Source organism: Alkalinema sp. FACHB-956 (assembly GCF_014697025.1).
GTDB lineage: Bacteria > Cyanobacteriota > Cyanobacteriia > Leptolyngbyales > Leptolyngbyaceae > Alkalinema.
In genome coordinates this window covers 172,709-288,051 of sequence record NZ_JACJRC010000001.1, presented here as the reverse complement: position 1 = coordinate 288,051, position 115,343 = coordinate 172,709, and the positions used below count along the sequence as shown (strand labels likewise).

The following is a 115,343-nucleotide window of genomic DNA, read 5'->3' as shown; positions in this document are numbered from 1 at the left end:
ATTTCTTTATGAGTCGCTGGCTCAAATTGCCAGATTCTACTCCCAATCCTCAAGCACTTCAGCAATTTCTGAAGACCTTTCAACCCGAAAAGCGTCAATATGCGCTAGAGTACTTGCAAAAACTTGCAATTGTGCTAACCAATGTCAATGATTCAGCTTGGGCGAATCAATTAGACAATACTCTATTTGTTGATCGTTTATTGGAGTGGGGAAGTGCCTATATTGTTGCTCAAGATAATAATGATTTATTCGTCTATGATCCCGATGATTTCTTCTTGAAGGTCAGTACACTTAACAGTCGTCAGAATATTTGTACGGCTTCTTCCCAAGTCACCAATCTAACTTCTCAGCTAGCGAACAGTCTAGCCTGGTCTCCTCTGTTGGAGCCCCCTCTAGAAGCAACACCTCTGCCTGGTATTGTCTATTCTTTGAGTGTGGAATTATTGGCAGAGGTTACACGGACAGCATGGGATAGTAGCGCCACTACTGAAACTGTCAAAAATCGTCTGGAGTTAGTTCTTGATGAGTTTATTGAACAAGGTATTTTTAAACTGACTAGCAATGAAGCAGAATTGAATATAATGTATGAAAAGATGGCAGCCATTTTAGCGATCGGTGCCCATGAAGGAGATCGTTTTAGAACCACATTGGAATATCCCGGCAAAGAAGACGGTTATAAATGGCGGGTTGATTTAATGAACCAAGTTGAGGGAGATCATATCCGCTACAAGGGGCGGGGATTTGTTCAAGTGACCGGGCGCATCCGCTATCAAGACTTAACCGATCGGGCACGAGAAGGTACATTAGGAATTAAAGGAGTACCAGGGCTACGCAATCTTGACTTTATTGCTAATCCAGAGATTTTGGAGCAAGATCAATGGGCGGCCTTTACACTGGTTGACTATTTTGTCGCTGGACGAGCTACTACAAAATCAGCAATGGATTGGGTATTTGGAGATGGTTCAGAAAAACCAAATCCTGATTGGCAAGGTAGCTTTCAATATAAGGATCGAGGAACTAGTCCAGATCCTCGGGGATACAAAATTATTATTTGGCAACCAGGAGAGACTGTTCATCATTCGCGATATCAGTGGGATGGGTCTCCAGAATCCTACACAGCATTAGGAGAGTTGGTAAATGACTATGATCCATCTGCAAAACAGGAAATTCAGCAGTTTGGGGTTGCCTATGCTAAAGCATTACGTAAGAGTGTATTTGTTTTTAAATATTAACTATTAGGAGGAATCGATGATGAATACTCAATTATCTGCAATCCGAGTCATAAATTTTTGGCTAACTGTATTATTTTTAGGTATGAGCAGTACAGCTTGTCAAGCCTTTTCCCAGAATACAGCTACACTCAAAACAGCTTCGCCAGAGCCTGCTAAATTTTCTGAATACCCCCCCCCAGCTTTAACAGAAGAAGAACAATCATGGGCAGCAATGAACTGGGAAGAACGAGTTATATATAACCTGAAAAGAATGATTCCTCAACGACCTGGGTTGGAAATTTTACTCAGTCAAACACATCAATTCAAGGAAATGGGTAAGGCTTGTGACTTTAGTAGATCGATTGAAGCTCAAGGTTTATTTGATTTCTGGGGTCCTTATCAAGTAACTCAGCATGATTCTTTAGTTGTTGTAAAATGTAGTTTTAATACTACTTGGTTGACACCCAATACTGTTGTTTTCCATTACAACGATCGAGATGGAATTAATCCAATTCCGTTACAACTCGATCAACCTGAGCCAGAAAATTTATCCAATTCGACTCATTATTTCCGTAATTGGCCTCAATTTGATCCACAAACTCGTGAGCTGAGTTTCGAGATTCCTTGTAATTATCGACTATTTGTCAAAGCAAGATTAAAACCACGAAAATACACATATAGTTTTGCAAATGGCAAACTGATATTACAAAAAGCTCTATGGGATCAGCGCCCCAAATGTGAAACTCCCCCCCAATGGACGCAAATCTATCCGTAAAAAACATGAGCGTTCGTTGTGGAGATGTTCGATCGACCTTTATCTTTAGGAATCAGCGCAATTAATCTGTGCCTGCATGGCTTGCAGTTGTTCTAGCGAATATTCTGTAATCAGCACGATCGTTCTTTGTGGAGATGTTCGATCGACCTTTACCTTCAGCGATCGGCTGAATTACTCTGCTCTTGTATTACTTCCAGGTGTTCGATCGAATAGTTTGTAATCCGCGCGATCGTTTGTTGTAGAGAGGTTCGATCGACCGTTGACTTCAGCGATCGGCTGAATTAATCTGAGCCTGTATGGATTCCAATTGTTCGATCGAATATTCCGTAATCCGCGCGATCGTTCTTTGTGGAGATGTTCGATCGACCTTTACCTTCAGCGATCGGCTGAATCTTGGCTAAATCTTCGGAAGCATTGAATATCCGGTGGTTCGATCGACCATTTTCTTCAGCGATCGGCTGAATTAATCTGAGCCTGTATGGATTCCAATTGTTCGATCGAATATTCGGTAATCCGCGCGATCGTCTCCAGGGATAAGCCTTCCTGCAACATCTTCATCGCCAGGATCTGCCGCTCCTCTTCCTGTCCTTCCATCCGACCTTCCGCTCGGCCTTCCGCCTTGAGTTCCGTTTCCCACTCTTGATAAATCACCGATTCCCGCATCACTTCCCTCCTGAGAATTCGTTGAATCACCGTCTTCTCCAATGATAACCCAGCCATCACCGCACTGCTCACCGTCAAATTACTCCGTTCCCTCCGATCGGGAATCTCATCCAAGCGCCGCGCCACTTCCCGTAGGACTGCTTCACGATCGTTCGTTTGCGTCAACACCGCATAGGGCAACAATCCAGGCCGTTGCAAAAACACTTCCGGCGACTGCTCCCACAGCCGCACCACTTGGAACTCATGGCGGAACTGATTGCCTTCAAATTGTGTTACATAAACCCACTCTGAAGTGGTTTCCCGTAAATAAACCACCACTTGCACTAACTTTCGATCGGGATATTTGCGATAAATCCGTAACGCATAATCCGCCATGCGAAAGGGTAAATCCCGATCAGGGTTGGTTTGAAATTCACAGTGGACAATCACCTGTTGCGATTTCAATAAAATTACAGAATCCGCTCGAATCGGCTCGATCGACAGTTCGGTGGGTTGCAGTTCGGTTAGGGCGATCGGCTCCCCTAGCAACCAAGCCGCAAAGTCCTGGGAATATTGCTGAATCAGGAATTTAGAAAGGTTGTCAAACATAGTTCAATTTTACTACAATGACACCCGATCGATTTCCTAGGCTGGATCGTGAGGTGAACGATCTTGCTTAATCACCTGAGCTGGCTGATTTTGCAGCCAGAGTTGCCGTCCGCTTTGCCAAATTAAGGGAATGGCTGAGAGACTAATCAACCCCGCGATCACAAAACTGATGGCACAGTCGGCCCAGAGCCAATGCAGCACCGCCACCGCGATCGCCGCGACGATGACCCCGATCGACCCCAGCATATCCGCCAGTACATGCAGAAAAGCCCCTTTCAAATTGAGGTCATGCTGACTGTCTTTGTGCAACAGTGCAACGTTAATGCTATTCACCACAACCCCCGCGATCGCCGTCATCAGCATCGGCAAACTTTCGATCTCCGCCGAGGGCTGCTGGAGGTGGTGGGCAGCTTCCCAGGTAATCCATAGCGCAATCAGTACCAAACCAAATCCATTGGCAAAGGCTGCCCAGGTTTCTGCGCTTTGGGGCTTGCGCACGGTTAACTGATGGCTACCGATCCAGCCTACCTTCCGAGAGGAGCGCCCGATGACAGTTGCTAGGAGTGCTAACCCCAAAGCCGCGCAATCGGCAACCAAATGCCCCGCTTCGGCCACCAGCGCCAAACTGTGGCTACTCCAGCCAATCAGCGCTTCCACCAAGGCGAATCCGCCAATCAGACCGATCGCGATCGTGAGTTGGCGTTGTTTTTTCTGGGCTTGCAGGCCAAAGAGGTCAAGCGATTGGGGTTGGCAGTCGGGACAGAGAGGGTGCATAGCAATTCAGCCACGATCGAGTCAAAATCAAACCAAAATCAGGACAGATCTAGTGGGCATTGAAACCCTCGATCGGGTTGGAATAGCCCAACGTTACCTAGCCCTACCCTTTATTAAACCTAGATTTCCTAAAAAGGGTTCCCAAGTTAGAACTTCTTAGCCTGAAATTTCTTAGCCTGAATTTCTTAGCCTGAATTTCTTAGCCTGGAAGTTTTTGAACCTGCCCCAGCAGTGGTGTCGATCGCGGGTGGGGCAGGTCAGGGAGGGAAGATTCGAAGGGGGGAACGATCGTTTGACTGGATGAGTTACCCAGTTTTGCTTGCACGGTTTGGGGGGACCTAGGTTAATATAATTAGGAGCCGCTTGGAGAGGTGGCAGAGTGGTCGAATGCGTCCGACTTGAAATCGGATGTACCGAAAGGTACCGTGGGTTCGAATCCCACCCTCTCCGTTTAGATAAGTTTTAGATTAGATAAGTTTTAGATAAGTGATCGATTATTCTTCGCTATAGACCCCGGACTCTTCTAGCAGATACTTAACCGCGTTGATCATGTCCTTGGGCTGATAGGGCTTGGTGATATAGGCATCGGCTCCTTGCTTCATGCCCCAATAGCGATCGAAATCTTCGCTTTTAGTACTGCACATGATCACAGGGACTTTTTCTGTGCCGGGATTATTTTTGATCCAACGACAGAGTTCATAGCCATTGACATTTGGCATGATCAAGTCAGTAATGACCAGCATCGGGGGATTGGCTTGGATCTTGTCCTTAGCATCCGCGCCATCCACGGCCATGCCCACTTGAAAGCCGCATCTGCGGAGTTCAGCCACCAGCATTTCCCGAGCTGTAGCGCTATCGTCAACGACTAATACCGTCCCCATAGGTTTTTCCTGGATCGCTGATGTGTGACTTTACAATCCGCAATGGATTTTTTCGATGAACCAATTTATACCACTCTTGTAGCCCTGATCAGACAGTGCTTTTTAGTCAAATTCACACTGCATTGTCTCCAATCCGGGATCTATCGCCACGATCGGGTCATCAGATCGATCTGCGTAATTTCCTCCGGTGTGAGTGCCCAGCCTAAGGCTCCAGCATTTTGCTGGGCTTGATTGGCGGTTTTGGCTCCAGGGATTGGCACCACAGACCCTTGTGCCATCAACCAGTTGAGAGCGACTTGAGCGGGGGTGCAATCGTAGTTTTCACCAATTTTCTGTAAAAGTTTCACTAGGGGCTGAATTTTTTGCAGTCCTTGGGGATTAAATCGCGGATCCAGCCGACGGGCACCCATGACGGGGTTCTGGGCGGTTTCGGGGCTGTACTTGCCCGTGAGCAAGCCCTGAGCGAGGGGACTGTAGGCCAGGATGGTCACCCCCAGTTCCTTGGCGGTTTCCATGACGCCACTGGTTTCGATTTTGCGATCGAGGAGGGAGTAGGGCACTTGGTTGACGGCTAGGGGGATGCCGCGATCGGCGAGAATTTTGTGGGCTTGGCGCATTTGCGTTGCGGAGTAGTTGCTGACCCCGAGGGCGGTGATGCGACCGGCTTGGACTTCTGCTGCTAGGGTGTCCAGCAGGGTCTGTTGGCTGATTAGAAAGCTGACGGGTTGGTGGATTTGGTAGAGGTCAATGCGATCGCGCTGTAGGCGATCCAAGCTGGCTTTGACGGCGTCCCGCACTTGGTTGGGGCTGAAGCGCCAGGGCAGGGGCATGTATTTGGTGGCCAGCAGGATGGGTTGGCGGGTTTGCTGGAGGAATTTGCCTAGCAGGCGTTCCGATTCACCCAGGCCGTAGACTTCTGCGGTGTCGAAGAGGGTGATCCCAGCTTCGATCGCGGCGAAAAAGGCGGTTTCTACCTGTTCGGCTCCGTAGTCTTTGCCGTAGCTCCAGAAGAGGGAGTCGCCCCAGGCCCAAGTGCCAATGCCGAGGGGGGCGATGGGGGGCAGGGTGGGAGTGAGGGTTAGGGTTGTCATGGGTTGAGTGGTCATGGGGGTTAGGAGATGGGTTATATGAAGAACCCTAATAGTGTAACGATTTATAAAGTCGATCGTGACTAGTCGATCGTGACTACGGGCTTTCCTTCTAGGCAGGGGAGACGCTGGGCCTTTGCCGCAATCTTGTATCGTGGATATATCGCTCAATACGTTCTATTCTGTTGCCTGAAATCCTTATGGAGAGCAATTTTTCAGAATCTTCTATGGCTTCACCTGCGGCTCCGCTGCCACGCATCACGCTTTTGACAATGATTCGTTTGGGGTTGTTCCAAATGGGTTTGGGCATGATGTCTGTACTGTTGTTCGGTTTGCTGAATCGCATTCTGATCAAGGAACTGGGCGTGCCCGGTACGATCGCGAGTATTGTCTTAGCTGTGACGTTGTTTGTTGCGCCGAGTCGAATTTGGTTTGGGCAACTGTCGGATACGCGCCCGCTGTTTGGGTTACATCGCACGGGTTATGTGATTCTGGGGGCTGTCAGTTTTGCGGTGATTGCGTTTTTAGCCGTGCAACCGCTGTGGCAGATGGGCCTGAGTTTGAAATCCCCCGGCGGTTGGGAAGCGGCTACGGTTTGGATTGCGCTTTCTACGTTTTTGTTTGGCTTGTATGGCATTGCCATTAGTGCGAGTTCGACGCCCTTTGCGACGTTGTTGGTGGATATTACCGATGAGGATCAACGATCGAAGGTGGTGGCGATCGACTGGGCCATGCTGTTGATGGGGACGATCGCGGGGGGTATTACGATTGGGGTTTTGTTGAAAAAGTTGGGGAATGATCCAACGATCGAAGTGTTGCAGGCCAGTATTAATCGCTTGTTTTTGATTGTGCCTTGGGTGGTGGTGTCGCTGGCGGTGATTTCCACTTGGGGCGTTGAAAAGAAATATTCCCGCTTTTTGCACAGTCCTGCACGGCAGATCGCGGAGGAGAAAATGGGCCTCGATCGGGCTTGGCATATCCTGACTGCGAGTCGGCAAACTCGGTTTTTCTTTACGTTTTTGATTGCGATGACGTTGGGATTGTTTTTGCAGGATGCGGTGCTGGAACCGTTTGGGGGTGATATTTTTAAACTGCAAGCGGGAGAAACGGCTTTATTAAATGTGCCCTATGGCGTTGGAACGGTGATTGGAATTCTGATTTCGGGGTTTATCATTTCACCTCGGATAGGTAAGAAGAAGACGGCGCAATTGGGTTGCCAAGCCGTGGCGCTGACGTTGTTAGGGATTATTTTTGCGGGAACGACAGCGAATCCTGGGACGTTGAAAATTTGTCTGTTCCTGTTTGGTTTGGCGTCTGGGACAACGACGACGGGAGCGATTACGTTAATGTTGGATTTAACGGCTGCGGAAACGGCGGGTACCTTCATTGGGGCTTGGGGTTTGGCGCAGGCGTTGGCGCGGGGTCTTTCGACGATCGTGGGGGGTTCGCTGTTGGATATTGGGGGTCGGATTTTTGTGGCGGATGGAGCGCGATCGTTGTTGGCTTATGGGTTGGTGTTTGTGGCGCAGGCGGGTTGCATGATGGCCGCAGTCGTGTTGTTGTCGCGGGTAAATGTGCAGGAGTTTCGCAGTAATGCGAAGGAGAATATTACGGCTGTGATTGCTAGTGGTGATTAGTTGAGAAGAGATCCCCCTAAATCCCCCTTAAAAAGGGGGACTTTGAGAGATCCCCCTAAATCCCCCTTAAAAAGGGGGACTTTGAGACCCCCTAAATCCCCCTTAAAAAGGGGGACTTTGAGACCCCCTAAATCCCCCTTATTAAGGGGGACTTTGAGAGAATGGTTGAATTTTTCAGTAATATCATCAATTTTCTCCACTTTTCCGGTTCCCCCTTTTTTAAGGGGGGTTAGGGGGGATCGAATCTACAGCGTAGACGAATCCATTTAATATTGCTGTTTTGGTTCTATGGTCGATCGCGTGATGTTGGCTTGCTGTCAGTTTGATTGTTGGGGTTTGTGTTCGATCGAGGGTTGTTTGTTTTTCTCTGGGTTGTTGGAGGGGTGTGAGAGAGTGGGGAATATGTTGCTGAATATGACGGGATTGCAATTTTTTGAAATATAGTTGACTTTTCCCCTGGTTTGTCCGTAGGCTTATGTTCCAAGGCCAATTACAACCGTGTCAGTACTCGATTGATTTGGCTGGACCCCAGAAATTAAGGCGCTACCCAACGTTGTTGCAACCAACAGAGGGTAGCTAAACCCCCAAGCTGAATGTGGCAGCTGGGCGGTCTGACACGGATTGTAACATTCGATCGGGCCACCCTATTTGTCCTGCGCAAGAGGGTGGCTTTAATTTTTGGGATTTCTTCCCGCTACAAGTTTAGGAGAAGTCCCATGGTGATTAATTTTGCGGAACTCGATCGGGTGATCGAGGACGATCGCAAGCCTTTGCATGTGTACCTGTTGGGGACGCAGCAGGATGTGCAGTCTACGATTAATCAGTTGTATGTGCTGCGGTTTAGCGATCGGGTGCGTTGGAGTCCGCCGGTTCCGGTGCCGGGTTCGAGTTGGCGTTATGTGAGTGTGATGGAACGCGATCGGGCTTAGTGGGGAGATCGTACTAAATTCGGCAGATTCCCCCTTAAATTTGTTTAGGTTCCCCTAAATCGTTCGATCCCCCTAAATCCCCCTTCAAAAGGGGGACTTTGAGAGAATGGTTAAATTTTAAACGAATATCACCGTTTTTCTCCCCTTTTCTAGTTCCCTTTTTTAAGGGGGGTCAGGGGGGATCGCCTTTTCCGGTTCCCCTAAATCGTTCGATCCCCCTAAATCCCCCTTAAAAAGGGGGACTTTGGAGAATCTTGTAGATTTCACCACAATTCCATCAATTTCCTCTCCTTTTCCGGTTCCCCCCTTTTGAAGGGGGGGTAGGGGGGATCTGGAGCCAGGGGGGATCGGATCGCTTTGGGTGGGCTACGTTATACTGATTGATCGAGAAAAAAGCCTGCGCCTAAGCAATGGCCCACCGCGACCTCCTTGAATGGAATGCCTGAGTCCATGTCTGACCTCGACCTGATTCGCCAACTGGGAGACCTGCTGGGTCGTCCCCTGGAAGAAATCCCAGAAGACCGATTTGAAAGGCATATCCAAGCGAAAAATACGAGGGATTGGGCGAGTCAGGACTTAATTAAGCGAGACACCTATGCTGTTGCTAAGGACGGTACGGTTAGTGGGCTGTTTCTGGCACCTGTGACCAGTCAACTATTATTTGACTTTCCTTTTCAGTGGTTCAGCCACGTCAGGCATTTACATTTGCGTCAGGTCAATCTATCCAGCTTCTTATTTTTAGGTGAGCTAACAGGACTGACATCGCTTGATTTAAGTAATAATTACATCGATGATTTTTCATTTTTAGAAGCGCTAGCACAACTGACGTCGCTCAATTTAGGTGGTAGTGACATTGATGATTTTTCATTTTTAGAAGCGCTAACAGAACTGACGTCGCTTGATTTAAGCAACAACTATATCGATGATTTTTCATTTTTAGGTAAGTTGACGCGACTAATATCGCTTGATTTAAGTAATAATTACATTGTCGATGATTTTTTATTTTTAGGTGAGTTAACAGGACTATTATCACTTGATTTAAGTAATAATAGTGTCACCGATTGTTCCTTTTTAGGTGAGCTAACAGGACTGATATCGCTTAATCTGGGTGGCAATGACATCGACGATTTTTCATTTTTAGGTAAGCTAACAGGACTGACATCGCTTGATTTAAGTAATAATTACATCGATGATTTTTCATTTTTAGAAGCGCTAACACAACTAACGTCTCTCAATTTAGGTAGTAGTGACATTGATGATTTTTCATTTTTAGAAACGCTAACACAACTGACATCGCTTGATTTAAGCAACAACTATATCGATGATTTTTCATTTTTAGGTAAGTTGACGGGACTGACATCACTTGATTTAAGTGGCAATAACATCACTGATTTTTCATTTTTAGGTAAGTTGACGGGACTGACATCACTTGATTTAAGTGGCAATAACATCACTGATTTTTCATTTTTAGAAGCTTTAACAGAATTAAGGTCACTTGATTTAAGTTACACTATCATAAGTGGCTGTTCATTTCTAGAAGTACTAACAGGACTGACGTCGCTTAATTTAAGAGGTAATGGCATCGTTGATTTTTCATTTTTAGAAGTTCTAACAAGGCTGACGTCTCTTGATTTAAGTGATAACAACATCACTAATTGTTTATTCTTAGGTAAACTAACAGGACTAACATCGCTTAATTTAAGTGGCAATAACATCACTGATTTTTCATTTTTAGAAGCTTTAACAGAACTAATTTCGCTTGATTTAAGTAACAATGGTGTTACTGATTGTTTATTTTTAGATAAGGTAACAGGACTAATATCGCTTGATTTAAGTAATAATAGCATCAAAGAAATTCCGCAATGGCTCGCAAGTGGTAGGCTGGAGATCGAAATGGCTCACCAGTTTGTCTTCGATTGCATTAATCTCTACAATAACCCGATCGAAAAGCCGCCTCTGGAGATCGCTCGACAGGGCAATGCTGCCATTCTGAACTACTATGCCCAGCTTGCAGCCCAAGGGAAAGATTATCTCTATGAAGCCAAACTGCTGATCGTCGGTGAAGGCGAAGCAGGCAAAACCACCCTGGCCCATAAACTCCTTGACCCCAACTGCCCCCTGCCCCACATTGACGATCGCACGCGCGGCATCCAAGTTCAAACCCATTCCTTCCCCTGCCGTAAGCACGATCGATCGGACAACCCAGAAGCCCCCAACTTCCATCTCAACATCTGGGACTTTGGCGGCCAAGAAATCTACCACGCCACCCATCGCTTCTTTCTGTCCAAACGTTCCCTCTACATCCTCGTCGCCGACAACCGCAAAGACGACACCGACTTCAACTACTGGCTCAACATCCTCGAACGCTTTGCAGGCGACAGCCCCCTGATCATCGTCCTCAACGAAAAAGGCGACATTCAACGCAGCCTCAATCGCGCTGACCTGCTCAGCCGCTACCCCGACAGCATCAAAGCCATCATCCCCATTAACTTCAAAACCCACGAAGAATCCGATCGCGCCAAAGCCGAGCAGCGCCTCAAAACCATCCACAACCTAATTGGCCAGATCGAACACTGCGCCCAAACCCTCCCCCACATCGGAGAAGCCGTCCCCGCCCGCTGGGTCGATGTCCGCCAAGCGATCGAAGACGACCCCCGCGACTACATCTACCGCACCCAGTTCGACGAACTCTGTCAGACCCACGACATCACCACTAGTCAAAACATCGACACCCTCCTCAGCTACTTCCACGACCTCGGCATTCTGCTCCACTACGCCGACAACCCCCACCTGCGCGATCGGGTCATCCTCAAACCCACCTGGGCCACCAACGCCGTCTATCGCATCTTCGACAACGACACCATCAAAGCCAAAGCCGGACGCTTCAGCCGCCAAGACTGCACCCACATCTGGAACAACTCCCACGATCGGCACACCCACGATGTCCTGATCGAACTGATGAAAAACTTTCGTCTAGTCTACGAAATTGATAGCTCTGGCCAACTCGTCGCCCCCCAACTCCTCCCCGAAAACACCCCCCCCTACGACTGGGACGAAACCCACAACAGCCACATGCAATTTCGCTACGACGCCTTCATGCCAAAGGGCATTTTCTGGCAATTCGCAGTCACCCTCTATCGCTACATCCCCAACCACGATTGGGTCTGGCGCAACGGCATGATCATCCGCCGAGGCAACACCTGGGCAGAAATCAAAGAAGACCTGAACCTCCGCCAAATTTCCCTCCGCTTACGTGGCCCCAGCATCGCCGAATTTCGAGCCGTCATCGTCGATGAACTAGACAGCATCAGCCAGTCCTACCATCGCTTGCAGTACAACAAAATGATTCCCTGCCAATGCCACCAATGCAAAGACAGCAACCACCCCCACTTTTTCAAATATTCCCGTCTAAAAGAACGCCAAGAATCCGGCAAAAAACCAACGATCGAATGCGAAATTAGTGAAGCCGACGTTTCCCTAAACCTACTCCTAGAAGGCTTTGAAGTCCAGCAAATTCTAGCCACCCTCCCCGACAAAAAAGGCCCAGAACCCACCCCACCTGAAACCCATCCACCCACTATGCGAACCATTAAAATTTTTCTAGCATCCTCATCCGAACTAAAGACCGATCGAGAACAGTTCGAGATCTTCATTAGTCGTCAGAATGATTACTACTTAGATCGGGGCATTCGCTTAAAGCTCGTGATTTGGGAAAACTTTCTTGATGCCATGTCTAAGACGCGATCGCAAGACGAATATAACAAAGCGATCGCAGACTGTGACGTATTTGTTAGCCTGTTCTATACAAAAGTTGGGCAATACACCGAAGAAGAATTTATTACAGCACTGGAAACATTTAAGAATAGCGATCGGCCCTTAATTTATACCTATTTTAAAGATGCACCCATCAACATGAGTCGCATCACACCAGAAATTATGACTCTACTTAACTTCAAGCAGAAACTCTCTGACATGGGGCATTTTTATCAAAACTATGTAGATATCAATGACCTCAAACACCAATTTGGCGAACAGCTTGTCAAATTCCTACCCCAAATTTGATCCCCCTCTTTTTTCTAGCGCAGCAGCGCGTCAGCAGCCCTAAGGTGAAAAACAAGGTGGAAAAACAAGCTACGATCGCACAACCATTTGATAAAACGCAAGTAATTCCTTAGCCAACGCCTGATTGGTATATTTCACCAGTAGATAATCAGGCAGCCTTGAAAGACATTGAACCGCTATTTGATACAGCTCCCGGTACCCCTGCATTCGATCGTTTAGCCATTCTCATTACGGTAGTCGAAACCTAAGAAAAAATAGCGCATCCGATCGACCTACCTGAACCGATTGAAACCATTCAATATTAGATGCAAACACGCGAATGGTCACGGCGAGATTTAGAATCTTGACAGTTCATCAAGTCACCCTCCCTAGTCCCCCATGTCCCATAACCCCGATTGGAAATCCTGGATTATTGGCCATTGGTCATGGTGGCGCATTTTACGCATTCCCCCACTGATCTACGGCACGATCGCCGCCTATGCCTACTTCCTCAGCGATCGACAAATGTTTCCTGCCCCCGCCCCCAGCTACACCGACACCCCCGAAATTCTCAAACTCTCTACCCCCAACCAACAGCAAATCTCCGCCCTCTACCTGAACCATCCCACCGCACAATACACCCTGCTCTACAGCCACGGCAACGGCGAAGACCTCGGCACCATTCAGCCCCACCTCGCCCGCCTCAATCAACTCGGCTTACGCATCTTTGCCTACGACTACCGAGGTTACGGCACCAGCCAAGGCACCCCCTCCGAAACCGCTGCCTACGAAGACATTCAAACCGCCTACAACTACCTCACCACCCACCTCAAAACCCCACCCCAAAACATTATCCTAATGGGTCGATCGATCGGTAGCGGCCCCTCCGTTCACCTCGCCACCCAAAAACCCGTCGCTGGCCTCATCCTGGAAAGTGCCTTCACCAGTATCTTCCGAGTCATTGTGCCCTTCCCGTTACTCCCCTTTGACAAATTTCCCAACCGCGATCGCCTGCCCCAAGTCCGCTGCCCGGTTCTAGTTATTCACGGCACCCAGGACAGCGTCATTCCCTTCCACCACGGCCAAACCCTCTACACCGCCGCCAACCAACCTAAAACCTTCCTCCCGATCGCTGGAGCCGACCACAACGATGTGAGTGGCATCGGCGGTCCTCAGTACTGGCAAGGGATCCAAACCTTCCAACAGCAACTGCCCGCCATCTCAACCCGTCACCGCTTGTCCCCAATGAAAAAGCCCAACCCCAAACAGGGTTAGGCTCTAGAGCTACTCTCTCTTACAAACTTTTGGATAGATTCAGTAATGCCTACCAATCGATGGACGGGCTACCGAAGTGATGGCCTGACTTACAGATCGCCACCACGTAGAAACAGCAGAAACACGATAACCGGCCCTGCTACAACAATGAGAAACAGAGTTAACAACTGGAAAATAACCGTAAAGTTAATTGCACTCAAGAAGTCCATTGATCCGTGATCCTCCCAAACTAGCCCAAGAAACCTCGAAGTCTTAGCTGCAATAACGCATATTTTATAGGTCGAAGGCATCAACCTTAAAGAAGTTTACAAAACTCCAAAAAACTCAATTCTCAGGCTGTCCTGAAATCGGGTTGTACTGGATCGCGTAAACTTTCGTGCCCTTAGTTTCTCATATTCTGTGGCCCCCTGTTGCGATCGAATCAGGGTTTCTTTACAAGGACGGGCGAGTTGTGGTCTGCAATGGGCTGATTCTTCGATCGCTTTCCAGGAATACCCATAGACTTTCGCCCCATAACCCTGGACAATAAAGCCTTGTCTTTTTACGATTTTCTCCCTCCTGCCCATGGCTACCTGGCAATGCATCAAAAACTGTGGGGCGTGCTGCCAACTGGATCCTAACGATCGACCCGATCTAGAGGATTACCTCACACCAGAAGAATTGATGCTCTACCTCAGCATGGTGGGCGAAGATGGCTGGTGCATTCACTTCGACCACACCACCCGCGAATGTTCCATCTACGAGAAACGTCCTTCCTTCTGCCGCGTCACCCCAGATACCTTTGAACAGATGTTTGGCGTCCCTGCCGATGAGCTCAACGACTTCGCGATCGACTGTTGCCGAGAGCAAATTGAAGCGGTCTACGGCGATCGTAGTCTAGAGATGCTGAGCTTCGATCGGGCGGTTGGCATCTAAGCCCCCGTAAGTTACAAGTCATCCCAGGCACGAGTCACCCTAGGAAAAGCGCGATCTATATAGCCGATCGATTACAGGCCGATCGATATACGGATCGATCGGCAATAGGCTCGTGATACAAGGCCGCTGTGAATCTGTGCTATAAATATGAAAAGAAAATGAAAGCATATTCCAGCGGCATGACACCCTTAAACCTTGCACCGCCCAAACCCACCCTTGACGATCAGTCGCGTAACACCACAGCAGTTCCCACTTCAACCGCTGCACCGGGCGTTTTCAATTGCTTTCTGTCCACGTTTGTCACAATTTTTCTAGCAGAACTGGGCGACAAAACCCAAGTGGCCACCCTGCTGATGAGTGCTCAATCGCACCAGCCTTGGGTCGTTTTTGCAGGCGCAGCGTCCGCCCTCATTGCCACTAGTCTTGTCGGTGTTCTCATCGGTCGTTGGCTGACGAAACGGTTAACCCCACGCACCTTGGAATTGGCCACAGGGGGCATTCTTGCCGTCGTTGCAACATTGCTCTTTATTGATATCGCAGGGATGTAAACCATGCATTGGCACTTACTCAGCCTCAGCTTTATTACCGTTTTTCTAGCAGAACTGGGCGATAAAAGCCAGCTCGCTGCGATCGCCCTGAGTGGCAATGCAAAATCCGCTAAAGCAGTCTTTTTCGGGGCTGTAGCGGCCTTGGTTCTCGCCAGTTTGATTGGCGTTTTAGTGGGGGAAGGCACCGCTCAAGTGTTGCCGACCCGTTGGACAAAGCTAATTGCTGCGATCGGGTTTGCAGTCATGGCGGTGCGACTTCTTTTCTTTAGCAATAACGAGGCCGAGGTCTCCAACGAACCCGAACTAGTGGGTCAGTCGGAAACTCCGTTGCAGTAATAGACCCAAGCAGCCTAATTTGACAATTTCCAACCCCCAGTACAGTAAATGGAACTGGTTCATTGCTGCGGGTACCAGGGCTTCACTGCCATCCTGAAGGTTGAGGCCCATGGCACTCATTTGCGGCGATAGAACATAGGTAAACATCAGGGCAATGATCACCGTCGTCAGTGCCAGGGGAATGTTGCGTAGAACGGCTTCCCGTTCCACTGGGGGCAGCTTCTGTTTCCAAAGAAATCCACTCAAGACGATCGCGCCACAGAGGACTTCTAAGCGATTAAAGATCCCAAACAAGGCGTATCCCGCCGTTGCAAATTCACTCTGGCTCATCATGCCAGACCAGTACAGACTGGGGATTACCAGAAAGTCCAGGAGCAAACTGCCACTGAGCCACAGTGCCAGCGTCCCAATGATGAATAAATGCCAGGACGAAACCGACCAAGATAGGGGGCGTAACACGGAAGATGTTGAGTTTCCTCTCGGTTGACTGAGCATCATCTCACCTACTTTTAGAATTCAAAAGGTAACTCGGTTATCAGTAACTCGGTCAAATGTGAAACGTAAAACGTGAAAACTCGGGGTGAGAATCGTCAAAGATTGAGCGAGCATCCATTCCATCAAGCATCCGTTCAATCAATAGTGCAAGCAACAAGTATAAAAACAGTACAAGAAACGAATACAAGAAACGATTTCTCCCCAGGGTTTCTGATTTTTGAGCTAATTTAACAATTTCTCGATCGCTCCTAATCAATCAAAATTGTTATCGAATTACCTTACTTTTAGACTAACAAAAATAGTCTAAAATGCTCAGAAAACTAAGCTAAAAATCATACTTGGCTATGCTGGGCCATGCTTTGCCCTGACTGGATACAACGCCTTCACCCATGGAAAACGGGTCTCATGATGAAACCCGCTTTCACGACAGTCAACGCTCGACAGTTAAACAAGACAACTCTTTCTACCACTCCTTCAACCATTGTGTACTGCACTAGTGTGTACTGCACTAGATGTACTTCATGAGATGTACTTCACTAGTGTATAAAGGTTGGTGTGAAGACTGGAAATGGACTAATTTTGAACTTCACAGGATAGCGATCGAAAGAAAACAAAAGTGAACATCCAAAAAAGATCTTGCAGACCTAGCTGAATTCAAAAATTAGCTCGATTCTGAAGTCATTTCTTGAAAAAGTTCATCTTTGCTAAGAGAGCCTTGAAGAGTCCAATACCTCTCTTAAATGCCTTACTAGTTAAGCTATCATCTTCTTAGATGAGCGAACGCCTTTTTTAACAAAGTCAAACCGACTTTAACAGAAGTATAACTTTCCCATGAGTCCTCACTATTTCACCCGCCTCACAACGATCGCACTCCTTGGAGGACTGCTGGGCTTGGTTGGGGTTGGCAGCAGTACAAGGCCGATCTCAGCGGTGCAACTGCAAGATGGTATGGTGTACTTTAAGCAACCGCCCAGTTTGGTTGATGCTATTACCACCAGTACGATCGCTAACGATTGGACGGCAACCTATTACTTCACGATCTCGCTTCCGGCCACCGCAGGGGAACCTCTACAAAAAGTTACTATTACCCAGGCAGAGGGGATCGATCGCGTCCACTTTTCAACCCAACATATCTCGGCCTTTGCAGGGCAACCCCGTCAGCTAGGGCAACGGTTTACGATCGCGAACGCCGACGTTGATCGCGCTGCCAGAACCGTGACGATCGAGTTTGATCCAGCCCTGGCTCCCGGACAGATGGTCACGATCGTCCTCGATCCCGATCGGAATCCTTTTTCTGAAGGGGTTTATTTATTCGGTGTCACAGCCTATCCTCAAGGCGAAAAGGCCCACGGCCAGTTTTTGGGCTATGGGCGTTTTCACTTTTATCGCGGGGTCGGGTTATTTTTTCGCTAGAACTCAACCAAACGTTCCGCCATTCCAGCCCCACATAGTGCCCTTGGCATCATTGAATTCAATGTAAATCCGATTGGCGGGAACCCCCAGTGCTTGCTCAATCTGGGCACAAAAATCTTGGCTCATGGCTTTGGTTTGTTGTGGTGTCATGGAACCAATACTTTTCACTTCCACGTAACAGGTGGGATCGGTTGTTCCGCCAAAGGTCATAGGTTGTCCCCCTTCCAGCGCCGTCATCACATAGGACTCTGGCTTACCAGTGTGTTTGGCAAGGCTAGCAGAGAGGTGTTTCAGTAATCCCGTGACCTGGGGATTGTCAGGTGTGGCAGAGGTTTTTACTTGGATGAGGGGCATGTTTACTTCCTCGCGATCGATCTTGCCCAGCATATCAAACTTGCCCAGCACGCCCAACTTGCCCAACTTGCCCAACTTGCCCAACTTGCCCAACTTGCCCAGCATACTAAATTGGCCTGTTTAACTTGTGAAAACACAAACGGGGAGCGATCTGCACGATCGCTCCCCGCAAGCACATGACTTAAACGGTACAAAACTTAAACGGTATAAAACTTAAACGGTGTAGTAGTCTTCCAAGAAATTATTCAGCTTGCTCGGATTGACGACGACGACCCTTCAGCGCGCCAGCAGCCGTCAGCCCCAGCAGAGACAACACAACAGAAGGTTCTGGAACATCCTTACCCAGGAACGCATCGACGTTTTTCTTGCCCACATCAACGACGAAGATAGTGTCATTAAAGTCACGGTCAGAGACTTCAGCAAATTTGCCCTGTCTAGACCGACCCGTTCCGTACAGATCTTCGAAGCCCATCAGCAGGTAGCCTGTATCCTTAATTGCGTAGGCAACGACGTGCTGCAACTTATCTGGGTTGGCCGCATCCTTGGTACCGAAGATGTAGGCATCATTGCCCCGATTCAAGCCATCGGCCCGTAGAGAGAAGTCCAGTTGACTGCCACCTTTGATCGTACCCAGTCTGACCCCATCCCCAAATTTCAGTGCGTTACCGCCCCAAGATCCAGCACAACCTGCCCCCGAGCAGGAAATGTCTTTGAAGATCACGCCTTGGGTGGCGGTGGTACCTGTGGAACTGAAAGCCAACTGGTTCCGGTAGCCTGCACCCTCGTTGATGAAATAGGTGGAAACGTTGTAGTCGTATTTCAGGGAGAGTTTAGTAGGATCAAGCTTAAATTGACCGCTGTTTTGAATGGCTAATCCTTCTTGTTGCACATACTTTTGGAACGGAGCATCGTTGAAGCCTGTTTGAGACTTACTCAGAATTTGGGGCTGAGGCATATCCCACACAGAATTGGCGGATGCAGAGGACGCCTGAACCGTCATTCCTGCTAAAGAAGCCGTTACAACGAATAAACCGGTGAAGAATTTCTTGTTCATGTCAAATCAACTGAGTGTAGCTAGCGGTAGGCTTTGAGCGATGCCTGCTTGTCTTAGCGGTATCTTTTTACACTTGTAACTCAGAAGATTGGGCGTTGCCTAGAGTCCCCTCAAGTTCTTTATCGGATGCTTAATTCAAGGGATATCAAGCGATAATTTTACGGATATCCAGGATCGATTACCCATTATTGAGTTGGTATCAAACTGCTTCACGAAGCCCCTTTTTCTGTAGGAGTACGGTCTTTTTCAGCAAACTATGCTGGATACCAGGCAATCATGATTGTCGGGTGAACATTGGTCAGTTAAGTTACCTAGCAGAGATCTCGTAGAAGCAGGTAACGTTGATATGGCTCTAGTCCAGGAAAAACAGATCGCGATCGCGGCAGTGCGGGCAACAGCTCAGGTTTGTCAGGCCATTCGTGTCCAAAAAGCAATGCAGGTTCTTGGCAAAGGGGATGCTAGCCCGGTGACGGTGGCGGACTTTGCGGCCCAAGCCCTTCTCTGCCAGAGCATCGCTTCAGCGTTTCCCCAGGATGCGATCGTGGCGGAAGAATCGGCTAGCCTGCTTCGTCAACCCGACTATGCCCACCTACTTCAGCAAGTGACGATGTGGGTTCAGGGGCAAGTTCCCTCAGCAACGCCTAAAAAAGTTTGTGACTGGATCGACCTTGGCCAAGGCAACGTGGACAGCGATTCTAAGAGTCGTTTTTGGACGATCGACCCGATCGATGGAACCAAAGGGTTTGTACGCGGTGACCAATACGCGATCGCCGTAGCGTTGATTGAGTCAGGGACTGTCCAGCTTGGGATTTTGGGCTGTCCAGCGCTCACCCTCCCTGGATTGCCCCACGGCCTGATTATGAGTGCCATCCGAGGTCATGGGGTTGAAACCACCTGCCTACAGACGGGGAGAACTCAGCCCTGGACACCGCCCTCCCAGGGGCTTGTGCGTCTTGCGGAAAGTGTTGAAGCTGGCCATGGCAATCCTGATTTGCAACGACAGGTGGCCCGCCAAGCAGGCTGTCTAGAATCGCCTCTTGCCATGGATAGTCAGGCGAAATATGTGGCGATTGTGGGGGGACAAGCGGCGCTCTACATGCGATTACCCTGGGTTGCTCGCCCGGACTATCGGGAAAATATTTGGGATCATGCGGCGGGTAGTCTGCTGATTGAAGCCGCAGGGGGAACGGTGACGGACATGCACGGTAAACCCTTGAACTTTGGGCACAGTCCCCAACTGATGGATAACGCTGGGATTATTGCCAGTTTGGGAGTGGATCACGATCGGGTCATCTCAGCCCTCTCCAGAAGCTCAGGCAATACTCAAGGCCACTAGGAAGGAGGAGCAGGAGCCAAGATTATCAGATTCTTAAGCTTGGTTGCACGGATGGGACAATTGCACGCATGGGACAATTGCACGCATGGGACGATTGCACGAATGGAACTACAGCGTTTCGGGTTGGCCATAGTCGGAATCATTAAACTTACGTTTGACGATATAGCGCTGCACCAGTTTGGGCAAATCGCCTCGGTGCCCCATCACGATGAGAATATCTTCCCGTTCCAAAATGAGCGATCGGCGAGGGTGAATGATCATTTGGCCATTGGCTTTGCGTAGAGCCACGATGATGAATGTGCCTTTACCCCGTGCTTCCAAGGTCCCCACCGTGCTCCCCAGCAGGGGAGAATTGGGCGAGATGGCTACCTCATCCACCTGTACATCCACCTTGGAGAGTAACTCATTCAGCGTATTACGCCCATCTCCTTCATCCAAAAAGTCCAGGGTGGCTGGATGGGTAATCATATGGGCAATCCGTGCTGCACTAATGGATGCGGGGAGGATGACCTGATCGGCTCCGGCTAGGCGCAGTTTCTTTTCGGTGGAAGGAATTTCTCCTCGAGCCAAAATGCGCAGTTCCGGATTCAGTTCGCGGGCGGTGAGGGTAATGAAGACATTGGTGGCATCATCCGGCAATACCGACGCAAGAACGTGTGCCCGCTCGATGCCCACTGCCCGCAAAATCTCTTCATTGGCTGCATTGCCCGTTTTAACTAGATAGCCTAGGGATTCGGCAATTTCTGTCCGTTCGGGATCGTTATCAATCACAACAAAGGCAATGCGAGCTTCCTCCAACCGCCGTGCCAAGATTTGTCCAATTCGCCCGAATCCACAAATAATGGCATGGTGTTCCAACATTTCAATTCCGCGTACCATGCGCCGTTGCCCTAAAACGTCCTGTAGTTCGCCTTCAGTAATCATCTGAATAAATCCCCCCACGATATACACCGCCGAAGAGGTGCCAGAAATAATGACAAAAATTGTAAAAATTTTGAGCGCTGGAGTGTTGATGGGGCAAACTTCGCCGTAACCCACCCCAAATACAGTGATGACAACCATGTAGGTGGAATTCAGCCAAGTGCAACCACCAATGCGATAGCCCGCGATCGCGGTAATCAGCGTTGCACAGAATACTAAAAAACCTGTGACGATGCGTTTAACCGGGGGTTCCATTCTGGGAAAGGCCAAAGCGGCTCGAAGAACGATGAAGTAGAATAGTAAGCAGGACAAACGTAAAGAACTGTATCAAAGAAAATCCTATGGTGCTGTTTGGATTTGGCAAAAAAGCGACGATGCCCTCAAAAGAGAGTGCATTGCCTGGACGGGCTGAACAAATGCCAGTTCCGGCACAGCACTTTGTTAACGGCAATCCCCTGAAGCCGCCCTTTCCCGCTGGAATGGAGATGGCAATTTTTGGTCTCGGCTGTTTCTGGGGTGCGGAACGCAAGTTTTGGCAACAGGAAGGGGTTTACACCACAGCGGTGGGTTATGCGGCTGGGTATACTCCCAATCCAACCTATCAGGAAGTTTGCAGTGGGATGACGGGGCATAACGAAGTTGTCTTCGTGGTTTATGATCCCAAGGTGATTAACTATGGAGACTTGGTGCGGGTCTTTTGGGAAAGCCATGACCCGACCCAGGGAATGCGCCAAGGGAATGATGTAGGTACCCAGTATCGATCGGGGATTTACGTCTATTCCGATGAACAGCGCAAAGTGGCGGAAGAAAGCCGCGATCGCTATCAAGCGGAATTAGCAAAAGCAGGCTATGGCAAGATCACCACAGAAATTCTGGAGGCACCGGAGTTTTACTATGCTGAGAATTATCATCAGCAGTATTTAGCGAAAAATCCTGGTGGTTATTGTGGGTTAGGGGGAACTGGGGTTTCTTGCCCTGTTGGGGTTTTGTAGACTGGCAGATTGCTTGAACGGAGTGAAGGGCATGGTTAACCGTGCCCTTTTGTGTGGACAAGGGGTATGGGTAAGAACGATCGATGACTCAAGCGCGATCGATGACTAGTGTAAATCGTTTGTGTCAATCGCTTGAGCCATTGCTGACGATCGATTGCTAGGAGCGCGAATACTATTAGATCTAGATCGCGAATACTATTAGATCCTGTGGCGTGGGGAAAGCAGTATGGAGTTTATTTGGATCGGAATCAGTCTAATATCACTGGTCATTTGGATCTATCTCCTCTGTTTTCGGGGCCAGTTTTGGCGTACGAACCAGCAATTGCCCGATCGCTCCTCCCATCGCTTCGATCGTGCACCATCCATTGCAGTCGTGATTCCAGCACGTAACGAAGCCGACGTTTTACCCATTTCCCTACGATCGCTCCTGACCCAGAATTACGATGCGACTCAATTGACGATCGTATTGGTCGATGATCATAGCGAAGACGGTACCGCAGATGTGGCGCGGCAAATTGCAGAAACGGTGGATAAAACCGAGCAATTACAAGTCATTGCCGCAGCCCCTTTGCCCAAAGGTTGGACGGGTAAATTATGGGCCTTGGAACAGGGCGTTAATCACGCGATCGCGCACCATAACCCTGATTATTTGCTTCTTACCGATGCGGATATTGAACATGCACCGGATAATCTCAAGCAATTGGTAGCCCATGCCATAACCGACGATCGGGAATTGGTTTCCCTCATGGTAAAGCTACGCTGTAAAAGTTTTTGGGAAAAACTGCTCATTCCTGCCTTTGTCTTTTTCTTTGCGAAGCTCTATCCCTTTGCCTGGGTAAATCACCCTAACCATAGGCTGGGGGCCGCAGCAGGCGGTTGTATTTTGGTAAAACGTCAAGCGATCGAACGAATTGGTGGCATTGCCGCGATTCATAATGCACTCATTGATGACTGCACGCTGGGTCAAACCATTAAAAAAACAGGAACCCATCGTATCTGGTTGGGGCTGACCAACACGACATATAGTCTCCGTCCGTATGATACGTTGAAGACAATTTGGACAATGGTTGCTCGGACTGCCTATACACAATTAAACTATTCCCCGTTACTCTTGCTGGGAACGTTGATAGGGATGTTTTTTGTGTATCTTGTACCCATTACAGGAATGATCATTGGGCTGCTGTCGGGGAGTGCAATAGTTGCGATCGTGAGTCTATTGCCCTACCTATTAATGACGATCGCGTATTTTCCAACGGTTCGATTTTATCAATGCAACCCAACGTGGAGTTTGAGTCTTCCCGCGATCGCGTTTTTGTATACCTTAATGACGATCGATTCTGCGATGCAACATTGGCAAGGCAAAGGAGGACAATGGAAAGGTAGAACGTACTAATTCTATTGATTAACCTGTTGATTAATACGTTACCTTTTCTAATTGTTTAAGCTGTTAACAGGTGCGCTACTAACATGTATAAGCTATCAACATGTATAAGCTATCAACATGTAAGTTGCCAATATCTAAGTTAACAACATGCAAGCCCTGCACGTATCAGTTACTTCGTTTTACGGATGTCGTGTTTAATCGTTTCTAAGTCAATGTAGCGATCGGCGACGTTGATCAAACTATCACTCGTCATGGTTCGCAGGCTGACCAACTCGATTTGCGTCCCCCGATAGCTCACCGAATTCACCGCATAGGCTAGGTCACCATCGCCGCTCAGAAGCACCACCGTACTGCAATGTTCCGCCAGCGTAATCATATCCACCGCAATTTCGACATCCAAGTTAGCCTTCTTAGATCCATCGGGCAACTGCACTAGCTCCTTCGTTACGACCCGATACCCATTGCGCCGCATCCACAGCAAAAATCCCTGTTGTTTTTCGTTGCTCAGATCCACGCCCGTATAAAAATACGCCCGCAGTAGACGACGCCCCTTCAACAAGCAGCACAATAATTTGGCATAGTCAATCTCAATGTCTAACTGCAAAGCCGCATAGAACAAGTTAGAGCCATCAATGAAAATTGCCACACGATCGTCCTGATCCCAACCCCAGGGCTGATCTTGTACTTTGGGCATCCAAGACATGGAAGATGAATACATATTACCTACATCATTGCCCCGCTTCGATACAATTTGCATAGCATGGTGCCTCTAAATGGATCCAGCTTTTACCGATTCAATTAATGAATAGCTGTTTCAGTCATTCTCAAATCTTAAGATTTTCTTTAGATTCTCTTGGTCAGCCTAGAGGTTTTGCTTGAAAGAAGTCAAGCGAATTTCATATATTGAAACTATTACAGAAACTACGATAGAGGGTGTTCCAGGCCGATTGTCGGGCAATGCTGAGAGACGCTCGAACCCTACGCCGGTGAGCGATCGAGCCCCACTATCACTGCTCACCATTACTGCTCGCCATCACTTCAGATAGAACGATCGGCATAAAAAAACGAGAGTCGCCAAAGCAGACTCCCGTGATTCAATCCTAGTTTTGTGGTCAGAAATTAGTCACTCATTAACCAATTTTCAGAAGTTCCACCTCAAAGACCAGCGTAGCATTCGGAGGGATAGGGCCAATGCCACGGGATCCATAACCCAATTCGGGCGGGATGATGAGTTTACGCTTGCCACCGACCTTCATCGTGGACAATCCTTCGTCCCAACCCTTAATCACCTGACCCGCTCCTAGGCTAAAGGCAAAAGGTTGATTGCGATCGCGGGAGCTATCGAACTTAGTGCCATCGGTCAGAGTCCCGGTGTAGTGCACATAGACCTTTTGGCCTGCTTGGGGTTGTGCCCCGGTGCCTTCTACAATCTCGACATACTGGAGGCCAGAATCAGTCGTAATAATTTTTTCATCCATTGGTTTCGTCTCAGTGGTAGTTTCTGAAATGGAGGGATTTAATTTAGAGGCTTCGGCAATCACCACATCTGCAACCATATCCGCCATGGATTGCCTAGGTGCAAGATTAGCCGCGATCGCCTCATCTTTACTTCCGGTTAACTGTGCCACTAACAAAACGACTGCGCAGGCAACAACTAAACCCAAGCTAATCAGAATCTCTTTCATGGGGGAAAGCTCCTAGAGAAGGCTCCTGAATTGTGTCTCGGTTATTCATTGTTACACTAACTGGTCGCCTCCGTGGGCAACAGTCAAGCGAGCCGGAGCTCATACACGAGCCGGAACTCAACAAGTGGCCAGCAGCCACTCCTGGATACATCCCTCTAGAGCACACTTCAATTTACGCCGCACAGGGTGATGACCAAAGTAAACGGAATTCTCACTAACGCCAACTCTTGTTCTCGAGATCTCGAACCTGCCGCTCTAGGCGATCGATTCTCCCCCGCAGCTCATCAACTTCTGATTGCCGAGCCACCCCCATATCTTGCATGATGTTCTTAATTTGCCGTTGAAATTGGGCTTCAAGATCACCTGGGTTGGTCTGGAGTTGCTTCAACAAGTCATTGATAAAGCCAGTCGCTTGATCTGGATTGAGCTTGCCTTCTCGCACCCATTGATCACCCACTTCTTTGAGTTTTTCTGCGGCAAGGGAGGTTGTTCCCACGCCCAGCAACAGAAGTTGCGTTAGCCAGTTGTTGTTATCCATTTAGTCTCACCTGTCGGTGCCGTTTGTTCTATTGTGTCAAAGCCTAGAAAGGACGGAAATGCGGTTTTCTAGTCGGGAACCGAAGAGAAACCGAACTTTTGGCAATCAATTAGAAAATAGAGATTAGTCATGATGATAATGGAGATAGGTGATGGTGATTGAATGGCTTAAGGTGAAAGTGCCGATCGAACTCCACGATCGTTATATTGAACAGGATGCAGCGATTTGGACCACAGCATTAGCCAACTGTGCGGGGTTTGTGGGGAAGCAAGTCTGGACTAATTCCCAAGATCCCACGGAAATAATTTTGGTCATACAATGGGCCACCCGGGAACAATGGAAAGCGATTCCGATCGAACAATTAGAGTCGATCGATCGAACCTTTGTGATGGCCATGGGGCAAGCCTTTCCATTGGTAGAAACTGGAGAGTACCATTTAGTTGCTGAAACCCTTTCCCCGTCTGACCTGCGATTGAATTGACTGACTCCTTCCGTTCAATAGATATAAGGTCCTCTATGCGCTATTGTCCCAGATGTCATCAATTAATCCGTGCCAAAGAGGTGCAATGCTCCCACTGCGGAGCCACGCTCAAAGCCTTTGGCCATGAAGGAATTGATCTGTTCCACGCCATTGGTGATACCCCCCTTTGTGAAACTTGCACCTATCACCTAGATAACACCTGTACCTATACCAAGCGACCCACCGCCCGAGAATGCACCCTCTACCGAGATATTCACCAACCGCTACCCCCTACCAGACCTAAGGCTCCTGTCCCCTTTAGCCTAGCCTGGTTTCGGCAAAATCCTGGTTGGGTCGCGATCGGGGCGTTAATTCTCCTCAGTTTACTGTTGGCTCTTTGGCAGCGAAGGTAGAGAACAGCGTAGCCCCGATCGTTCTAACTTGCCCGTCCTTCCTTGTTAATACAGCCGGGTCGATCTTTTACATGCTGGCAAACCCGTTGATACAGTACTTCCCGCGTTGATTTTGCGCCTGTGGAGAAAAATACCATATCCTGGCCGATTAATTTCTGGATTTTGACCCCGCAGATTGAGCAGACTTGCATATTGGCTTGACTCATCACCACCTCCCAGGGGCTGTTTCGACCCCAAGATTTAACCCTATTTCTTTCAAACCGTAAAGTATCCAATGCATCGAAAGCAAGTTTCTACCTTGTCCGATCCTGCGGCTTAGGGCCAATTTTCCCATTGCACCAGTCCATTGCACCAGATGCCTTCGCCCTAAATTAATACACTTGAACTCTAGTAAATTCAAGGGTATGGTGGGTCATGGGAAATGCACTGTCCCCATAACTCCAATAGGTTCCAGTTGCCATGCCACTCAAACCCAGCCAAATTCTTAACCAGCTCAACGCCAAGCGATCGGAGTTTACGGCCTTCGATGAAACAACATTTAAGCAATTGGAACTCTATAAACGGGCGTTACGGGAAGTTATGCAACTCTCCACGGCAGAACTGCAACAGCGGTTGGCCAAAAAGCGCCATTGTGGAGCCTTTCCCCTGGAACCGCTCGAAGCGAACACCAGTTGGATCATGCCCTTTGGCCTTAGTTGGAACAATCGGGAAGAGAGTAACACCTGGGTCCGGGAGCAACTAACGAATGTTTCGACTTTCGCCGTTGATGGGTCTCAGATCTATCCCGGCAAAGATTTATCCGTTCCCATCGCCTTAGTTCAAATTGGCTGGTTTGAAAACCTGCACACCGCGCAGGGTGAATATTTCAAAGATATTGAATGCTATGTGATGACCCCTCAGGATTTGCGGGTGGAGAAGCTGGGCGAACTGGCCGATCGTAAGGTGAATATGCAACGGTTCGCCATGGAAACCCAACGAATTATTGATTATCTGGAAGAGCATGAAGGCGTAGAAAACGCCCTGGCGTTTTTTGATGGTTCTTTTGTCGTCAGTTTTGCTGAAGCCTTTGATGAAGAAACCACCCAGGTTTACGTCAGTTGTGTGAAACGGTTGCTGGAAGCCAGTGAATATTATCGAGTTCCCGTTGTTGCTTTCATTGATACAACTACTGCCCGTGATATAGCATCTATGTTGCAGTCTTTGTTTTCTTTGCCAGACAATAAAGCAATCCATGATGCAAAACTGTTGAGCTATATTGAGCCTGTTAACAATCCGGGTCCAGCGATCGCTTGGCAATGGGGCGATCGCTCTCCCCTCTTTCTCTGTCAGCGATCGGGGATTTTGGAAGCCTATGGGGAGCAAATGCAGAATGTAACGTTCTGTTATCTCAAAACCAATCGGGATAGTTTACCGGCGCGGTTAGAACTCCCCCTGTGGGTCTATGAGGCAGGGCGAGCGGATCAGGTGATTGACTGGGTGCGGGCCGAGGTCGCGATCGGGGGTGGCTATCCCTACGTGATTGAAACTGCGGATCAGGTGGCGGTGGTTCAGGCCAACGATCGGCAAACCTTCTATCGCATCTTGCAAGACTGGGCTGAAAAAGAGGATTTGAAGTTACGCCTCTCCCGCAAAATGGTGAGTAAAGCCCGCCGTCGTTAAGCGATTGTCTGAAATTTTTGGGGATTCTTAGTGCGAAGGGGTGTTTTGTCCAAGGCATTGGAAGCGAGTGACATGGATGTCATAGTTGGCATAACTACCCTTGGTTCCAGCAGCTTGGTTGAGGGTAAACCGTTTAAGCACTCCCTCCACTTCAAAAGGGCCTTGGCAGGCGATCGGTTCTTTGGATAGCAGTACAAATTGATAGTTCAAAGCATCCATATACGACTGGTTTAATGGTGTACCACCTAGAGGATTTCCAGCCCGGAGAACGTGTTGCATAACCACTTTGGGTGGATTGCCCGTTACTTTGACCAATTTACCAAGACAGTTTTCCCAGGATGCACGATCGTCAGTTGATAGCTCACAGTATTTTGGCTCATCCATTTTCTGACTCACGGGCTTAGATTTCACTGCTTGAGGGCTGCCTGGTTGGCGATCCAATGACTGGCCCCGCTTCAACCACAGTCCACTACTGAGCCAAAGTCCGCTTCCTACTAAACCTGTTGTGATTAAAATGACTTTCAGCATTGGCGTGAGTCAATAAATTGGGATCAGCATTGAAACAACAAGAACATTGCACCCATCGTCTTCGTTTCTTTAATTTACTCAAATGGTAATCAGATCGGATTACTTGGTTGACTGTCTTAGTTGACTGTAACGATCGGTTAATTTGCTTTACCAATTGCATCTACTGCCGCTTCCAGCGCGATCGCCACATGGGTCCAGTGGGTACCGCCTTGGCAAAATACGACGTAGGGTTCCCGCAATGGCCCATCCGCTGAAAATTCCGACGTGCTGCCGTCAATAAACGTCCCGCCCGCCATCACCAACTGGCTTTCGTAACCGGGCATCTCTGCGGGGATGGGATCCAAATAAGACCCGATCGGAGACCAAGCTTGGATGGCCTTACAGAATGCAATGATTTTTTCTGGCGAACCCAGTTTAATCGCCTGAATTACATCTCGACGGGGATCCATCGGAGCCGGATTCACCGGATACCCCAACCGATCCATCACATAGGCCACCAGATGGTTGCCTTTTTTGGCCTCCCCCACCATTTGCGGCCCTAGGAATAAGCCCTGGAATAGCAAGCGATTTTGGTCAAACGTTGCGCCCCCGTGGCTACCCACCCCCGGAGCCGTTAACCGACAGCAAGCCATTTCCACCAAGTCCGATCGACCCGCCACGTACCCTCCAGCCGTCACGATCGTTCCCCCCGGATTTTTAATCAGCGAGCCCGCCATCAGATCCGCCCCCACCATCGTCGGTTCCTGGGTTTCAATAAACTCGCCGTAGCAGTTATCCACAAAACAAACCGTGTTAGGGTTCTGCCGTTTGACGATCGCGCAGATTTTCTCAATATCCGCGATCGATAAGCTGGGCCTCCATGCATAGCCACAGGAGCGCTGAATCGTCACCATGCGGGTTTCCGGTCGAATCGCCGTTTCCAAGGCGACCCAATCAATAAGTCCCTCTGGGGTTAAATCTAACTGACGATAAGTAATTCCAAACTCAGCCAGCGAGCCTTGCCCTTCTTCACGAGTACCGATCACCTCTTCCAACGTATCGTAGGGGGCACCCACCACCGATAGCAGCTCATCCCCCGGTCGCAGTACCCCATACAAGCAAGACGCGATCGCATGGGTTCCCGAAACAAACTGGACTCGTACCGCTGCTGATTCGGCACCAACCACCTCCGCAAACACCCGATCGAGGACTTCCCGCCCCAAATCACTATGACCATAGCCGGACACACTGGCGAAGTGGTGGGTTCCCACGCGGTGATTGCGAAAGGCATTCAGCACCCGTTGAAGATTTTGCTTGACCTGCGCATCAATACCAGAAAAAATTTCTAACAGTGCCTGCTCTGCTTGCTGAACTAGTTCCACGCTATTCATTCGAATCATCCATCCGCCGACTACAATCTAAAGGGGGATCCTAGGAGCGTGAGCCTGTAACCAGCACTCGACACCTGAACCCATGTACCCGATACCAACCGAATTTAAGCTGGTGCGGAGCTTATTGTCGCGCAGATTGGGCTGATAATCCTATCGAGATTGAGGGAATGACGACGATCGCAACTGAAAAAAAACTCCGAATTTCGTGGCACTTTGTGGCCATTATTTCCATCATCCACCTCGGAGCACTCTTCGCATTTTTGCCAGGAAACTTTAGCTGGCAGGGTGTAGGGTTGGCACTGTTTTTGCACTGGGTGACGGGGGGATTGGGTATTACTCTGGGATGGCACCGGTTGGTTGCGCACCGTAGTTTCCAAGTCCCCAAGTGGTTGGAATACTTCTTCGTTTTCTGTGGCACTTTGGCAATGCAGGGCGGCCCCGTTTGGTGGATTGGCTTACACCGCCACCATCACCTGTACTCCGATCAGTCTGTAGATCACCATGATTCTAATAAAGGCTTCTGGTGGAGCCACATGGGTTGGATGTTCCATGAAGTCCCTGCGCTCAAAGAAGTCCCCAAGTTCACCAAAGATATTGCAGACGATCCCGTTTATCGGTTCTTTGATAACTACTTCTTCCCTATTCAGATTGCCTTGGGTGTTCTGCTATACGCGATCGGGGGGCTACCCTTTGTTCTGTGGGGAATTTTTGTTCGGCTGGTTTTTGTTTACCACTGCACCTGGTTTGTGAACAGTGCAACCCATAAATTTGGCTACCGAACCTATGAAGCCGGGGACAACTCCACCAACTGCTGGTGGGTAGCGCTGTTGACCTATGGTGAAGGCTGGCACAACAACCACCACGCTTTCCAATACTCTGCCCGCCATGGGTTGAAATGGTGGGAAATTGACTTCACTTGGATGATGATCCGTACGCTGCAAGCGCTGGGTCTCGCAACGAAGGTTAAGCTAGCGGAAACCAAATAGTAACAAGTCACATTCATAATGAGTCACATCGGTGGTTTCCCCGTCCCTGGCATTCCACCAATGTGAGCGCACCCTTGATGTAGGTTGAATTAAACAGCCTGGATGAGAACCTTGATTCCATCCAGGTTGTTTGTCTTTTGGGGGATAAACTCAGACCGCTTGCCGATCACCTGGATGACCAGCGCAATAGTTTGGCTAACCGCCTCAACTGGGCTAACCACCTCGGTAGATCGTTTGACTGGTGGTTAAAGATGCGAAGGTAATCGCGCCTCGGTGTAGCCCTTTCTGATTCGACATTCCTAGCGCAATTTGGCCATCGGCATTACACCGACAAAATCGAGGAGAGGCGTTGACGTAAATGGAGGCACTATCTATGGTGCGAAGAAATTGTTCACTGGCAGAGTAAGAATCTGTAGCAATAACAGTGGCATGATGGCTACTTTGTTGATTAATAAAGGCAATGGCTTCATCCAAGTTTTCAACGGGTTTAAAGGCCACAATTTTTCTCAAATAGGATTGTTTCCATTCACTGGCATCCATGGCATCTAAATCCGGCGCTTCCTGGCGCATGGCGTCATCGCCCCGGACTACGTATCCCCGATCGCGCAAGCTATCCCATAAGCGAATCAATGAAGGTAGGCTATGCTGCCGAGACACAAGAACTTTTTCGATCGCATTGATGGCGTCGGGTTCACCGATATGACTGTCTAAAATGATGTCCCGTACCATTTCCACGGTGCCAGATGCCGTCCAATAAAGATAGCAATTTCCCATGGCCGTAGTAATGGTGGGAACGGTTGCCTGTTGCACCACTTGGGCAACCCAACTAGGTCGCCCGTAGGGAATCACCAGTTGAACCCTCCGATCCTGGGTAACCAGATCGCGAATTGATCCACCCTCATTACCTTGAAGCAAAATCACACTATTTTCTGGAAGTCCAGTGGAGGCAATAGCGGATTGCAGGACTTGCGCCAGTGCCCAGTTAGTATGGCTGGCTTCAGTACCACCTCGCAAAATGAGGCTATTCCCGGTTTTGAGGCACATCCCCGTCGCCAAAACCGCTAAATGGGGTAAAGATTCATACACTAATGCAACTACGCCCAAAGGCACTTTAATCCGATAACGCTGGGTTTTCCCCAAGGTTGCCAATCCTTCTGAAGCCAATGGATCCGAAGCATAGGAAATCATCTGGAGCATCCGAATGAGCCCTTCCAATCGCTCTGGCGTTAATCGGAGCCAGTCCAACAGTAAGGGAGAAACGGCCATTTCCCGACTGGCTTCTAAATCGAGAGTATTCGCTTCTAGAATGTCATTTTGATGGGCCCGCAAGGCTTGGCTGATCGCTTGGATAGCCTGGTTCCGCAAGACAATGGGGGCAGCCGTTAGGGAAATTGAAGCCTGCTGGGCTGTCTGAAGGGCGATGTCGGGGGTCATTGCATACTCACCAAGGCAATCTTTTCCTATCGTCGGTTACTAAACCAGCTTCTCACAGCAGGCAGCACCACCATTAATAGGAAAGCACTAACAATGCAAAATAAGGTCACGATCGACGCCGGTAAGTAGCGAATCACGAGGATCCAAGCTAGGAGCAACACGCCTAGGAGGCTGGCCACTGTGATCAAGTAACTGTCCCTTCCGGGATAAATCAGGGCCCATTGTTCTCCTGTCCAGCGCCACGATCGTCGAGCCGTATACAGTCCTGACAACTGTTCAATTTGATCGCCCTCAGGCGCAACCACAAAAATATTTTGACAGTGTTCACAGCCAAAGGCTTCAGTTAGCGTAATCGGTACTAGTTTTGCCCGACGACGGCAAGGACAGGGATATTCTTCTGTTAATTCAATTTTTGAGGGCTTCTGTGAGTACACAGGTTAACCTAGCCTTCTAGTTAGCATCACAGCACCGAAGTTATGCGCTCGTCGGTTACGAGCCAGGATGTCTTGATAGTCACCCTATCGCTACAGTTGCCCTAGGTCTAGGGATAGATCTAGGGATTCTATGTCTAGGGATCTATCTAGGAGATTCTTAAGCACACGGTGACTTGAGCACACGGTGACTTGAGTACACGGTGAACCGTCCGAATTTTCCGACACCTTCTACCTGAAATATTAACGATGATCGCCAAGGAGCATCAAGAAAAGCAATATTGGCTTAACATCCGTTTCAAGTAGAGGGTCGATCGCGCTGGCATCCTGAATCCAAGAGGATCCCCTGTCAAAAGATATGAGCAGTAGAGGGAAATGATGATGTCAAAAATATAAACCTAAAACCCCATCACAGATTAACAATGGGGTATGCCAAGAAAGCGGGTGACGCGATTCGAACGCGCGACATTCACCTTGGCAAGGTGACGCTCTACCACTGAGCTACACCCGCGACGTTTTTTATAGTCTCAGCTTTTCTTAAGTTTGTCAATGTTTTTTGAATGATTGTTGAAAAAAAGGAGGTCAGTAGAGAAGGACTAGATTCTAATGGCAGGCAAACAGATTCATGGCAGGCAAACAGATGACACGATCGCGAGCTAACGTTACTTGCGGGCGCGATCGCGCTGCCGAAGCCATTTTGCTTAAGGACAACCCCCGAAAACACGAAACCAACGGTGCCGTAAACCTTAAATAATTTAGAAAAGGTTCTATGTCTGCTGATTCATTTACAGACCTAAAACCTTTACATTTAATGTATTGTAAGTATGCCAAGAAAGCGGGTGACGCGATTCGAACGCGCGACATTCACCTTGGCAAGGTGACGCTCTACCACTGAGCTACACCCGCGACGTTTTTTATAGTCTCAGCTTTTCTTAAGTTTGTCAAGCATTTTTAGCTGGGTGATTTTGGATAGGTGGGTCAGTATGGGATGGAATCGGTGAAATCCCGTGGGGCAACGCGATGGTTGGCTTAGGGGACTCACTGAGCACGGAATGGCCTGAGCACGGGATGGATAAAATCAGGGCGTAAAATTCACGCTATGATCTGATTACGCTTTGTAAACTTTTCTGGGCGAATTGATTACAAACGAAAAGTTGAGAAATCTATTCATTGGCTCCCGATCGTGACAGTTGCTCCCTTAAACCGCTCCTATGAGTGCCAGACTTGGCACTGGCAAGGTCATCAGATTCAATACACCGTTGTGGGTCAGGGCCAGCCGCTTGTTCTACTCCATGGCTTTGGTGCATCGATCGGCCATTGGCGTAATAACATTCCAGTGCTGGCCAGTGCTGGGTACCAGGTTTTTGCGCTGGATCTCCTAGGGTTTGGTGCATCGGATAAACCTGCCTTGGATTACTCCATGGAATTGTGGCGGTCACTGGTTCAGGATTTTTGCCGTGACTTAGTTCAAACTCCAGCGGTCTTTGTGGGGAATTCGATCGGGGGACTCCTGACCCTGATGGTGTTAGCAGATTCCCCGGAACTGAGCCGAGGAGGGGTACTCCTCAATCCTGCCGGAGGGCTGAACCATCGTCCCGATGAGCTAAATCTGCCCCTGCGGCTGATTCTAGGTAGCTTTGCCAAGCTCGCTAGCTCAGACCTAGTTGGCGCATTCTTGTTTAACCAAGTTCGCAAAAAACACCGCATTCGCAATAGTCTCCGGCAGGTGTATCGCAATCCCGAAGCGGTTACTGAAGAGCTGGTGGAGTTGATTTATCGCCCTAGTTGTGACCCTGGTGCTCAAAAGGTTTTTGCATCTATTTTGAGTGCCCCCGCAGGGCCTCATCCAAGGGATCTATTACCCCAGATCACAGTTCCCTTGCTAGTTCTCTGGGGAGAGGAGGATCCTTGGACACCCATTCAAGGATCAACTCTCTATCAGCAACAGACCGCTCAAGTTGAATTTCAAGCGATTGCGCGGACTGGTCACTGCCCCCATGACGATCGCCCGGAAATTGTCAATCAACAGATTTTGAACTGGCTCAGTCACCATGGTTGGTAAAATTCCGGTTGCTGGTAATAGAGCTATTTTGTCGCCATAATAAATTCCGAATTCCTACGGAGTCTTACAACTCGGAAAAGCGCTAGGGTCTGAACCATGGGTGTGATACCGCAGGGGGTCGCTTCCTGAGGATATCTTAGGCTGTTCAGATAGGGAGACTTCCAACATGAACAATCGCAGACAAGATGCTGGCCAGCAGGTCTTGCATGGAGCATTGGTTGGGCGAGAAACCCTTTTGCCAGAGTCGTGGCTGGACGCCGTTGAACTGGATACTGCAAGCCATAACTTGCGTAAGGCAGAAGCTGATCAATTGCTCAAGCAGGGAATTGAGCATCAACAGAGTCGTCAAGATCAACAAGCTATAACATTCCTGAAACAAGCACAGGCTCTTTATTGGGAATTGAATGATGTAGCGGGTCAAGAGCGAACCCTAGCAGCTTTGGGATTGTCCTGCTATAACCTGGGTGATTATCCGATGTCGATCGATTATTCCAAACGCAGCTTGAGTCTTGCCCAGCAGATCGAAAATTACCTCAGTACGGTTAAAGTCCTGGGGACGATGGGGAACGCCTATCGCCATCTGGAAGACTATCAGCAAGCGATCGACTATCAAGAGCGAAGCCTAGAAACCGCCCGCAACCTCCACGATCGGCGAGGCGAGATGGCTGCATTGAATAATCTAGGACTGGCCCATAAAGCGGTGGGCGATTATCACCAAGCCATTGCTTACGAAGAGCAAGCTTTAGAAATTGCCCAAGAGCTACAAGAGGTCAATACTGAAGCCCAAATCCTCAAGAACCTAGGGAATGCCCACTATGCGATGGGGAACCACCAGCAAGCGATCGGGTATTACCAAGATCGACTAGCCTTAGCCCGTCGCATTGGCGATCGGCGACTAGAAGGTCAAGTGCTGAAAAACCTAGGAACTGCCTGCTATTCCATGGGCGATTACGATCTCGCGATTCAATACAACCAGGAACGAATGAACCTGGCCAAATCCCTGAATGATTACCCGGCTGAAGAACAGGCCCTGAGAAGCTTGGCGGTTTTTTATGAAGGAATTGGACAATTTACTAAGGCGCTTGATTGCTACGAACAGCGTCTTGCAGTGACTCAAGCCTTACAGGATCCTAGGCTCCAAAAGCAAGCATTCGAAGATCTCAAACGGACATGCTATCAATTAGGGGACTTTTTGAAAGCTAACCAGTATGCTCAGCGGATGGGAGCTTAATGTTGCGCTTAATGCTGGGCTTAATGCAAAGGTGCCATTAGGGTGCTGTGATACTGACTGCCCTTATTTTTTGACCTTTATTTACTGACTTGATGCTGTAATTGCGCGCCAGATCGGTGGATCCCAGAGTCAGTGGGTTACCAGCTAAGTGAGTATCATCTAGGTGCGTGATGTATGGAGCCTATTTGATTAGAGCATGGTGAGATCACAGACGATTAATGGCTCTACTGGTACTGTACTGTTACCCCGTTGGGTCAATTTCACCGTTTGAACTTGCATCATTTTGATTCACTTCAATCGATGCTAGGGAATTTTTTTCTACGATTTTTTTCATAAAGTGATGCCATTTTTTAAAATTGTGGCTAGATCAATACTGAGTCTTCACTGAATCCTGGCTCAGTTCCTTAAACTTTGCCCTGTTGACTACCTGCCAGATGAGACCCTTGATACTGCAACTTTTATGAACGCATCCCTTGCCTTCGAGCTGTCCCCCCATGATTTTTTGGTCAAGACTGATATTTCGCCGATTCAGGTGAGTCCGAATACGTTTAAAGGGTTCATTGCAAATCAGGTCGATCTGCTGATGGCCTTGGAAACGCCGGTGGTGATTTGGGCAAAGCTGCCACGGGGCGAGTCTTGGCAGGGTGAAATCGATCGCTGCATTGCCCTGGCAGGGGGGCCTCGAAGTCTGTTTCTGTTTCGAAATACGCTAGAAGAAACCAGTGATGAACAGACAGCGGTTCAAGAAGTCCTGAATCCACTAGTGGTTGACAGCTACCGCTCCCATGCAACGCCCCAGGATCGCTTAGTGACACTGCACTTAGCTGGGGATATGCTCCTTCGCCGAGAATTTTTCTTTATCGTATGGTCTAGCCAGTTTTGTAATGGGGTGTGTGCTCAACGGAGCCGATTGAAGCGGGGCAGTGAACTAAGTGAAGTGGAGAACGAGGTTGCAGAACCGCCCATTGAACCGACGGAAAAACGGAATCAACTTTCTTTGGTTCATACCCTAGATCCGTCTCGAATTCAGCAATTGTTACTCCGGCTGGAATCCTTAGTACGATCGTCCAGTTTTGAAGTCACTGACCACCTCTCTCCGGAGGCTCCCTATACGCTGTCGCAAATTGTGGATCAGTGGCATAGCTATGGAATACAGCAACCCCTGCCAACCTCATCTCCTCAGTTAATCAATCAGTTGCTAGGGAAGCATCTGCATCGTCAGGAAGAGCTCTGGCAGCGCTCTAACACCTATCGCAAGCAGGCCGAAATTGTAGAAGTCCTCCAGATTCAAAATGAAGAATTGATTAATACCGTTCGGGCGAAGGACGAATTTATCAGCAATGTGGGACAGGAGTTGCGTACTCCCCTGACCAATATGAAAACGGCGTTAACCTTGCTCAATTCGCCGAACATTAAACCCCCTCAACGCCAGCGCTATATGGATTTGCTGGTGAAAGAGTGCGATCGCCAAAGTTCGTTGATTGGCAGTTTGCTAGATCTCGTCAGTTTAGACCAAATGGCGGAGCGGCAGACCTTACAACCCATCACGCTGTCGGATGTGGTGCCTGGAGTGGTCAGTACCTACCAACCGCTGGCAGAAGAAAAAGGAGTTCGGTTAGCCTATACCATTCCCGAGGGCTTGCCCGCGATCGCTTGCTTAAACCCTTGGTTGCGTCAGATTGTCGTTAGTTTGCTGCATAACGGGATCAAGTTCACCCCCCGTGGCGGTCAAGTGTGGGTCAGAGCCAAGCAACAGGGCGATTACATTCAACTGGAGTTCAAGGATACTGGTGTAGGGATCCCGGTTCAGGAAATTCCAAAAATCTTCGATCGGTTTTATCGCGTTCGCCAAATTGCCATGGACGATCCCGGTGGGGCGGGACTGGGATTAACGATCGTACAACAGCTCCTACTACGCTGTGGTGGATCGATCTCCGTGAAAAGTCGTCCCAATGATGGCTCAATTTTCAATGTTCTTTTGCCGACTTACCAGTATCGAGATGCCGAGAAAGCGTCAGAATAGTTTCTGCACGTTGTCATGATGGTTATGCCTGTTTCAATTACGCTGACTACCGACCAAATCAATCGGATTGATATTTCCGAAGCGGAACAACTTCTGGATTCGCTGCGGGATGACATTCTGAATTATGAACAGCAGCTTTCCTTTACCATTGCGGTCGATCGAGAACCGGGGGATCCCCGTGAATGGTCAGAGATTCCCGAGGTGCGGCTTTGGTTTATTCGTCTCGATGCTTGCTATCCTTGGTTGCCCTTTCTACTCGATTGGCGATCAGGAGAACTTGCTCGCTATACCGCCATGCTAGTCCCCCATCAGTTTCACCCCAAGGACGGAATTCAGTTCAACCCCGAAGCCCTGGAAATTTTCGTCATGCACAAGACCTTTACGCTTCTGCGTTGGATGCGATCGGAGGGGATTGAGGGGCGATCGCGGATTAAAGCGATGGCGAAGGTTTTAGGCTATGAGCTTGAGGATGGATTTTTTGATCTGTTGGGTGACGGATGAAGCAATCAATTGCGGTGAATAACGCAGGAGGGCACAGATGACAAAATATGGTCTACGGGGAATCGGGTTACGGAGAATCTCTGGTTTACGGGGGATCGGTATCGCGATCGGGCTCCTGTTACTCCCCAGCCTCGGCCCGCAAGGGATGGGGATCACTCCGGAAACTTCAGCCCAAGCCGAGGAAGTTGGAACCTGTGCAAACCGCTGTCCTCCCAAACCGCTGCAATTCACGCCCGGTAAACGCATTCAAGTCCAAGTTTGGAACCGCACAGGACGTCCCTTATTTATCGAAAAAGTTCAAGGGGCGCGTCCCGTCGTTTTGGCTGGGGGGGGCCGAATCGCCTTTCAGCGGGGTGGTAGTACAGAACCCAATGCTTCAGTGGTCTTTTGGGAAAAAAATGAAACCCCTCTAAAAGCAAAGCTCTCTCAGCCTAGATTGGATGTTTTGCGGGTAGAGCTTACCTTTGCGGCCCAGAAACCAGGAGACAAAGCCCTCTACATTCGTAATGATGGACGAATTGATCTACTGTAGAGCCGTTGAGAAAGTTCTAGGAAAGCGTTGGGGATCAGCGATTTTCTTTGCCTAATGACTCAATTCACCAGAACTCTCAAGTTTTTCAGCCATAAAACGATTTTCTGGCCTTAGTCGCAATCACGACTAAGGTTTTTTGTTGGCAATTTGCTCAGTCGGGATCGCGCCAAAAAAGTGATGGCGCAATATTACAAGATGCAGCCAAAAGTTGAACAATCCCATACTCTTGTCGAGAACTGTAACAAACTACACAAGACCCTTCCTTTCACAATCACCTAGGGTAAGCTGGAAACTAAGACGATAAAACCTGGTAGTACGCCTGACTCGATCGAGGGTCGCAATCGCTACTTCTCATGGACACGATATAACCCAGTCAACAACAGCCCAGGCAATAGATTCCGTAAACAGACGGCCCAATCAACGACAGCCTAACAGATTTCCTAGGAATCCTAGGGGAGGATGGGAGCATCGCCAACAGTAGCGATGAAGAGGATAAAAATCTTGGTGAATCCTCATTGGAATTAGCTTCCTGAGCCGTCAAGCATAGCATTCATCTAATGATTCCAATCCCATTGCTTTCGACTGATTTGAACTCTCTGGAAGATTAGGTGTAGCAAACAGGTTTTTAGCGTTTCAGAGTTGGAGTGTCGTTTCAAAGCTTCAGAGTCCGGCTCTGCCACTGTCACTTTCAAGATTGCAATTATGGTAAATCACCCTTCCCCAGCGGCCCAACTGAGCCTCCGCTTACCAACATCGCTGAAACGATTAGCTGATCTAGCCTATAACTATTGGTGGTGTTGGCATCATGAAGCGGTTTCGTTATTTGTGATGATTGATCCCGTTGAGTGGGGGCGCTGTAGTCATAACCCCATCATTTTGCTACAGCAAGTTTCTCCCGATCGCCTCACACAACTGACTTGTGATCCCCAGTACATGAAACGGTTCGCCCAAGTACTGGCTCAGTTTGATCAGTACATGACAGGACAAGACACCTGGGTGAATCAGTCACTTTCGGGGGTCTCAGATAAGCTGTCCAGTCAACATCCGATCGCCTATTTCTGTGCAGAGTTTGGCATTCATGAATCGCTGCCGGTGTATTCTGGCGGTCTAGGAATTTTGGCGGGCGATCATCTCAAGTCTGCGTCCGATCTAGGGATTCCCATGGTGGGGATCGGCCTACTCTACCGCCAGGGTTACTTCCGTCAGCGGTTAAATCGAGAAGGTTGGCAGGAAGATTATTACGTGGACGCGCCCTTTGAGCGCATGGCCTTAAGTCCAGTCACGAATTCCGCAGGTCAGCCTCTCACGATCGCCGTTCAAGTCCGCACCCGACAGGTGCAAGCTCAAATTTGGCAAGTTCAAGTTGGTCGCACAAGGCTCTTTCTGTTAGATACCGATATTGACGGCAATGATCCCATCGATCGCTGGCTAACTGGGCACCTCTACGGCGGGAACCAGGAAACGCGGATTGCCCAGGAGATTCTGCTGGGAATCGGTGGTGTACGGGCGTTGGAAGCCTTGGGCATTGAACCCGCGATTTACCACCTCAATGAAGGCCATGCAGCTTTCTGCTTGCTGGAAGTCTGTCGGCAAACCATGCAGAAAACGGGGCAAGCCTTCTATGATGTCGAAAAATCGGTGCGGGAGCGCTGTGTCTTTACCACCCATACCCCTGTGCCAGCGGGGCATGATGTCTTTTCCGCCGACTTGATTGATTCTTTCTTTGCGAACTATTGGGAAGCATTGAAGCTGACGCGGGAGCAGTTTCTCTCCTTGGGAGCACGCCGCCTAGGGGATCCTTGGGAACCGTTTGGAATGACGGTATTGGCTCTGCGGTTATGTCGTAATGCTAATGGGGTGAGTCGTCTCCATGGAGAAGTCTCCCGCAAGATGTGGAATGTCATGTACCCCGATCGCAGTGAAGACAATGTGCCGATCGGCTACATCACCAATGGGGTCCATATGTCTAGTTGGATTGCACCATTGTTTGCCGATTTGTTTGATGGCTATTTGGGACCCAACTGGCAGGATCACATGCACGATCCCAAGCTTTGGGAGCAGGTTGATCAAATTCCGGATCAAGAAATTTGGCAACGACACCAAATCCTCAAAGCCCGTCTCGTGGCCCATACCCGATCGAAGGTACGGGCGGCCCGGGAAGGACGGGGGGAAGATTGGAGTTTAGTCAATGCCACCAATCACCTCTTGGATCCAAGTATCTTAACGATCGGCTTTGCCCGTCGGTTCAGTCCCTACAAACGGGGGGATTTACTGCTGCGGGATACCGAAAAGGCATTGGAGATCTTCAGCAGCACCGATCGACCCATTCAAATCATCTTCTCCGGCAAAGCGCACCCCGCAGACGAAGAAGGGAAACGCATCATCCAACGGCTGATGGAGTGGTGCCGCCAGTCCGATCTGCGCGATCGGGTTGCCTTCATCGAAGATTACGACATGTACACGGCCCGCAAGCTGGTGCATGGTGTTGATGTCTGGCTGAATAATCCGCGCCGTCCCTTAGAAGCTTCGGGTACCAGCGGCCAAAAGGTCTGCGTGAACGGAGGATTGAATTGCAGTGTGTTGGATGGTTGGTGGTGCGAAGGCTACCAAGCCGATGCCCAAGGCCGAGGACTGAATGGTTGGGCGATCGGGGAAGATGCCCACACCAGCGACCAAGCGCTCCAGGACAAGATCGATTCAGAAGCACTCTATTATTTGCTACAGCAGGAAATTCTACCGCTTTACTACGACCAGGATGCAAATGGCGTTCCGCATAACTGGGTCAAGATGATGAAAGCTTCGATCAAGACCAACTGTCCGGCATTCAATACCCATCGGATGCTGATCGATTATGTCAATCAGATGTACGTTCCCCATAGTCTTGCCAAGGTGGAACTGAGTTTGGCGAAAGTCTAACTCGCCTGTCGGAATAGTTCGCCCTCTGCCTTAACTCACCCCAAACCCTCGATCGCCGATAGCTGCCCTGTCATTCTGGGGCGTTTCGTCAAGGGAATCAGCGGGGTTTTCTACAGGAATGGGCGATCGGTAATCGACATAGTTCTTACAGTTGAGTCAGGAATGGACAATCGCCATTTCGACTCAACTGTTTATTTTCTGCCCTTGAGTTTATTTTTCTGCCCTTGATTGGGTTTACTCGAGATTCTGGTGAACCTGAGATTTTGATGAACCCTGGAATTGAACGCAACACGCTAGAATTGCGAAGCATGTGATCCAGAGCCTCGATCGCAGGCTCTCAGTCCTAGTCCATCTCATCCCGCTTGCCTATGTCTCGCCCTGCTCCTAAGAAACTCATATTTCCGCCCAAAATTCTGCCGTGGTTAGATATTGTTGCCATTACTGCTTGGGGAATTTTGTTTCTGGTCTACTGGGGCACAGGCAAATTGGCCTTGTTGATTCATCCCAACTATTCGCTGCTTACTGTAATTACTGGGGTTGTGTTGCTCCTGGTGGCGTTTTACAAAGCTTGGTTATTACTCCAACGATCGCGCAACGCTTTGCCAGTGGTGCAACATATCAATTTGCTCCCACCGGGATGGAGTAGTTTGTTGTTACTCACCGTTGCGATTCTCGGGTTGATTATTCCTCCCCGCGCCTTCGCCAGTCAGACCGCACTGCAACGGGGGGTCAACGATAGTATTACCCTGACTCGGGTCAAACCCCAAAGTTTTCAGACTGCTAAAAATCCGGAAAATAAAACATTAATTGAATGGATCCGAGAGTTGCAAGTTCGCCCTGAACCCGATCTCTACACGGGTCAAAAGGCTAAACTGCAAGGATTTGTGGTACATCCCCCCAACTTACCCCAGGAATATTTTCTTCTGACGCGCTTCGTCATCACGTGCTGTGCAGCAGATGTGTATCCCGTCAGCTTGCCGGTAAAGGTCAAAACGGGCGATCGGAATCTCTATAAACCGGATAGCTGGCTGGAAGTTCAAGGTCAAATGATCACTGAAACCCTAGACAATAAACGACAGGTTGTGATTCAAGAAACGACCAGCCAATCGATTCCTGAGCCTAAAAATCCCTATGATTCTTAGTTCTCTAGTAATTCGGTTCTCTCCAGCTTGGCTCAAAACAGCGCAGAATGCTGCAATGGCAAGTAGATTCAGTGAATTATTAAGCAATTCGTAACCGTTTCTTCACAAAAATCAATCTTGATAGTTTTTCTTTAAATGATTCAACAACTATTTATGGTTGTTGTTTTTTATTGATGTTTTTTTCACGGAATTTGTATTTTTAAATTCTAGATCTTTGCAATATGCATAATTACTCATTGAAGGAATCAATCTCCCATGTAGGCTGGGTTTTATGGGCTTTAGAAGCAAGATAACTAGTAGAAATACTCACTAAATATGAGACTGAAAACTAAAAACTGTAAAATTTATTAAATAGCTCTTCCCCTCCTTCAGTGCTTTCCCTATACTGAAATCCATTCAATCTCAATCGCGGGGATCATTGCAGGATCTACTTTTGGGATTGTCGAGAGGTTTGGTACAAGTTCATATCCATTGCACTCTGGGAGAAAAAAGTATGGCATTAGCAAATAGTCAAAATGCTGTCGGTTTGGGTTTGATTTCAACGCTGAAGAGTATCCTGATTTGGTCATTCGTGCTTGCTGTTTGCATGATTGTGATTGGGTTCCCCGTTTTGGTGTTAGTTGTTTCGATCGCCTCTCTGATGGCTGTTACTTTGCATGCCATTATGCCGACCAGTGCTGTTCTGCTAACTGCCGTAGGCTTTATCGGAGTGCACGTACTGGGAATTGTTGCCGTGTCCACCTTCTTGACTTTGAAGGGCATTCATCCCTCTGATGTGGAGTGGCTGCGGTGGCTCCATGGTGCTGAAAACCCTTCTACCACCTCGGTGTATGCCTCCTGCCCCTTGACCTGTGATGTGAAAGGATAGGAAGCCTAACCGTTTCACCATACGTCCCCGGTTACGGTGCAGTTCTTATTACGTTGTTACTACGTTTAAATAAGCTGTTCAGACAGATTGCTTCAAACCTCAACTCAGCCCAGGGCTGAGTTTTTTTATGCTGAGTTTTGGTGGTGCGGTCATCCGTGGGGGTAAATCTGTTTGGCAAACAGGGACAAATCGGGCTATATGTGAAGGGCTAACGTTAGGTGAAAGGCTAACGTTCCCACAATAGGTGTATCCCGCGTGGGTTTATCCTGAATGGGTTTATCCTTCTCAATTTCTCCAGCACCATGCTCAAATTTCCTCTCCCCGTCTGCATTATTGTTGGAACCCGCCCCGAGGCGATTAAGATGGCTCCTGTGATCCAAGCATTCCAGCGATCGCAAAGTTTCCAAACCCAGGTGGTCTTGACGGGGCAACATCGGGAAATGGTGGATCAAGTGATGGACTTATTTGATCTCAAAGCCGATCGGGATCTTGCCATTATGCAACCCCAGCAAACTTTGACTGACATTACTTGCAATGCCCTACGAGGATTAGAGGCACTGTTCCAGTCGCTTAACCCTAGTATGGTGCTCGTCCAAGGGGATACCACCACCGCATTTGCCGCAGCCTTAGCCGCGTTTTATCAAAAAATTCCAGTGGGTCACGTGGAAGCCGGGTTACGCACCGAAGATATCTACAACCCGTTCCCTGAAGAAGCGAATCGGCGCTTGGTCTCGCAAATTACCCAACTGCATTTCGCACCGACGCAATTATCCGTGGAAAATCTCAAGCAATCGGGGGTGCTGGGGGAAATTCACCAAACGGGCAATACGGTCATTGATGCCTTGTTAGAAGTGGCGCAGCGGGATCCAGCCTGTGACGTGCCGGGTTTGGATTGGGCCCAATATCGCGTGATTCTGTCCACGGTTCATCGCCGCGAAAACTGGGGGGAACCCTTGCAAAACATTGCCCAAGGGTTTTTGAAAATTCTAGAAGCTTACCCAGATACGGCGTTGCTGCTTCCTTTGCATCGCAATCCCACTGTGCGGGAGCCCCTCACAGCCATTTTAGGCAGCCATCCCAGGGTCTTTCTAACGGAGCCGCTGGACTATACTGAACTGGTCGGGGCCATGAAGCGGTGTTTTCTACTTCTCACCGATTCCGGTGGCATTCAAGAAGAAGCTCCCAGTTTAGGCAAACCGGTGCTGGTACTGCGCGAAAATACAGAACGACCTGAAGCGGTCATGGCCGGAACTGCCAAATTAATCGGTACGGATCCCGATCGAATCTTTCAAGAAGCCAGTGAACTTCTGAGTAATCCGATCGCCTACCAAACGATGGCCAATGCGATTAGTCCCTTTGGCGATGGGCTTGCAGCCCAGAGAATTGTCCAACTGGTGGAAACCTATCTGACCCGCGAAGGTCGCTGTTAGGGGGAATTATCCGATCGGCGTTGGTCTGCCTCATCCAAAAGCGTCTTTTTAGAGGATTTGAGATCTTTCCACAATTGTTTGATTTGTTGATAGGTCTCTTCCGGGGAAACTTTGCCCGCCGTTTCTAAATTACAGAGCAGCGAGACGCGCTGAGCAAACTCCTGCAAATTAGCGTTGAAGAGTAAATGTTCTGGCATAAACTCTCCCCGGTAGGTGGCGTAGGGCATGGTGAATGCATCCTTCCTCAAGTTAGGTTGGGGAACTGGAGAATTTGCATCATCGGAGGGTTGGGGCTGAGGCTGTTGAGTCACAGGTCGTTCGGTAGATAAAAAAGGGTTACTACTCTAGAGTCTAGGGTAGTCGCTCTCGAATCGGCAATTTAAGTTTGAACGAAACCGTGGCTTCTTGCAGAATCGGCTGCCATGGAGGCTTCTGTAGAGGCTTCTGCAATTGTGGCTATCAATCAAGTGGGGTGTTGTAATTCCTTGCTCGATCGTGCCCATACTGAAACAACAGCAATGCACCCTCATCCCTATCCATGACTTTTCAGCCAGCGGTTTCTGTCATTATTCCGATCTATAACGGTCAATCAGATCTAGAGGATTTGTTACGGTGCCTAGGGGCGCAGACCTATCCCCGCGATCGCGTGGAATATTTCATAGTTGACAATAATAGCTCTGATAATACGCTGGAACGGCTACAAACGGCGGCTCAGAAAGCGGCTAGCGATGGATGGGGGCTGCGAGTATTGCAAGAATCTGCCATCCAAAGTTCCTATGCAGCCCGCAATCGGGGAATTTGTGCGGCCAATGCACCGCTGTTAGCGTTTACCGATGCCGACTGTCGGCCTGAACCAACCTGGCTAGAGCGTTTGATGCAACCTTTTGAAAATCCTGCGATCGGGTTAGTCGCCGGAGAAGTTCAGGCTCTGCCGGGATCTTCCTTACTGGAACAATACGCCGATCGTCAGGAAACCCTCTCCCAGAAACACACGTTGGCTCACCCCTTTTGCCCCTATGGCCAAACTGCCAACTTAGCGCTGCGGCGATCGCTCTTGGAGTCCGTGGGATTATTTCGCCCCTACCTCACCACGGGGGGGGATGCTGATTTGTGCTGGCGGATTTTACGGGAAACTGCTTGTCAGTGGCACTTCGCAGAATCCGCGATCGTGCGCCATCGCCACCGCCAAACCCTGGCTGAATTGCTCAGCCAGTGGCGTAGGTATGGTCGATCGAACCGCTTTTTGCATGATCTCCATGGCATTGGGCTGATGGCAGAACCCTTACCAAAGTACTATGGCTATCGGCTGGCCCGCTGGGGACTCAAGGAATTTCCCATTGCCCTCCTGCGGCTCCTATTCCGCCAATCCAGTCTTGTGGATCTGATCAATACCCCGATCGGGCTGCTGTGTCTTAATGCCCGATGGCAAGGCCAGCAACAGGCCCAATTACCCGAACCCGCCCGCGAAATTGCGCCCTTTCCCACCAAGGCAGCCCTATGACTGAGAGATCGCAGATTGATCGATCGAAAATTGATCGATCAAAGACCGAAAGATCGCACTGGAAATACCGATTGAGTCTCTTCCTAGCAGCCCTAGTTGCCATTCCCGTTGGGTACGGTGTCCGCTTTGCAACGGGCATCACACCGGAATGGTTTAACAATGCAGTGGGCAATGTTGCCTATGAAAGTTTCTGGATTTTCCTAGTTTTGGCAATTTGGCCAAAATTACGGCCCCCAGCGATCGCGATCGGGGTTTGTTGCGTCACCTGCGCCTTGGAATTTCTCCAACTGTCCCAGGATCCGGCCCTCATTGCTGCTCGCCGAACCCTTCTAGGCCGCTTAGTTTTAGGCACCACGTTTACCTGGGAAGATTTTCCGACGTACTTTTTGGGCAGCGCAATCGGGGGCTGGCTAGCACTGCGGCTTCGCCAACAAGCTCAATCTTTGGACTGATTTTCCAGCCCCCTGACTTTCCAGCCCCCGTTAGGCATCAAAATCGCTAGCACCTAGGGTGCTACAGGTTCTGCCCAGCCCCCATGACTGAAGAACAGGCTAGATTACTCCAAATTTTCAGACAGTTCTCAAATATTAGTGATACTGTTTTTTCAACACTTGTGTATACTTCTCTGGATTAGGGAAATCTATGCTGTGTATCCTTAAATTTGTCTACAGATAATTTTTGGGTACCCCAGTATTCTCCCAATCACCCGTTGACATAACTCGCCTGTGGTATAGCTCCCTGAGGCATAACTCTGTTGGGAGTAGACGTATAGGATTTATCCACAAACTTGAGTGGATTCGTTAATATTGTTGTCCACAGGTTCGCGTTAGACTGAAAGCCCCAATCGAATTCCGATACCGTCAGAATTCTCCCTGGGGCGATCGTAGGGTCTTCAGACCTATGGGTGACTCTGTTTTCATGTCTGTCCGCTTTCATGTCTGTCCTAAGTGCTTCTAACAATGACTGCTGTGCCCCTGCCAAGACAGCCCTCCCCACCCGACCCTCCCGGCAACCGTGCTGCGGGAGCCACTCCTGTTTTGGCGTTAAAAGAACTGGTTGCTCGGCTGAATCGGGAACAGCATAAAATTCAAGATCTCCTCAGTTCCTTGAGTTTTGCGCTTCGGAGCTTTAATAATCTCAACCAATTCCTGGAACTGATTCCCCTGATGGCCAGTCGGGTGACGGATTCCGACGGGGGAGCCTTGGTGTTATTCCGAGCCAATGGTCAGGTGAAGGTCGAGCGGCTCCATTGCCAAGATAATCGTTGGGCACCGGATATTCGGCGGGCGTTGGAGTCGGCGGCGCGCAAAGTGACGAACTCGATCATCAGCCTGCCCCCCAGTGAAGCGATCGTGAAATCGCCCCAGGCGATCGCGAATTTGGATGTGGAAATTAGCCATTATTTGGGGGAAGAAATTCAGATTTTTGGGGCGTCTATCCTGGTTAAAAAGCAGGAACGGGGGCGGCTGTATGTCTTTAGCCGGGATCCAGACTATGCTTGGACAGAACAGCGGCAAAAGCTCGTGCGATTGGTGGCGGATCAAACGGCAGTCGCGATCGAAAATGATGAACTAACGGCAGAGCTACGCAAAAAAGAGCGGCTCGATCGTGAGTTAGAAATTGGTGCAGATATTCAATACCGCCTATTGCCCCGCCAATGCCCCAAAATTGACGGCGTGGAGCTTGCAGCCCTTTGTAAGACCGCAAGTCGTGTGGGGGGTGACTACTATGACTTTATTCCCGCTGCACCCACCCATCCTGAGAGTCAAGATCAACCCGATCATTGGAGTGTGGCGATCGGGGATGTTATGGGGAAGGGGGTTCCGGCTGGGTTAATCATGACCATGCTGCGGGGCATGCTGCGGGCAGAAGTGCTCAACCGGCACTCGCCGGCCCGAATTTTGCAGCACCTCAACCAAGTCATGTATGCGGATTTGGAGAATTCCAACCGTTTTGTAACCCTGTTTTATTCCGAATACGATCCCAAAACTCGTATCCTCTCCTATAGCAACGCCGCCCATAATCCGCCCTTACTCTGGCAAGCTGCGACCAACACCTTACGCCGCTTAGATACGTTGGGCATGTTGATTGGTCTGGAGGCAAATACTCAGTATCAGGATGGTCAAGTTCAGTTGGCATCGGGAGATACGATTATCTACTACACCGACGGCTTTACAGAGGCCGCTAATCAATCGGGTCAACAGTTTGATGAAGAAAATTTAGCGAAAGCATTTCAGTGGGCTTGTCGCCATTACAGCGACCCACAGCAAATCCTGAAGCATCTCTTTGATGCCGTGCAAGGATTTGTAGGCGAAGGCAAACCCAATGCCGATGATATGACCCTAGTTGTCATGCGGATTACAGCAGATAACTCGTTAGAATCTGGCAAGCTGGAGGCTGATAAGCCAGAAGCATCTTCAGTTAACTCTGTCGATTAATCCACTGCAAAGTATTGTTCACTTGCAAAGTATTGTTCACTTACAAAGTATTCTTCATTTCGCTGCAAAGACACACTTCGATCGCGGCTAACCAAGAACGCTACAGGGCGGGCAAGTCAGGTTGAATGGTGGGCTGAATAGGGTAGGTGGGGCTGGAGTGGCTATTGGATTGACTATTGGATTGACTATTGGATTGAATAAAGGGTTTAGTGAGCTTGGGAGTCGATCGTCCCTGTGGAGAGGGATCTGGCGTGCTGGATAAATCTGTCATGGGCAAACCTGTCATGGGTAAATCTGTGCTGGATAAATTTCTGGTGGGTAAATCATTAGATGCTTTAGGGAATGCTTGCGCATTGGGTGATGTTTGCGCATTGGGTAATGCTTGCAGATTTGGGACTGTTTGCGCAGCAGTCTGTACTTTGTAGGGGCGCGTGACGATCGCGTCATTGACCATATTCACGATCGACTGACAAATCTCATTTAAGGGTAAATCATTCACGTCATTGCCAAAGGGATCTTCAATTTCCGCTCCGATCGCCTCCACACAGAGCAAAACAAAACTAATCACTGCCGTGACCAGTCCTGTCCATACCCCCAGCTTCTCAACCAACGCAAAGGGAAGTAGTAAGCAATACAGTAACGTCAACAATTTTAGACACAAAATATAAGCCGAAGGCATTGGTGTCGCTTGAATGCGTTCGCAAACCGTTAAAGCTTCAACCAATTGATTGACTAATGCGTTCATTTCACTGCGTTGGCTACTGTCAAGATGGCCTTGCTCACAGGTTTTTTGCAGATAAATGCTGACCCATAACAGAATTTCTAAAGGGGGATTTTGGGCTGCTTTTAATTTAACGATCGTGCTGGGGTCAACTTGCAAATGGTCTAGTCCTAACTTGCGCTGGGACGCAGATTGCAGGGCATCCAGTTCCCCTTTTTGCAGATAGAGTTTCGTGCAGACAATGAAAATGCTGAGGGATTGCAGAATACGATCGCGCTCAGCTTTGGCGTCACCTTCTAGGCTAATGAGGTTGGTTCGGAGCAGGCGCACTAAATTGCGGATATTGGTCACTAAATCGCCCCAGGCTTTGCGGCCTTCCCAAAAACGATCGTAGGCTGTATTGGTTCGAAAAACCAGTAACAACCCCAAAACCAAGTTGCAAACGACATTTTCCGTTAAGAGGCCCAGGAGGGTGAGGTCGATCGATCCTTCACGTTGGAATAGCCAACCGACATAACTCCCAAAAATTCCGAAGATGACCACTCGCGGCAGGACGATCGGGAAAAAGGAACCACGTAGGTGCAGTAACCCATTGAACCCCTGGAAATGTTTTTGCACGATCGTCTGCCTCCCACGCCATGAGTCGTCTAGAACTCTATTATCTTCCGTTCCGTCAATCCAGTACAAGAGTTTCACTGGAAATCTACTCTCCACTATGCCAGAAACAGACCAGAATGGAACGATTGTCCATTTAAATTTAGCTTTTATTTAAGTTTAGCTTTTCCCCTACAGTTACCCTAGGATTCACAAGAATTCACAGCGCTCTGAGATTGGGGTATTCCATCATCAAGAAGTGATTTAATGATCGTTTTAACATTGCTTCAACCGTGAATTAAAACGTTGCTTGAATGATTGCTTAAATGAATACTTAAACCATTGATTGTCTTGCTTGAATTGGCAAGCATCTCAATCAGATGATTAAACCCATGAGCAAGGCCCCATTAGAAATTGCCCACAAGTTGTCATTGCTTAGAAAGCAGAGATCGCAGGCTGGCTACAGTCGAAAAGTACTCACTTCTCCATAGAACGATCTACCCTGGATCACAGGAAAGATTGTAGGCAGAATTTGTACAGCAGTGCTTAGAATAGGTGTCTAAATGGATCCGATCGTTGAAGTTGCAGGCTATGACCTGGGGGAACTGCTTTACGAGAGCGCCCGTACGTGGGTGTATCGAGCCGTTCGTACCACCGATCGACGATCTGTGATTATCAAGTTGCTGCGAACCCCCTATCCGACGGTCCTAGAGCTGATTCAATTTCGCAATCAATTTCATTGTGCGCGATCGATCCAGTCTCCCCATGTGGTTCAGCCCTATGCGCTGGAACCTTGGCAGAATGGGTTTGCCCTGATTATGGAAGATTTTGGTGGGGTTTCTCTGCCGACCTATCTCGATCGTCGCCAGCGTGTTCATACTGCCTTGGAGTCTTCCCCGGAGACGATCGCTCGATTGCCCCGATCGGCATCACCCCGATCAGCTACAGTGCCCTTGACAGAATTTTTCCCGATCGCCCAACAAATTGTGGATATCCTACAACTGTTGGGTCAACATAATCTGGTTCATAAAGATATTAAACCCAGTAATTTCTTAATTCATCCCAAGACCCAATTCATCAAAATAACCGACTTTAGTGTCGCCTCCTGGCTGCCTAGCGACTCTCCCATGCTGATGCCTCCGCAGCGCCTAGAAGGAACGCTGGCTTACCTGTCGCCAGAACAAACAGGCCGCATGAATCGGGGCATGGATTATCGCAGTGATTTCTATGCGGTTGGCATTACCTGGTTTGAACTGTTGACAGGGCAATTGCCCTTCCAAGCGGAGGATGCTCTGGAATGGGTGCATTGCCACATTGCACAACAGCCGCCCCTGGCCCATGAGTGCAACTCGATCGTTCCACCCATGCTGTCTGCCATCATCAACAAACTGCTGGCGAAAGATCCCGACGATCGCTATCAGAGTGTGTTGGGCTTAAGGCACGACTTAGAAGTTTGCCAGGAAGCTTGGTACACCCAAAGCGCAATTCCTCCCTTTCCCCTAGCCAGCCAAGATCGATGCGATCGCTTCCGCATACCAGACAAGCTCTACGGGCGCGACGCTGAAGTGGCAGAACTGCTAGATGCCTTTGACCGAATTGCGGGTGCTAATCCACTGGCAGAAACGTCTACTACAAATTCTCAGTCAACGCCTTCTCAGTCAACGCCTTCTCAGCCAGCCCCTTCTCCGTGCGATCGTAGCGAACTGATTTTAGTAACCGGCGTTTCCGGCGTTGGTAAAACAGCGGTCGTTAACGAAGTCTATCGATCCATTGTCGTGCAACGTCGAGGATATTGTATTCAAGGCAAGTTTGACCAATCCCAACGGGACAACCCATTCTCGGCCTTTGTCCAAGCGTTACAGAATCTCGTCCAGCAAGTGTTGTGCGAATCAGAACAGCAACTCCGCCACTGGCGATCTCAACTGTTAGCAGCCCTAGGCAAAGATAGTCAGGTCATTCTGGAAATCATTCCAGAGTTAGAACAAATCCTTGGCCCCCAACCCCCCGCAGTGGAACTCTCTGGAAGTGCTGTACAAAACCGCTTCTATCGTTTATTCCAGAAATTCATTCAAGTTTTTGCCAATCAAGATCATCCTTTAGTGATCTTTCTGGACGATTTGCAATGGGCCGATCGGGCATCCCTGCGAATGATGCATTACTTGTTGGAAAGCCAATTGGAAAGCCAAGCATCGTTGTTACTGATTGGTGCCTACCGTGAAGATGAAGTCCCATCCACCCATCCCTTGAGGCTCACCCTAGAGGCCATTGAGCAAGCCGGAGTACGAGTACGAACCTTATTTCTCCCAGCCCTGACTCTATCAGCACTTCGTTGTTTAATCTCCGATACGTTTAGCTGTTATCCCGGCAGTTTGGCCGCTTTAACTCAGTTGGTTTACCAACAAACCCAGGGCAATCCATTCTTCACGAAGCAACTTCTATTTGCGTTGTACAAAGATGGATTCATTATTTTTAATCCTGTACGGGGGGAATGGCAGTGGGATTTGGCCCAAATTTCGGAATGGATGCTGACCGATGATATTGTGCAATTAATGATTGGGCAAATTCACAAACTCCCCCAACAGACCCAAGATAGTTTGAAACTAGCGGCTTGTTTGGGGAATCAATTTACATTAGACACCTTGAGCCTGATCTTAAATCAGTCGGATCATGAGACCGCCGATCGTCTCTGGCCTGCGCTACAGGCGGGTTTAATAACAGCAACCAGTGACATTTATCAGCTCCACCATGTCAAGGCGGACGATCGATTGATTCTCTTGTCACAAACTTGTGATATTGAGACAGATCTACCCGTTCGATCGACCTATCAATTTATCCACGATCGCATTCAACAAGCAGCCTATGAACTGATTCCGGAAAGCGATCAATCCAGCGTTCACAACTACATTGGACAATTATTGCTGCAAAAATTATCCCTGGTTGAACAAGCCGAACGCTTGTTTGAAATTGTCCAGCATTTGAATGCAGGATCTGTCAATGTAAGCTCTGTCAATGCAAGCTCGGTAGCCATGACTGCGCTTGACCTCGCTTCCCCAGAATTACTGGAAATCACACCTTTGATGCTGTCCCAATTGAATTGGCAGGCCGGTGAAAAAGCAAAAAATACAACAGCCTATGCCGCTGCGATCGAATACTTTACCCATGGAATTCACCATTTGCCAACGAATGCTTGGCAGCAGCACTATGATTTAGCATTAGCGCTGCATCGCGATCGGGTGGAAGTCGCCTATCTCAACACTGATTATGCTCAAATTGAGCCCTGGAGTGCAGTCGTTCTGTCCCATGCACGAGATGTCTTGGATACCATCCCTGTGCAAATCACGCGAATCATTACTGCACGGGCCCAGCGTCAGTTTCAAACTGCTTTGCAAATTGGCCGACAAGTTTTGCAAGGCTTGGGGATTGCGTTACCCGAATCTCCCCAACCCTCCGACATTGCAACCGCTGCTCAGCAAACTTGGCACCACTGGCGCGATCGAGCCCAGCAATTGTTGTCAAATCCTACGGTTGCCAATGCCCCCGTGGTGACCACAGAGCCTTCTCCCCTCAATCTGGTGAGTTTGCCTGCAATGACCGATCGTACTTGCTTGGCAGCAATGCAGATTCTGACGAACTTGGTTTCAGCGGCTTATATGGCTGAACCCGAATTATTTCCCTTTCTTGTTTTTAAGCAGGTGGAATTGTCGATCGGACATGGCCATTGTCCAGTTTCTGCGATGGCTTACACTGATTACGCTGCTTTTCTTTGCGGATCTAACAGTGATATTGAAATCGCCTATGAATTTAGCCAATTGGCATTGCATTTACTAGAACAGTTGCCAGCAAACCTCTTCAAAAGTAGAGCCTATTTTGTTATTTCGGGCTTCATCCATCACTGGAAAGATGATCTCCATACTATCCTCCCCCGATTTTTAGAAGGCTACCACAGTGGTTGGGAAACAGGGGATTGGGAATGTGTTGCACTCAATGCATCCAGCTATTGCCAACACGCTTATTTTAGTGGCCAAGAATTGCCTCAACTGGCAGAGGAAATGCAGCTTTACGAGCAAATTATGACTCAGATGAAGCAAGCTGCCCCCTTAACCTTTCATCGCATTTACTGGCAAACCGTCCTGAATTTATTAGAGCAGTCTGGGCAAGCATCCTCGGGGCTGGAATCAAACTCTGGACTGGACGTGCAGGTATTACAATCCGAAGACCATGGTCAGTGTCTTCCCTATCATTTGCAAGGATCAGTCTTTGACGCCGCCCAAATGATTCCTAACCTTCAGGCGGCCAACGATCGTACGGGGTTAGCCCATACTCATTTCAACCAAACGGTTTTATGTTACCTGTTTGGTCAATACGAAGCAGCAGCCCAGTATGCGGCCCTCACGGAACAACATCTGGATGCGCTTGTTGCACAAATTCAAGTCGTTCTTTATCACTTTTATGATGCTTTAATTCATCTTGCCAATTATCGCAGTTCCATTCAAAAACTATCGGCGCTTGAATCGACATCCAATGCCCCTCAGCAATTGACTCTTCAGGAATTGGCCCTTCAGGAATTGGCCCTGACCTTAGAGCGGGTTGCATTGCATCAAGAAAAATTACAGGCTTGGTCTCACTGTGCACCGAACAATCATCAACATCGCTGGGAATTGGTCGAAGCTGAGCGCCAAGCGGTTTTGGGCAATCATCTTGCGGCAATGGACTTTTACGATCGGGCGATCGCGAGTGCCAAACAAAATCGTTTTATTCAAGACGAAGCCCTTGCCAACGAACGGGCCGCCGAATTTTATCTAGCGTGGGGCAAACCGAAAATTGCGCAAGTCTACCTGACGGATGCCTACTATGCCTATGCCCGTTGGGGGGCAACCGCCAAAATTAATCACTTAGAACAGCACTACGCCCACCTGCTCATTCCCCTCCGTCGCAATTTAGGAAACGCTAGTCACGACAGTGTCTCCAATCTCCAGACAACCCTACTCCTGGGACAGGCCCTCGATTTTTCATCCATCATCAAAGCCTCCCAAATTTTGGCAGGGGAAGTGGTTCTTGATCAATTGCTGACCAAATTAATGCAGGTTGTTTTGGAAAATGCTGGCGCAACCCGTGGCGTGATGATTCTACAGGAAGAGCGTGACTGGACGATCGCCGCCATGGTAGATCATCCGCTGACTCAGGTGATTCGTCCCCCCAAAGTTCCCCTAGAATCCCGATCGGATTTGCCCCTGCCCCTGATTCACTATGTCATTAACTGCCAAGAACCGATCGTGTTAGATGAGGTTCGGATTACTTCTTGGTTTGCCACCGATCCCTATTGGCAAACCCATCCGGTCTGTTCGGTGCTGGCAATGCCGATTTTGGGTCAGGGGAAATTGATGGGGATTTTGTATTTAGAAAATGAGGTGACCCCCGCCGCCTTTAGTCATGGGCGGGTGGATTGGTTGAAAATTCTCTGTACCCAAGCGGCGATCGCCTTAGAAAATGCTCAACTATATCAACAACTGGAAGCCTACTCCCAAAGCCTAGAACAACGGGTACAAGAACGCACAGACGCTTTACACCAAAGCGAACGCCGTTATGCAACCTTGACGGAACATTCGCCGGTGGGCATTTTTCGGGCGGATGCCCAAGGAAACAGCCTTTACCACAATCCTAAATGGCTAGAAATGGCGGGCCAATCTTCAGCCGATTCCACGGGTGCCAACTGGGAAGAGGCCATTCATCCCCTCGATCGCGAACGGGTGATTCGGGAATGGTGTACTGCGGTTCAAAATCAGCAAGGGTTTTTCAGTGAATATCGCTTGCAAAAACCGGATGGTACCGTGACTTGGGTGGTTGGCCAAGCCGTATCCGAACAGGATGATCAGGGACAAGTCCTGGGTTACGTTGGCACTGTCACGGATATTAGCCGACGGAAGGCCAGTGAGCAGCGCTATGCTGCCTTGACGGAAGCCGTTCCCGTGGGCTTGTTTCGCTTGGATCACAGGGGGCGGTGTGTATACATCAATAATCGCTGGTGTGAACTGACCCAGCAAGCCCCAGAAAGTGCCCTAGGTCAGGGGTGGCTCCAAACAATCCACCCGGACGATCGTCCATGGGTTTTAACAGCCTGGAGGCAGGCTTATACTGAGCAGGGCGGTTATTACCAGGGCGAAGGCCGTTGCTTGTTGCCCGATGGCCGAGTCTCGTGGTTTTACTGTCAAATTACCCCGGAAATTGACACTGTAGGGCATCCCATTGGGTATTTAGGGGCGATTACGGACATTACTGCCTTAAAAGAAACGGAAGCGAATCTCAAACGGGCTGAAACCGAAGCCAATATTCGGGAACAACAGGTTATTTCACTGCTGAATAATATTCCCCACATTGCCTGGTTAAAGGATCTGGAAAGTCGTTTTCTGGCGGTCAATCAACCCTTTGCTCAAGCCTGTGGATATACCCCGGAAGAATTAGTGGGTATGCGAGATCAAGACATTTGGCCCGCTGATCTAGCGGCTGGGTATGTTCAAGATGACCGGGAGGTCATGCAATCTCGGCAACAAAAGCGGGTGGAAGAACGGCTGATCACGGTTGATGGTACAGAACAGTGGATTGAAACCATCAAAACCCCGATCGTGGCCGATGGAAATGCGGTGATCGGTACTGCGGGAATCGCCATGAATATTACCGATCGTAAAAAAGCTGAACAAGCCCTAGCGAATCTCAACCAAGAATTAGAACAACGAGTGCAACGACGGACCGAAGAATTCCAGCAACAAACTCACTTGTTGCAAACCATTTTGAACAGCATGGGGGATGGCGTTGTTGTTGCGAATGCCGCTGGAGAAATCATTCTCCATAACCCTGCGGTGGAACAAATTACTGGCCTTCAGGGGTTACATTCTCAAACGGAAGAATGGCAAAGTCTGTGGGGCATTTACTTGCCCGATGGCAGCCCCTGTTCGATCGATCAGATTCCCCTAGCCCAAGCCATTCAAGGCCATGCAGTGGATCAGGCGGAACTGCTTCTCCAGAATGCTGTCCGCTCCGAGGGGCTCCATGTTGAAGTGACCGCTCGACCGTTGACCGATGCCGCAGGGACGGTGATTGGTGGCGTTGCGGTGTTTCGGGATGTGACCGTGCGCAAACAGATGGAAGAAGTGCTGCGCCAAACGAACCTGGATCTAGAGCGTCGTGTGGAAGAACGGACGGCGGAACTCCGACAGGCAATGGAGTCAGCGGAAGCGGCTAACCGAACTAAAAGCACCTTTTTGGCCAACATGAGCCATGAACTCCGAACGCCCCTCAATGCCATTTTAGGATTTAGTCAATTACTGGCCCAAGACCCCCATTTGAATTCTAATCACCAGGAACAGCTCTCAATCATCAACCGCAGTGGCGAGCATTTACTCGGACTGATTAACGACATTTTGGAAATGTCCAAAATTGAAGCGGGACGCAGCGTTTTCCATCCCAATCCGTTTGATCTCCCAGCTTTTTTAGAGAGTCTTATTCAAATGTTTCAGCTCAAAGCAAACCATAAAGGACTGCGATTAACTTGGGAGCATCCAGAACCCATCCCGCAATATATCCAAACCGATGAAAATAAGCTACGTCAAGTTCTGATTAATTTGCTCAGCAATGCCATTAAGTTTACCGATCGCGGACAGATTCGCCTGCGAGTCAAGAGTTGTGAGTTCTCGACCCAAGATGGATCGATCGCTCTGACAACCTTCCACTGGATCGATCCACAGCAGGCGGCTTACCTCATCTGTGAGGTGGAAGATACGGGGATGGGCATCGCACCGGAGGAACTCAATCTTCTGTTCGAACCCTTTGTCCAATCTTCGACCCAACCTCGGCTCCAGGAAGGTACTGGCCTAGGCTTACCCATTAGTCGCGAATTTGTCCGGTTGATGGGCGGCGATCTCACCGTTGAGAGTCGCGTGGGACAAGGATCCTGTTTTCGCTTCCATTTACCGATCGAGGCTGTGGCGACGGATCGAATCCCCGCGCCCGTTTTCACGCAACGTCCGATCGGGTTAGCTCCAGAACAACCGACCTACCGCATTCTGGTTGTGGAAGATCATGCTGCCAACCGCAAGCTAATGCTCTCACTGTTACAACCCTTGGGCTTTCAGGTGCGGGAGGCCATCAATGGTCAGGAAGCCGTGGAATTGTGGGAACTGTGGCAACCCCATCTGATTTGGATGGACATTCGGATGCCCGTGATGGATGGCTATGAAGCCACTCAACAAATTCGGCAACGGGAACGGTTGCTCCCCGATCGGCCCCCAAGTGACATTGCTTCCCGCCGCGCACTGCCCGCCGTGACCCCTTCCCTGCCCACCAAAATTATTGCCTTGACCGCTGGAGCCTTTGAGGAAGAGCGAATGAAAACCTTGGCGATGGGCTGCGATGACTTTGTCCCCAAACCCCTGCAAGACCGTCTGATTCTCGATAAATTAGTGGAGCATTTGGGTGTGCGCTACTTATTTGCCGAAAGCCCACCCCACCCGCCAGCCGCCCCGGAGGTGACGGCGGCCCCTTCCGTTGAGGATGCGCTGGTGGGCCTGCGCGCGATGCCGATCGATTGGGTCATGCAACTGAGACAAGCGACGATCGAAGTCCATGTTGAACGACTGCTTGAGTTAATTCAGGAAATTCCCGCCCCTCTCTCCGACCTTCACCGCTTGATTGCCAATAAGATTCAGTCCTTTGACTTTGAACACATTTTAAATTTGATCGCCCAAGAATATCCCCATATAATCCCCTAAAAGCCCCTCCCGGGTGATGGTTTATTGCTTTGATGAGTCCATCCTATTGATTGACTATCTGATTGGGTCCCGATTCTAGGTCTGGCAGCGTTTTGTCCGTTTTGCAGCATCCCACTCATAATGAACACCTATTCGTCTTCACGCAAAGGTATTATCCTGATTGTTGATGATTCCTTGGATAATCTCAGGGTTCTATCAGCCACCTTGAGCCAACAAGGATATGCCATTCGGTGTGTCAAAAGTGGCTCCCTGGCCTTGATGAGCGTCCAAGCCTCTGCCCCGGATCTAATTTTGCTAGATATTCGGATGCCTGACATGGATGGGTTTGAAGTTTGTCGATCGCTCAAGGCTGACAAACAAAACCGTGAAATCCCGGTGATTTTTCTGAGTGCACTCGACGAAGCCATGGATAAAGTCCAAGCTTTTGCGGTAGGAGGCGCAGATTACATTACTAAACCCTTTCAGATTGAAGAAGTACTAGCGCGGGTTGAACATCAACTGACAATTCGACATTTACAAAAGCAATTATTAGAGCAACAGGAGCAACTAAAGGAGCAAAATATTCTTCTGCAGGCAGCTAAAGAACAGGCGGATGCAGCCAATCAGGCCAAGAGTGAATTCCTCGCCAGGATGAGTCACGAATTACGGACACCCCTCAATGCCGTTTTAGGGTACAGTCAACTGCTGCAACACGAGCCCTGTCTGACGCCAGCAATCAAAAACGGTTTAGATATCATTCTTCATAGTGGGGAGCATTTACTCTCTCTGATTAATGACATTTTAGATATGTCTAAGATTGAAGCGGGTAAAGTTTCTCTCAATATCAGTTGCTTTGATTTAAAAGTTCTTTTGAAAACACTGGAGGATATGTTCTATCTCAAAGCAGAAACTCAAGGACTGCAACTGATTTTTGACTACGAGCCCGAACTCCCTCGTTATATTCAAACCGATAAAAGTAAGCTCAGGCAGATCTTAATTAATTTACTGGGCAACGCAGTCAAATTTACCAGTCAAGGCGGGGTGTCAATGCGGGTTCGGGTCAGCCCTGATGCACCGGAGGGTTGCGATGCACTATCCCCAATGGAGTATTTAAATCAGCAAATCTTACAGTTTGAAATTACGGATACGGGTTTAGGCATTGCTGTGGATGATATGGATAAACTATTTCAGCCCTTTGTCCAAACCCGATCGCAGCAAACCTCTCAGCCTGGGACAGGGCTGGGGTTAGCCATTTGTCATCGATTTATTCAAATCATGGGTGGCCAAATCATGATGACCAGTCAGTTAGGGAGTGGAACCACCGTTGAATTTAAGATCCCAGTCGATGTGGCGGAAGTGGGGGAGTTGGCAGAAAGCAAAGTGCCCCAGCAGGTGGTCAGTATTGCGCCCAATCAGCCTAGCTATCGGCTTTTGGTTGCAGAGGATAAATGGACGAATCGTAAGCTTTTGGTCACAATGCTCGATCGCTTAGGGTTTGAAGTGCGGGAAGCGGAGAATGGTCAAGAAGCGATTCAAATGTGGGAAACTTGGCAACCGCATTTAATTTGGATGGATATGCGGATGCCGGTGATGGATGGGTATGAAGCGGCTCAACGGATTAAAGGTCATATCCGGGGACAGGCAACCGTTGTGATTGCCCTCACTGCGAGTGCCTTTGAAGACGATCGGTCGCTGATTCTGGATATTGGTTGTGATGATTTTGTTCGTAAACCCTTTCGTGAAGAGGTGATTGTTGAAAAACTAGAAAAACATTTGGGAGTGCGTTTTATCTATGCGGATATGTCGGTAGACCTAGATCCTTTAGCGTTACCCACAATCCGGTTAGCCTCCGATGCTTTAGATTCCTTGCCCTCAGCATGGAAATCCCAGTTTCAACAAGCTGTTTTGGAACTCAATCTCAGTCGCATGGTCGCACTCATCCATGAAATTGAAGCCCAGCATCCGACCCTTGCCAAAACGCTAATCCAGATGAGCAATGATTTTCAATACGATCAGTTAATGATTTTTTTACAGGGGGCAAATTTACTATAAGTATTGTTGTCAAGTATTGTCATCGTCAATGTTCCAATCCTTTGGGTGGTGAATGGTAATGGTGATGGTGAACGGTAATGGTGAATGGTAATGGTGAATGGTGATGGTGAACGGTTTCCCTGAAATAGTGATGGTGAATACTGATTATTCTCACTAGGCTTGGGTGTAGTCTACCTAGATGGTCAAGGAATGCTCTATATCTCGATCTCTCACTTTTTAATGATGTTTTGCAATCACAACGAATTTCAACTATGAAGTCGGATAATTTGTATTCAGCTAAAGGTAATATTCTCGTTGTCGATGATATTCCGGCCAATTTACATTTGCTAGCCAAGGTTCTGACGGATTATGGCTACACGGTTCGACTAGCGCCGAGTGGCGTTTTGGCGCTGCGATCGATCGACATTTGCTTACCCGATCTGATTCTTCTAGATATCATGATGCCAGAAATGGATGGTTATAGCGTCTGTCGATCGCTAAAAGAAAATGAAAGAACTCGGAGTATTCCAATCATTTTTATCAGCGCCCTCGACGAGGCTATGGATAAAGTCAAAGCATTTAATGTGGGGGCGGAAGATTATGTGACAAAACCGTTTCAAGAAGCTGAGGTACTAGCGCGGGTAGAACATCATTTACGACTTCAACGGTTGCAGAAACAGTTGATTGAACGCAATTTAGCCCTGGAAAAATCGAATCGGGAGCTAGAACAGTTTGCCCATGTGGTTTCCCATGATTTGCAACAACCCCTGCAAAGTGTAACGGGATTTATTAAGTTAGTCAAAATGCGGTACCAAGATAGTCTAGATGAAACTGTTTTGGAATACCTCGATCGCGTAGCGGCTGCCGGAAATCGTATGCAACAGTTAATCCATGATCTCCTCGTTTATGCCAAGGTCGGACGTGAGGCGTTAGATTGGACAGAGATTAACTGTAATTTATTGTTGGAAACCGTGATTGAAAACCTACGGGCTATGATCGATGAAAAAAATGCCTGTATTCTCTACCAAGATCTGCCGACTCTCCAGGGAAATGAAACACAGTTAATGCAACTGTTTCAAAATTTAATCAGCAATGCCTTGAAATTTGTCCAGCCCGGAATTTTACCCCAAGTCAAAATTCATGCAGAACAACGGGAGAATGCCTGGTTATTTAGCATTCATGACAATGGAATTGGAATTAAGCCAGAAAATCGAGAGCAAATTTTTGAAGCATTTCGTCGCCTATACAATAGCAAAACCTATCCTGGTACTGGCATTGGTTTGGCCACCTGTAAAAAAATTGTGGAAAGCCATGGAGGCCGCATCTGGGTGGACTCTCAATTTGGTATTGGCACCACCTTCTATTTCACGGTGGAACAACCGTTACATTCATTGAACTCCAAACAAGATTTATCTGTTTCGTAGGGGTTTATCTAGACATTTATCTAGACATTTATCTAGACTTCGTCTGAGGCTGGTTCACCATCTATGCCATTGGGAATCAAGCTGGAGAATTTGCCGATCGCAGGGCATTCACTACCCGATCGAGCCCCACTGCGCGGGAGGCTTTAAATAAAATGCGATCGCCCGGTTGCATTAGGTGTATCAACCGTTCTACTACCGCTTCATGGCTGTCAAAGGTTTCTGTCGGCACCGAAGCAGCGCCCTGGGCTAGGGCTTCCGCTTCAGCCGGATCGGCCAGAATTAGCAAGCGATCGATCTGGAGTTCCTGCACCTGTTCCCCCACTTGACGGTGGAACGGAACCGAAAATTCCCCCAGTTCCCGCATCGTGCCTAACACCGCAATATGACGACTTCCGGGCGTTTGCGCAAGGAGCTTGAGGGACGCCAGCATGGACTCCAACCCAGCATTGTAGGTTTCGTCCAAAAGCGCAATGTCATTGGGTAACTCGTAGCATTTTGCCCGTCCGCCCGGTAGATCGACGGTTAACCCCGACTCAAAGGGCTGCCAACTCAAATGCAACGCCTTCAAAACCGCCAGCGCCCCCAGGTAATTGATCGCGTTGTGCTCTCCAGGTAAGGGCAGAGGATATCGCACCCCCGCAATTTCGATCGTGTCTCCATCGGGCAACTGACCTTGCAAATCCCCTTGGGTAAACCCATAGGACAAGGTTTTGCCCTGCCAGACCTTGGCGGCTGTTTGAGCCAATAGGGCATTATCCGCATTGAAAATCGCCAACTTATCCGGTGCCAATTCTGCGAACAATTCACACTTCGCTTTCGCGATCGCCTCACGGGAACCCAGCAATTCAATATGGGCCGTCCCCACCGTGGTAATTAATCCGATCGTCGGTTCGGCAATCTGCGCCAGTTCAGCAATTTGGCCCCGACCGCGCATTCCCATTTCAATCACCGCAAAATCGTGATCGGCATCCAATTGCAACAGGGTCAGCGGTACGCCAATTTCATTGTTAAAATTCGCCTGACTTTTGAGCACCTTGCCGGAGTGGGAGAGCAGGGCCGCCACCAGTTCCTTCATCGTGGTTTTGCCAACGGATCCCGTAATACCAATCACCGGGATATTAAACTGTTGCCGCCACCAGCGCCCGATCGCCTGATAGGCTTTCAGCGTATCGTCTACCTGGACTAAGGGGAGGGCGGAGTCTGCAACGGGATATTGCCGATCGACGATGGCCGCCACTGCCCCCTGGGCGATCGCCGCTTCCACAAACTGATGGCCATCAAATCGCTCACCCCGCAGGGCCAGGAACAGTTGTCCCGGCTGGATGGCACGGCTATCGGTGGTGATGCCTTGGGCAACCTGGGCTAAATCTTGCAGATGGTAGCCAGTGGCATGGGTGATTTCGATGAGTTGAGCCAGGGTTGATTGGAACGGCATAGGTGGGGATAGCAGGGTAAGTAAGGGCGATCGCGCTAGCCAACCATTGAAAACCGAATAGTTCCCTTTGACAAGTCATTGGTGATCAATCATGGGTGATCAATGTGCTCAATACATTTCCAAGATTTTCTGGGCAAAATACTAGCCAAACAGATTTTTTTTGCTATAATACTAAAGCTTGGGAAAACCAAGAGGTAACTGTGCGCGGATGTGGCGGAATTGGTATACGCGCACGCTTGAGGTGCGTGTGGCATTGCCTTGCGAGTTCGAGTCTCGCCATCCGCATAAAAGGGGGAGAAGTCAAAAGCTTCTTCCCCTTTTTGCATTTCACCGTCTAAATTCCCACCAATCCCCAAGGCTGGCCAGTCCCCCAAAACTAGCTCAACCGAAATTCCTTGCTCCAAGCCGGAAATTCTTGGCCTATTTCTCGCCCATAAATCTGCAACCGAGAAATATGTTGGGTCCCGACCGTTTGAATGACCTGGCGCATTAAGACCACCATTTTGCTCATCTCCGGCGCAGTGGCCGCCTCAAACATCACCTGTAAACAACCATCCCGTAAATTGGTTTTGGCCTGAATTTGCTGACTTTGTAGCGGCTGGTTTTGTAGCGGCTGACTCTGTAGCGGCTGGCTTTGTAGCGGCTGGTTTTGTAGCGATCGTGCCAATAAGGTGCGAATTTGGATTAACGTACTTTCGGCGGTTGATTGCGGGGGGTCGATCGGCGCGGGCGGCGGCGGTTGCAGCGCAGTGGTAGCCATGGGAGTTGCAGCCATGGGAGTTGCAGCTGTTGGAGTGGGATTGGCATTGGTGGGGTTGGCATTGGTGGCATTGACGGACTGGCTGGCGGGTCCGATCGTCCATTCAGCGGGAACCGGGGGCGGCGGTTGGTCGTAGCCTTGGCTGATCCCTGGGGGGATGGGTGCCCCGATCATCTGGCCGGTTGGCTGGGTCGGCACTGGCAGATTCTCCGCCCCAGAGATTTCTTCTGCCCTTTCCTCAGATTTTTCCCCAGGCAGTTCCACGGACAAGTCTGAGGTTGCCTCTCGGGTGGTTCCCAAATATTCATCCACGGGAATATCCTCTGGCTGGAGTGTCGTCAGTAAGCTATCGGTCAAATCATATTGACTAACGGTTGCAAGGCGATTGGCCTGCCGTTCTACGATTTTTTCAAATAAATTTCGCACCATGCGGGCATTGCCAAAGGTTTTATCCCGACTTTCATAGACATGGTGTAGGACTTGCAGCGTGGCTTGTTGGGCGGGGGGCGTCAGGGTGAAATGGCTTTTCTCTGCCAGTTTGAGGAAGATTTCTAACAGCTCTTCTGGCCTGTAGTCGTTGAAGTAGAAATAACGGTTAAAGCGGGATTTTAAACCCGGATTGGACTCAATAAAGCTCTGCATTTCCGCTTGATAGCCCGCCACGACCACGACTAGCCGATCGCGGTGATCTTCCATGCGTTTCAGCAAAGTATCGATCGCTTCTTGGCCAAAGTCACGACCATCGCCGGGGGGTTTGAGGGTGTAGGCTTCGTCGATAAATAGCACCCCATCTAGGGCTTGGGTCACCAGTTCATCCACATTCTGCGCCGTTTGTCCGACATAGCCTGCCACCAGCCCCGATCGATCGGTTTCCACCAAATGCCCTTTGCTCAGGAACCCTAAATCTTTGTAGATCTTGCCCATCAGCCGCGCCACGGTGGTTTTTCCGGTTCCCGGTGGCCCACAAAAGACCGCATGGAGGGAGACCGGGGTTTTCGCCAGTCCCCGCTGCGATCGCACCTGTTGCACCCGCAGAAAATTCGTCAGGGTTTTGACCTCTTCTTTCACCTCCGCCATGCCAATTAACCGATTCAACTCCGCCATGACATCCGATAGTGGAGCCGGATTGGGCGAAGTCGCCGTTGGATTGGCCGCGCGATCGTTCCCTGACAAATTAACTGCCGGATTGGCTACATTACTAGAACTGTTATGCAATAACTTCCAAATCGACGACAGGGCATCCATTTCCTGCATGGTGACTTGGTTATCGGCTTTGATAATGATCTGGGCAAATCGATAGATGGCGTTGATGACATGGCTAGTGTACTGCGTCCCTCGATTGCGGTCGATCGCCTCCAGCAGTCCCGGTAACTCCAAGCGATCGACGGCTCCATCCTGTTGCGTAAAGTCCATGATCAGCTTGAGCGTCTGCTTCTCATACTCCCGTCGGGTCTGGCTGGAGTAATCCCACAGATGCAACGCCACATTTAATTTGTCCTTGTCTGCTTTGACCAGCCCAAACAGCACCAAGTAGGCCAGTAACTCATTGGAGCTGATATTGGCATTGCTGCGACCACAGATGCGCACCACCCGCGCCAAGTCCGTCAGCACATAATCTCCATAGGCTGGCCCTAAGGCCAAAACTGGGGCAAGCGCCTTGTAGAGCAGATTGGCTTCCTTAATAATCTCCTTGGCTTGCACGGCAGTTCTCCACAGATAAAAGGCTCAGGGTGGATCCTTGGGGATCGGGCTGTTTCCTTCTTACACTATGCCCGATCTATCGATCGAAATATGGGGTCTAAATCACTTCGCAGGCGACAACTTGCCATCAGCTTCTGGGCCAGATCTCCGTAAAAGGCAAAGTAAAAGGCAAATCTAAATTAAATCTAAACGGGTCTCGTTTTACGATAGATGTAAGATAGACCTTGCTTCAAAACGCCAAGACTCATAGCTCACGTGGACTTAAAACAAATCTTCAGAACTCCTAATCCTATCATTGGTGTCGTGCATTTGATGCCCCTGCCCACCTCTCCTCGCTGGGGAGGCAGCCTGCGGGCGATTGTCGATCGCGCTGAACAAGAAGCAACGGCCTTGGCGGCAGGGGGCGTTGATGGCATTATTGTGGAAAACTTTTTTGATGCGCCCTTTCCCAAAGATCAGGTCGATCCGGCGGTGGTGAGTGCCATGACGGTGGTGATCCAGCGGCTGCAAAGCCTGGTCACAGTGCCGATCGGGATTAATGTATTGCGGAACGATGCTCGCAGTGCGATCGCGATCGCCAGTTGCGTCGAGGCTCCCTTTATCCGGGTGAATGTGTGGACGGGCGCAATGGTCACCGATCAGGGTGTCATTGAAGGCAAAGCCCACGAACTGATGCGCTATCGCCGGGAACTGGGCAGCGATGTCAAGATTTTTGCCGATGTCTTAGTGAAACATGCCCGACCTTTGGGAACGCCCAACCTGACGACTGCGGTTCAGGACACGATCGAGCGAGGTTTGGCCGATGCGGTGATTTTCTCCGGTTGGGCCACGGGCAGTCCTCCCGATCTCCAAGATTTGGAACTCGCCAGCAGTGCCGCCCAGGATACCCCCGTCTTCATCGGTAGTGGAGCCACCTGGGAGAATATTCCGCAACTCATGCAAGCGGCAGATGGGGTGATTGTCTCCAGTTCCCTCAAGCGACAAGGCAAACGGGATAACCCGATCGACCCTATCCGCGTCAGTCGCTTTGTGGAAGCAGCCCGTCGCAGCGTCACCCTCAAACATAGCCAACCCAGCGAAACCCAGCCCGTACAGCAAGTACGAGCCTAGGCGATGCACCCTGACGTTTAAGGGGGATTTGGGGGGGAGTATTACCCTGCCATCGGCGCGGATTTTTCTAGAATTACCATGAGATCTTCGCCGGAAATGGGAACACTGAGTCTATCGTCTAGACACTCCCCCCAAAACCCGACTCATCACTGTTGGTTGGGATTTCTCTGGGCCATTGGGCGGAGGTGTGCAGAGACGCTGACTCCATCCTGCACGAGTGCTCCCTTATGCGCCTACAGTTACCTCCTGGCATCAGTTACTACATTCGTAAGTTACTTCGACAAAATCTCGATCGCTTAAAATTTGAAGGCCAACAGGGAGATGGGATCCAGCCAGATGCAACCAGCGATCTCAATGTCGTGTTGGCCAGCCTCTACAGTAACGAGCAGCGGATCAACTCAGTGGTCGATGAGTTGGAGCGACTCGCCCTAGTACACCAGAGCCTCAGTGGGCAGAGTGCCAGGAACCGTTCGGAACTGCAAAAAGCTGAAGAAAAAATCTTTTCACTATTACACCTCAAGCCCTTCGACGGTAACCATAAGGGCACCGTACTGATTGTGGATGATGTGCAGAGTAACCTGACGCTCCTATCAGCCGCACTCAAACGACAAGGCTATGACATTCACACAGCCCTGTCCGGGAAGGAAGCCATGGCGTCGATTCAGAATGCCATTCCCGATGTGGTGCTGTTGGACATTATGATGCCCGATATGGATGGCTATGCCGTCTGCGAATATTTGCGTAACTATACTCTGACACAGGATATTCCGGTTATTTTTGTCAGTGCGATTCATGATGCATCGAGTAAGGTAAAAGCCTTTGGACTAGGGGGCTCAGACTACATCACCAAGCCCTTTCAGATTGAGGAAGTTTTGGTGCGGGTCGATAACCAACTGAAAATTCGCAGCCTGCAAAAGCGCCTAGAAAACCAGAATGTTCGCCTCCAGGATGAACTGACAGAACGGCGGCAAATGGAAGAACGCTATGTCAGTTTGTTTGAACGATCGAGCGAAGGGATGTTTCAAAGCAGTCCTGAGGGGCAGTTCTTGAAAGTGAACCGCGCCTTAGCCAATCTCTACAAATACGCTTCCTGCGAGGATCTGATTGCTGCTATGACGGATATTAGTACCCAGCTTTATGTGCAACCAGAGCGGCGGCAAGAACTGGTGCAGCAATTACGCCAACAGGGACATATTTTGGGAGCAACCTCTGAGGTCTATTGCCAAGATAGAAGTACTCTGTGGATTACTGAAAATATCTATGCTGTCCGGGATGCACGGGGCAAGATTCTCTATTACGAGGGCACAGTCCATTCTGCCGAACGCAGCTCTGCGATGCCGATGCCGCAATTACAGTTATCTTAAAGCGGGGGCTATCCGATCGATTTATATCGATCTACGTTGGGATAATTTGGAATGCGATCGCAGTTTTATAGCCGCATCTGGATGGTTTGATTGCCTGAAATCTTGCGTAATCTGAGTTTTGCGCAATCTATATCTTGCGCAATCTATATCTTGCGTAATCTGAGTTTTGCGCAATCTGAGTTTTGCGCAATCTATGTTTGCAATCTATTGTGTGCAATCTGATCTGTGACATGTAGGCTGCTGTTAATTCACGTCTAACTGATGGGATTTCCTATTCTAAGATAGAAACAGAAGCCTCATTGGGATCTGATTTATGCTGCTGCATCTGTGTACTTGGCCGGAAGTGGAAACCTATCTCCAACGATCGCGGGGGATTTTGCTGCCGATCGGGTCTACGGAGCAGCATGGGCCAACGGGGTTGATTGGAACGGATGCCATCTGTGCTGAGGCGATCGCGAAGGGGGTGGGCGAGGCAACAGAAACGTTGGTGGCACCAACGATTAATGTGGGGATGGCGTTGCACCACATGGCCTTTCCAGGGAGTATGAGCCTGAAGCCCAGTACGTTAATTCTAGTAATTCGTGATACCGTCACGAGTTTGGCCAAGGCAGGATTCCGTAAGTTTTTCTTTATCAATGGCCATGGCGGTAATGTGGCGACGCTGAAGGCGGCCTTTGCGGAAACCTATGCCTACCTGGGGGAAATGGGGCTGGCAGGGGCTGAGGATGTGCAATGCACGGTCTGCAATTGGTATATGGGGGGTGGGGTATATCGGCTCGCCAAGGAACTCTATGGAGATCAGGAGGGTTCCCACGCGACGCCGAGTGAGGTGGCGGTGACGCAGTTTATTTATCCAGAAGCGATTAAGACTGCGCCGTTGAGTGAGCCTGTGGCCAAGGGACATAGGATTTATGGCGCGATCGATTTTCGGCGGCGCTATCCCGATGGGCGCATGGGATCGAATCCAGCCTTGGCAACGCCGGAGCATGGCCAGCAGTTCTACGAGTTAGCCGTGAAGGAAATCACCCAGGATTATCTAGCCTTTTTGCAAGCGGAGTAGAGATGGTAGAAGTGGAATAATGTTACTGAGTGAACAGGGATGCTTGATGCGATCTCTTACGTTGGGCAGAGAGACTACTCAACTAGTGGCTTAAGTATTCTTTTTGAATTGGATAATATAATGGCTACCTTTGTTGCTTGATCTACATTTTCTTCAGAAAAAAGAGAATTGCCGAATTCCTCAATATATCGCTCCATATCTTCTATGGTGCATGTAACATGGCTTCCCCCCATCCATTTATGAAAATGGGTGTGGATATCAGAAGCAATAGCGATGAGATTTGCTTCCATGTCAGCGAGATGAGGGTAAGTATTTTTATCAAATAAATGATGAACCTCTAGATCAAATTTTTCTACTGATTGACGACGATTAGTTAGTTGACAACGTCCTTTAGCATATGATCTAACACGATCCATAGCCCGTTTGATCCGCTTGGCTCGATCAGCTTCATGTTTCTCAATTGCTTCCAAAGCTGGAGGTGCATAATCAGCAACAACTTTTGCCCATTCCTGTCGATGCTTTTGAGTTAGACGCTTTCCTAAATGTTTACTAACTGACGCTAGACCAGATTGACTAAAATACTGTGAATTTGCCTCATGTATGAAAAAGTCAATATCGATTTTTAGTGGTTCAATCTCTATATTTTCAGAACGCTGAATCTCTTGGAAAGTTCTGTTGAGGATATCTTGGCGTTTTCCCAGTCCAAGCACTTCTCGACAAGCTCTGGGGCCTAGAAATGCTCTACCATTTCTGAAAATAATTTGTCCTTTCAGTTGGCTGATTTCCTGAACATGTTTTGCAACCATCAGACCTTTGAGTCTGCGATCACGCTGTAATAACCAACGCTTCCATCGCTGAAGTAAAGGACGCTCTTTCTGGTTCTCTTCTAGATAATTACAAATCTCAACTGCGCCCTCTGCACTAAAGACTCTCGAACCATAAGGCCCCCACTCAAAGTGAATACCCGTGATTAAAACCCAATCATCATTTGGATCGGCATCGAAGAAGTCGCAAATATCAGTTAACCTTCCTACTGAGATATCTAGTGCACCTGCTAGTTCTTTATCCGTAATGTTACACTTTCCCATTAGTCTTCTATTTCCTTTACCATCAATAAGCAGCCAACAAACTGTCTCGCATAATTTTTAGTTGTTCAAAAACTGCTGAATTTCCACCACGGTCTGGATGATGTTCCTTTGCAAGTTTATTAAATGCTGACTTAATTTCATCAGCTGTAGCAGTTTTAGGATCTAGATCAAAGACTTTCCAAGGCAAGAAATTTCGTAATACATCGACTCCATTAATCGAGGTGTTTCCAATCGAGTTTCGTTCGCTTTCAGGCAAACCTACAAACTTTCGGTACACTTTTAACCAAGCTGCTTTAGTATTCATTTGCAAGTGATTTTCTTGGACAAATAGCTTAAAGCTACTATCCCTTTTCAATTCCTGGTACGACGAACAATCAAATGCACTGATGACGGCATTTTTTAAATCCTGCATACTTGGTTCGACGAGCTTAAAAGTCCCCCCATTAATAAACTCAGCAAAACTCAGCAAAACTTGCTCATCATAGCCATATTGCTGCGAAAGTTCACGCACTTTAGCCCTAACTTGATTAATATTGGGGCGAACTGATCGTTTATTTGAGCTAGATTTTTTGGCCATACTTCTAACAAACTTAGCCTTTAAGGAGTTGAGTAACCTACATCTACTCAAGCATTACTATAGGATGCCTTAGTTTTCAGGAGAAATATCTACTTTTAAGCATCATTATTCGAAAATTAAAATATTGAGACTTATATTTCATGAAAATAAAATATAGCCACCTTCAGCAATCACTCCAATGAAGTACATTATTGTCAAAGCATACTGACCAGGAATACAATGTATTGGTTAGATCCTATAGAATCTATGTCAGTCTATAGTCAATCTAGATGATCAGGGGAAATTCCATTTTTGATGATCTCAAGTGTTTGGTGAACCCATTCCCGTAGCGTTCTTTCTGCTGCAATTTCATCCACTTGAGCTTGGGCTAGAAATTCATCCAACTTTGTTTTAGGCACAAACGGAAAGGTGGGACTGGTAGACACCTCTTGGTATTGCTCCCCGCAGCGTTGATAAATTCGCCAATCTTGCCCATCATATCGCCAAAACTCCGGAACTCCCATTTGAGCATAGAGGGCTAATTTATCCAGATCCGTATGGGTAATATCCACTTCCACCACTAAATCCGGCGGTGGATCTTGCTGGAGGTTCACCGTTTTCCCAGACACCTGAGCCTGATTCTGGATATAATAGGCTTTGTCCGGTTCCGCCCCCCGATCGAGATCCTCCCGCATCAGCGTTGTCGATCCTAGCGTTTTAATTTTTTGCCCCGTTTCCGCTACCAGAAAGTAAATAAACCGTCCAATCAGTTCACTATAAAACTCGTGTTCTTCCAGCGGCATCTTAATTTCCAACGTTCCCCGATCGTAAGTCAGTCGAGCCGCCCTCCGATCGCCCAAGGCTTGCAAAATTTGCTGATAGGCCGACCAATTTAAGTTGTAAAAAACGACCCGCTGCTCACCTACCAATTGTCGCGATTGGATCGAAGACACTGCAACCATAATCATTTGCCAACTCTATCAGGATTTTCAAACCGTCTGGGGCATTTCAGAATGGGAAGCCTCTCCGTATCATAAACCAGGGAACCTAGATCGTAATGGTAATATCTAGTATGCGCCTTCTTCCAGGTGGTTGCAGCTTGGGGCATTATCCATTAACCGTGGATAATCGTCCGCTACAGGGCATCAGCGACCTACGGCGGTGCTGTTAATTTTGTGGAGTTCCTAGTCTCCACAGGCCATTCCACGGTATCCGAGGATGAATCGACGATCTTCCCTTGCCAGCAGACCGATTACCCTACGATCGCTCCTGACCAAACTGGGCCTTTTCTTCTGTGCTTGCCTGATGATTGTCAGTTGCAGCGCCAGCCAGCCGGGGGCTCAAAGGGGGGCCAAACCGGGCGACTATGGCCGCATCACCCTTGGAACCACTGCCAACATCAGCACGATCGACCCTGCCGATGCCTACACCAGCTTTGAAGGGATGTTGCTGTATAACCTCAGCGATCGGCTCTACACCTACAAACTGGGAACCCGCGAACTCGTCCCCCAACTGGCCATGAGCCTCCCAAAAGTCAGTGCCGACGGTTTGACCTACACCATCCCCCTGCGCCAAGGCGTTGTCTTCCACGATGGCACCCCCTTCGATGCCGCTGCCATGGCCTTTTCCCTAGAACGCTTCATGAAAAACGGTGGATCGCCCTCATTCCTACTCTCGGACGCGATCGACCAAGTAAAAGCCAGCGCCCCCTACGAACTGACCATTAAACTTAAAAAGCCCTTTGCCGCTTTCCCAGCGCTGCTTGCTTTCTCCGGAGCCTGTGCCGTTTCTCCCAAGGCTTACACGATTAAAGAAGGGGAATTTAAACCCAAGGAAGTCGTGGGAACTGGGCCTTATAAATTGGTCGCGTTTAACGTCGATCGATTACGATTGGAACCCTTTGAGCAATACTGGGGAGGTAAGCCGAGCAATGCTGGAATTGATGTACAAATCTTTTCAAGTCCAGCCAACTTATACAACGCCTTCCGAACCGGAGCCGTCGATCTCGCCACCCAGAGCCTCGCGATCGAACAAATCCGCAACCTCAAGGACTCCGTTGCTCAAAAACATTGGCAAATCATTGAGCAAGCAGGCAGTGGCATTGACTATTTAACCCTTAATCTCAATTCTCCGCCCTTAGATCAGAAAGCTGTGCGGCAAGCGATCGCGGCCCTGGTCGATCGATCGTTATTACAATCGCGCATTTTTGAACAACAGGTTGACCCACTCTACAGTCTGATTCCGGCTACCTTGCCGGAACATGTGCCCACGTTTAAAACCCAGTATGGCGATCGCAACATCGACAAAGCCAAGGAACTCCTGCAAAAAGCGGGATTTTCTGCCCAGAACCCCTTGAAGGTCGAACTCTGGTATCGATCGAATCTCACTAACGATCAATTATCTGTGGTGACACTGAAGGCATTGGCTAAGAAAACCATGGGAGGAATGCTAGAGTTGCAACTGAATGGTGTGGAATCAGTCACTGCCTACAACAATTTAGATAAGGGTGTCTATCCTATGATGTTGCTAGATTGGACACCGGATTACATTGACGCCGATAGTTACCTCCAACCCTTTGTGGATTGTACTAAAGGCGATGCTAAAAACGGTTGTAGTGATGGCCAATCAGTCTTGCAAGGGTCGTTTTACTATAGCGATCGCGCGAATCAACTCCTCGCCCAAAGTCGTCAAGAACAGAATCCTATGCAACGCCAAAAACTCTTTGCGGAATTGCAAGCGATCGTGGCGGAGGATGTCCCGTTTATTCCTCTTTGGCAAAGCAAGGATTTTCTGTTTGCCCAACAGGATATTTTGGGAGCCAGTCTGGAAGCGACCCAAAAAATTCCTTTCTGGAAACTCCAACGATCGACTGCTAGTTACCCGCCCACCTAGATCTGAAAGGATCGACGATCTGAAAGAATCGATCGAAGCTCACCGTTGCGAGAAAACCGTGCAGGAGCCAAGAGACATGGTAAGCTAGTGTCTGAATTGGTCTTTTTGCAGCTAGTCACACTACGGGTAGTGTCTTCTATGGGCAGTGTTTCCCCCCAGGATTTAAGCCGACCGGAAATTAATCAACTACGATCGTGCGATCGGGCTGCCCATGACTGGTATCGCTTTGTCCTGTCCTTTCCGGCCCATTTAGTGCAGGAATATCTGGAAAAGTTCGCGATCGGGCCTGACCAGACGATGCTCGATCCCTTTTGTGGCACGGGTACAACCGTTGTGGAAGGCAAAAAGTTGGGCATTGCCAGTGTTGGGGTGGAAGCCAATCCCATGGCCTGGTTTGCGGGGTCAGTTAAGCTGGATTGGACGCCGGATCCCGCTGAACTGCGGCACCAAGCGGAGCAAATTGCCGATCGCGCCACCGCTCAGCTTCAGCAAGAAACCCAACTGCGGGAATTGTCTGAAGAAGCCAGCAAGTTACTCCTGAAGAATTCCATTAGTCCGCGCCCGCTCCATAAATTGCTGGTACTGCGGGAGACGTTGGAAACGTGGGGACATAAGAGCGATCGACCGATCGATCGTCATCTTAAACTAGCCCTTGCCAGAACAGCGGTATCCGATGTCAGCAACCTGTATTTTGGCCCCGAAGTTGGGGTGGGTAAAGCTAAGGATGATGCGGAGGTGGTGCAGGCATGGCTCGATCGAGTGCAGGCGATGGTGCAGGACTTGCAATATCTCAAGACTTTGCCCAGCATTGCTGCTACGGTTCACCATGGTGATTCTCGCAACATTTTGCCATTGCTTGCACCACAATCGATCGATACGATCATCACATCCCCCCCTTACCCGAACGAAAAAGACTACACTCGCACGACTCGACTGGAATCTGTTCTCCTGGGCTTTCTGCAAACCAAAGCAGATTTACGATCGCTGAAACAGGGACTACTACGATCGAATACGCGCAATGTTTATGCGGCTGACCAGGATGATCAATGGGTCGCGAAACATCCTGAAATTCAACGCATTGCCCAGGAAATTGAACAAAGACGCATTGACTTGAACAAAACCAGCGGATTCGAGCGTCTGTATCACCGGGCGGTCAAACTCTACTTTGGGGGCATGGCCAAGCATTTAGCGGATTTGCGCACGATTCTGCGGCCTGGGGCGCAATTGGCCTATGTCGTGGGGGATCAGAAGTCCTACCTGCAAGTGATGATTCGGACGGGGGAATTGCTGGCCAATGTGGCGGAGGGGTTAGGGTATGAGGTGATTAATATTGACCTATTTAGAACCCGGATTGCCACCGCAACTAAGGAGCAAATGCGTGAGGAAGTCGTTCTCCTACGCTGGCCTGGAACGTTTCCCGATCGCCCCTATCCCTACAGCGATCGACTTCTCTAGCGATCGATCAGGTAGGGTGTCCGTGTTTGTGCCTGTTGGATAAGCGATCTAACGTCGTCGATCGTCACAAAATTGGCGATCGCGAATGCTATCTGGATTTTTTAAGGCTGCTTGATTGGTTGTTAAGTAATCATGAAGCCAATTGCAACTACGATCTAATAGGGAATCTAACTGTAAATTCTGAAGATTCCAAACGAGGACTCGTTTATCATCACTAGCAGAAGCAAGTTTTTGACCATCGGGGCTAAAGCTGAGTCCATAGATTCCACTGCGGTGACCATTCAGACTGGCAATTAAGCGACCATCCAAGTGCCACAATTTGATCGAGCGATCGTCACTGGAAGAGGCGATCGTTTGACCATCGGGACTAAAGCGCACGGCGAGAACGATATCTTGGTGGCCAGTCAGTGTTCTCAGTAGCGTTCCATCTGGTTTCCAGAGCTTGACAGTACGATCGTTACTCGTTGATGCAAGGGTTTGACCATCGGGGCTAAAAACGACATCGTGAATTGCTTGAGCGTGGGCAGGAAACGTTTTGACAGGTTTTGTTTGTTGTTTCAGAAATCCAGCAATACTCCACAGTTGAATCTCGCCTTGCTCAGTACCCAGGATAATGAACTGGCCATCGGGGCTAAAGTTCACATTATCTAGCCTTGTGCTGGAGGTTTTGACCTGCGAGATCGGGGTGCCATCCACTTTCCAGACATACAGCGTTCCATCTGCATCCACTGCTGCAATCCATTGACTGTCTGGACTGAATTGAACTCGATGGATGGTTTGAGCTGTCGGCAGTTGCTTGTTCTCATGCTTGTTATCAGTGCCGTTCCAATCCCATATCATGACTTTTTTGTCGGCTCCGGCGGAGGCTAGTAATTTGCCATTGGGACTAACACTGACACTGTAAATGCGATCTTGGTGGCTTTTTAAAACTTGTTTTAAATCCCCGTTGGGTAACCACAGTCGTAGGGTTTTATCACTACTGCCCGACACGATTTGCTGGCCATCGGGGCTAAAGCTGACGCTGTTCACGGGTTCTTCGTGGCCGATGAGCGGTGACAGAATACTGCGATCGAAGCGCCATAGTTTCAGAGTGGCATCTTGGCTGGCGGAGGCGAGGAGTAATTGGTTGCGATCGGGGGCAAAAGTGATCCCGTTAATCATGCCGCTGTGGCCCTTGAGGGATTCCAAAAAGGTGCCATCCTGCCAGCGCCAGAGGTCAATCACTTTATCAGCACTGGCCGTGGCGAGGATGCGACCATCGGGACTGAAGGCTAAGCCATAGAGGGGGCGTTCGGAGTCGGGTTGGGCAAACTGTCGCAGGATTTTCCCACTCTTGGAATCCCAAAGGGTAATTTTGCCTTTCAGGTCAACAGCAGCGATCGCACGGCCATCGGGACTGAATTTAACCTGGGAAATTAAGTCCTTAGCGCCCTTTAATTTCCTGAGGACTTTGCCCTCGATCGACCATAGGCGCACGAATTTATCTTCGCCTGCGGAAGCCATGAGGGTGCCATCGGGACTGGGCGCTAAGCTGTAAATGGCTTTGGGATGTTGGCGGAGAATGACGCCCGGTTTGCCCTCGATCGACCATTTGCGAATCGTACCGTCTTCCCCCGCCGACCATAGGGATTGTCCATCGCGGCTAAAGAAAACACTATTCACGGCGTCTTTATGGCCGGATAAGACGGGGCCAGGGGTGCCATCGCGCTGCCACAGCCGCACGGTGCCATCTTTGCTAGCGGAAGCCAGTTGCTGACCATTGGGACTGAAGGTGACAAAAAAGACCCCGGATTGATGACCTTCTAGGGTGGCGATGGGTTGACCGTTCAACTGCCATAACCGCACGGTTTTGTCACCACTGGTTGATGCCAGAATTTGACCATCGGGGCTGAACTCTACTCCCATAGCCCAGTCTTTATGGCCTTCCAAGCGATTGGCTTCCATCACCCAGTAGGCTGCTTGCAGGGCGGTATCCGTAATTTTTTGCTGGGTTTCTGGTGTAGCCCAGGTGGCTTGTTTTAAGAGCCGACTGGCGCGGAGGCTTTGGATTAAGGCATCGAAGACGTTATTTTCCTTAAACAGTGCTTCAGAAAAGGCTCCCAAGGTTTTGATTTCATTGACCGTGGCCATTTGATATTGACGATAGGCAAAAACGCCCAATCCGCTGGCAATCAAAAAAGCGGCTGTCATCGTGCCTAGCATCGTTCGTTGCAACCGAATCAGCGATCGCTGCTGGGCTCGCTCTGTACGGCGACTGGTGTCGATATATTGCAGCTGTAGGGTACTGGGTTCGGGTTGCTTTGTGGCTCCTTCGATGCACCATTGTTCGGCCCGTTCTAGGTCTGTTCCCCGCAGCAAAAAGCTTTCATCCTTATCGTGATTCTGCCATTCCTGGGCGCGGAGTAATAGCCGCGTGTGGGCTCGCACGTGCGGTAAATCTGTATCTAGAGCCTCTGCTAATTTGGCAAAAGACTCATCCCAATTGTCTTCCGATCGAAAAAAGATCCAATTTAAATCAGCCAGCGGTTTGGGAGCCTCTTTAGGATTGACGTTTTCACAAACGATCGGGATTAATCGTTTGTTCATCTGCAAGGCGGTTTCATACTCCACCTGGCATTCGTAAGATGCGAGGTATTCCGGGCTTAGTACGGCAATGAAGCTATCCGCTGCGGAAATCCCTTGGTGAATTTCGGCGCGCCAATCAACGCTAGGTGGAATGTCTGCCCAATCAATCCAAATGCTGCGTTGTTGCTTTTGCAGATCTTGATAGAACGCTTGAATGAATTCCAGATTGCGCCGACAGTAGGAAATGAAGAGATCAAATTGACTCTCGGGAAGTTGATTGGAATCCGTCTCGGCAGCGGGCTGGGGCTGGGGGGGCTCGGAAGGACGATCGGAGGAATGCTCGGGGTCATGCATAGAACATAGCAATCATAGAACACAGCAATCAAAACTAGGAGCAAGAAGAATCACAGAGTGACAGGAAGCTGAGGATGGGGGCTGCTTGGCTTCTCCTAAGGAAGACTATTTCTTAATCTTAGGATTTGAAGTTTCCCCAAAACTAATAATTTTGTCTTTCTCTGCGGCAGAAATTCCCAGACTATTGGTTTCCATCCATTTCGCGTCCAGCAATGTCCACCAATCGCTGCATAACTGATTTTGCTCTGTGGCTTTGAGGATGTAGTCATAGGGTAACCAGCCAAAGCCTTTGTCGCCCCAGTCCTTACCCCAGGAATTTTTAAAGTAAATGGCTCCGGGACTGTGGTTAGGAACGGTGTGGTTATCGTCGTACCCGATCGCTAGGGCGGCGTGCCCCCGGATGGGATGACCATTCTCAGAATCGGGAATTTCATTCGGTAAAGCGATGTCTCCAGTGGCTTTGGAATCTGCGTAGAGGGTGTCACTCAAAATACGGAATCCGAAAATGGCTGGGAATCCGCCGAGGAGGGCTGCTTTGATTTGGGCAAGGAGGGCAGTCTTGTTCATTCCAGGCCGATCGAGGCGAAAGTAACGCAGGGTTTGGTAGCTTTGGGCATAGGCGTAACAGAAGGCCGGGGGATCGCTCAACAGATTGTCTGGGTTGAGGGTTTGATCGCAACTTCGATTTTTTGGGGAGGGGGGGTGCCATTGCCAATATTTTTCTGGGGGTAAGCCAAAAATCATCATGGCTTTGAGGGTCGATCGTAGGGATGCGCCGCTATCTTGCTGCTCGGTGCCATCAATTAAGCGGGTAACACGATAGAGAAAGCGACTGGAAAAGCGGGTATCGTCGGGGCCGTTGCCTTGGCCTTGGCTGTAGCGGGAGGCGAAGTATTCCATCAGTGCAATGCCAGCATGGGCGGTGCAAGCACTGTAGCCATGCTGGGCTTGGTTTTCGATGCGATGGCAGTGCTCTTTGAGTTCGGTGAACTCGGCGGGAAACGATCGCTGGGGAGTATTGTTTAACAGGGTTTCTAACTGTTTTAAAGTTCCCCGTAAGAGGAGATAGATTTGGTCAGCGTCAGGGGAAGAACTAGAGTCAGCTTGCTTAATTTGAGTGGGTTGTAACTGAATCAGGGTGGTGTATGGTGAGGGAGGCGGGCCTGGAGGGGCGGCTGGGGGCTGGGGTGAGAGGACTTTGGCAGGTACCAGTCTTGCAGGCACCATCGTGAGGAGGGTTACGTCGTTGCCTGGGGTTAGTTTTTGTAGCGTTTCTAAGGTCGTTCCTAGGGATTGCTGAGCCGAAGGCTCTGTTTGTTGAGCATTTAAGGGTTTATTGGGCTTGGGATTGAGGCGATCGAGTAGGGTTGGGACAAATTTAACTAATTTCTGCCATTTACCTTCTTGAATGGATGAATTAGATGGATTATCGGTGGGTAGATAGCTAATGAGTTCATTTAACCAGCTAATTAATTCCTGAGTGACCTGGGTCACTCGTCGATCGGATTGGCTCTGGAGCAATAACTGTTGAATCAGTTGATTATTGAGGGTGAAATCTCTGGGGTCCTGTAGATCGGGAATCCAGCCGGTTGGTTTTGAGCTATTCATTCATGATCTCCTAGCATCCTGACGAGAGTTTATGGGAGTGGGAGCGGTTCTGCCAAGGGGGTACTGTGATTGTGCCGAATTTGCGGGCACTGTCCATAAAAACACAGGGATTATTCATAATTCCCGATCGTCTTGGGGCCTTGATTAAACCAGACTAGCTCGGTTCACCCGATTGGGTGAGGCTGCTTCGTATCAGGCTTGAGAAACTGTATAAATTTCGACAGGAATTTTGTGTGACGGTGTTCCTCTCAATGCATGAATCGATTAGCCATCCGTTTGCGCCAAACGAGCCGTCATTGCACCGTATTCTCGATCGCGATATTGCTGATACTTCTCGACGGTTTGTTGGGCGGCTTGAGCACTTGTGAATTCCTCTCCCCCTTCGGCGATGAGACGCTCCTTGACTTGTTTGCGTAGGTTAGAGATTACTTTACCATTAACTTTGCGAGTCTCTGCCCAGTCAAGGATTGGTTTTGGGTAGGTACTTTCTGTTAAATAGTCACCTCGTAGAATCTCGTTCAGGCCATAGGGTTTCAGTTCGCTGAGCCAATAGTGAATAAATCGCAATTGTGGATCTTTCTCTTCAATATTTTTAGTGGGATTGTAAATGCGAAAGGTTTCGCTTAAGGGATTGGTAATGCCTGCTTGCATTTGCCACTGCCAGTTATCGATCGCGAGATCCCCATCGACTAAATAATTCATGTAATGCCGTGCGCCATGGTGCCAGGAAATGCCGCAATTGATGGTTAAAAACGTGGCGCACATCGCTCGCATTCGAAAATTCATCCAGCCCATGTGTTTGAGTTGTCTCATGCTGGCATCAATTAAGGGAAATCCCGTCATTCCCTCCTGCCAAGCTTGAAATAAGGCTTGTTTTTGGGGCGATAATTCAGCAGGGGTGTACCAATCATCAAATTCAGGATAGCGGTTTTGGTAGGCGACTTCGGGATGGAAGTACAACCGTTGCGTAAAACTATCGTGCCAGCGTAGACGATCGCGAAAATTTTTCAGGCTAAATTCTGCTTTAGGGACATGGCTGAGGTCGATCGCTTTGGCTTTCGTTTTTTGATACACTTGGCGGGTGGAAATGGTGCCAAAGGTGAGGTGGGGCGAAAGATGGGATGTGGCTCCCCACTGCGCTAACCAAGGACGGGAAAGTTTCCAGTGATAGCCTTCAAATCTGCGGTCTAAGAACGATCGTAAAGTGGTTTTTGCTTCCGTTTCGCCGCCTCTGAAATAAACTTTTTTCCTTTGCCAAAACTCACGATATTTGTATTTGAGCTGGCGAAAGGACAGTTGGGGCAAGGGAATTTCTAGGGACGGAGTATTGATGTTTTTGGGCGCGGGATAGGGGGTGGCGCGTTGATAGGTGTAGTATTCCGCAAACCAACGATCGCGGTTGTCCTGAAGTTGCAGGAAATGGTTGAGGCCCAGATGATAGTCGAGATTGCGCGATCGATAAAAGTCTAGGATGGCGCGATCGCGGGTGATTCCGTACTCAACCTGTACATCTCGATTAAAGTAGAGTTTCGGGGTTTGCTGGCGATCGAGAAAGTATTGCGTTAGTTGTTGAATAATCTTAACAGGATTGCCTTCAAAGAGCGTTAGGGAACTACCCAATTTTTGTAAGTTGTTATGCAGGTTTTCCAAGGATTCAAACAGGAAGCGAACCCGAGCTTGCCCCACATCCTCCCACTGATAAAACCAAGGATCAATGATGAAAAAGGGTAGAACGCTAGCGTTATTTGCAGTGGCTAGGCTGACAATTTCATGATCACTGAGTCGGAGGTCTCGTCGAAACCACAGTAGGTTCATATGTTGGGAGCAAGGCAAGCGTCACTTCTTCACTATACCGTTTTTTAGGGGGGCGGGTGACAGACTGGGAAAAGCCTACCTGTACAGCACTGGTTAGATGACTGTGGGTTTCGACCTAGAGTCGATATAGGCTGGACTCATTAGCAGGTCTACCTCGCAAGCCGAGATCGAAGAAATGGGCGATCGTCCTTGATTGACATCTATTGAGTACTGGAGTACTATTTTAATAACTCGAAAATACTCAGTAAATTTCCTAGTTTACGGTACATTTTCTCCGGTTCTGAATGAATACTATGTGGGTGTTGTCTTTTATTCATCGCCCCTAGTTGCTATGTCTACCAATAACCGAAACATTCTTTGCGTCAATAGAAGAGATGGAGAAAAGGTGAATGTTTTCGAGTTGCTTAAAGAAATTCTTATCCTTTTAAAGGCAATTCGAATTATGGAAAAACAAGAAACCTTTCATACGATTGATGCAGCAGTAGACACAGCTATTGAATCAATTGATTCAATAGATTTTCCTGATCAACCAAGTTCTACTACTGAAGAATTTATTGAGTATACAAACCTAATTCAAGCATTACAAGCAGCAGACTACGATAGCGAATCTGTTCCCATTTTAAAGAAGTAGAAATTTGTACATTTAAGAGAAACTTTGAATTTAGAATGCTCTTGGAAAATCCTTTTTGTAGTGATTTTCTAATAGCTGTGCAAAAGTTCTTAGTTTCTTTTTAATCAACTCTTTCCCTTGCTTATAGTTATTAATTGGTTCCTTCTTGAAGATTTCATCAAAATCCTGGTAGTCTAAAAGACTAGACACTTGGTTAATTGCCTCGATATAGTCTGGCAGTCTATCCGGAGCACTTAGGGGCAATAAGGCAACAGGAAATTCTCTACCTCGTTTAAGCCCAAACCATAACCAAGCTTTTAGAATAATATATATATCTTTCTCAAATGATTTGGCTAGGAGGCTTACGTCAAAAGACTGTTGACTAATATTTAAGTGACTTAAGGCTTTCAAAGTAGAATTTTTGGCCAAAATAAGTAAAACCTCGTGTTCTTGGTCATTTTTGACGACTTTCTCTAAAATATTTAAGGCCGCATCACGTTCTTTTTCTTCCATTGTAATTGTATCTACTTTCTCATTCCAATTAGGAGATAGTAGTTCAGCTTTAGTTGCTTGTGCTAAAGAGTTCAAATCTAATTGATGTTGTATTGACAATCCAAGAGGCCAAAGATTTTCTAAGATTACAAAAAATTCTAATTCTTGTCGAACTTTGATTCCTTCTGAAGTCTCCTTATCATTTAATTCTTTCAAAGCCTGTTGCAATCTGATATCTAACTCTTCATCAACCTGTGTATCAATAAAAGTACTGACCATCCAGTAAAAGCACAAAACTGGTAAAGTTAAGAGGATAGGAAAAAGAATTTTTCCCTGCTCATTGCTTAGTAAAATTAGACCATCAACAAACTTTGCGGGCATAACCCAAATATTAGGCAAAGTTTGAGGTTTTTGATTAATCGCTTGGGGAGATGGAGATGTCGTATTTTCTGTTTTTGCTGGACTAGTTTGTGTCTGAGGTGGCGAAGGCGAATCAGTTAAGCTACGAGTACCGAACCATAGAGCAACAAAGCCACCAAACAGATAGAGCAAGGCTAACTTAATAAATAAGTTGCTTCTGCGAAGGTTCTTTTTACGAATTAAACTTGGACTTAAACTGCTTTCCATCATTTAACCCTCAAAATCTCCTAATCCTGAGCCTTAAAGATTTAAGTCATCAATGAGTTTCTGTAAAAAATCCCGATCGGTTTCTCTAGCTTTATCAATCTTTGCCAACATTGAACAGGCAGTGTTTTTATTTACTTTTAACTCATTAGCCAACCCATGAATAGTCACCTTTTTGGGTGAGTTGAAGATTAGATAAATTGCTTTGAACCATACATGCAAGTCTACATGAGTTCTATGAAAAAGTGTCCCCACTGTAACACTATATGATGTAAAGCAATCGTTACATCGATAACGCAGTTCCTTTTTGTAGGCTGTAGCTTTGGTTGAGCCACAGTAAGGGCATGTGTGCTGTCCTCCCCAGCGAATCTGTTCTAACTGACGAATACATTCTTCATGAGTGGTGGGAAGCATGTGGTTAAACCTCTGAATGTTTGAGATGCTTCTTTAAGCTCAAAGCATTCAAAGGCTGAAAAACCCTAAGAAATTTAGTGATAATTCACTAATCTTTGGATTCTCGTTTCAAAAAGAGAATATGTACTATAAGGAAATGCTGGTTTCCAATATCCAAATTCGGAATGGGCTGCATAACGCTTGAAGTTATGGACATAATCTATTGGTGCTAGGTTTCACATTTAGCACCCTTCAACTAGCACTCTTCAACAGCCGTAATGTCCCAAGAACCTTCCAAAAACTTCCTTCCGATCGACCCTAGCCGCGATCGCCTTTACACCGAGCAACCGCTCGATCCCCATCTGCACCGCGAGATGCACTTACCCAATCCCCTCGATCCGATCGGCAACATCGAAACCGAAGGTCGCGCATTACGGACACTGGCTCGGGGTCGGATACCGAAATGGGTTTTATTGACTGGTTGGGCCACGATCGGCCTCGGTAGTGTGATCAGCTTAGGGCTAATCGGTCAAATGATGGTTACTGCAATCCACCACGCGATCGTAACCAATCGATTGAATGGCTTGATTCCCTTACTGTTATCGATCGTGCCAGCATTGGTGATCACCCTTCTGATGCTGATGATTTTGTACCGTGCCACCTTCCGTAGCCGATAAAGTTTCCGGCGATCGATAAGTATCAAAGCTATTCAGAAAAACCAGTTACTCAGAGAATACGGTACACTAGAGTCACTTGACTACCTTGGAGATCAAATGATCACACAAACCATGGTACAACCATCCTCCTGGGTGGATTCTGGGATTCAGATCCAGCAAGTTCGTGGCCTCAACTTCTTCAAATTCACCGATGAACTCCAAGCTCGTTTGGAAGCTCTCGTGGAGAAAGGAAAGAATGATACACTCACTGAGGCAGAATCAGCAGAGTATGCAGGAATCGCTGAAATAGATCGAATATTTACTTTAGTGAATGCACGATTAATCGCAGAATCCGCCACGCTCCACTATGACAATTAATCGTGCAACTCGCCAAGCAACACCAGTTTAGTCCCATCAAATCAAGCCAGGGGGTGGAGTGATTTCGATGCGCTTGGCCTCCAAATCCACCACAGGCACGATCGCTTCCACAAACGGGATCAAAATCGTCTCCTTACGCCCCTCTGCCTGAACCTCTAGCAAATCATTTCCGGCGAACAACACATTACTCACCGTTCCCACCAAATCCTGGGTCGCTTGCAAATAAACCGGGAGCCCAATCAGATCCCCTACATGGAATTCACCTTCTTCCAACTCAGGCCGATCGCTACTTTCTACCAGCAACAAACAGCCCCGCAACGCCTCCGCCGCATTACGATCGCCCACCCCCGCTAACTGGACAATATAGAGCCCTTTGCCCTCTTGGTAATAGCCCTTCAGGAGTTCGATCGGTTCTGGCTGGGTTTGGTTAGGACGCAATAGCCAGCGGGTTCCCGGCTCCTCAAACCGTTCTGGAAAATCGGAACTGGGATAGATCCTCACCTCACCCCGAATCCCTTGGGCTGCAACGATCTTACCAATTTCCATAAACTCAGGTGGAACGGTCATGGGAACTCCCAACTCCAATCTAGATAATGAAACGTAAATTTAATCAACAACCGTTAGTGAATTACCAACTCAATCAGTCTGTAATGACCAAATGCGGTGAGATAGCAATGCGACCTATTCCAGTTAAGCATCACCCCGGAATAGCGTCGTTGCTTCCACATGCATCTTAGAAATTACCGGATCACGCTCGATCGCGGCATAGTAACGCTGGGACAGCAGATCTCCCATGGGATTGGGTTGGAGCATTGCCGTGGCCTTATCCAACAATGCCGCCAACACATCGATTTCCACCGGCTCCTTCGCCGCCATGGCCTCATCGATTTCCACAATGTACTTTGACATCACCCGTAACCAAGCAAAATGCTCATGCTCCAACACCAGCTTAAAAAACTCCATGTTGTTGGCAATGCGTCCGTTTGTTTGCTCGTAAACCGCTTTCTCCGAGTCCAGCAAAGCTTTATGCAGCTTCAGCATTAGATTACGCACTGCCTTCAGTTGTTGGCGCGTCGCATCCAAGGAGGAATCAAAACTCGACATGGTCACTTTGCCCGATTGTAATTTGCTCAAATGAAGTTGGTCTGAATCAATTGGGCTTGACTGCGCCCGAACGCCATGGCCTGAGATCGCCCTGTGCTAGCGATCGACCTTGCCCCGATCGACAATCAACCAAGTTATACAGGCCAAGCTACCAGGATAACTCTTGGGCAAAACTCTTGACCTGTTTAAAGTGAAACGGCCCCGCCACTGAGCCCCAGAGCATCTCATCGGTTTCCGGATCCCGCCCCCGATCGAGGCTCCACATGGTCTGTCCCTGCTCCATCACCTCAAACTCATTATCCAGGTAGGACGTTTTCCCTTTCCGTTCCACGATGCATTGTTTCCCCGGTTCCACGCGCCCCTTAAAGCTGTGCCCCGTCCATTCCACCTGCATCCCACAGCCGCACATGGGTTCCAAGTCGTCTCGGGTCAGCTTTGCTAGTTTTTCTAAGTTGCGAGCGGATCCCCGAAATGCATCCTCATTCTTGACACGGTAGTGGGGAATTTCAATGCGTCCATCCACTTCCACGAAGTGCAACACCCGCAGCCGATAGGGCTGATCCTGGGCAAAGTCGTAGGCTTGCTCGAGATACAGCGCGGCTCCGTCGAAAAGCCCCTTAGGCAAAGGCCGCATACAAACCCGAATATGGGCAAAAAACGGCGGATTTTCGATCGCCTGCTCTTGGTTGCTAAACTCACCCGCCATCCAGGTTACGAGGGTTTTGATATCGGTTGCGTGGGTCATTGTGGTTTTAAACCTTTTACACGAAACAGGAGAAACTGCGTCTTCTGATTGTCGCTGAAATTGTTGTCACTGACCAAGAGAAGGCTGGGCGATCCATCCGGCAAACGCGGCCCCAGGGTCATACCTTCCAAGTTATCCAGGTCGATGCCCAACTCACTCAAATCCAGCAACGCCTGCTTTTGCACAGGTTTGACGACTTTGGGTAAATTTTGCACCGTGGGCAGGAGGGACGTATCCTTCGCGCCAGCAAAGGACAGTTGAAACAGCTTGACCTTAAAGCCCCCCAGCCCAAACGATCGCTCCAAACTCAGAAAACGTCCTGCTGGATCCAGGGATAATAATTCACACAATCCGTGATGAATTGTGATACTGGGCGCGGGTTCCAGTTCATAGAGGTATTCCGCAATCAGATCGATCCGTCCTGCTTCCACGTAATAGTGCAGTAGGCGAGCCTTGGCGCGGGTTTCGGCGGTTGGGGTTTCGGCGTCTTGGGTCAGGGCAGATTCCGTTGCCGTAAACAGGCGATAGGGTTCCGTCGGCCCCATGCGAGCGGCTCCAGCACTGAGGGTAAGCGATTCAAAACCCAGGTTATCCTGAATGCCCTGGCGCGTTGTTTGTTTAGATTGCGGATCCTCGATCGTTTTTGGGGTGTAGTAATCGGGAAAAAAGAGCTTGCGCAACAGTTTGCCGGTTTTTACATCAAATTCGTTCACAAAGGGCGGAATATCATCACGGGCCACCCCTTCACTGGAAATCCACACCGTGCCTTGGGGCGTCAGGCTAATCCCTTCGCTGTCGATCGTTTGCTGTTCATAGGGCTGCCCATCGGCTTGCTGGAGGAATGTGACTCCCTGAACATCCACTTTGCTAAGCTGCGACGCTGGATCAAGCTGGATTTTCAACGTGTAGAACCGGGCGGGGGCTTTTTCACTGCGATCGTCGGAAATGGCATAGAAGACATCCCGCTGGGGATCGTAGGTGATGCCCGACAAGCCGCCCACGGGTGTGTTCTCAAACTGGCTAGCCTGGGGTAGATCGTACTCGCCCAAAAAGTCTAGGGACAGCGGCAAAAATAAGCGATCGGTCGCTTTAATTTGCGGCAGCGCACAGGCACTCAACGTCATGACCCAAAAGGCTACGATCGTCAGCACAATCAGCTTGAAGGATTTAAGGAGCGATCGTCGCCACTGCCAGTTTTGCCACTGCCAGTTTTGCCACTGCCAGTCTTGCCACTGCCGATCTTGCCACTGCCCAGCCATGAACCCGTCTCCCAACAAAGTTGCCTCTCCCAAGATACAAGGGAAATGGGTCTCAACCAAGAAGGCACGCGGTGAGATGGGAGAATGGGCTAAGAGATGACGCTGGAAACACCTTTGGCAACGCCTGTAGTATCGTGCTTTAGTGTTGTAACGCATTGCAACTTGTAGGTCGCAACTTGTAGATTGCAACTTGTAGCTCGTCGTAACTTGTAATTCCTTGTAACTTTTAGTGTCATGCTTGGTATTCGTCTGATTCCTCATCCAGATAATCGCAATTGAATTGATTTGCAGCCGGAAGCGAGGCTGTCAGCAAGTGAATCCTACGTGAATCACAAGTGAACCATACGTGATACCAAATCAACCTGTGATTGCAACCCATGACGATCCCCCTAAATCCCCCTTAAAAAGGGGGACTTTGAAAGAATTTGACTAAATTCCCCCCTTTTTAAGGGGGGCTAGGGGGGATCGGATCTGTAGCATTGATAAATCAATTTGGTATGACTGCGATCGCTCCAGATTTAACAGCGATCGATCGCGACTTTGATGACTTGGTGTCTGGAATGGGTTTATACTACAATGTAGTATAACTGGGTGGTCTATCCAGATTGCCAAAAATCTAGAGGGCAAGATTAACGGCAATATTTATCCCGAATGCCGTCCAGCTTTTAGAATGGTTGTTTGCATAGCGTCAATTGCAGGAGTGAATCCCGTGGAGTCTCGTTACAGTCCCGCTGAGATTGAGGAAAAATGGCAGCAGGTATGGGCCGAACAAGGTCTGCACCAAACTTCAACCGACAGCAGCAAGCCCAAATTCTACGCACTGTCGATGTTTCCCTATCCTTCGGGTAACCTCCACATGGGCCACGTCCGCGTCTATACGATCGTCGATGTCATCGCCCGCCTGAAGCGGATGCAGGGCTATCGGGTGCTGAATCCCATGGGTTGGGATGCCTTTGGGTTGCCAGCGGAAAATGCCGCGATCGAACGGGGGATTCATCCCGCCAAATGGACGTACTCCAACATTGCCCAAATGCGCAAACAGTTGGATAGTCTGGGGATCTCCTTCGACTGGAGCAAAGAAGTTACCACCTGCTCCCCGGACTACTACAAATGGACACAATGGTTGTTCCTGCAATTCTTCCAGTCCGGTTTGGCCTACCAAAAGGAAGCTACCGTCAACTGGGATCCCATCGATCAAACCGTGCTGGCTAACGAGCAGGTGGATAGCGAAGGGCGATCGTGGCGATCGGGCGCGAAGGTTGAACGCAAACAACTGCGCCAATGGTTCTTCAAAATTACCGACTATGCCGAGCAACTGTTGCAGGACTTGGAGCAACTGGGCGGCTGGCCGGAAAAAGTGCGGCTGATGCAGGCCAACTGGATCGGCAAGTCCACGGGCGCACAAGTCACCTTCCAAACCGAGCAGGGCGATGACTTAGTTGTCTTCACGACTCGCCCCGATACCCTGTGGGGAGCCACCTTTATGGTGATTGCCCCAGAACATCCCCTGGTGGAAAAATTAACCGTACCCGCCCAAGCCGACGCGATCAAAGCCTACCAAGCCGAAGCGGAAGCCAAAAGCGACATCGATCGCACCGCCGAAGGCAAGGAAAAAACCGGGGTCTGGACGGGGAGCTATGCCATCAATCCGGTAAACGGAGCCAAGGTGCCCATCTGGATTGCCGACTACGTCATGATGGACTACGGCACGGGAGCAATCATGGCGGTTCCGGCCCATGACCAACGGGACTTCGAGTTTGCCCGCAAGTTTGGCTTAGAAATAAAAGTCGTGGTGCAGCCGGAGGGCGAAAGCTTGGATGGCGCAACGATGGCTGAAGCTTGGCCGGGAGAGGGCGTCATGGTCAACTCTGGCCCCTTGGATGGGGTGACCGCTGGCAAGGGCAAAGGCCAGAGTGTGGAGGCCGCCGTGCAATGGCTGGAAACGAACCAAAAGGGCAAAGGCACTGCTAACTACCGGCTGCGGGATTGGTTGATTTCTCGGCAGCGCTACTGGGGCTGTCCCATCCCGATCGTCCATTGTCCTGACTGTGGTGCGGTTCCGGTTCCCGATGATCAGTTGCCCGTGCAGTTGCCTGAGGATGTGGAGTTTTCCGGCAAAGGCTCGCCCTTGGCGAAGTTGGAGTCCTGGGTCAATACCCCCTGTCCCAGTTGCGGCACCCCTGCTAAACGGGAAACGGACACGATGGATACCTTCATGTGTTCCTCTTGGTATTTCATGCGCTATCCCGATGCCCAGAATGCGGAGGCGGTTTTCGATCCGGCGATCGGCAATAGTTGGATGCCAGTGGATCAATACGTGGGCGGAATTGAACATGCAATTTTGCACCTGTTGTATTCCCGCTTTTTTACCAAAGTGGTGCGCGATCACGCATGTGCGCCTAACGGCGATCGGGACTTGTTAAATTGCGATGAACCCTTCCAGCGCTTGCTGACCCAGGGCATGGTGCAGGGCCGCACCTACAAAAATCCGCGCACGGACAAATACGTCATTCCCCAAAACATCACTGATTTTGCTAATCCCACCGATCCGGAAACGGGGGAAGCGTTGGAAGTGGTGTATGAAAAGATGTCCAAATCTAAACACAATGGCGTTGCTCCCGGTGATGTGATTAGCAAATACGGGGCGGATACTGCCCGGATGTTTATTCTGTTTAAAGCTCCGCCAGAAAAGGATTTGGAGTGGGATGATGCGGATGTGGAAGGTCAGTTCCGCTTCTTGAATCGGGTTTGGCGGTTGGTGACGGAGTCGGGGGTCTCTGCTGATCCGGTGACGTTACCCGATAGCTTGACGAAGGAAGAGAAGGATCTGCGTCGATCGATTCACACTGCCATTAAAGAAGTGACGGAGGACTTGACCGACGACTATCAGTTCAATACGGCGGTGTCGGAGCTGATGAAGTTGAGCAATGCGTTGAATGATGCGAAGTGCAAAACGTCTCCGGTCTATGCGGAAGGGGTGCAAACGTTGCTGTTGCTGTTAGCGCCCTTTGCGCCCCACATGGCCGATGAACTGTGGGCTAGTTTGGGGCAGGCCCAGTCGATCCATACCCATGGCTTCCCGATCGTTGATCCCAAGGCGTTGGTGGCCGATGAGTTGACGATCGTGATTCAAATCCTGGGCAAAACCCGAGGCACCATTACGGTTCCGGCGGCTTCCACCAAGGAACAAATCGAGGAATTGGCGAAGAATTCTGACATTGCCCAAAAACATATTGCGGGCAAAGAGATTAAGAAAACGATCGTTGTTCCCGGTAAATTGGTAAACTTTGTAGTAGCTTAAAATCGCTACTATAAGCCCGGTTGATACTGACTCGGTTGATAACGACTCGGTTGATACTGACCTGGTTAACACTCACTTTTAGCGCACTGCATTTTGCGCACACCTCATGGACATTGGGTAGGAGGAAGTTGACTTCCTTCTACCTGATCATTGTTGAATGATTGTTTAGTTTGATTATTGTTGAGCGTTTAGCAATCCAAGCATCGATCGGTCAATCAATGTTTGCGTGAGAGGGTTCCATGGTTTGGGTTAGAACTTGCTTCACTGGACTGTGTTTCACGATCGCTTGGGGGTTGGTGGGTTTCTTGGTCGTTAGCCTGACCCGCAGTCTCCGTCAAGGTTACAAATCGGTTAAGCGGTTACATCAGATTCCCTGTAGTACTTGCCGGTATTTCACGGGGGATTACAATCTAAAATGTACGATTCATCCGGTCATCGCGCTCTCCGAATCGGCGATCGGTTGTCGAGATTACCACGGTAGTTAGCGAGCATGTTTCCGTTGGCTCAAACTCTGAAGGATGCAGGGGATTCGTGCCAAGCTGCGATCGCATCTCTGTTCAAGGTCTAGGAAATCACGAAGGTCGTTGATCGTGCCTTGCCTAAAACCGGGATGTTCAAAAAATCCCGGTTTTTACAACCCTTGGGAAAACCGATCGATCGCCCTTATACCAAATTGATTTATCAATGCTACAGATCCGATCCCCCCTAGCCCCCCTTAAAAAGGGGGGAATTTAGTCAAATTCTTTCAAAGTCCCCCTTTTTAAGGGGGATTTAGGGGGATCGTCATGGGTTGCAATCACAGGTTGATTTGGTATTACTCTGGTGCTCGATCGCGTTCCATCATGCTGATGTATTTCCAGTCGGAGCCGAGGACGGGGATGGGCGGACTCCAGCGGATGCGCTCGCAAAACCGCACCACTTGTAGTTGGTTGATCGTGGTTTGGATCTCTTCGCGGGTGCCGAGGAGGTAGATTTGGAACGGTCTGCGGGAATCGTCGATCGAAGTTTCTGGGCGATCGGTACCGCCAAAGCCAGTAAACATGGGATTTCTCCTAAATGGGGTGATGGGAGGAAATCCCAAAAATTAAAGCCACCCTTTTGCGCAGGACAAGTAGGGTGGCCCGATCGAATGTTACAATCCGTGTCAGACCGCCTAGCTGGTCAGATCAGCTTCGGGGTTTAGCTGCCTTACGTTGTTGGACGCAACTGGGGCAGCGCTTTAATTTTTGGGGTCGTAGCTGATGCGATCGGGACTTTACGAACACGGTTGCAGTCAGCTATGAGAAACCAGCCTAGGGGTAAACTGGGGCGCTGTCAACTGTTTTGCGATTGTTTGCAAGGTTGTGATGTTTGGTAACGTGGCATCTGGCAACAGGGTATTTGGCAGCGGCAAGGTTACAAGATTGCATTCCTTGGTTAACGGGCAAACTCATCGCTTTTGTCGCTGCATTTGTAATTGGTTGGCGATGCGTTCCATTAGAACTGATCAAGCCATTCTTTTGAGGGATTTCAACAATTGTGTAGGGGAAGCTTGTGATCAATGGTTCTTCTGCTCAACTTCGTAGCGAGTGGAATTAGTGCAATGCATTAGTATCTGGAGGGGCGATCGCTAATAGTAACGGCTGGAGCGTAGTTGTTCTTTTGGTGCCATAGACTGCGGGCACCTATAGCAATCCGACGTGAATCGTGAGAAAGCTATCCAAAAGCTGCAAAGCTTTGAGCCGGAGTATGCTCATAAATCAGATCGGATTGCTATAGATGTTACAGTTATTTTCCAATTTATAAAATTTTCTGAGCAGAGGCATGGGTTTGGGACGGGGCGTTATACTGAAACTAGTCTGCCTATGATCCTAATCTGAGGTGTTAGCAGGAATCTCTGAAATGTACTTCTTCAGGGCAATCCATAAGGTGAAAAGCTAAGATAAAAGGATTAAGCCCAGGAAGACAAAATACTGAAGATCAATGCCAGAAGCAGCAAAACAGCAAAGTAACCCCTTTTCAACGGGAGGCGGTGGAGTAAATTTTGAAACACGGGTTCAAGCAGCCTTTACCGTTCTTATGCTGTCGGGTCGGCTGGCACCATGCCTGCCACCATTTCCAATTACAAAAATCAAGCTTCAAGGACGCTATGCAGGCTTTAATACTGATGATTTTATCGTGTTTGCCAAGCAGCCAGATACAGATAGAGAAGCAAGGCTACTAGCTCAAATCAAGCACGATGTGAGCATCACAGCGAAAGATCAAACCTTTGCAGAAGTCATCCAAAGTACCTGGAATGATTTTAAGGATGAAAGTTTCAATCTTAGTACTGATGCTTTGGCTCTTATCACAGGACCTCTAAGTGCAACTGACATACATGATGTGCGACCTATTCTGGAATGGGCAAGACACTCTGCAAATGAAGAAGAATTTTTTGCCAAAATTAATACTTCCAACTTTAGTAGTGCTGCAAAAAGGAAAAAGTTGGAAGCGTTCAAGACGCATTTGAAGACAGCTAATGGTGAAATGGATGTCTCTGACGGGCAGTTCTGGGAATTCTTAAAAGCCTTTCATCTCATTGGTTACGATTTAGATACAGAATCAGGGAGCACATTATCCTTACTTCATTCTCTAATTGCCCAATATTCAAATGAATCCGCACCATCTTTGTGGAAAAATATTGTTGAAGAGGTTCAAGGCTTTAATCAAACCGCAGGAACAATCACTTTAGAGACTTTGTCCGAAGGTATTCGGACTGCATTTAGTACTGTTAGTTTCTCCAGTTGGTCATCAGATATCACTAAGCTCAAGGAACATAGTAATTACATTTTAGGTGGTATAAGGACTACTATTGGTGGACTTCATATCGAGCAGCCGGATATATTCTCTGAACTGCTTGGTTTGACTGAAACCTCTAGCTTCATTTTCGTTTCCGGAGAGCGTGGTTCTGGAAAATCTAGCTTGATACGAGAGTTTTCAGACTATATCAGTAAAAGTGCTCCTATATCTCCTATATTCTGTCTACGCACTGAGGATTTAGAGCAGTCTCATCTTAACAATGTTTTTTCAGCAATGGGCTTAAGAAGTTCACTTTCTGATATAGAAGCAGGCTTCGCTTTAATGCCCAAAAAGTACTTAACTATCGAGTCGCTTGAAAAGCTTCTTGAGTTAGATAAAACAACAGCGTTTACAGATTTGCTTCAATTACTGAGCAAGCATCAAGGTTGGACTGTGATTGCTACTGGTCGTGACTATGCGTATCAACAAATAACATTTAACTATCTTCAGCCTTTTGGAGTTAACTTTAAAACACTTACGTTAAGCGGTTTTAGTAATGATCAAGTTCAGAATCTATGCGGACGACTTGAACCCTTGCAAAAAATTTCTGAAAATCCGAAGTTGAAACCATTGCTAAAATCGCCGTTTTTTGCAGATTTAGCATACAGAGTTCTTCAAACTGGAACGGAATTTACGTCTCAGGATGGTGAAAAGGAGTTCCGCATTGCAGTCTGGCAAAATGTAATTGCTAAAGAACAAGATCGAGCAAATGGAATGCCGCTTAAGCGAAAGCAAGCCTTCATCAATATCGCAGTCAGTCGAGCTAAGCAAATGGTCTATGGAGTTCCTGAAGCTGATTTCGATGGTGATGCTGTATTCAAGCTCGAAGAAGATAACTTAGTTCGTCGCGATTCCACGAATGATCTTGTTAGTCCATCGCATGATGTTCTAGAGGACTGGGCGCTTGACCAATATATTGAGGATGCTTATCGAAAAGATTCAGGTAAAATACAAGATTTCCTTGATGCAATCGGTCATGAACCCGCAATAAACCGTGCATTTCGCTTGTGGCTTCATCAAAAGTTAAGGTGCGGCGAGAATGTTGATGATTTTGTGAGCTTTGTTCTTACTAGTCAAGATATCCAGAGCTATTGGCAGGATGAAACTATTGCTGCGATACTTCAAGGCGATAATCCAGATAAATTCCTCAGTTCCTTAAAGGATCGGCTTTTTTTAGACGATGGAAAACTTCTGAAACGTTTTTGCTTCATTCTGCGAATAGCTTGCCAAACACCAGATCCAACATTTATTTCCAAACTTAAACAAAGTGATGATAGCTCTTTAGTTGATGCCTTACTTCTTAGACCCTATGGTCAAGGATGGAAAGCCATAATTTGTTTTCTATTTGAAAACAGAGATTCTTTATTTGAGGATTTAATACCACACGTAACAGCAGTCTTAAACAATTGGTCTTCTCTATTAAATTTAAATGAAGACCTACCATTACCAGCTCGTGAAGCAGGGTTACTAGCTCTTCACCTTTTAGCTCCTCTTAAGGAGTCCTACAGAGATAATGGTGACAGAAAGAAATTACTCAGCATCATCATAAAAACCATTCCGGCGATACATGAAGATTTCTTAAGTCTTTTAAACACCGATGTTTTTGCGGATCAAGCTGATAGTTTGGCAGATCAGGAAGAAGTTATACCTAGTGATGTCAATAAGAACAAAGAGCTAGAAGAACGTTTACAAGCTATGGGAACTAATCAAGAAGAGCTTTTGCAACCTATTCTTGATGATGATTCTGATGACGATTTCAGGCGATCTCACCGACTAAATTATGTTGAAGAGTTTTGCAAAATGGCTTTTCAGGGAGTTGAAGCCGCTTTCTTTTGCAAGTACGACCCAGACACACTAATCAAACTAGCACTTTTTGAATGGTTAGTTACAGAGTCTAGTAATAGTAATGGGTCTCGCCACATAAATGGAAGAAATGTTGCTGGTTGCTTTGGACTTCATGCGCATAATGATAGCTTTTCACCAGCTAGCGGAGCAAAGGGACCATTCAAAAGCTTACTAGATTTCCATTCTAGAAAAGGACTCGACTTTATTCTTCATTTTCTGAATATAACGGCGGACAAGTATGCGCATTCAACTTTAGATACTCCAGAGCAGTCCCATTATTTAAGGATTAGAAATTCTGAGCCTCTTATTGAGCAAGTTAATATACACCTAAATGATGGTTCGCTAATAAGCCAATATTGCTCTAGCCGTTTGTGGACTGCATATCGTAATTGCTCTTTAGGTTCTTACGTTCCTACCTTGTTAATGTGTGCCCTAATGGCTCTTGAAAATTGGCTAATTGCATACGTGGAGCACTTTGAGGCAAATCAAATAGAGTTACTGTTTGAGTATATTCTAAGAAGTAGTAATTCTGTAATGTCCACAGCAGTTTTAGCTTCTGTAGCAACAGGTTTTTCTCTAAAAGTTGGGAAAGCTGCGCTACCACTTCTACGAACTGCTGAGTTGTATCATATGGATCGAGAGCGAACAATTCATGAATGTGGCGGCAATGAAATTGATTGGCATCGTTCTAGTTTTGATCCACTCTCTGAACTTTATTCAGCAGAGCGGCGTACTGCCGCTCTGCGTCCATGGCGAAAAGAGCATTTAGAAATGCTTGTTGTACGCCTTCAGTTTTCAGAATGGAGAGATGAGGCGCTTGCTGCAATTGATCTGTTGCGTGCATCTGAACCTCAAGATGAAACAATGCGATTCCTCTTGCATAGGATTGACAGTCGTGGCTGGAAGCCTGTTGAAGACCAAGAGAATAACAGAATTATTTTCGAGCCTGAAGGCTTAGAACCTGATTTAAAGGATATTCAGCAGCAAACTCAAGAAATGATGCAGGTTCAAAACCGATTCTCTACCCTTTGTGTATGGTCAAGGAAAACGTTTAAAAACGAGCCGCTAGAGACTGAATACTACGCAACGTGGCATGAAGCTCTTGCTGAGACAAAAGAGCTTTTTGAAGAACTTAAGGCTGGTGCAGTAAGTAATCTAGCAGCAATGTACTTTGGTGGTATTGTTACGGCGGCAGCAGTTTTTGTACGAGACTATTCAAGTGAACTGAATAAAGAAGATGTTTTGTGGTGTGCTCAATTAATCATCCAAGCAGTTATGGCGAATGCAGATTCAGACAATTCAACTGCAATTGTTGATGCAACTGATCATGATGGTGCAGCGGCAGCGGCATCTATCCTTCCAATTTTATTGGATTTTGTTTCTGAGAAACAGGAGGAATTTATTGTTAAAAAATTAATTGCTATTGCGCTAACACACGTTAATGAAAATGTTCGGCATAAAGCAGCAGCGGGTATCAGAAATCATCTTTGGAAAAGAGATTCTGAGTTTGCACAGAAATGTATTATTGGGGCACTTGAGTATGCCCGTTTTGAGCAAGACCAAGATAACCAATTTGTAAAGAGACGAATATATAGCCTAGAGGGTGCTGATAAAGAGGCTGAGATTACCAAGCTACAAGAAAGGAAAGATGAATTTCGTGAACGCTTTGCAAACGGTGAGATTTCTGGTGAACTTGAAAAAATAACTCTACAAGCCTATAGCCATTGGTATCTTTTAAGCCCATGTTTGATGATACCAGATGGGTCAAGGGAATCTAGCCATATCAAACTATTGTCTAACATCCTGAATCTCTCTTTTGAATCCGAGCAGCAAGAACATACTTATAGTTCTGAAAGAGATAAGAACTTGGAGATCCATTATAAAATTCGACTCGCTTTCATAGAACGTTTCGCAAAGCATATATTCTGTCTACAAGATTTGAATTTTCAACCCTACCTTGAATACCTAATAACAGGTTGCGATATAGCACCCGAATTCATTGATTATTTAGCTTTGCAAGTAGCTGTTATTGCCGAAAGGGCAAATAAGAAGGAAGTTTACTGGCAACTATGGAAAGAGTTGTCGCAGAAATTGCAAAAGTTGGCTATCAGTCTTGCTGCCAGTGAATCAAGATCTAGGCATCAGGATAGTATGCGAAAGTTAATTCGTAATATGTTATGTGCTCATACGCGTTGGCAAAAAGTTGATTATGAGAATCAGGACATTGTACTCGGGAAAGATTTGCTACTTGAATTCGTCACAAATGCTGGAAATAATCCAGATGTGTTTGAAGCATTAGCCTCACTTATGTATCACTTTCGCTCAATCTTCTTTGAACTAGGAATACACATTCTCTCTAAACATCAGAGAGAACAAGGCGGAACTCGTCTATTTTCGGGGAGAAATACTGCGTTCTATTTGGAAAGAGCCATTCAACATTTTCTACAGGTCGATCAAGTGGGACTTTTATCAAGAAATTTGCATGAGTCATGTTTGGTTCTGCTCAATGCAATAGTCGAAACCGCTTCCTCAAGAGCATATTATCTTCGACAACATCTTATTCGATCTCGTAAAATATTGTGAGTCTAAATTTTAGTTTTGTAAGTAAGAGTTATTGCTGTAGAAGTTTTTTCTATGTGTGAAGCAGGTCGTGGTGGGGGTGGGGAGCGCAAGATGACATAGTCCCGCACCGGAACGCCACGAGGTGCCTCGCTGAGTCACAAAAGTTGTCTGCTTCCGGTGAGCTTGGTCGCTAGTTGACTTTACGATCGCCCCTTACACAATCCCTTCTAACCCACCTTCGATTTATTAGCTTTTCTTTTCGGTTTCCCCGCTTTCTTCACCACCGTTTGCGATACCACTTCAACCACCTCCACCTGCTGCCCATCCCGAATATTCGCCGCCTGAGTCAACAGCGACTCCGCAAAATCGAATAAAAACCAACTTAGCCCAGATCCCAAGCCTGTATCGACTATTCCAACGCTTTCCCAATGCTTAACCACAGTGCGTTTGGATTGGCACTACGTTAACGACTGAGAAGCATTAGTGTCCCGCAGGACTACTGACACCGCAACCAATTCTCCATGTTGGGGCTGAGGTGCTTGAGTTGGAAGGTTTCATAGATGCGATCGAACAATTTGGGAGAATCAGTCATCCATGACGCTAATCAGGGATAAAGTTGACTGGGCAGCACTACCTCTGCTCTTAAGATTTCCCAAAAATTAGCTATTGGAAACCGTGAACTACCGGATAATGTACCCAAACCGGAATTATCCGCCTCAATCCGGATAATGTCGTTATCCCGGATTGAGGCGGAGTAAGTTGGATAACAGTCCCATCCAGGTAGTTATCTGCTCAGATCCATATAAATCTAGTTATGCTGCTCAGTCCTTAGTGAGGGCAGAGTACGGGCTGTAATTATCAGTGTTTGAAATCAAGCTAGATTAGGTTTTCTTGTAGTGCTTTAGTTAAGGTTAACTATAAATTCGTTAAATCTTGCGCCAGCAAGAAGTAATGTAGCTGGATATTAACTTTGTCAACTTGCATTAAGACTTAGTAAGATATGCTTCAAGATGCTATTCAGGTTTTAGATAAGATTCAGGAAGCTTTGGCAAAAATTCAGAGCGCAGACAAAGATCGAGCATCCATTATTCGAAAAGCTGTAACTGAAACAAGAATTTATATTGGTAAAATTGTGCGCTTGGGAATGAACAATCGAGATTATGAGCATGAAGCCAATCTTTCTCGACTTTGGTCTGACGCTGCTCAGGCTTATAGAAAAGTTAATTATTCAATAACACAAGATTGTGACAAAATGTCAAGTTTCTGGGCTGATCCTAATGCTCTGGAATCTTCAAGCATATCTCGAATTATAGACTTTGCAAATACTTTGCTTGAAGAAGTGCACGGACTTTTTCCGGACTTATAACGATCCACGTTCCTGAAATCAGAATTCTTGATATACAGCCCTTTGCTCGACTGATCGATACAGCAGCCCACAGCAGAACGGGATTCAGGCGTTGTATCTGTTCCTTGTCGTTACGCAATCCGCTGTAAAATGTGAAAAATTGTTTTTGCAAACAGCATAACAATTCGCGTGCACCAGACCGATGAGCTATGATAGTGAGCAGCAAAGTCAGCCTACGGCTGGTGACGCGAACCGTTAGTTGATTTTACGATCGCCCCTTCCACTCTCCCTTCTAACCCACCTTTGATTTATTAGCTTTTCTTTTCGGTTTCCCCGCTTTCTTCACCACCGTTTGCGATACCACTTCAACCACCTCCACCTGCTGCCCATCCCGAATATTCGCCGCCTGAGTCAACAGCGACTCCGCAAAATCGATCGCCGCCTTAGCTGAACCATTCGCAGCCTGCACCACATCCCCACTCGCAATCTGCGCCAACTCCAACCGCCGTTCCCCCTCATCCAACGGCTGAATCCTCACCACCGTTCGCAAATTCTCCACCTTACTGTTATCCTTAGCCTGCTGCCCAGCATTCTCCGGATCAATCACCTGCTTACTCACCCGAAAATGCTGATCCGCCATCGCCGCCACGATCGGTTGGTGCGTCACACACAACACCTGATGATGCAAACTGAGATGGTGTAACTTCTGCGCGATCGCCCCCGCCACCCGGCCCGACACCCCCGCATCAATCTCATCAAACACCAACGTCCCCACCGCATCCACCTGGGAAAAACAAGCCTGCAACGCCAACAAAAATCGACTCATTTCCCCACCGGACGCAATTTCCGTCAACGGCTGCAACGGCTCCCCCGGATTCGGACTAATCAGATAGGTAATGCGATCGGCCCCCGCAGGCGTCGCCGCGATCGGCGCAATCCCCACCTGGAACTTCACCTTCTCCATCGCCAACGGCTTCAACTCCGCCACCAACTGCGTTTCCAGCGTTTCTGCCGCCGCCTGCCGCAACTGGGTTAACTTACCACAAGCCTCCACCAGTGCCGCCTTCCGTTCCTGGGCGATCGCCTCCAAATCCGCCAGCGATTGCCCACCCCCCGTCAAAACGTCCATCTCCGCTTGCAGATTCTCCTGAAGCGCGATCGCATCCGCCAGCGTCGGCCCATACTTCCGACAGATCGCCTTCAACTCTACAATGCGCTCCTGCACCTCCTGAAGCCTGTGCGGATCCGCCTCAATATTTTCACCGTAGAGATTAATTTCCCGTCCCGCCTGCTCCACCTGCGCCAAGGCATTGGCCACCAAATCCAAAATCGGCTGCAACTGGCTGTCATACTCCACCATATCCAGCAGCCGTTGCTCCGCCTGCCCCAGCAGATCCGCACAGGCCAACGCTTCCCCCCCAGTTTCATTCTGGTAGAGCATTTGATAGATCAGATAACTCTGCTGTTGCAGCTCCACACTGTGGCTGAGGCGATTGCGCTCATTTTCTAACTCCTCCAACTCATTCGGGTCGCTGAGGTTGGCAATATTTAACTCCTTCAACTGGTACTCAAACAGATCCAACTGCTGCAAGCGCTGAGCCTCCATCTGCTGCCGTTGCTCCAGCGTCCGCGCCGCTTGCTGATAAGCCGCAAACTTCTCACTCACCCGCTCCCGCAGCTTCAGCAGCTTCTCCCCCCCAAAGCTATCCAGCCAGTCCCGCTGCACCCCCGCCTGCCCAATTTGCACCGTTTGCCCCTGGGCCGTAATCTCCACCAACAGTTCCCGCAGGCTTTCCATCTGTTGGCGATTCACCGTCACGCCATTCACCCGCGACTTGCTGCGAGCACTGCCACTGGCAAAAATTTCCCGCGTGCAAACTAAAGTTGCCCCAGGGTTCGCTTCAATCCCTTCCTGGCCCAACCAAGCCTGCAACTCTGGCCGCAATTGGAACTGCCCTTCAATCAGCGCCCGTTCCTCCCCCGTGCGCACCGCCCGCCCCGAGGTCTTGCCCCCCAGCACCGCATCGATCGCGTCCAAAATGATCGACTTCCCCGCCCCGGTTTCTCCCGTCAGCACATTCAGCCCCGCCCCAAAGGTCAGGTCAAGTTGATCAATCAGCGCAAAATTTTCGATCTTGAGGGACAGCAACATGGGCAAGCTAAAGGAAAGAATACAGGCGGGGATTAATTAATGGTAGGGATAAATTGAGAAGATTGGGCAGCAACAGCCCGCGATCGGGGGAATCTGAGCCAAGCGACAATCCACTGTATATCCATTAGCCAGATTAATACACTTGAACTGACACAACTGTGCCAGAATATCGCAAAAAACAAGGATTGAACCAGAATCGCCATCGTCGATCGCTCAAGTTTCGATCCCCCCTAGCCCCCCTTAAAAAAGGGGGAACCGGAAAAAAAAGGGGGAACCGGAAAAAACACATTCAAAGTCCCCCTTTTTAAGGGGGATTTAGGGGGATCGAATCCCAGCCACCAGCGAGAATCTCCATCCCACGATCGACTCAAGGTTTGACCAATAACCTGGTAACAACCTCTTTCAACACCTTGTACCAAAAAACGCTCAAAAACAACCTCTCAAAAACCGCTGAGTCGCCTTTAATTTTAAAGCGCAAGCTTCCTTCTCGATGGGTGAATTCCTGCAATGCTGACTGTTCCTGACGCCATTAACGCCGCTTTTACCGCCTTCCAGTCGGGCAATTGGGATCGCGCTGAATGGATGGCGCGCCAAGTCATCCAAATCGCCCCCGATCACCCCGCCATGCTGAATTTGCTGGGTTCCGTCTACTATCAGCGGGGTGAATTGCGGGAAGCGATCGTCCATTACCTCGCCGCCACAGAGGTACAACCCAACTACGCCGAAGCCTTTCGCAACTTGGGGGTAGCCTTGCAGGCGATCGGGCAACTCCCCAGCGCCTTGGAAGCCCTGCAACAGGCCGTGGAACTGGCCCCGGAAGATGCCACCGCCCACTACAACCTCGGCAACCTGTTGGTACTGCTGGAGCAACCAGAGGCCGCCTTAGACGCTTACCACACCGCGATCGCCCTCCAGCCGGACTTCCCCCAAGCCTTGACCAACCTGGGCACCCTGCTGCAATCCCTCGGCCAACTGGAAGCCGCGATCGCCACCTTCCGCCAGAGCCTCGCCCTCACCCCCAACGCCGTCACCGCCCAAATCAACCTCGCCAATGCCCTGCAAGAAAAGGGCAACCCAGAATCCGCCCTGGGCTATTACCGCCGCGCCGCAGAACTGCAACCCTTCGACCCCAACCTGCAATTCAACCTCGGCAACCTGCACCAATCGATCGGCGACTTTGCCGCTGCCAAGGTGCACTACCTCCTCGCCCTCAAACTAGACTCCCGCCACGCCCCCACCCACCAGAATTTGGCCCTGATTCTGCAAGCCGAAGGTCAGCCGAATTTAGCGATCGCCCACCTGCAACAGACCCTCGCCTACCAACCAGATAACGCCGCCGCCTACAGCAACCTGGGGCAACTCTGGCAAGACCAGGGAGAACTGCCCAGCGCCATTACCTGTTTCCGCACCGCGATCGACCTCCAGCCCGACTTTGCCCAAGCCCACTTCCAGCTCAGCCAAGCCCTGTTAGCGATCGGTCACCTAACGGAAGGCTTTGCGGAATACGAATGGCGTTGGCAAGCCCCCAGCTACCTGCAACAGCAAATTCCCCGCCACCGCAAAATTCCTCGCTGGGACGGTGGCGCGATCGCGGGTAAAAAAATTCTGGTCTGGGCCGAGCAGGACTTAGGCCAAACCCTGATTTGCAGTCGCTATTTACCCCAACTGGTCAAGCAAGGAGCCCAGGTCATTGTGGAATGCGATCGGGCGATCGTTCCCCTACTCGCCAACCTTCCCGGCCTGACCCAAGTAATTGCCAAAGGCGATCCTGTGCCCGACTGCGCCCTCCAAATTCCCCTAGGAAGTCTGCCCCATGCTTTCTCCCCCTCTCCTACCCTGCTACCCCCTTTCCCCCTCCTGCCCTCCCGTCCAACGCCCCCCAATCTCCTCAAACCCATCGGTCTAATCTGGTCAAACCGTACCGCAGACAGCCCCAATGCTCCCGGCGCGTTCCCCCTAGCGCAACTCTTAGCGGCCCTCCCACCCTCCCAGCCCTGGGTCAGCCTGCAATCCCACCTCACCGCCGAGGAGCAGGCCCAACTGGAACAGGCTGGAATTCCACCGCAAACTTGCACCGATCGCGCCGAGTTAATCCAGGCGATCGCGGCATTGGACGGGCTGCTCACCATCGATTGCGAAGCGGCTCATCTTGCAGCGGCCCTCGGTAAACCCGTGTGGTTAGTGCTGCCAACGACGGGACATTGGGTCTGGGGCAATACAAAATTAACGACCCCCTGGTACCCGACCGTGCAAATCCTGCGTTTGGATCCCCAGGATGGGGCATCCTGGCTAGACTCCATTGCGGCAACCTTACAGGAATCCCCTCCCAAAGAGTAGGCGAAACCCGACTGCCATCCTGAGACGAACGTGATTTACTAAACGTAAGGGCTGATTCAGTCTTGTTACAATGCTTAACAAAGCGAGTAAACGCGATCGTCTCCTATGAATTATCGACCTGCCGATGCCATGCCCCAGCCAGGATCCACAACCATCACGGTGGATACCCAGGCCACGACTGTTCCTGAGTCCCTACCGATCGGAGGGACAGCCTTTGGGGGCAAGGATAGCCAGGTTGCCGATCGCTCTCCTGAGAATTTTGGAACCGATCACAACTTTGGAACCGATCACAATGGCCTGCCCCTGCGCTATCAACCGGAGGCGATCGCCAACTACTACCGATCGCGCTATTGGCAGGTGTGGAGCCGGACGATCGGAATCTTTCTGCCGTTGTTAACCTATGCTGTGGGCATCTGGTCGGACAGCCAGCAGGGCAAAAAAATTACCGAGCAACGCAATCGCGCCATTCAACTGCGGGAACTGCTGACCAAACTGGGGCCAGCCTTCATCAAAATTGGCCAAGCCGTCTCCACCCGCCCCGACTTGGTGCCCCCCGTCTTTCTAGAAGAGCTATCCAAACTTCAGGATCAGATTCCCCCCTTCCCCAACGAAATTGCCTTCCAGTTTATTCGGGAGGAACTGGGCAAAGATCCGATCGATCTGTTTGACGAAATTTCCCCGGCCCCCGTTGCCGCTGCCTCCCTCGGTCAGGTCTACAAAGCCACGTTGAAAACCGGCGAAAAAGTCGCCGTCAAAGTGCAGCGACCGGGTCTAGCCCGCAGTATTGCCCTGGATGTCTACATTCTGCGGGGGCTGTCTGCCTGGGCCATGCGCACCTTCAGTCGAGTTCGCAGCGACTTAGTCGGCATCATGGATGAGTTTGCAGGACGCATCTTTGAGGAGATGGACTACACCCAGGAAGGTCGCAACGCTGAGCGCTTCAACGACCTCTATGGCTATCTGCCGGATATTTACGTTCCCAAGATTTACTGGGATTACACCGAGCGCCGTGTCCTGACGATGGAATGGATCGAAGGGACGAAGTTGACCAACTTAAAAGAAGTGGCGGAACAGGGTATTGATGCCACCTATTTGGTCAATATTGGCGTGCAATGTTCCCTGCGGCAATTGCTAGAACACGGCTTTTTCCACGCGGATCCCCACCCCGGCAACCTACTGGCCACCCCCGATGGCAAGCTGGCCTACCTGGACTTCGGCATGATGAGCCAGATGCAGCCTTACCAACGCTATGGGCTGATTGAGGCGATCGTCCATTTGGTCAACCGTGACTTTGAAGGACTCGCCAACGATTACGTTAAGCTAGAATTCCTGTCGCCCGATACGGATCTAACCCCCATCATTCCCGCCTTTGCTGTTGTCTTCCAAGATGCCTTAGGTGCCAGCGTTTCGGATATCAATATTGCAGCGATTACCGATAAACTCTCGGCGCTGATGTATGAATATCCCTTCCGCGTACCCGCTTACTTTGCGTTGATTATTCGATCGCTGGTGACGCTGGAAGGAATTGCGATCAACGTCGATCCAGAATTTAAGGTTCTCAGCGAAGCCTATCCCTACATTGCCAAGCGACTGCTGACCGATCCGGCTCCTGAGTTACGCACATCTCTGAAAGACTTACTCTTCAAAGATGATAGCTTCCGTTGGAATCGCTTGGAAAACCTGCTGCGCAATGCCAAAGGCAGTATGGAATATGACATCAGTGGATCGTTGGATCAAGCCCTCGATTTTCTCTTTTCAGAACGGGGAGAATTTATTCGTCAACGCTTGGTGAGTGAGATTATCAACAGTATGGATGCCTTGGGACAGACAGCTTGGCAACGGCTGACTGCCACGGTGGGAGCGCGGTTTGGCTTTGCGGTCGAGTCGCCGCAAATGTCGAGTGAAAATGAAGCGACCCTGGGGCATATCAAGCGGATCTGGGCGATTCTTCAGCAAACCCAAGGCTTTGACCCCAATCGGATTTTGAATCTTGTACCGCGCTTGGTGATGAGATCGGAAGCGCAACAGATGGGCCAGCAGATTGCAACGGGGCTAGCCCAACGGGCCTTGGCTCGCTTTATTCGAGAGGTGTTGCTGACGGAACCGCCTGCGGAGTTGGAACGGGCATTTTCCACCCCGGCCCCAACCCCTTCCCCGTCATCCTCTTCACTGTCTACCCGGCGTTAATGGATGGTGTCTGCGATCGCAACTTACATTTCCCCCGACGTGTTTAAAATTTGTCTGGTCGTGTTTCTGTCCTTTCTGATTGGCTTAGAACGGGAAGAACAAAAGACCGAGCCAGGTCGCTACGTGTTTGGGGGAGTGCGAACTTACCCGCTGATTGGGTTATTGGGCTATGGCTTGGCGTTTCTGGCCAATCAGGATCGGTTACCTGTAGCAGTGGGGTTGTTTGTGGTGGGCGGCTTCATGATGCTGTCCTACTGGAACAAAATTCGTCGATCGAACCAGGAGGCGGGATTAACCACGGAAATGACCGCCTTGGGCACCTATCTGGTAGGGCCGTTGGTTTACTATGAGCATTACTGGGTGGCCTGCACCTTTGTGATTACCAGTTTGATTCTGCTGGAACTTAAGGCGGTGCTGGAAGGGTTGGTACATCGCTTTTCGCCGGATGATATTTTGACGTTGGGCAAGTTTTTGTTTTTAACGATCGTCGTTTTACCGATTTTACCCAATCAATCCTTTAGTCCCTTTGACATTAATCCCTTTAAAACTTGGCTGGTGGTTGTGGCGGTCAGCACGGTGTCCTATGCCAGTTTTTTGCTGCAACGGGTCAGTCAAGGGCGAGGTGGGCTGGCGATTCTGGCATTGTTGGGAGGAGCCTATTCTTCCACCGTCACGACGGTGGCCTTGGCGAAAAAGTCGGTGCAGGATCCCCACCCCCAGCGCTATCCCGGCGCAATTTTGATGGCCTCGGGGGTGATGTACCTTCGATTTGCGTTGTTGTTGTATTTGTTTAACCAACCGTTGGCCCGATCGTTGTTAGTTCCGTTACTGGCTTTGGCCGCGATCGGGATTGGGGTTGGCTGGTTTTGGCTCATTCGTCAGGATTCTACTGCCGCAACAGCGACCTCTGCCAGCAGTCAAGAAACCAATCAAAATCCTTTAGAGCTGAAGTCCGCACTATTATTTGCGGTGTTATTTGTGGTCATTGCAGTGGTGACCCACTACACATCAACGTATTTGGGCGATCGGGGCCTGTATGGATTAGCGGCAATTTTGGGCGTCACGGATGTTGACCCGTTTATTTTAGGGTTAACGCAATCGGCAGGAAAAACCACGGCTCTCTCAGTAGCCAGTGCCGCGATTTTAATTGCAGCTTCGAGTAATAATATTGCCAAAAGTGTTTATGCATTAAGTTTTGCCGATCGGTCCACAGGCCGCCAGAGCTTCCGCCTCTTGATCGGACTAGCGATTCTCGGTTTATTGCCATTACTGACTTTCCTGTAATGTATGCTAAGAGCAGGGTTGCTCCTTCACCGATCCTGCCACGCACCGACCCATCTATTCACTTGGGATTTTATTTGTACGCTGTTCCCTAAACCGACCTAAACCGCTTACCCAAACCTGGAGTTGAAATTCGTGTGTTCTCTGCCGCCGAGCTACCAACATCCCGGCTATGCATTCTTGCATCGCTATGGTTCTCTCCAAACAGAGGCAGATGTATTTCACTATGTTGAGTTTTTGCGTGAGTCAGCCAATTTATCTAACCGTTTGCCAACGGACTTAGACGCGATTTATCAACACTTTGGGATGCCCATTCCCCTCAAGGTTCCCCTCGATGAACAGCAGGGCATTCTCTTAGATAGTTATCAAGGGGTAATTCTGATCAAAGAAGATGACCCGATCGTGCGTCAACGCTTCACCGAAGGCCACGAACTCATGGAACTGCTCTTTGATGCCCAAGCTGACGTAGCTCAGAAACTCCAAATCCCCACCTGGGAGGAAGCCCGTAAGGAAAAGCTCTGTGATGCGGGAGCCGCAGAACTGTTAATGCCCCGATCGCAATTTACGTCCCATCTCAATCATTTAGGGGTTTCCTTAGACTCTGCCCGATCGCTGTCTGCCCTGTATCAAACTTCATTACTCGCCACCTTAATTCGCCTCGTGGAACTGGCCTCCGGACAACATGCCCTCGTCGTCTGGCATCGATCGCTCAAACCCTCAGAACGCAAGCCTGCAAAATCTCGCCGAACCACGGCGGAGCAGCCAGCCCCCACCTATGCACCTAAATTAAGAATTTGGTGGCGTGTCACCAGTCCCGATTGGCAAGCGGGATTTTTGCCCCGAGATAAATCGATCGATGACACCTCTCTCATTGCCCAAGCGCTAACCACCGGACAAACGCAAAAAGGCCAGGAAAGCCTGCCGTTGGGGTGGGGCACGATCGATTGTCGCGTGGAAGCGATGCCGGTTCAAATTGGCGAAAAATCCTGTGTGATTTCCCTGCTTCACCTGTAAAGCAAGCTTGCCCCGTTATCTCCCGTTATCTCCTGTTGTCTAATGAGAAACCCCTATGAAGCCGATCGCCTCGCCCAGAATTTTGCCTAGAACTTTACCCACCGCTTTGTCTAGAATTTTGTCTAGAATTTTGCCAAGCATTTTACTCAAGCAAGGTTGGCAAGCAACCCAACAGTTTTCTCGCCGAATCATCACTGGCTCAATCATCACTGGCTCAATCATCACTGGCTCAATCATCACTGTGTTGGCCATTACAGCCTGTACAAAACCCTCCATTCCAGTGGATGGAACCTGGGAATATCGTGAATTTATCCAGCAAGTAGAAACAAAACAGGTGGAAAAAGTCAGTGTGAGCAGCGATCGAACCCAAGCGATCGCGACCCGGAAAGATGGGCAACGGTTTCTCATTCATCTGTCTAAAGAGGATCCCAATTTGATTACAACCCTCACTCAACATGGTGTTGATATTTCCGTTCTACCCAGTCAATAGGGTCTTAATAACGAGTTGGGCTTAAACTACTGCCGAACTCGGCGAAAATAAAACTCATTCCGCAGGTTTTCCAGGGATTTCCGCAACTGGGGCAAATCTTTATCAAGCTGATTCGCCTCAGCAATCTGAATCGCTTGTTTATAGACCCGATCGGTCAGTGCCCAGTCTTTTTTCTGATAGTAGTATTCTGCGATCGTCTGCAAGGCCTGCACAACCTGCGCCGGTTCCAGTGTCCGTCCTGCCAAGCGCACCCGATCGAGCAGGGCTTCTATCGCCGCATTATTGGCTCCTAAGCGATCGTAGGCGCGCGCCAAGCCTTCCAATGCCTGGAATGCAACAGCATGTTGCTTGGATTGCCTTGCCAACACCAAGGCACTAATGTAGTTACCTGCCGCCTTTTGAGACTCACCTACTGCTAGATAGGCATCTCCTAATCCCTTGTAGGAACGGCTTTCCCCAGCAAAATCTAGGGCCATCCGTTGGTAAGGCAACCCTTTCTGTAACCGCTCGATCGCCACTGCAAACTGTCCCGCTGCCTGAGCGGCCAACCCCCAGTTACTGAGAGATGTGCCCAAACCCGGCGTATCCTTCAAAACCGTGGCAATCCGCACCCCCTCCGCAAAGCTTTTTTCCGCTTCTGTCGGATCCCGCTTCATCAAGAGTAGTCCCACATCGTTATAGCCGAGGATTTGGTTGTGGTAGTCATTGAGCGTTCGCGCAAACCCCAAGGCTCGACGGGCTGCATCCTCTGCCTCCACCGTTCGGCCCAGCTCCAAATACGCCTTCGCTAGTCGCCGATACACGAGCCCCTGCGCTTCTTGATCCACAACTTGACGATACAGTTCTAGCGCCTTTTGCCAACTTTCGATCGCCGTTGTCACCTGGCCCTGCTGCTGTTGCTGATCCCCTGTAGCCAACCAACGATCGCCCGCCTTACGAGCACGATTTAACGTCCCACTATTCAGCGGAATAGCCAGTTGACGGTTTAAGTCTCCTGCCATTGACCGATCCACCGCAATGAACAGGCCCACCAGTGGCAACAATCCAAGCCCAAGGGACAGGATGCTGGCAGAAAATGTATTAGAAAACCGCTTCATACATGGGACTCCAAGCAATAACAGGAACTCAAGTTTTCGATCGATCACTCAAGGTTTCAACCTTCCAGAAGGTCAATCTTCCGGAAAATGTGGGAAACGATGAAGTTGAGTGGAGAAGTTGAGTGGATGCTGAGTCAACGAAGTATTCGATCGTTGCTCCGGGCGATGCAGGATCTACGACATCCCCTGAAATCACCGTTGGTTGCTAGAAATTCCAGGAAATGACGAATATTCTTGATTTAGTTATATCCGTTACAACTTCATTCGTACATAAATTTATTCGTATATAAACCTTCAACCATCCCATTTATCCCGCATTTAAAGAAAAATACAGTCTGGGTGTATGGAGGCTAGGTGTATGGGGGCTAGGTGTATGAGAGCTAGATTTATGGGGGCTATGAACGACTGGTCTATACGCTATTCGCTCTTAATAGCGTTCCCCGATCGAGCCAATCAGCAACGCACGTCTACACACATGTCTACACGCACGTCTACGCAACACACAGCTATGCCCAAGCAACACATGGCTCACAGCCCAAGCAACCAGCGTCTCCTGTGTCCACGGGTCAAGCTGGCTTCTTTACAAGCTGGCTTTTTCCAGGCCCGCTTAAGCAGGCTGGTTATTGCCGAGATAAATCACCCGAATATCCTCCGGCAAACGAGCTTCTAGGAGCCGATAGCCCTCCTGCAATCGTTGTTTAACTTCTAAGGGGGGAATGATGTCCCCCTCCGCTTGCAGATAGGCCGAAATCCGAGTTTCGCTCCAATTGAAGGTCTGCGCCATGACAATCATCAAGCGCAAATCCGGTGACATTGCATCCAATGCCCGATCGAGGTAGCACCAGAAGGGAGGCGATGCGGCCTGCATGTCGTAGTGGATTTCCTCAACGGGGGGTGGGGTCAATTCATTGATACAGGCTGCCGTGACGTTCAGCAACCAACTTTGAAAGGTGACACCGGGCTGGGTAAAGACTTGGAGATCTAAACCCGACAGTTCATTAAATACATGTCGCCAAATCAATGCAAACAAATAATCAGTCTGAACCGGAGAGGGCGCAGAATGCTGCACCACCCGATAGACGATCGGGCTGTAACGGCAAAACAATGCCGTGAAATACTGTCCTGCATCAGGATATCGCTGAAAAAGTTCTAAGAGTTCCTGATCGCTGTTTTTAAACAAGGACTTGATAATGGGATGGTTGGCCTCAGGAAAGGTAGGAATCGACACGGTGTGTGCTTAACAGAGTCAAGACGATCAAGTTTACAGCGAGTTGTCAAGCTTTCCAGCAGAAACACGCCCTTATCATAAACGGCTGCTTCAAAAAGCACACAGATTTTTTCAGAGATTTCTGTCTTTTTGCTACCTGATCTAGGACGGATGGGTCGGTTAATCGCGTTGGAGTTGGGCTAACCACCCCTCCCCCCTCCCCACGGCTCCTTCAGAAGCTTGGTAGAATAAAATCTACTTTGACCAGCTTTCCGTGTAACGCCCGTGTATCGCTCGTGTGATCCTGTAACGCCCGTGTAATCCTGTAACGCCCGTGTAATATTGTTGCCCAGTTCATTCTTGTTCAATCTCTAGTATTCAGGCGAGTCAATCCATGGTTCTTAGCTCGATCGCAGTGTCTTCCCCCCTCTTCGCGAGTATTTGGTCAGCAATGGGAGATGGAATTTTTTCCACCCAGGGGATTATGATTATGCTCCTGGCGGCCTATGCTGGGGCCATGTGGCTATTTCTGACCAGTGCGCCGAAGGTCTATACCGTGATGGTTTCCGACCTGGATGTGGCTCGCCAGTTCTATGAAGGAATGCTGAATTTGCGCACCGCTGAGATTCCCCTGCACTACTACTACAACTACGAACAATCCCTCGGCACCGCTGGGATTAATCCCCTGTATCTGGCGGGTACCCCAGGTAGTGTGACCGCACGGGGAGCGGGGAACGATGGCCTGTGGTATCAACTACGCAAGAATGTACAAGTCCATGTGATCTCTGGGGCTAGCATGGGGGAAAACAGCCGACATCGCCATATCTGCTTCGATCGGGACTGTTTAGAACAAATTTTGCTGCGAGTGCAGGCGTTAGGACTGAAGTATAAAATCCGCCAAGAACGCCCCTTAAATTTTTTGGTCAAGGATTTTGATAGCCGAGTGCTGGAGCTATCTGAAGTCAGCAATTAGCGACCCGTCATGGCAAAAGAGTCGTTTTAGGGGATCGATGTCTAAATCGCGGCCAAGTCTACCCACTCTGCCAAGTTTACCAAGTCTGCTAAGTCTGCCAAGTCTTTTCAACAGATGCGGATAAACCTGGTTTTTACGAATCTGGGCGGTTCCAAGACAAACGTTGGAATCGCCTTATTTTTCTAGCCAACGCTATTTTTTGGCAACTATTCCCAGCATCAGCTTTCCCGTTGAAGACCGCTGGGATCCTCTCGCCAAACAAACCGCCTAGGATCCCCCCATTCCCCCAAAAAACTGTTAAGCTTTACCACTAGAACGTGAATTTTTTGTGCACAGGTTGCAGAATGAAGACAATTGGGTCTCTATCTTTAGATAGATGAGGCTAGGGGAAATCTTCGATTAGCTATTAGCAGTGAATAAAGATAAAAAAATAGCCCCCTTGCGGAAGGCTAGTGATTTTGGTGATTTGACTCTAGGACACATCCGTAATTATCGCTAGTCTCAGATCGTAAAGAATGTATCCAGCGTTACCTTAGCGCTGTTTTTTCTGTATTTTGATGATAATTCATAGGATGTTCATCAACGGTTACGATCGGCTTCATAATTCGTAATGTGTCCGCTAGGTTCTTCCCTGTTGCCCAGTTTCTGCTCTGTGAATTTCTGCTCTGTTAGTCGGTGAGACTGCAACAGAGTTGCGGGAAATTTAGTTGCGAGAAATCTAGTTGCGAGAAATTTAGGATTGGAGGCTAGGCAGCTGATCGACCACTTGCTGGGTGATGAAAGGCAAAATCGCCTCATTAGCACTGTTTTCTGGCCCTTCGGTAAAGATGACTAGGAGAAAGGGTAACTGGCCAGGAACTTCCACATAGGCAGCATCGTGCCTTGCTTTGCTCATCCATCCCGCTTTTGACCACAGTTGTGCCATGGGGGGCAACCCGCCGCCGATGAACCCCACCACTTGATTTTCAGGATCCGCTGCCAGTGCTCTAGGATCCAACGATCGAGCCAGTAAGCGCATCATTTGCTGCGATCGATCCGCCGACACCGCAACTCCCCCCACAATGCTGTGTAGCAGCCTTGCAGTGGCATCGGTAGTCAGCATGTTCCGGTTGGTCAGGTTGTCGCCGTAGAAAGCCCGCTCCCGGCCATAGGGGCCATCTCCCCAGGTCTTCTGGCAGATGTTAATTGTGGCAAACTCTTCCCATTGCAGGGATTGCAAATAGCGATTGACAATATTGCGTTGCTGTTTCCAGGTTTCAAACGGCGCAGGCGGAAGGTCAGGGCCACTGGTGGTGCCGGTCAAAAGGTCCACAACTAGGCTGGTGGCATCGTTGCTGGAATCAACAATCATGTCACGCAAGGCCCGATCGAGTTCCGCCGATCCCGCCATCATGTTCTGCTGTAACCATTCATGGGCAGCCACGAGGTAAAACAACTTGGCC

The 115,343-nt window shown here is 49.0% G+C and carries 89 protein-coding genes, 4 tRNA genes and 1 pseudogene (2 of these 94 running past the window's edge); 52 read left to right on the top strand and 42 right to left on the bottom strand.

Annotation, left to right across the window (positions count from 1 at the left end; genetic code table 11):
- Both H6G21_RS01225 and H6G21_RS01220 read left to right on the top strand, forming a co-directional pair.
- On the top strand, positions 1-1,232 hold the 3' end of the coding sequence (locus tag H6G21_RS01225) for an Ig-like domain-containing protein (RefSeq protein ID WP_190569662.1). Its footprint begins 3,625 nt before the window's first position; only the last 1,232 of its 4,857 coding nucleotides appear in the window; the start codon falls outside the window, past its left edge; its stop codon occupies positions 1,230-1,232.
- Between the two features lie 16 nt (positions 1,233-1,248).
- Positions 1,249-1,986 (top strand): hypothetical protein, encoded by a 738-nt coding sequence (locus tag H6G21_RS01220; RefSeq protein ID WP_190569660.1) that lies wholly within the window; start codon positions 1,249-1,251, stop codon positions 1,984-1,986.
- Positions 1,987-2,433: 447 nt separating this feature from the next.
- Here the strand turns inward: H6G21_RS01220 and H6G21_RS01215 are convergent, their stop codons facing one another.
- Together H6G21_RS01215 and H6G21_RS01210 are read right to left on the bottom strand one after the other, a co-directional pair.
- On the bottom strand, positions 2,434-3,237 hold the full coding sequence (locus tag H6G21_RS01215; RefSeq protein WP_190569658.1) for an Rpn family recombination-promoting nuclease/putative transposase: 804 nt from the start codon (positions 3,235-3,237) through the stop codon (positions 2,434-2,436).
- Between the two features lie 36 nt (positions 3,238-3,273).
- Positions 3,274-4,011 carry a cation diffusion facilitator family transporter gene (locus H6G21_RS01210; protein ID WP_190569656.1) on the bottom strand — a complete coding sequence of 246 codons (738 nt, stop codon included), beginning with the start codon at positions 4,009-4,011 and terminating at the stop codon, positions 3,274-3,276.
- A gap of 365 nt (positions 4,012-4,376) precedes the next feature.
- Here H6G21_RS01210 and H6G21_RS01205 point away from each other — a divergent pair.
- A tRNA-Ser gene (locus H6G21_RS01205) sits at positions 4,377-4,461 on the top strand.
- A gap of 44 nt (positions 4,462-4,505) precedes the next feature.
- Here H6G21_RS01205 and H6G21_RS01200 read toward each other — a convergent pair.
- Both H6G21_RS01200 and H6G21_RS01195 read right to left on the bottom strand, forming a co-directional pair.
- Entirely contained in the window at positions 4,506-4,892 is a 387-nt protein-coding gene (locus H6G21_RS01200) for a response regulator (protein WP_190569655.1), read from the bottom strand.
- A 140-nt stretch (positions 4,893-5,032) separates the two neighbouring features.
- Complete coding sequence (locus tag H6G21_RS01195; protein WP_190570436.1) at positions 5,033-5,983, bottom strand: aldo/keto reductase; 951 nt, start codon at positions 5,981-5,983, stop codon at positions 5,033-5,035.
- A gap of 224 nt (positions 5,984-6,207) precedes the next feature.
- On the opposite strand from H6G21_RS01195, the gene H6G21_RS01190 reads away from it, so the two are divergent.
- Entirely contained in the window at positions 6,208-7,617 is a 1,410-nt protein-coding gene (locus H6G21_RS01190) for a BCD family MFS transporter (protein WP_242041571.1), read from the top strand.
- A gap of 716 nt (positions 7,618-8,333) precedes the next feature.
- Positions 8,334-8,546, top strand: a complete 213-nt coding sequence (locus H6G21_RS01185; protein ID WP_190569651.1) for a hypothetical protein — start codon at positions 8,334-8,336, stop codon at positions 8,544-8,546.
- Between the two features lie 1,505 nt (positions 8,547-10,051).
- On the opposite strand, the gene H6G21_RS25555 is transcribed toward H6G21_RS01185, so the two are convergent.
- Positions 10,052-10,393, bottom strand: coding sequence for a hypothetical protein (locus H6G21_RS25555; protein WP_242041570.1), 342 nt, complete (start codon positions 10,391-10,393; stop codon positions 10,052-10,054).
- Between the two features lie 46 nt (positions 10,394-10,439).
- Between H6G21_RS25555 and H6G21_RS25550 the strand changes: the two genes are divergently transcribed.
- Both H6G21_RS25550 and H6G21_RS01175 read left to right on the top strand, forming a co-directional pair.
- On the top strand, positions 10,440-12,608 hold the full coding sequence (locus tag H6G21_RS25550; RefSeq protein ID WP_242041569.1) for a COR domain-containing protein: 2,169 nt from the start codon (positions 10,440-10,442) through the stop codon (positions 12,606-12,608).
- Positions 12,609-12,986: 378 nt separating this feature from the next.
- Positions 12,987-13,862, top strand: coding sequence for an alpha/beta hydrolase (locus H6G21_RS01175; RefSeq protein WP_190569646.1), 876 nt, complete (start codon positions 12,987-12,989; stop codon positions 13,860-13,862).
- 89 nt (positions 13,863-13,951) lie between these two features.
- Here H6G21_RS01175 and H6G21_RS01170 read toward each other — a convergent pair whose 3' ends face one another.
- Complete coding sequence (locus H6G21_RS01170) at positions 13,952-14,071, bottom strand: photosystem II reaction center protein Ycf12 (RefSeq protein ID WP_190569644.1); 120 nt, start codon at positions 14,069-14,071, stop codon at positions 13,952-13,954.
- Positions 14,072-14,426: 355 nt separating this feature from the next.
- On the opposite strand from H6G21_RS01170, the gene H6G21_RS01165 reads away from it, so the two are divergent.
- The 3 genes from H6G21_RS01165 (at position 14,427) to H6G21_RS01155 (ending at position 15,661) form a co-directional block, all read left to right on the top strand.
- A complete protein-coding gene (locus tag H6G21_RS01165; RefSeq protein WP_190569642.1) occupies positions 14,427-14,777 on the top strand; it encodes a YkgJ family cysteine cluster protein in 351 nt (116 codons plus the stop codon).
- Between the two features lie 158 nt (positions 14,778-14,935).
- Positions 14,936-15,325 carry a TMEM165/GDT1 family protein gene (locus tag H6G21_RS01160; RefSeq protein WP_199306955.1) on the top strand — a complete coding sequence of 130 codons (390 nt, stop codon included), beginning with the start codon at positions 14,936-14,938 and terminating at the stop codon, positions 15,323-15,325.
- Positions 15,326-15,328: 3 nt separating this feature from the next.
- A complete protein-coding gene (locus H6G21_RS01155; protein ID WP_190569640.1) occupies positions 15,329-15,661 on the top strand; it encodes a TMEM165/GDT1 family protein in 333 nt (110 codons plus the stop codon).
- Here H6G21_RS01155 and H6G21_RS01150 read toward each other — a convergent pair.
- Positions 15,629-16,120 (bottom strand): hypothetical protein, encoded by a 492-nt coding sequence (locus H6G21_RS01150; protein WP_347277955.1) that lies wholly within the window; start codon positions 16,118-16,120, stop codon positions 15,629-15,631. The genes H6G21_RS01155 and H6G21_RS01150 overlap by 33 nt on opposite strands.
- Before the next feature lie 867 nt (positions 16,121-16,987).
- Here H6G21_RS01150 and H6G21_RS01145 point away from each other — a divergent pair.
- Complete coding sequence (locus H6G21_RS01145; RefSeq protein ID WP_190569638.1) at positions 16,988-17,569, top strand: DUF2808 domain-containing protein; 582 nt, start codon at positions 16,988-16,990, stop codon at positions 17,567-17,569.
- A gap of 3 nt (positions 17,570-17,572) precedes the next feature.
- Here the strand turns inward: H6G21_RS01145 and H6G21_RS01140 are convergent, their stop codons facing one another.
- Both H6G21_RS01140 and H6G21_RS01135 read right to left on the bottom strand, forming a co-directional pair.
- Positions 17,573-17,923, bottom strand: coding sequence for a phenylpyruvate tautomerase MIF-related protein (locus H6G21_RS01140; protein WP_190570431.1), 351 nt, complete (start codon positions 17,921-17,923; stop codon positions 17,573-17,575).
- A 241-nt stretch (positions 17,924-18,164) separates the two neighbouring features.
- Positions 18,165-18,977: a DUF4114 domain-containing protein gene (locus tag H6G21_RS01135; RefSeq protein WP_190569636.1), complete on the bottom strand. Its 813-nt coding sequence runs from the start codon at positions 18,975-18,977 to the stop codon at positions 18,165-18,167.
- A 346-nt stretch (positions 18,978-19,323) separates the two neighbouring features.
- Between H6G21_RS01135 and H6G21_RS01130 the strand changes: the two genes are divergently transcribed.
- Complete coding sequence (locus H6G21_RS01130; RefSeq protein ID WP_190569634.1) at positions 19,324-20,313, top strand: inositol monophosphatase family protein; 990 nt, start codon at positions 19,324-19,326, stop codon at positions 20,311-20,313.
- A gap of 108 nt (positions 20,314-20,421) precedes the next feature.
- Here H6G21_RS01130 and H6G21_RS01125 read toward each other — a convergent pair whose 3' ends face one another.
- Positions 20,422-21,489, bottom strand: coding sequence for a potassium channel protein (locus tag H6G21_RS01125; protein ID WP_190569632.1), 1,068 nt, complete (start codon positions 21,487-21,489; stop codon positions 20,422-20,424).
- 86 nt (positions 21,490-21,575) lie between these two features.
- Between H6G21_RS01125 and msrA the strand changes: the two genes are divergently transcribed.
- Both msrA and H6G21_RS01115 read left to right on the top strand, forming a co-directional pair.
- Complete coding sequence (msrA, locus tag H6G21_RS01120) at positions 21,576-22,226, top strand: peptide-methionine (S)-S-oxide reductase MsrA (RefSeq protein WP_190569630.1); 651 nt, start codon at positions 21,576-21,578, stop codon at positions 22,224-22,226.
- A 226-nt stretch (positions 22,227-22,452) separates the two neighbouring features.
- Entirely contained in the window at positions 22,453-23,619 is a 1,167-nt protein-coding gene (locus H6G21_RS01115; RefSeq protein WP_190569628.1) for a glycosyltransferase, read from the top strand.
- A gap of 160 nt (positions 23,620-23,779) precedes the next feature.
- Here H6G21_RS01115 and H6G21_RS01110 read toward each other — a convergent pair whose 3' ends face one another.
- The 3 genes from H6G21_RS01110 to H6G21_RS01100 form a co-directional block, all read right to left on the bottom strand.
- Positions 23,780-24,313: an NYN domain-containing protein gene (locus H6G21_RS01110; RefSeq protein WP_242041606.1), complete on the bottom strand. Its 534-nt coding sequence runs from the start codon at positions 24,311-24,313 to the stop codon at positions 23,780-23,782.
- A 427-nt stretch (positions 24,314-24,740) separates the two neighbouring features.
- Positions 24,741-25,295, bottom strand: coding sequence for an FKBP-type peptidyl-prolyl cis-trans isomerase (locus H6G21_RS01105; RefSeq protein WP_190569626.1), 555 nt, complete (start codon positions 25,293-25,295; stop codon positions 24,741-24,743).
- Between the two features lie 214 nt (positions 25,296-25,509).
- Entirely contained in the window at positions 25,510-25,833 is a 324-nt protein-coding gene (locus tag H6G21_RS01100; RefSeq protein WP_190569624.1) for a phasin family protein, read from the bottom strand.
- A 151-nt stretch (positions 25,834-25,984) separates the two neighbouring features.
- Between H6G21_RS01100 and H6G21_RS01095 the strand changes: the two genes are divergently transcribed.
- Together H6G21_RS01095 and H6G21_RS01090 are read left to right on the top strand one after the other, a co-directional pair.
- On the top strand, positions 25,985-26,314 hold the full coding sequence (locus tag H6G21_RS01095; RefSeq protein WP_190569622.1) for a TIGR03792 family protein: 330 nt from the start codon (positions 25,985-25,987) through the stop codon (positions 26,312-26,314).
- 35 nt (positions 26,315-26,349) lie between these two features.
- Positions 26,350-26,706 carry a hypothetical protein gene (locus H6G21_RS01090; RefSeq protein WP_190569620.1) on the top strand — a complete coding sequence of 119 codons (357 nt, stop codon included), beginning with the start codon at positions 26,350-26,352 and terminating at the stop codon, positions 26,704-26,706.
- Positions 26,707-26,729: 23 nt separating this feature from the next.
- On the opposite strand, the gene H6G21_RS01085 is transcribed toward H6G21_RS01090, so the two are convergent.
- Positions 26,730-26,912: a hypothetical protein gene (locus H6G21_RS01085; protein ID WP_190569618.1), complete on the bottom strand. Its 183-nt coding sequence runs from the start codon at positions 26,910-26,912 to the stop codon at positions 26,730-26,732.
- A gap of 253 nt (positions 26,913-27,165) precedes the next feature.
- On the opposite strand from H6G21_RS01085, the gene H6G21_RS01080 reads away from it, so the two are divergent.
- The gene (locus H6G21_RS01080) at positions 27,166-28,365 is read left to right on the top strand and encodes a DNA double-strand break repair nuclease NurA (RefSeq protein ID WP_190569615.1); all 1,200 of its coding nucleotides are present in this window, start codon (positions 27,166-27,168) and stop codon (positions 28,363-28,365) included.
- Between the two features lie 27 nt (positions 28,366-28,392).
- Here H6G21_RS01080 and H6G21_RS01075 read toward each other — a convergent pair whose 3' ends face one another.
- Together H6G21_RS01075 and H6G21_RS01070 are read right to left on the bottom strand one after the other, a co-directional pair.
- On the bottom strand, positions 28,393-28,893 hold the full coding sequence (locus H6G21_RS01075; protein WP_190569613.1) for a hypothetical protein: 501 nt from the start codon (positions 28,891-28,893) through the stop codon (positions 28,393-28,395).
- Between the two features lie 137 nt (positions 28,894-29,030).
- Positions 29,031-30,263, bottom strand: coding sequence for a methionine gamma-lyase family protein (locus tag H6G21_RS01070; RefSeq protein WP_190569611.1), 1,233 nt, complete (start codon positions 30,261-30,263; stop codon positions 29,031-29,033).
- A 167-nt stretch (positions 30,264-30,430) separates the two neighbouring features.
- Between H6G21_RS01070 and H6G21_RS01065 the strand changes: the two genes are divergently transcribed.
- Positions 30,431-31,249, top strand: coding sequence for an acyl-CoA desaturase (locus tag H6G21_RS01065; RefSeq protein WP_190569609.1), 819 nt, complete (start codon positions 30,431-30,433; stop codon positions 31,247-31,249).
- 213 nt (positions 31,250-31,462) lie between these two features.
- Here H6G21_RS01065 and H6G21_RS01060 read toward each other — a convergent pair whose 3' ends face one another.
- The 4 genes from H6G21_RS01060 to H6G21_RS01045 all read right to left on the bottom strand — a co-directional run bounded on the left by H6G21_RS01060 (position 31,463) and on the right by H6G21_RS01045 (position 34,020).
- A complete protein-coding gene (locus H6G21_RS01060; RefSeq protein ID WP_190569607.1) occupies positions 31,463-32,683 on the bottom strand; it encodes a glutamate-5-semialdehyde dehydrogenase in 1,221 nt (406 codons plus the stop codon).
- A gap of 26 nt (positions 32,684-32,709) precedes the next feature.
- Complete coding sequence (locus H6G21_RS01055) at positions 32,710-33,117, bottom strand: hypothetical protein (protein WP_190569605.1); 408 nt, start codon at positions 33,115-33,117, stop codon at positions 32,710-32,712.
- Between the two features lie 436 nt (positions 33,118-33,553).
- Positions 33,554-33,625 (bottom strand) — tRNA-Gly (locus H6G21_RS01050).
- Between the two features lie 323 nt (positions 33,626-33,948).
- Positions 33,949-34,020: transfer RNA gene (locus H6G21_RS01045), tRNA-Gly, on the bottom strand.
- Between the two features lie 277 nt (positions 34,021-34,297).
- Between H6G21_RS01045 and H6G21_RS01040 the strand changes: the two genes are divergently transcribed.
- From H6G21_RS01040 to wecB, 9 genes are all read left to right on the top strand, one after another.
- Positions 34,298-35,176, top strand: a complete 879-nt coding sequence (locus H6G21_RS01040) for an alpha/beta fold hydrolase (protein WP_347277954.1) — start codon at positions 34,298-34,300, stop codon at positions 35,174-35,176.
- Positions 35,177-35,342: 166 nt separating this feature from the next.
- Positions 35,343-36,407, top strand: a complete 1,065-nt coding sequence (locus H6G21_RS01035; protein ID WP_190569603.1) for a tetratricopeptide repeat protein — start codon at positions 35,343-35,345, stop codon at positions 36,405-36,407.
- Between the two features lie 460 nt (positions 36,408-36,867).
- Positions 36,868-38,430, top strand: coding sequence for an ATP-binding protein (locus tag H6G21_RS01030; protein ID WP_190569600.1), 1,563 nt, complete (start codon positions 36,868-36,870; stop codon positions 38,428-38,430).
- A 24-nt stretch (positions 38,431-38,454) separates the two neighbouring features.
- Complete coding sequence (locus H6G21_RS01025) at positions 38,455-38,931, top strand: CRR6 family NdhI maturation factor (RefSeq protein WP_190569598.1); 477 nt, start codon at positions 38,455-38,457, stop codon at positions 38,929-38,931.
- 37 nt (positions 38,932-38,968) lie between these two features.
- On the top strand, positions 38,969-39,463 hold the full coding sequence (locus H6G21_RS01020; RefSeq protein ID WP_190569596.1) for a hypothetical protein: 495 nt from the start codon (positions 38,969-38,971) through the stop codon (positions 39,461-39,463).
- A gap of 702 nt (positions 39,464-40,165) precedes the next feature.
- Complete coding sequence (glgP, locus tag H6G21_RS01015) at positions 40,166-42,379, top strand: alpha-glucan family phosphorylase (RefSeq protein WP_190569594.1); 2,214 nt, start codon at positions 40,166-40,168, stop codon at positions 42,377-42,379.
- 368 nt (positions 42,380-42,747) lie between these two features.
- The gene (locus H6G21_RS01010; protein ID WP_190569592.1) at positions 42,748-43,521 is read left to right on the top strand and encodes a TIGR03943 family protein; all 774 of its coding nucleotides are present in this window, start codon (positions 42,748-42,750) and stop codon (positions 43,519-43,521) included.
- Positions 43,522-44,014: 493 nt separating this feature from the next.
- The gene (locus tag H6G21_RS01005; protein WP_190569590.1) at positions 44,015-44,389 is read left to right on the top strand and encodes a hypothetical protein; all 375 of its coding nucleotides are present in this window, start codon (positions 44,015-44,017) and stop codon (positions 44,387-44,389) included.
- Positions 44,390-44,691: 302 nt separating this feature from the next.
- Entirely contained in the window at positions 44,692-45,819 is a 1,128-nt protein-coding gene (gene wecB / locus H6G21_RS01000; protein WP_190569588.1) for a UDP-N-acetylglucosamine 2-epimerase (non-hydrolyzing), read from the top strand.
- On the opposite strand, the gene H6G21_RS00995 is transcribed toward wecB, so the two are convergent.
- Positions 45,816-46,046, bottom strand: a complete 231-nt coding sequence (locus tag H6G21_RS00995) for a hypothetical protein (protein WP_199306977.1) — start codon at positions 46,044-46,046, stop codon at positions 45,816-45,818. The genes wecB and H6G21_RS00995 overlap by 4 nt on opposite strands.
- A 311-nt stretch (positions 46,047-46,357) precedes the next feature.
- Between H6G21_RS00995 and H6G21_RS00990 the strand changes: the two genes are divergently transcribed.
- The 3 genes from H6G21_RS00990 (at position 46,358) to H6G21_RS00980 (ending at position 49,758) form a co-directional block, all read left to right on the top strand.
- Positions 46,358-47,320, top strand: a complete 963-nt coding sequence (locus tag H6G21_RS00990) for a glycosyltransferase (RefSeq protein ID WP_190569584.1) — start codon at positions 46,358-46,360, stop codon at positions 47,318-47,320.
- Between the two features lie 71 nt (positions 47,321-47,391).
- Positions 47,392-47,772: a DUF2809 domain-containing protein gene (locus H6G21_RS00985; protein ID WP_242041568.1), complete on the top strand. Its 381-nt coding sequence runs from the start codon at positions 47,392-47,394 to the stop codon at positions 47,770-47,772.
- A gap of 507 nt (positions 47,773-48,279) precedes the next feature.
- On the top strand, positions 48,280-49,758 hold the full coding sequence (locus H6G21_RS00980) for a GAF domain-containing SpoIIE family protein phosphatase (RefSeq protein ID WP_190569579.1): 1,479 nt from the start codon (positions 48,280-48,282) through the stop codon (positions 49,756-49,758).
- A gap of 100 nt (positions 49,759-49,858) precedes the next feature.
- On the opposite strand, the gene H6G21_RS00975 is transcribed toward H6G21_RS00980, so the two are convergent.
- Entirely contained in the window at positions 49,859-51,097 is a 1,239-nt protein-coding gene (locus H6G21_RS00975) for a bestrophin family ion channel (RefSeq protein ID WP_190569577.1), read from the bottom strand.
- A gap of 539 nt (positions 51,098-51,636) precedes the next feature.
- Here H6G21_RS00975 and H6G21_RS00970 point away from each other — a divergent pair.
- From H6G21_RS00970 to H6G21_RS00960, 3 genes are all read left to right on the top strand, one after another.
- Positions 51,637-59,835 carry a PAS domain S-box protein gene (locus H6G21_RS00970; RefSeq protein WP_190569575.1) on the top strand — a complete coding sequence of 2,733 codons (8,199 nt, stop codon included), beginning with the start codon at positions 51,637-51,639 and terminating at the stop codon, positions 59,833-59,835.
- A 120-nt stretch (positions 59,836-59,955) separates the two neighbouring features.
- A complete protein-coding gene (locus tag H6G21_RS00965) occupies positions 59,956-61,866 on the top strand; it encodes a response regulator (protein WP_190569573.1) in 1,911 nt (636 codons plus the stop codon).
- A 251-nt stretch (positions 61,867-62,117) separates the two neighbouring features.
- The gene (locus H6G21_RS00960; protein ID WP_190569571.1) at positions 62,118-63,269 is read left to right on the top strand and encodes a response regulator; all 1,152 of its coding nucleotides are present in this window, start codon (positions 62,118-62,120) and stop codon (positions 63,267-63,269) included.
- 76 nt (positions 63,270-63,345) lie between these two features.
- Here the strand turns inward: H6G21_RS00960 and murF are convergent, their stop codons facing one another.
- Positions 63,346-64,704: a UDP-N-acetylmuramoyl-tripeptide--D-alanyl-D-alanine ligase gene (gene murF, locus H6G21_RS00955; RefSeq protein ID WP_190569569.1), complete on the bottom strand. Its 1,359-nt coding sequence runs from the start codon at positions 64,702-64,704 to the stop codon at positions 63,346-63,348.
- 204 nt (positions 64,705-64,908) lie between these two features.
- On the opposite strand from murF, the gene H6G21_RS00950 reads away from it, so the two are divergent.
- Positions 64,909-64,989, top strand: a tRNA-Leu gene (locus tag H6G21_RS00950).
- 787 nt (positions 64,990-65,776) lie between these two features.
- Here the strand turns inward: H6G21_RS00950 and H6G21_RS26135 are convergent.
- Positions 65,777-66,580 (bottom strand): annotated as a pseudogene (locus H6G21_RS26135) (AAA family ATPase); the annotation flags it as partial.
- An 840-nt stretch (positions 66,581-67,420) separates the two neighbouring features.
- On the opposite strand from H6G21_RS26135, the gene btpA reads away from it, so the two are divergent.
- The 3 genes from btpA (at position 67,421) to H6G21_RS00930 (ending at position 70,699) form a co-directional block, all read left to right on the top strand.
- On the top strand, positions 67,421-68,275 hold the full coding sequence (btpA, locus tag H6G21_RS00940; RefSeq protein WP_190569567.1) for a photosystem I biogenesis protein BtpA: 855 nt from the start codon (positions 67,421-67,423) through the stop codon (positions 68,273-68,275).
- 227 nt (positions 68,276-68,502) lie between these two features.
- Positions 68,503-69,639 carry a response regulator gene (locus H6G21_RS00935; protein ID WP_190569565.1) on the top strand — a complete coding sequence of 379 codons (1,137 nt, stop codon included), beginning with the start codon at positions 68,503-68,505 and terminating at the stop codon, positions 69,637-69,639.
- Positions 69,640-69,952: 313 nt separating this feature from the next.
- Positions 69,953-70,699 (top strand): creatininase family protein, encoded by a 747-nt coding sequence (locus H6G21_RS00930; RefSeq protein WP_190569563.1) that lies wholly within the window; start codon positions 69,953-69,955, stop codon positions 70,697-70,699.
- Between the two features lie 74 nt (positions 70,700-70,773).
- Here H6G21_RS00930 and H6G21_RS00925 read toward each other — a convergent pair whose 3' ends face one another.
- From H6G21_RS00925 to H6G21_RS00915, 3 genes are all read right to left on the bottom strand, one after another.
- On the bottom strand, positions 70,774-71,787 hold the full coding sequence (locus H6G21_RS00925) for a hypothetical protein (RefSeq protein ID WP_190569561.1): 1,014 nt from the start codon (positions 71,785-71,787) through the stop codon (positions 70,774-70,776).
- A gap of 22 nt (positions 71,788-71,809) precedes the next feature.
- Positions 71,810-72,364, bottom strand: a complete 555-nt coding sequence (locus H6G21_RS00920) for a J domain-containing protein (RefSeq protein WP_190569559.1) — start codon at positions 72,362-72,364, stop codon at positions 71,810-71,812.
- A 260-nt stretch (positions 72,365-72,624) separates the two neighbouring features.
- On the bottom strand, positions 72,625-73,305 hold the full coding sequence (locus tag H6G21_RS00915) for a Uma2 family endonuclease (protein ID WP_190570424.1): 681 nt from the start codon (positions 73,303-73,305) through the stop codon (positions 72,625-72,627).
- A gap of 256 nt (positions 73,306-73,561) precedes the next feature.
- On the opposite strand from H6G21_RS00915, the gene H6G21_RS00910 reads away from it, so the two are divergent.
- Entirely contained in the window at positions 73,562-75,235 is a 1,674-nt protein-coding gene (locus H6G21_RS00910; RefSeq protein WP_190569557.1) for an ABC transporter substrate-binding protein, read from the top strand.
- Between the two features lie 138 nt (positions 75,236-75,373).
- Positions 75,374-76,690 carry a DNA methyltransferase gene (locus tag H6G21_RS00905; RefSeq protein WP_190569555.1) on the top strand — a complete coding sequence of 439 codons (1,317 nt, stop codon included), beginning with the start codon at positions 75,374-75,376 and terminating at the stop codon, positions 76,688-76,690.
- Between the two features lie 48 nt (positions 76,691-76,738).
- Here H6G21_RS00905 and H6G21_RS00900 read toward each other — a convergent pair whose 3' ends face one another.
- From H6G21_RS00900 to H6G21_RS00890, 3 genes are all read right to left on the bottom strand, one after another.
- Positions 76,739-79,609, bottom strand: a complete 2,871-nt coding sequence (locus H6G21_RS00900; RefSeq protein WP_190569554.1) for a TIR domain-containing protein — start codon at positions 79,607-79,609, stop codon at positions 76,739-76,741.
- A gap of 105 nt (positions 79,610-79,714) precedes the next feature.
- Positions 79,715-81,217, bottom strand: a complete 1,503-nt coding sequence (locus H6G21_RS00895) for a C1 family peptidase (RefSeq protein WP_190569552.1) — start codon at positions 81,215-81,217, stop codon at positions 79,715-79,717.
- 264 nt (positions 81,218-81,481) lie between these two features.
- Complete coding sequence (locus H6G21_RS00890) at positions 81,482-83,032, bottom strand: FAD-binding domain-containing protein (protein ID WP_190569550.1); 1,551 nt, start codon at positions 83,030-83,032, stop codon at positions 81,482-81,484.
- A 295-nt stretch (positions 83,033-83,327) separates the two neighbouring features.
- Here H6G21_RS00890 and H6G21_RS00885 point away from each other — a divergent pair, with 295 nt between their 5' ends.
- A complete protein-coding gene (locus H6G21_RS00885; RefSeq protein WP_190569547.1) occupies positions 83,328-83,663 on the top strand; it encodes a hypothetical protein in 336 nt (111 codons plus the stop codon).
- A 30-nt stretch (positions 83,664-83,693) separates the two neighbouring features.
- On the opposite strand, the gene H6G21_RS00880 is transcribed toward H6G21_RS00885, so the two are convergent.
- Positions 83,694-84,764, bottom strand: coding sequence for a hypothetical protein (locus H6G21_RS00880; protein ID WP_190569545.1), 1,071 nt, complete (start codon positions 84,762-84,764; stop codon positions 83,694-83,696).
- A 30-nt stretch (positions 84,765-84,794) separates the two neighbouring features.
- Positions 84,795-85,172: a transposase gene (locus H6G21_RS00875; protein ID WP_190569543.1), complete on the bottom strand. Its 378-nt coding sequence runs from the start codon at positions 85,170-85,172 to the stop codon at positions 84,795-84,797.
- A gap of 257 nt (positions 85,173-85,429) precedes the next feature.
- Here H6G21_RS00875 and H6G21_RS00870 point away from each other — a divergent pair, with 257 nt between their 5' ends.
- Positions 85,430-85,828: a hypothetical protein gene (locus H6G21_RS00870; protein WP_190569541.1), complete on the top strand. Its 399-nt coding sequence runs from the start codon at positions 85,430-85,432 to the stop codon at positions 85,826-85,828.
- 96 nt (positions 85,829-85,924) lie between these two features.
- Complete coding sequence (locus H6G21_RS00865) at positions 85,925-86,185, top strand: hypothetical protein (protein WP_190569539.1); 261 nt, start codon at positions 85,925-85,927, stop codon at positions 86,183-86,185.
- A gap of 36 nt (positions 86,186-86,221) precedes the next feature.
- On the opposite strand, the gene rimM is transcribed toward H6G21_RS00865, so the two are convergent.
- From rimM to H6G21_RS00845, 4 genes are all read right to left on the bottom strand, one after another.
- Entirely contained in the window at positions 86,222-86,752 is a 531-nt protein-coding gene (gene rimM, locus H6G21_RS00860) for a ribosome maturation factor RimM (protein ID WP_190569537.1), read from the bottom strand.
- A gap of 123 nt (positions 86,753-86,875) precedes the next feature.
- Entirely contained in the window at positions 86,876-87,289 is a 414-nt protein-coding gene (locus H6G21_RS00855; RefSeq protein WP_190569535.1) for a hypothetical protein, read from the bottom strand.
- A 148-nt stretch (positions 87,290-87,437) separates the two neighbouring features.
- Positions 87,438-88,034, bottom strand: a complete 597-nt coding sequence (locus tag H6G21_RS00850) for a chromophore lyase CpcT/CpeT (protein WP_190569533.1) — start codon at positions 88,032-88,034, stop codon at positions 87,438-87,440.
- Positions 88,031-89,293, bottom strand: a complete 1,263-nt coding sequence (locus tag H6G21_RS00845; RefSeq protein WP_190569531.1) for an esterase-like activity of phytase family protein — start codon at positions 89,291-89,293, stop codon at positions 88,031-88,033. The genes H6G21_RS00850 and H6G21_RS00845 overlap by 4 nt, the downstream gene beginning before the upstream one ends.
- A gap of 709 nt (positions 89,294-90,002) precedes the next feature.
- Here H6G21_RS00845 and leuS point away from each other — a divergent pair.
- The gene (gene leuS / locus H6G21_RS00840; RefSeq protein ID WP_347277953.1) at positions 90,003-92,594 is read left to right on the top strand and encodes a leucine--tRNA ligase; all 2,592 of its coding nucleotides are present in this window, start codon (positions 90,003-90,005) and stop codon (positions 92,592-92,594) included.
- 239 nt (positions 92,595-92,833) lie between these two features.
- On the top strand, positions 92,834-93,079 hold the full coding sequence (locus H6G21_RS00835; RefSeq protein ID WP_190569527.1) for a hypothetical protein: 246 nt from the start codon (positions 92,834-92,836) through the stop codon (positions 93,077-93,079).
- A 329-nt stretch (positions 93,080-93,408) separates the two neighbouring features.
- Here the strand turns inward: H6G21_RS00835 and H6G21_RS00830 are convergent, their stop codons facing one another.
- Entirely contained in the window at positions 93,409-93,636 is a 228-nt protein-coding gene (locus H6G21_RS00830) for a hypothetical protein (protein WP_190569525.1), read from the bottom strand.
- 920 nt (positions 93,637-94,556) lie between these two features.
- On the opposite strand from H6G21_RS00830, the gene H6G21_RS00825 reads away from it, so the two are divergent.
- A complete protein-coding gene (locus H6G21_RS00825) occupies positions 94,557-99,839 on the top strand; it encodes an ATP-binding protein (RefSeq protein ID WP_190569523.1) in 5,283 nt (1,760 codons plus the stop codon).
- A gap of 206 nt (positions 99,840-100,045) precedes the next feature.
- Here H6G21_RS00825 and H6G21_RS25930 read toward each other — a convergent pair whose 3' ends face one another.
- Positions 100,046-100,168 (bottom strand): hypothetical protein, encoded by a 123-nt coding sequence (locus H6G21_RS25930; protein ID WP_277875228.1) that lies wholly within the window; start codon positions 100,166-100,168, stop codon positions 100,046-100,048.
- Between the two features lie 650 nt (positions 100,169-100,818).
- On the opposite strand from H6G21_RS25930, the gene H6G21_RS00820 reads away from it, so the two are divergent.
- Positions 100,819-101,184 carry a hypothetical protein gene (locus tag H6G21_RS00820; protein WP_190569521.1) on the top strand — a complete coding sequence of 122 codons (366 nt, stop codon included), beginning with the start codon at positions 100,819-100,821 and terminating at the stop codon, positions 101,182-101,184.
- 271 nt (positions 101,185-101,455) lie between these two features.
- On the opposite strand, the gene recN is transcribed toward H6G21_RS00820, so the two are convergent.
- Positions 101,456-103,315 (bottom strand): DNA repair protein RecN, encoded by a 1,860-nt coding sequence (gene recN, locus H6G21_RS00815; RefSeq protein WP_190569519.1) that lies wholly within the window; start codon positions 103,313-103,315, stop codon positions 101,456-101,458.
- Positions 103,316-103,822: 507 nt separating this feature from the next.
- Here recN and H6G21_RS00810 point away from each other — a divergent pair.
- The 5 genes from H6G21_RS00810 to H6G21_RS00790 all read left to right on the top strand — a co-directional run bounded on the left by H6G21_RS00810 (position 103,823) and on the right by H6G21_RS00790 (position 110,624).
- Positions 103,823-105,652 (top strand): tetratricopeptide repeat protein, encoded by a 1,830-nt coding sequence (locus tag H6G21_RS00810; RefSeq protein ID WP_190569517.1) that lies wholly within the window; start codon positions 103,823-103,825, stop codon positions 105,650-105,652.
- A gap of 105 nt (positions 105,653-105,757) precedes the next feature.
- Positions 105,758-107,839, top strand: a complete 2,082-nt coding sequence (locus H6G21_RS00805; RefSeq protein ID WP_242041567.1) for an AarF/ABC1/UbiB kinase family protein — start codon at positions 105,758-105,760, stop codon at positions 107,837-107,839.
- 3 nt (positions 107,840-107,842) lie between these two features.
- Complete coding sequence (locus H6G21_RS00800; protein WP_190569515.1) at positions 107,843-109,123, top strand: MgtC/SapB family protein; 1,281 nt, start codon at positions 107,843-107,845, stop codon at positions 109,121-109,123.
- A gap of 132 nt (positions 109,124-109,255) precedes the next feature.
- On the top strand, positions 109,256-110,134 hold the full coding sequence (locus H6G21_RS00795) for an ImmA/IrrE family metallo-endopeptidase (RefSeq protein WP_190569513.1): 879 nt from the start codon (positions 109,256-109,258) through the stop codon (positions 110,132-110,134).
- A gap of 55 nt (positions 110,135-110,189) precedes the next feature.
- A complete protein-coding gene (locus H6G21_RS00790; protein WP_190569512.1) occupies positions 110,190-110,624 on the top strand; it encodes a hypothetical protein in 435 nt (144 codons plus the stop codon).
- Between the two features lie 26 nt (positions 110,625-110,650).
- Here H6G21_RS00790 and H6G21_RS00785 read toward each other — a convergent pair whose 3' ends face one another.
- Both H6G21_RS00785 and H6G21_RS00780 read right to left on the bottom strand, forming a co-directional pair.
- Positions 110,651-111,721 carry a tetratricopeptide repeat protein gene (locus tag H6G21_RS00785; RefSeq protein WP_190569510.1) on the bottom strand — a complete coding sequence of 357 codons (1,071 nt, stop codon included), beginning with the start codon at positions 111,719-111,721 and terminating at the stop codon, positions 110,651-110,653.
- Between the two features lie 607 nt (positions 111,722-112,328).
- Positions 112,329-112,949, bottom strand: a complete 621-nt coding sequence (locus tag H6G21_RS00780) for a sigma-70 family RNA polymerase sigma factor (protein ID WP_190569508.1) — start codon at positions 112,947-112,949, stop codon at positions 112,329-112,331.
- Between the two features lie 430 nt (positions 112,950-113,379).
- Here H6G21_RS00780 and H6G21_RS00775 point away from each other — a divergent pair, with 430 nt between their 5' ends.
- A complete protein-coding gene (locus H6G21_RS00775) occupies positions 113,380-113,901 on the top strand; it encodes a glyoxalase-like domain protein (RefSeq protein WP_242041602.1) in 522 nt (173 codons plus the stop codon).
- A 733-nt stretch (positions 113,902-114,634) separates the two neighbouring features.
- On the opposite strand, the gene H6G21_RS00770 is transcribed toward H6G21_RS00775, so the two are convergent.
- Positions 114,635-115,343, bottom strand: partial view of a serine hydrolase gene (locus H6G21_RS00770; RefSeq protein ID WP_190569504.1) — the 3' portion only. It continues 233 nt past the right edge of the window; only the last 709 of its 942 coding nucleotides appear in the window; its start codon lies off the right edge, out of view; the stop codon is at positions 114,635-114,637.

Bases quoted from the DNA above. Each gene is read 5' to 3' on its own strand.
- H6G21_RS01220 (WP_190569660.1), top strand. From the start codon at position 1,249: ATGATGAATACTCAATTATCTGCAATCCGAGTCATAAATTTTTGGCTA.
- H6G21_RS01215 (WP_190569658.1), bottom strand. From the start codon at position 3,237: ATGTTTGACAACCTTTCTAAATTCCTGATTCAGCAATATTCCCAGGAC.
- H6G21_RS01210 (WP_190569656.1), bottom strand. From the start codon at position 4,011: ATGCACCCTCTCTGTCCCGACTGCCAACCCCAATCGCTTGACCTCTTT.
- H6G21_RS01200 (WP_190569655.1), bottom strand. From the start codon at position 4,892: ATGGGGACGGTATTAGTCGTTGACGATAGCGCTACAGCTCGGGAAATG.
- H6G21_RS01195 (WP_190570436.1), bottom strand. From the start codon at position 5,983: ATGACAACCCTAACCCTCACTCCCACCCTGCCCCCCATCGCCCCCCTC.
- H6G21_RS01190 (WP_242041571.1), top strand. From the start codon at position 6,208: ATGGCTTCACCTGCGGCTCCGCTGCCACGCATCACGCTTTTGACAATG.
- H6G21_RS01185 (WP_190569651.1), top strand. From the start codon at position 8,334: ATGGTGATTAATTTTGCGGAACTCGATCGGGTGATCGAGGACGATCGC.
- H6G21_RS25555 (WP_242041570.1), bottom strand. From the start codon at position 10,393: ATGCTATTATTACTTAAATCAAGCGATATTAGTCCTGTTACCTTATCT.
- H6G21_RS25550 (WP_242041569.1), top strand. From the start codon at position 10,440: ATGGCTCACCAGTTTGTCTTCGATTGCATTAATCTCTACAATAACCCG.
- H6G21_RS01175 (WP_190569646.1), top strand. From the start codon at position 12,987: ATGTCCCATAACCCCGATTGGAAATCCTGGATTATTGGCCATTGGTCA.
- H6G21_RS01170 (WP_190569644.1), bottom strand. From the start codon at position 14,071: ATGGACTTCTTGAGTGCAATTAACTTTACGGTTATTTTCCAGTTGTTA.
- H6G21_RS01165 (WP_190569642.1), top strand. From the start codon at position 14,427: ATGGCTACCTGGCAATGCATCAAAAACTGTGGGGCGTGCTGCCAACTG.
- H6G21_RS01160 (WP_199306955.1), top strand. From the start codon at position 14,936: ATGAAAGCATATTCCAGCGGCATGACACCCTTAAACCTTGCACCGCCC.
- H6G21_RS01155 (WP_190569640.1), top strand. From the start codon at position 15,329: ATGCATTGGCACTTACTCAGCCTCAGCTTTATTACCGTTTTTCTAGCA.
- H6G21_RS01145 (WP_190569638.1), top strand. From the start codon at position 16,988: ATGAGTCCTCACTATTTCACCCGCCTCACAACGATCGCACTCCTTGGA.
- H6G21_RS01140 (WP_190570431.1), bottom strand. From the start codon at position 17,923: ATGCCCCTCATCCAAGTAAAAACCTCTGCCACACCTGACAATCCCCAG.
- H6G21_RS01135 (WP_190569636.1), bottom strand. From the start codon at position 18,977: ATGAACAAGAAATTCTTCACCGGTTTATTCGTTGTAACGGCTTCTTTA.
- H6G21_RS01130 (WP_190569634.1), top strand. From the start codon at position 19,324: ATGGCTCTAGTCCAGGAAAAACAGATCGCGATCGCGGCAGTGCGGGCA.
- H6G21_RS01125 (WP_190569632.1), bottom strand. From the start codon at position 21,489: ATGGAACCCCCGGTTAAACGCATCGTCACAGGTTTTTTAGTATTCTGT.
- msrA (WP_190569630.1), top strand. From the start codon at position 21,576: ATGGTGCTGTTTGGATTTGGCAAAAAAGCGACGATGCCCTCAAAAGAG.
- H6G21_RS01115 (WP_190569628.1), top strand. From the start codon at position 22,453: ATGGAGTTTATTTGGATCGGAATCAGTCTAATATCACTGGTCATTTGG.
- H6G21_RS01110 (WP_242041606.1), bottom strand. From the start codon at position 24,313: ATGTCTTGGATGCCCAAAGTACAAGATCAGCCCTGGGGTTGGGATCAG.
- H6G21_RS01105 (WP_190569626.1), bottom strand. From the start codon at position 25,295: ATGAAAGAGATTCTGATTAGCTTGGGTTTAGTTGTTGCCTGCGCAGTC.
- H6G21_RS01100 (WP_190569624.1), bottom strand. From the start codon at position 25,833: ATGGATAACAACAACTGGCTAACGCAACTTCTGTTGCTGGGCGTGGGA.
- H6G21_RS01095 (WP_190569622.1), top strand. From the start codon at position 25,985: ATGGTGATTGAATGGCTTAAGGTGAAAGTGCCGATCGAACTCCACGAT.
- H6G21_RS01090 (WP_190569620.1), top strand. From the start codon at position 26,350: ATGCGCTATTGTCCCAGATGTCATCAATTAATCCGTGCCAAAGAGGTG.
- H6G21_RS01085 (WP_190569618.1), bottom strand. From the start codon at position 26,912: ATGAGTCAAGCCAATATGCAAGTCTGCTCAATCTGCGGGGTCAAAATC.
- H6G21_RS01080 (WP_190569615.1), top strand. From the start codon at position 27,166: ATGCCACTCAAACCCAGCCAAATTCTTAACCAGCTCAACGCCAAGCGA.
- H6G21_RS01075 (WP_190569613.1), bottom strand. From the start codon at position 28,893: ATGCTGAAAGTCATTTTAATCACAACAGGTTTAGTAGGAAGCGGACTT.
- H6G21_RS01070 (WP_190569611.1), bottom strand. From the start codon at position 30,263: ATGAATAGCGTGGAACTAGTTCAGCAAGCAGAGCAGGCACTGTTAGAA.
- H6G21_RS01065 (WP_190569609.1), top strand. From the start codon at position 30,431: ATGACGACGATCGCAACTGAAAAAAAACTCCGAATTTCGTGGCACTTT.
- H6G21_RS01060 (WP_190569607.1), bottom strand. From the start codon at position 32,683: ATGACCCCCGACATCGCCCTTCAGACAGCCCAGCAGGCTTCAATTTCC.
- H6G21_RS01035 (WP_190569603.1), top strand. From the start codon at position 35,343: ATGAACAATCGCAGACAAGATGCTGGCCAGCAGGTCTTGCATGGAGCA.
- H6G21_RS01030 (WP_190569600.1), top strand. From the start codon at position 36,868: ATGAACGCATCCCTTGCCTTCGAGCTGTCCCCCCATGATTTTTTGGTC.
- H6G21_RS01025 (WP_190569598.1), top strand. From the start codon at position 38,455: ATGCCTGTTTCAATTACGCTGACTACCGACCAAATCAATCGGATTGAT.
- H6G21_RS01020 (WP_190569596.1), top strand. From the start codon at position 38,969: ATGACAAAATATGGTCTACGGGGAATCGGGTTACGGAGAATCTCTGGT.
- glgP (WP_190569594.1), top strand. From the start codon at position 40,166: ATGGTAAATCACCCTTCCCCAGCGGCCCAACTGAGCCTCCGCTTACCA.
- H6G21_RS01010 (WP_190569592.1), top strand. From the start codon at position 42,748: ATGTCTCGCCCTGCTCCTAAGAAACTCATATTTCCGCCCAAAATTCTG.
- H6G21_RS01005 (WP_190569590.1), top strand. From the start codon at position 44,015: ATGGCATTAGCAAATAGTCAAAATGCTGTCGGTTTGGGTTTGATTTCA.
- wecB (WP_190569588.1), top strand. From the start codon at position 44,692: ATGCTCAAATTTCCTCTCCCCGTCTGCATTATTGTTGGAACCCGCCCC.
- H6G21_RS00995 (WP_199306977.1), bottom strand. From the start codon at position 46,046: ATGCCCTACGCCACCTACCGGGGAGAGTTTATGCCAGAACATTTACTC.
- H6G21_RS00990 (WP_190569584.1), top strand. From the start codon at position 46,358: ATGACTTTTCAGCCAGCGGTTTCTGTCATTATTCCGATCTATAACGGT.
- H6G21_RS00980 (WP_190569579.1), top strand. From the start codon at position 48,280: ATGACTGCTGTGCCCCTGCCAAGACAGCCCTCCCCACCCGACCCTCCC.
- H6G21_RS00970 (WP_190569575.1), top strand. From the start codon at position 51,637: ATGGATCCGATCGTTGAAGTTGCAGGCTATGACCTGGGGGAACTGCTT.
- H6G21_RS00965 (WP_190569573.1), top strand. From the start codon at position 59,956: ATGAACACCTATTCGTCTTCACGCAAAGGTATTATCCTGATTGTTGAT.
- H6G21_RS00960 (WP_190569571.1), top strand. From the start codon at position 62,118: ATGAAGTCGGATAATTTGTATTCAGCTAAAGGTAATATTCTCGTTGTC.
- murF (WP_190569569.1), bottom strand. From the start codon at position 64,704: ATGCCGTTCCAATCAACCCTGGCTCAACTCATCGAAATCACCCATGCC.
- H6G21_RS00935 (WP_190569565.1), top strand. From the start codon at position 68,503: ATGCGCCTACAGTTACCTCCTGGCATCAGTTACTACATTCGTAAGTTA.
- H6G21_RS00930 (WP_190569563.1), top strand. From the start codon at position 69,953: ATGCTGCTGCATCTGTGTACTTGGCCGGAAGTGGAAACCTATCTCCAA.
- H6G21_RS00925 (WP_190569561.1), bottom strand. From the start codon at position 71,787: ATGGGAAAGTGTAACATTACGGATAAAGAACTAGCAGGTGCACTAGAT.
- H6G21_RS00920 (WP_190569559.1), bottom strand. From the start codon at position 72,364: ATGGCCAAAAAATCTAGCTCAAATAAACGATCAGTTCGCCCCAATATT.
- H6G21_RS00915 (WP_190570424.1), bottom strand. From the start codon at position 73,305: ATGGTTGCAGTGTCTTCGATCCAATCGCGACAATTGGTAGGTGAGCAG.
- H6G21_RS00910 (WP_190569557.1), top strand. From the start codon at position 73,562: ATGAATCGACGATCTTCCCTTGCCAGCAGACCGATTACCCTACGATCG.
- H6G21_RS00905 (WP_190569555.1), top strand. From the start codon at position 75,374: ATGGGCAGTGTTTCCCCCCAGGATTTAAGCCGACCGGAAATTAATCAA.
- H6G21_RS00900 (WP_190569554.1), bottom strand. From the start codon at position 79,609: ATGCATGACCCCGAGCATTCCTCCGATCGTCCTTCCGAGCCCCCCCAG.
- H6G21_RS00895 (WP_190569552.1), bottom strand. From the start codon at position 81,217: ATGAATAGCTCAAAACCAACCGGCTGGATTCCCGATCTACAGGACCCC.
- H6G21_RS00890 (WP_190569550.1), bottom strand. From the start codon at position 83,032: ATGAACCTACTGTGGTTTCGACGAGACCTCCGACTCAGTGATCATGAA.
- H6G21_RS00880 (WP_190569545.1), bottom strand. From the start codon at position 84,764: ATGATGGAAAGCAGTTTAAGTCCAAGTTTAATTCGTAAAAAGAACCTT.
- H6G21_RS00875 (WP_190569543.1), bottom strand. From the start codon at position 85,172: ATGCTTCCCACCACTCATGAAGAATGTATTCGTCAGTTAGAACAGATT.
- H6G21_RS00870 (WP_190569541.1), top strand. From the start codon at position 85,430: ATGTCCCAAGAACCTTCCAAAAACTTCCTTCCGATCGACCCTAGCCGC.
- H6G21_RS00865 (WP_190569539.1), top strand. From the start codon at position 85,925: ATGATCACACAAACCATGGTACAACCATCCTCCTGGGTGGATTCTGGG.
- rimM (WP_190569537.1), bottom strand. From the start codon at position 86,752: ATGACCGTTCCACCTGAGTTTATGGAAATTGGTAAGATCGTTGCAGCC.
- H6G21_RS00855 (WP_190569535.1), bottom strand. From the start codon at position 87,289: ATGTCGAGTTTTGATTCCTCCTTGGATGCGACGCGCCAACAACTGAAG.
- H6G21_RS00850 (WP_190569533.1), bottom strand. From the start codon at position 88,034: ATGACCCACGCAACCGATATCAAAACCCTCGTAACCTGGATGGCGGGT.
- H6G21_RS00845 (WP_190569531.1), bottom strand. From the start codon at position 89,293: ATGGCTGGGCAGTGGCAAGATCGGCAGTGGCAAGACTGGCAGTGGCAA.
- H6G21_RS00835 (WP_190569527.1), top strand. From the start codon at position 92,834: ATGGTTTGGGTTAGAACTTGCTTCACTGGACTGTGTTTCACGATCGCT.
- H6G21_RS00830 (WP_190569525.1), bottom strand. From the start codon at position 93,636: ATGTTTACTGGCTTTGGCGGTACCGATCGCCCAGAAACTTCGATCGAC.
- H6G21_RS00825 (WP_190569523.1), top strand. From the start codon at position 94,557: ATGCCAGAAGCAGCAAAACAGCAAAGTAACCCCTTTTCAACGGGAGGC.
- H6G21_RS00820 (WP_190569521.1), top strand. From the start codon at position 100,819: ATGCTTCAAGATGCTATTCAGGTTTTAGATAAGATTCAGGAAGCTTTG.
- recN (WP_190569519.1), bottom strand. From the start codon at position 103,315: ATGTTGCTGTCCCTCAAGATCGAAAATTTTGCGCTGATTGATCAACTT.
- H6G21_RS00810 (WP_190569517.1), top strand. From the start codon at position 103,823: ATGCTGACTGTTCCTGACGCCATTAACGCCGCTTTTACCGCCTTCCAG.
- H6G21_RS00805 (WP_242041567.1), top strand. From the start codon at position 105,758: ATGAATTATCGACCTGCCGATGCCATGCCCCAGCCAGGATCCACAACC.
- H6G21_RS00800 (WP_190569515.1), top strand. From the start codon at position 107,843: ATGGTGTCTGCGATCGCAACTTACATTTCCCCCGACGTGTTTAAAATT.
- H6G21_RS00790 (WP_190569512.1), top strand. From the start codon at position 110,190: ATGAAGCCGATCGCCTCGCCCAGAATTTTGCCTAGAACTTTACCCACC.
- H6G21_RS00785 (WP_190569510.1), bottom strand. From the start codon at position 111,721: ATGAAGCGGTTTTCTAATACATTTTCTGCCAGCATCCTGTCCCTTGGG.
- H6G21_RS00775 (WP_242041602.1), top strand. From the start codon at position 113,380: ATGGGAGATGGAATTTTTTCCACCCAGGGGATTATGATTATGCTCCTG.